Source organism: Parafrankia sp. BMG5.11, assembly GCF_004337455.1.
The window spans coordinates 1-113,735 of the sequence record NZ_SJXI01000088.1 but is presented as its reverse complement, the minus strand read 5'-3'; the positions used below and the strand labels follow the sequence as shown (position 1 = coordinate 113,735).

Below are 113,735 nucleotides of genomic sequence, written 5' to 3'. Positions count from 1 at the left end.
TACGGGTGCATGGAATGCGACCTGTGTCTGGACGGCCGGTACAACCTGTGCCCCACCCACATCCATCGGGCACTGGGCTCCAGCGCGGACGGCGGGATGGCCGAGCAGTTCCGCGTCCCCTCGCAGCGGCTCGTCGCGCTGCCGCCCGGTCTCGACATCCGCGACGCCTCGCTCGTCGAGCCCGCGTCGGTCTCCTGGCACGCCCTCCGGCTGGCCGGCACCGGTCCGGACACCCGGCTGGCTGTCGTGGGAGCAGGTGCGCTCGGCCTGCTCGCCGCCGCCGGCGCGCGCCGCCAGGGTGCTCCCGAGGTGGACCTCGAGGCACGCCATCCGCACCAGGTCGAAGCCGGCGAGCGCCTCGGGGCCAAGGTCGGGACCACGGGCCTGTACGACGTGGTCGTGGAGGCCGCGGGAACGTCGGCCAGCCTCGCCCGCGCCGTCGACCTCGTGGCACCGGGCGGGACGGTGGTCGTCGTCGGCTTCCACATGGGCACGGTGGAGGTCAACTGGTCCCCGCTGTTCCACCGTGAGGCCCGGCTCATCCCCTCGATGAGCTACTGCCGGCACGCGAACGGGCGCGAGATGGAGGACGCGGCGGCCATGCTCGCCGACAGTCCCGAGATCGCCCGCGCGCTGATAACCCATCGGTTCCCGCTTGAGGACGCTGTCGAGGCGTTCCGGGTCGCCGCCGACCGCAAGGCCGGAGCGCTGCGGGTGGTGGTCGAACCGTGACCTCCGTGGGCATCGTGACGGGCGCCGGCCGCCACCCGTACAGGGGCGTGACCGCACCGCCGGCGACGAAGCCGCCGCTATCCTCCGACCTGTGACCGGACGCAACAGGACCCCGGACGGGCAACGCGCCGCGGACGGCGACCTGGACCGCATCGAGATCCGGATCGAGGTTGTCGACTGCTTGATCGAAGACCGTGGGCCTTGACGTTCGTCTATGCAAAGCCTTGACGCACGTCTAGGCTAAGTCGCACTCAGGTTGGAAGTGTCACGTCGGCGTCCGGTCCCGGCGCGCCGACCTGGTGATCAAAAACTGTCGGCTCTTCCCAGTGGTGACGGCCGCGCCAGGCCGTGAGCCGCTCGGCCCACGAGGATCAATCGATGTTCAGACGGCCCCGCTCCGGGGTAACCCGGATGCCTCCCAGGTCTGAAGGCCGGAGCGTCCTCCGGAGGTTCCGGTGACGCCTGCCTTAGGAGGCGCGCGTCTACTCGACAGGCTCGGGCGGATCTCGACCGATCTGCGTGTCTCGCCTACCGACCGGTGCAACCTGAGATGCGCCTACCGCATGCCGGCTGACGGCCTGGAGTGGCTGCCCACCGCGGACACGCTCACTGATGGCGAGGTGGTCCGTCTGGTCGGGATCGCGGTGGGCCAGCTCGGGGTGACCGAGGTCCGGCTCACCGGCGGCGAGCCGACGCTGCGTGCCAGCCTGCCGAAGCTGGTCGGCCGGCCTGGACCGGGTGAACGTCTCCCTCGACACGACCTCGCCGGACCGGTTCCGTGCGATCACCGCAGCTGAGCTGGTGAACCGGTGCCAGAACCAGGAGGGTGACGATGACGGAGATATCGGTTACCGACACGAGGACGGTCCGCAGCTTCTGCCGGATCTGCACGTCCGTGTGCGGCATCCTCGTCGAGACGGCTGGCGACAAGGTAGTTCGGGTACGGGGCGACCGTGACCACCCACTGTCGCGGGGATACACCTGTCCGAAGGGCCGGTCACTCCCACAGATGCACCATCATCCGGATCGCATCGAGCGTCCGCTGATGAAGGTCGACGGGGAGCTGCGGCCGACGACGTGGGAGGAGTGCCTGGACGATCTCGGCGCCCGGCTGCGAAACATCATCGAGCGGTACGGGCCCGAGTCGGTCGGTGTCTTTTTCGGGAGCGGCATCGGCATGGACGCCGCCGGTTACCGGATGGCGCAGGCCCTGCATGCCGCGATCGGCACGCCGGCGAAGTTCAGTCCCATGACCATCGACGGAACGGCCAAGGTGCTGACCGCGGATCTGGTGGGCGGTTCACCGGCTCTCAGCGGCCGGCCCGACTACGACAACGCCTCGTTCGTCCTCTTCGTCGGCAGCAACCCGGTGGTGTCCCACGGGCACACCGTCGCGATGCCGAACCCCACGGGCACCTTACGGGCGCTGCGGGAGCGGGCGGAGGTGTGGGTCATCGACCCCCGTCACACCGAGACCGCCCGCCTGGCCGGCCACCATCTCGCGCCGCGTCCCGGCACCGACTACGCGGTCCTCGCCTACCTTGTCCGTGAGATCCTCCGCGACGGCGCCGACCGCGAGGTGCTCTCCCGTCACACCCAGGGTGGCGAGATCCTGGCTGCCGCCGTTGAGCCGTTCACTCTGGAGCACGCCGCCCGAATCGCCGATGTCTCCGCCGACGAGCTGGCCGCGCTCCTCGCCGGCGTGCGACGAGCGGGGCGCGTCGCGATCGAAACCGGAACCGGCGTCACCATGGCGTCCAGCGCGAACGTCACGCAGTGGCTCGCCTGGTCACTAATGATCATCACTGGGTCGATGAACCAGCCCGGCGGCGCATGGTTCCACCCCGGCTTCAAAAACCAGCTGGAGGCCTTCAAGCTGCCGATCTCGCCGCCCGAAGGCTCGTTCGGGCCGGGCCCGCGCAGCCGCCCGGAGACACAGTCCTTTCTCGGCGAGTGGCCCTGTGCCGTTCTGGCCGACGAGATCCGCGCGGGCAACATCCGGGCGGTCCTCAATCTCGGCGGCCATCTCGTCGCGGCCTTCCCCGACACCGAGACGCTGGTTCCCGCGCTGCGGGACCTGGAGCTGTTCGCCACCATCGAGATCATCGGCAACGAGACGACGGCCCTGTCCACCCACGTCCTGCCGACCAAGGACCAGCTGGAGCGGGCCGACGTGAGCCTGTGGGACTTCCTGATACAGCGCGTCGCCGTCCAGCACACCCCTGCCGTCGTCGAACCGGTCGGGGACCGGCGTTCCGTGTGGTGGGTGCTCGCGGAACTCGGACAGCGCCTCGGTTACCAGCTCGCCGACAGCAGATCCGGGCAGGTCACCGACGACACCCTGCTCGCCGAGATCACCGCCCACGCCCGGCGCCCGTTCGGTGAGGTCGTCTCCGAAGGCTGGGTCGAGGTACCCCGCGAGATTCCCGCGCCGTGGGTGGACGGGCACGTCGAGCGGATGGGGGGATGGCGCCTCGCCCCCCGGCTGCTCGTCGACCAGCTGGCCGCGCTCCAGCCGCCCGCCCCGCTCGTCCTCACACCACGACGCCAGAAGCGCCATCTGAACTCCCAGTTCGACTACCTCGGAGAACAGCCCGAGATCATCCTGCATCCCGACGACGCGACAGCGGCCGGCGTGGTCGACAGCCAGCCGGTGACCGTCCGCTCGACCAGCGGCGAGATCACCGGGATCGCGAAGGTCGACGGCACCATCCGCCGTGGAGCGGTCTCGATACCCCATGGCCACCAGTCGGCGAACGTCAACCGGCTGACGGACAGGAGCCAGGTCGACATCGTCACCGGCATGGTCCGCTACTGCGGCATCCCGGTGAGTGTCCACCCGGCATAGGAGGTCCGGGTGCGGCCTCGCGCTCGGGTGATGGAATTCGGACAGCGGCCGCACGAGTCCGGCCGCTGTCCGCCATGGGCGAGATGATCCCGCCAGGGGGAAGGTGGTGTTTTTCGCGCCGGCAAAGGCTGCCCACGCTCGGCGCGGCCATGCGAACCGCGGACGCCGATGTGCCCTCAGACCTGGGTGCGGATGGCGCGTAGGCCCAGCATGCGGCGCGCCGTGTTCAACAGCTGGCGCCGAAGGACGTCCTTGTCGAGGTCGGCCAGCCGCGGATCCGTCGTCGCGGCCATCAGACCTCCGCTGACCATCACAGTGGTCACGAGCGCCTCGACATCCGGGTCCGGGCCGGCCAGGATCCGGTCCAGCCTGGCCACGAGATCCCGCAGAATCGGGTCCTCCCGGGTCAGGCGGCTCACGGCGGGATCAGCCCACACGACCGCGTTCAGCCGGCTGTTATTGATGATCATATCCACCACGCCCGTCAGCGCGGTGGACAACTGATCAGCCGGCCGGCGGCGGGCCTCGGCTGCCTCGGTCACCCTCCGCATCTCCTCGAGAGCCGGAGCGACCACCGCCCGGAGCAACTCCTCCTTGGCGTTGAACTGGAAGTAGACGGCCGCCTTGGTCACACCCAGCTCATCGGCGATCATCTGAATCGACGTACCGCTGACTCCGTTCCGGGCGAACAGTTCCAACGCAACGGCCAGCACTCGCTCCCGCGCCGCCCCCGCCCGCCGTTGAACTGTCACGAAACCGCCACGCCCCGCCAATCAGGTATCACGAGGCTGATGGTCAGCCCAACCAGTGAAAGCCTATCTTCCACCCGCCAAAGCCACACCGGCTCCGCGCCCTCGCGTGAACCGGAATACCGCTCAGAACATGCCATCCGCGCCCGCCCGGATCCGCTCCTCTGCCAGCGAGGCAATCAGGGCCTCGTCAGGCTGCCCATGGTGGGCGCGACCGGTGCGCGACGATTGCGCCACGTCCTCTGGACGGCTGTACCGAGGATCGTGAGGGCCGGCATGCTCACGGAATACCAGTTGACGCGGCCGTCCACCAGTAGTATTACGACACCGGCGAGGGTGCTGCCAACGAGCGAGAACCAGAGAGCACTGATCATCTCTCTGGCGATGCTGCGGTCCCGCTGTCGCTGCACCGATCGATGCAAAACACCCGTTGCCGCGTAGTTCGCCGTCCGTTCCGCTCTTCTCCGGCGGCTGCGGTGAGTAGCGGCCGTCCCGACCCAACTCGCGTACAGCTGGCGCGTCTCGTCCGATTGCAGGGCCCACTGCTCCCGGGCTTCGGCGGTGGCGTCGAGCGCGTGGGCCAGCTCGGCCGGTAGGGCGACAGCCTGGCACGGGGTGGTCACGTCACCATTTTCACCCATTCACTCTCACGTGACCTTGCGAGAGACGGATTCGGCCGCGCGGAACGTCGACCGAACTGACGGCGTGCTCCGACGATGACTGCTCAGAGCGCGCCCTCGCTCAGGACATCCGCCGGGACCAGATTTCTGGGCAGCATTCGAAGAGATACCATGGATTTGCCCCCTGGCTGCGCGCCTCTCCGAGACACGCCCCCCGCAGGCCCTTTGGCCCGGCCGGCGGATCATAGCCACCGGTGTCCCTCAAGGCCAGATCCGGTAGGTGTGTCCGTTGTCGGGTCCGACCGGGGGTCCGTGTCGCGGCTCAGGAGCCGGGCGGGCTTGTCCGTTCGAAGCGCGCGAAGATCCCGGCGCTGATGGAACCGCCCTCGGGGACGTCGAAGGTGGAGAATCGCCTTCTCCGTGACCCCTGGCCCAGCAGGAAACCGGTGATCGTCACCCGGTACTCGACGTCGTCGACGTACACCAGGTCGTTCTCGTGGACCTTCGGGAGCTGGACCACGTCGTTCGGGTGCGCGCCCTGGTTCGGTGTCTCCTCGTGGCGGAAACGCAGGGTGAAGTCGTGCTCCATCTCCTCGTCCTCGAAGTACACGTTGACCGTGAGGTACACCCAGAACTGCCAGTGGGTCGGTAGCTGGATTGTCTGGTTGTGGTGGGTGAGCCTGCCCAGCAGGAAGTCCGTGCCATCGAGGAGCGCATCGGTGGTGTAACCCTCGAAGTCATAGCCGCTCTTGCTGCCGCCGTCGAGGGGTTCGCCCCAGCGGACCTCGCTCTTGCTGTCACTCTCCTGGCTGAACGTCAGGCCCGGCAGATCGTCCACGCTGACGCGCGTCCAGGTGCCATTGGTCATGACTGTGCCCACAGTAGAACTACTCCGTTCCCCCGGCTGCACCGAACGAGTGCCCTGTCGTGCGGGGAGTCGAATTCGGGAGCGTATCCCTCCGCGCGACCACAAGAGCATTGCACAGAGGAAGGGGTCGGGTGCGGAGAATATCAATAGTGCCAGGTGAACGGCATGGCTGGTGCGTTAAGTAGCGGCTGACCTGCTATTCGGTGTTGATCTGGCGGTCGAGGTCGTGGCCGGGTTCATGGCGATGTGGCGCGTGCTGCTGGAACGGTCATGCTTCGGCGCAGGCTGCTCGGTGCTGGCGGTGACGGTGTCCGCCGACTGACCGTCCCGACCCCTACAGCCGAGGGGTTGTTCCCCCACGCCGGCCAAGGTGACACTCGACGTCCGGGCCGTATACGCCGGAGCCGTATCGAGAACGTCGGGTCCGGCCACTGCGAGTCCTACTGGGAACGTGAGTGCCGGGTGGAGGACCTGCTGCTGTTCCGGGACGTCGCCCGGTCGGAGGCGGGCGCGGCCACGTTGTAAGCGGTCACCGACGACCAGCCCGCACGCAGCACCCGGTGGCGCGAGTTCATCGCCCCGCAGGGCTACGGCGACGAGCTGCGGGCCGCCTTCCGCCTCGGCGGAACGACCTGGGGTGTCGTCGACCTGATGCGCGATCGCAGCCGGGCGCCGTTCACGCCCGCGAAGGTCAAGTTCGTCCGCGCGATCGCACCGGCCGTCGGAGCCGCGTTGCGGGCGCTCGCCACCCGCGAGGCGGCCATGAGCTCCAGTCGCCTCGCGGACGGCGGGCCGGGAATCGCGCTGTACGACGACGCGGGCACGCTGCTCTCCCTCGACGGGCAGGCGGAACTGCTGTTCGCCGAGCACTACGGCCCCGTCGTCCACGCTCCCGATGCCCCGGTCGCCCACGTCGAGTACTGACCCGGTCACGCAGGCGCACCATCTTTCGTATAGCTGCCATGCCGGATTCTGTCGCGAGGAGGGATTCGCGCGGCTGAAATGCTGCGGCGGGCTTCTTCGAGATCATCCGCGCAGGCGATCCCCGATCGCACCGGCGCTTCGTCGCTCGCGGCCGGGGTCGATCAATCATCAGACGTTATCGTGGCTAGGACAGTCATCCCGGCGTCCGTTCGCCTCACCGGCGCGTCGACCGCATCCGTGGACATGACCCCATCTGCGTCTTTGGAATAGTGCTGATCATCAAGGCTGGAACCACCGTGAAATAGCCTAACTTTTCACACTGCTTGATCATGGGCGCTGCTGGCGCGAAACGCCGACGGTGATCGGTCGTCGGCAGGTGCCTGGAGGAAAGCCACGTCACAAGTCCACTGTCGGATGATCGGAGAACCTGAACCCCCAACGCATATAACGTGTGCTGGCTACTTCGAGAAGGCGGGTGTCAGTGCAGGTCGATGTCCAGAGTCAGGGCGGTTCGCCGGGGCCTGTTCCCGACCGGTTCCTCACGTCGAGCGAACAGATCCTGGCCGCCTCCGATCGGCCAGATGCGCCGCTGACCTGCGGTTTTCTCGTGCAGTTCGAAGGCAAGCTGGATGCGGCGCGGCTTCGGTGCGCCGTGCGTGAGGCGAGTCGCCGGCATCCCATGATGCGGGCGGCCCTCTATGGCGCGCGCCAGTACGCGTGGCGGTTCGGCACCGAACCGCCGGCAGGCTCCGTCGGGCTGGTCGAAGACGGAAGTAGCGGCTGGGACGTCCATGAGATGATGGTGTCGGGCCGCTTCGACCTGCATGCCCATCCACCGCTGCGGATCGCGTTGGTCCGTGGACCGGACGGCGACCAGCTTTCCCTCGTCGCGCACCACCTCGCGGTCGACGGCATGGGTCTTACCGCGATTTTGTCCGACATCATTGCCGAGTACCGGCTGGTGGAAGCGGCCACGGTCACCGCGGGGCCTGTCGACACCCATGTCGGGCTGCCCGCCGGGGTGCCACCGGGCGCGAAGGCGGCCGTGGCCGGCTGGACCGCCTTCACCCGACGCTCCGGCCGGCACATCACGCCCATGGGGACCGGGCGGGACACCGGTTACGGCTATCAGCCGTTGACCCTGCCGGTGCCCGGCCGAGTGCTGCTCGGCTCCGGGCGGCGAATCACCGTGAATGATCTTCTGATGGCCGCGACCCACCTCACCATCGACCGGTGGAATCGTCAACGCGGCGGGGAATCCGGAACGCTGCGCATCAGGATGCCGATCAGTCTGGGAAACGCGGCCGAGGTGGGTGGCAACAACACCGGTCAGGCGTTGGTGGTCACCGAACCGGCGGACCGGGCGGATCTGGCGAGGCTGGCCGCCCGCGTCGTGGACCAGACGGAACGCGCGAAGCAGGCGGCGGCCGCCCCTCCCATCGCGGGTGTGGCGGGCAAGGTCGGTATGGTCGCGACCGAGTTGATTCCCGGCCCATGGCGAGTCCCGTTGCTGCGGTGGGGGGTGCGGGCGGCGCGCCCGCTCATCACGCCCGCTGCCGCCGTCAGTAACATCGGCTCGCTTTCCAGCCTGGGCTCCGACGAGCCGAAGATATCCTCGGTCTATTTCACCGGTACCGTCGGCATGCCCCAGGGGCTGCTTATCTGCGTGGCCGGTTACGGTAACAACATCCACGTTACTTTCGGGTATCACCGGCACCTCTTCGGGCGCGAAGCCGCCTCGGCGTTCGCGAATCTTTTCCGGACGGCCTTCGGTGAGCTGACCCGCATCGGGTCGGCCATATAAGACGAGAGCTGCACCGACCACGCGGCGGAATCTGCACCCCGCGGTGTGCGTGCGCGCGGGGCAGCTCTGGATCGGGGCGACGGAGGGCGGGTTCTGGCGTTGCGCCGACCTGGACGGGTCGGGACCGAGCCCACTGGCATGGTGGCCGGCCTGGGGTGCCCAGCTGGTCCGCGTCGGCCTACGCGCGGCGATATGGCGTGGGTGGGGTCCTACCGACTCTGAGCCGGGGGTGTTACCTGACGCGAGGACGTCTCCCCGCGGCTGATCATGGCCTTGCTTTCGGCGATGACCTCCGCTGCGTGGCGCTCGATGGCCTCCGCGTCCAGTCCGAGCGCCTTGCCGATGTGCACCGACCACACCTCGGAGCGGAGGTTGGTCTCGAAGTCGAGATCAGCCCGGATGTCCTCCCGCGCGGCCTGCCGGTTCTGGCTGATCATCACGAACGTCGACAGGAAGATCGCTTCGAGGCTGACGATCATCGTGAGCAGGCCGAACGGGTAGGGGTCGAAGACGGCCGCGTCCCCGAACGCCCCCTTGTTCAGGAGGATCCAGATCATGAACCACGCGGCGTGCAGGTAGACGAAGGGCATTGACCCGGCGAATGCCGTGATCGCGTCCGAGACCCTGTCCTGGGACGTCCGTGCGCGAGCGGCCAGGGCCCGCTCGTTGCGGACCCGGGGATGTGGGCGCGGCCGAGGATGCGGCGGCTGCGGGAGGGCTGTGGGCCGGGGAGCTGCGGGCTGGTCGGGAAGGGTGCTCACGCCCCAATCCTGCGCCTGCGGTGCCGCTGCCCTCGGCGTCTCATCTCCGAGGACTGTCCGGACGGCACGAACTCATCGGTGTGCGCCCTCGGCCGGGGTGCGCCTGTCCGACCTCGGTTCTCGCCGAGGTACCCGATCCAAGGTCCTATGGCCTGAATTCCGGAAGGCGGCCGCGGCGTCCATCCCTGGTGTCTAAGGTGCGAAGTGGAAGTTCTACGACTCGTAGTAGATGAGGTCTGGGGTGGAGACGTGGCGCACATCCTCGGGGACGAACTGACGATGCGTCGATGGGCATGGCGGCTGGTGCCGCCGGCGGTTGCGCTGGTGGCCGGCCTGGGAGCGAGCGGGTGCTCGATCGGTGCCGACGCGGCGGACGGCTCGGCGGAGGGCCGCTGGGCGGTGCGGTCGGCCGACGATCAGGACCTCACTCCACCAGGTGAGCGCAAGCCGTCGCCCGTGATGACCGGCCAGACGCTCACCGGCGAGAACCTGGAGCTGTCATCGCTGCGTGGCCGGATCGTCGTGGTCAACTTCTGGGCGTCCTGGTGCCCGCAGTGCCGGGCCGAGACACCGGCCCTGGTCATGCTTGCGGGGAGGTATCCGCAGGTCGCCTTCGTCGGCGTGAACGAGAAGGAGCCGGCCACCGTGGCGCAGGGCTTCGTGCGCCACAACGAGGTCGCCTACCCCAACATCATCGACCGCTACGGCACACTGGCCGCGCGCTGGCCGGGGGTGCCCGGCCTGCCCACGACGTTCGTGCTCGACGCCAGGGGACGGATCGCCACCCGTGTCGTCGGCGGAGTGACCGCCGAGTCCCTGGGTGGTCTCCTCGATCGGCTGGCTGTCGAGAGGTAGCCGCGCCCCGGGTGTCCGGCGGTCAGAGCCTGTGCCTGGTGCCGCACCACTGCTGCCTGCCGTCGGGACCGGGAATGACCTCGTAGCCCGTTCCCGTCGCGTTCACCTCGGCGAAGGTCAGGCAGGTGGACGGACTTCCCCGGTTGGTGCTGAGGTCGAGGCCACCGGGCATGAGCCCGGCCGCATCGTAATCTGTGACAGACCGGAGCCTCGAGTGGAACCCGGCCCTGGTCGGGCATGGGCCCGCGACGGCCAGGCCGCGCAGCAGCATGTCTGCCGCCACGTAGGAGTTGAGGACCGTGACCTGGTCCGGATCCGAGGTCTGCGATGCGTATCGCAACATCGTCTCGCGGAAACGCGCCAGGTCGGGAGAGTCCGAATCCCAGGATATGTGGTCGAAGAACGCCGTCGCGCCGGCCAGTTCCACTCCCGCGTCGGCGAGAAGGCTCTTGTCGTATGCAACCGCGGACAGAACCACCTTGTAGGCGACGTGGGCCGCTCGGGACGCGCGCAGGATCTCGCGCAGGCCGTCGATCGGTGTCTGGACGACGAGAACGTCGGCCTGGCTCTCCGCGATCCTGGCGACCACCTGCTCGGAGGAGCTCTGGCCCACGGTGTAGGAGAGGCGCGCCACCGGCGTGACGCCCCGAGTGGTCATGCTCGAGATCACCTGGTCGCTGAGCGCCTCCGAGGACGCCGACAGGGACTGTTCCACCACGGCCACCCGGGTTCCCCCCTGGGCTCGGGCGAACTCGCCCAGGGTGGTCACGAAGCCGCCGGAGGAAAAGAGGTAGTCGGGTGCGAACATGTTGTCGAAGTCGTTCCACACCGCCTCGGCGGCGAGGCCGACGACCGGGACATCCGCACCCGCCAGGTAGCGGGCCGAGCCCGAGGCGGCCGTCGTGAGCTCGGCGACGGCGAAGACGCCGTCACGCTCCACGAGCCTGCGTGCGACGACCTCGTTCGTCGCAGGGTTACCTCCGTCGTCGACCCAGACGATCTTGATCATGCGGCCGTGCACACCGCCGGCAGCGTTCGCCAGAGCGACGCGAGCCTCGAATCCACTGCGGGCGGCCATGAACACCGAGCTCAGCGGGCCGGTGTCGGGATAGATCAGACCGATTCGCACCTGACTGTCGGTGACTCCCGGCGTCGCACAGGGCACGGAGGCGGCGTCCGGGGCGCGACCGGAGTCGCATCCGGCGCCCGCCAGCAGCAGGACCGCCGCCGCTGTCGCCGCGGCGGCGCGACGGTGCCGTCGGCGGACGGCAGACGGCCGGCTCACGTGCCTAAGATCTCTAACCGCACCGAGCGCGGCCGCCTCGAGACCTGGAACCCAGGCCTACCGCCAGGATGAGCATTACCTGCGGGACGCTGATCACAACCGAAAACGGTCGTGCTCGAAATTGTTCTACACCGCATAGTGCCAGTTCCTTTCTGAATCAACGGACTTGACTCAGACCAGGCCCGGCATCTGGCCCCCGCGGCGGACGAGCTATGTGTCGCTGTCGGTCCGCTCCGGCCCCTGCTCGACCAGGTCTTCGATCTGTCGTCTGATGAAATCGTCGACAACTTCGCCGTCAGACTCGACGCCCAGCTCCGCGTCGATCGCCATGATCTGGGTGATGCCGATCATGACCAGTCGGGCCACCAGCGGCGGGCAACGTTCCGGCGGGACGCCGAGGTCCGCCAGGGCGGCCGTGAATGCCGCGAGCTGCACCTCGCGGTAGCTCCGGTAGTACTCGGTGAGGACTACCCGGATCGCCTTGCGGTGGTTGGCCAGCGCCATGAACTCGAGATTGAACCTGGGCGTCGTCATGCCCGTGTCGCGTAGGTCCCACAGCTGCCGCAGCGTGGGCCGGCTCTGGAGCGCCGCTCGGAAGAGCTCCAGGCCGACGTCCGCGCGGCGGCGGAAGACCTCCAGAAAAAGATCGTCCATTGTGCGGAAGTAATAGTGCACCAGCTGGGGTGTGAGCCCGGCCCGGGCGCCGACGCGACGTGAGGTGACCGCGGCGTAGCCCTCCTCCAGCATCAGTTGCTCCGCCGCGTCGAGCAGCTGGTCGCGGGTGCTCGACGTAGCTGAACCAGCTTGGCGTTGGCTGACCATCTCCCTGTCATATCCCACCCGGGGCCGCTGGTCGCGAACCCGGCCTGTCGACATTTTAGATCAAATATACATTCCACCGTTCACGCCGATGACCTGACCGGTGATGTAGTCGGCCCCCTCGGAGCACAGGAACGAACAGGCCGCCGCGATGTCCTGGGGGGTGCCGGCACGGCCGAGCGGCACCATGGTCGCGACCACGTCGATGCCGGGGATGTCGCCGTTGGCTTCCCCCTGCCGGGCCATCGGAGTGTCGACGAGGGTCGGCGGGATGGTGTTGGCGGTGATGCCGTGGCCGGCGAGCTCGACAGCCAGGGATTTCGTGAGGGCGATGACGCCACCCTTGGACGCGGTGTAGTGCGCCAGGTTCGGCGCGCCGGACTGGGCGCTCGACGAGGAGATCGTGACGATACGGCCCCAGCCCGCGGCGATCATGTCGGGTACGGCGGCCTGCACGCAGCTGAACGTCCCGGTGAGATTGACGGCGATGATGCGGTTCCAGACGTCCGCGGTGATGCTGAGCAGCGGATTGAAGGACTCGATGCCGGCGCTCGTGACCAGGATCTCCACGGGCCCGAGCTGGGCGCGGACCTGCTCGAAGGCGGCATCGACGGATTCGCGGTCGGCGACGTCGGCCTCGACGGCCAACACTTTTCCTATGGCGGCGAGCTCGGTGGCCGCCGCCCGGGCCGCCCGGCCGTCGCGGTCCAGGACGGCGACGCGGTGGCCGTCGGCGAGGAACAGTCGGGCCACACCGAGACCGATACCGGACGCCCCGCCGGTGACGACGGCGACGCGGGTCATCGGGCCGACTCGACGGAGGTGAACTCCAGGTGCAGGTTGGTCAGGCCGCGCAGGATCCAGGTCGGTTCGTAGTCGAAGCGCCGTGCGTCCGGCGGGCCGTGGTGCTCCTCGGAGATCCGGATGTCCCTGGTCCGGTCGAGGATCCGCTCCAGGCTGATGCGACCCTCGACGCGGGCGAGGGGGCCGCCGGGGCAGGAGTGGATTCCGCGTCCGAAGGCGATGTGCTGGCGGACGTTGCGGCGGGAGATGCGGAACTCCGCCGGGCATTCGAACTGGCGCGGATCCCGATTGGCCGCGCCGTTGAGGAGCATGACCGGGGTGCCCGCCGGCACCTCGACGTCACCGATGGTCGTCGTCCGCCTGGCCAGGCGGAAGTCGGCTTTCACCGGGCTTTCGACCCGCAGCGTCTCCTCGATGAGGTCCGGGATGCGCTCGCGGTGCTCCCGGATCTCCTCCTGGAGGCCCGGGTTCTCCGCGATGAACTTCAGCGCGGCGCCGAGCAGGCGCGCCGTCGTCTCCTGCCCGGCGGCGAACAGGAAGGTGGCCGCCCGCACCACGGAGATCACCTCGGGCGTCGTCCCGTCCGGGTAGGTTGCCGCCGCCATCTGGGTCAGCACGTCGTTGCGCGGCTCGTGCCGCCTGCTCTCGATGTAGCGGGCGAACCAGGCGTCGAGCCAGCCGAGCGCGTTCAGCTCGCCGTCGGTCTGTTCGCCGGCGCCGATCTGGCCGGGGCTGACGGTCAGCCCGAATCCCTCGCGGAACCGCTGGTGGTCGGACTCCGGAACGCCCAGGACGTCGGCCACCGCCAGCATGGAGAAGGGCTGTGCGTACGCCCGGATGAACTCGCACCGGCCGTCCGCGATGAACTCGTCGAGCTGCTGGTCGGCCAGACGCCAGATGAACGCCTCGTTCTCCTGGAGACGTTTCGGGGTGAGCATGCGCATGACCAGTGCCCGCTCGCGGGTGTGCATGGGGGGGTCCATCGTGACCATGTGCTCGTTCATCGGCAGCTGGTCGCGGTGGCGGTCGATGATGGCCCCGACCTCGTCGCCCTCCAACGGGACCGGGAATGTCGCGAACGGGCCCACGACCGAGTTGCACGACGAGAACGTTTCGACGTCGCGGTAAACTTCGTGCGCCTCGTCGTAACCGGTGACCGCCACCACTCCGAGATGCGGTAAAGGCAGCACCGGGCACACCGAGCGCAGCTCGTCGAAATAGGGGTACGGGTTCTCGGCGAGTGACTCGTCATTGAAGAAGTCGGTCGTCGTCCAGTCGGTCAACCTGCGTCCCTTCCAAAGGGTGGGAGCGGACGGCACACGGCGTATTTGGCAGTCGCTCAAACGTCTTGGGCAGATGTCTAACACACGCCGGTCGGCGGCGGCAAGTGTGTATCCGTGGAAGGCTCGGCCCAGCGCTGAAGTCGCAGGTCCGGCGGAATGCCGGATCGGGCGTTCACCTGGGGCGAGTCGGTGCCGAGGAGAGCGCCGCGGCGGCCCGCGATCAGCGGGGGCGGACGTCCAGGGGCAGGCTGTTGAAGCTGACCATCGCCCACGGGTCGCGGTGCTCGACGGGGACGTCGGCGGCGACCGCGATGTCGGGGTACCGGTCGAGCAGGATGCCCAGCGCCGTCCTCGCCTCCAGTCTCGCCAGCGGGGCGCCGAGACAGAAGTGGATGCCCTGCCCGAAGGCGATGTGCGGGTTCGGCGCGCGGCGCGGGTCGAACCGGTCGGGCTCGGCGAAGACCCGCTCGTCGCGGTTCGCCGCCGTGAGCCAGACCGTCACCACCGCGCCGGCCGGGATGACCTCATCACCCACCCGGGTGTCGGCGACGGCCCGCCGCACCAGCCGCGGGAACGGGGTCCGCAGCCGCAGGACCTCCTCGATCGTCGCCGGCAGCAGCTCCGGCTCGGCACGCAGCTCGGCCGCCGCGCCGGGATGCTCGTCCAGGGCCAGGACGGCGTTGCCGAGGGTCGCCGTGGTCGTGATGTGCCCGGCCAGCAGCAGCAGGCCCACGAAACCGACGATCTCCTCGTCGGCCAGCCGCTGGCCGTCGACCTCGACCTGGACCAGGCGGCCGGTGAGATCGTCGCCCGGGTGGGCGCGGCAGGCCCGGATACGGTCCAGCAGGTAGGCGTTCATCTCGCGCAGCACGGGCACGGCGGCTCGGGTGCTCGCCGCGGCGAGCTCGGTCAACGGCTGTTCCGGGTCCGCGACCTCCCGGTCGAACAGGGCGTCGGCCCAGCGCCGGAACATCGGGCGGTCGGCGGCGGGGAGGCCGAGCAGCTCGGCGATCACGATGACCGGCAGCGGGTAGGCGAGATCGTCGATCAGTTCGAGGCGGGTCCGCCCGCCGGTCGCGTCGAGCAGCTCGGTGGTCACCTCGGCGATGCGCGGGGCCAGCCCGGCGACCGTTCTCGGGGTGAACGCCCGGCTGGCCAGGCGGCGCAGCCGGTGATGCTCGGGCGGGTCGAGCCGGACGAAGTTGCCTCGTTGGAACAGCTCCACGTCCTCCTGAAAGCTGCCCTCCCGCAGGTCGTACTCCGGCATGTCCTCCTGCCGCGGCAGCAGGCCGCGCAGGTCCGAGGAGAACGAGTGGTGGTCCGCGAGGACGGCGCCCGCCTCGGGATGGCCGAGCACGTGCCAGCACCGCTGCCGGTCGTCGCGGTGGACCTGGCCGCGCCGGCGCAGCTCGTCGAGCCAGCGCAGCAGATCGGGCAGCGAGCGGCGCGCCGCGTTCGGCTGTGTCGTCAGCTGGGACACGCCTTTGCGGTTCCCGGGCGGCCCGCTCCGCACACCTCGGACGGCCGGTTGGTGGCCAGCGACCTGTGGGCTCCGCTCGGGCCGCCGGTCCCGCCATCGGCGCGATCATCGCCGCGGTGCTCCACGGCGTGCCGCGCCCGCCTCACCCGGCCCGGTCGTCCGCGGCCGGGCCGGTGGGGACGTTCAGCGGTGCGGTGATCGGGTTGGTCACGGCGGTCGGGTTGGGTGCGGCCGGCAGCGACAGCACCATGGTGAGCCCGCCGCCGGGCGTCTCGTCGGGGGTGAGGGCGCCGCCCATGGCCTCGGCCAGACCGCGGGAGAGCGCGAGGCCGAGGCCGACCCCGGTGGTGTTGTCCCGGTCGCCGAGGCGCTGGAACGGCTGGAAGACGTTGTCGCGCTGGCGCACCGGGATGCCGGGCCCGCTGTCGACGACGCGCAGCTCGACGCGGTCCCCGAGCGCGCTGGCGGTGATCACCGGCGGGGTGTCGGCGGGGGCGTACCGCAGTGCGTTGGTGACGAGGTTGACGATGACCCGCTCGAGCAGCACCGGGTCGGCCCGGACGTCCGGCAGGTCGTCGGGGACCCGCACGCCGATCCGGTTCGCGGCCGGGCCGATCTCGTCGAGCGCCGGGGGGACGATGTCGTCGAGTCCGACGGCGCGGGGGAAGACGCTCAGGGCACCGGCCTGCAGGCGGGACATGTCGAGCAGGTTCTCGACCAGGCGGGTCAGCTTGTCGAGGGACTCGTCGGCGGTGGCGAGCAGCTCGGCCTCCTCGTCGTCGGTGAGGGTGATGTCGTACCCGCGCAGGCAGCTGACCGCGGCCTTCGCCGCGGCCAGCGGGGTCCGCAGGTCGTGGCTGACGGCGGTGAGCAGCGCGGTGCGGACCTTGTCCGCCGCCGCGATCGGTGCGGCCTCGGCCGCCGCCTCGCGCAGCCGGTGCTGGTCGAGGGCGACGGCGGCCTGGGCGGCGAAGGCGGTGAGGATCCGCCGGTCGGCGGCGGGCAGCGACCGCCCGGTCAGCACCAGCCGCAGATCGTCCCGTACCGGTATGTCGACGATCTCACTGCCGTCGCCGTCGCCCGCCTGGGAGGCCCCCGGCCCGGCACCGCTCGCGCTGTCGGAACCTGTGCCGGCGATGGTCGCGACCGGGCTCCATCCCCCGCCGACCTGGTCGTCGTCGGTGCGCTCGAGCAACGTCACCGAGGTCATCCCGAACGTCTCCCGGGCCCGGGCGAGCAGGGCGGGCAGCGCGTCCTCGCCGCGCAGGACACTGCCGGCCAGCACGGAGAGGGTCGCGGCCTCGGCGGAGGCACGCACGGCCTGCTCGTAGCGGCGGGCGGAGGTGGACACCACCCGGCTGACCAGGCTGGCGACGAGCACGAACCCGAGCAGCGCCAGCACGTTGTCGCCGTCGGCGATGGTCCATTCGGTCACCGGCGCGGTGAAGTAGTAGTTGAGCAGCAGCGAGCTCGCGACGGCGCAGAGCAGCGCGGGCCCGAACCCGCCGACCAGCGCCACCGTGACCACGATCAGCAGGTAGGCGAGCATCTCCGTGGTCAGGTTGAACGTGCCGCGGCTCGCGGCGAGCCCGGCGGTGAGCGCCGGGACGAGCGCCAGCGTGAGCCCCGCGGCGATGATCCGCCGGCGGGGTTCCAGGGCCGTCCGACCGCGGGGGAGCCGCCAGCCGGGCCAGCCAGGCCGGGCGGGCCGGTGCGCCGCCGCGTCCGCACCGCCCGCCGGGGCCGGCCGGTGCCCCCACGCCTCGGAGTGGGTGACCATGTGGACGTCGATCGGGCCGGACAGGCTTGTGGTGGTCGTGCCGATGCCGGGGCTGAGGATGCGGGCGAGGCGGCCGCGGCGGCTGGCGCCGAGCACCAGTTGGGTGGCGTTCTCGGCCCGGGCGAACTCGAGCAGCGCGGTGGGGACGTCGTCGCCGATCACCTGGTGGTAACTGCCGCCGAGGCTCTCGACCAGCGCCCGCTGGCGGGCCAGCGCGGACGGGTCGGCGCCGGTGAGGCCGTCGGAGCGGGCGACGTGCACCGCGAGCAGGTCGGCGCCCTTGCCCCGGGCGGCGATCCGGCAGGCCCGGCGGATCAGCGTGTCGCCCTCCGGGCCGCCGGTGAGGGCGACCACGACGCGCTCGCGGGTCTCCCACGTCCCGCCGATGCCGTGGTCGGCGCGGTAGCGGTCGAGCTGGTCGTCGACCTTGCCGGCCAGCCAGAGCAGGGCGAGCTCGCGCAGCGCGGTGAGGTTGCCGACGCGGAAGTAGTTGGCCAGCGCCGCGTCCACCTTCTCGGGCCCGTAGACGTTGCCGTGCGCCATCCGGCGGCGCAGCGCCTCCGGGGCCATGTCGACGAGCTCGACCTGGTCGGCGCGGCGGACGACGTCGTCGGGCACGGTCTCGCGCTGCGGGACGCCGGTGATGGTCCCGACGACGTCGTTGAGCGACTCCAGGTGCTGGACGTTGACGGTGGAGATGACGTCGATGCCGGCGGCGAGCAGCTCCTGGACGTCGTGCCACCGCTTGGCATGGCGGCTGCCCGGGACGTTGGTGTGTGCCAGCTCGTCGACGAAGGCGACCTTGGGGTGTCGGGCGAGGACGGCGTCGAGGTCCATCTCGGTGAACGAGCCGCCCCGGTAGGCCAGCGTCCGGCGGGGGACGATCTCCAGGTCGTGGAGCATCGCGGCCGTGCGCGGGCGGCCGTGCGTCTCGACGAAGCCGATGACGACGTCGGTGCCCCGTTCGGAGCGGCGGTGGGCCTCGTCGAGCGCGGCGTAGGTCTTGCCGACGCCCGGCGCGGCGCCCAGGTAGATCCGCAGGGTTCCTCGTGGCACCCACCCATGGTGCGGCCGGCGCGGGGGTCGGCGAAAGGCTCCGGCGCGGCCCCGCCCGGCGTTTCTCATGATCGCCGTTACTGTCCTGTTAGAAAGCGCCGCGTCGCCGTTAGAAACCTGTGAGAGATCGTCAATCTGACCATTGGTAACGCTTTACTGACGTCGCTCGCCCCGCGCCACGAGTTCTGGACGCCAGTGGCAGGAGGGACGGCGGGGCCGTCGATGCTCTGAGGAGGAACCGTGCTCGACGTCGTGTACGTCGCGCTGACAGTCGCCTGTTTCGCGCTGTTGGCGCTTGTTCTGCGGGGGGTTGAGCGGCTGTGACCGCGGAGAACGTCGCCGGTTTGGCGCTGGCGATCGTCCTGGGAGTTCTCATGGTCGCGGCCCTGCTGTTCCCGGAGCGCTTCTAGTGTCCATGACGGTGGCCGGAATACTGGTGGCGCTGCTGCTGGTCGGCGCCCTCGCCATGACTTATCGGCCGTTCGGCGACTACATGTTCCGGGTGTACACCAGCGAGAAGCACCTTCCTGTCGAGCGGGCGATATACCGGCTGACGGGGGTGAATCCGAACGCGGGCCAGCGGTGGACGGTGTACGCCCGCAGCGTTCTTGCGTTCTCCGCCGTGTCCGTGCTGTTCCTGTACCTGTTGCAGCGGGTCCAGGACCATCTGCCCTGGGATCTGGGCTTCTCCGGGGTGTCACCCGCGCTGGCCTGGAACACCGCCGTGAGCTTCACGACGAACACGAACTGGCAGGCGTACTCGGGTGAGTCGACGATGTCGCACTTCACGCAGATGGCCGGCCTGGCGGTGCAGAACTTCGCCTCGGCCGCGGTCGGCATCTCGGTGGCGATCGCCGTCGTGCGGGGCTTCGCCCGCCGGCGCGCGCCGGTCGCGGCGGGTCCGGGCAGCATGGATGGTGTCGTGGGAACCGGCGACGAGATCGGCAACTTCTGGGTCGATCTGACGCGGACGATCGTGCGGGTCCTGCTGCCGATCTGCGTCCTCGGCGCGATCGTGCTGATCGCCGGTGGGGCGATCCAGAACCTGCACGGCAACCACGTGGTGACGACCGTGGCCGGCGGCCGGCAGGCGATCACCGGGGGGCCGGTGGCCAGCCAGGAGGTCATCAAGGAGCTCGGTACCAACGGCGGCGGCTTCTACAACGTCAACTCCGCGCATCCGTTCGAGAACCCGGCGGCGTGGACGAACCTGTTCGAGATCTACCTCCTGCTCATGATCGCCTTCTCGCTGCCGCGCACCTTCGGCCGGATGGTCGGGGACAGGCGGCAGGGTCTGGCGATCGTCGCGGCTATGGCGCTGATCGCGCTGGGCAGCCTCACGGTGAACATGGCCTTCCAGGTCGCGCACCACGGCACTGTTCCCGAGGCCGTCGGCGCGGCCACCGAGGGGACGGACGCCCGGTTCGGCGTCGCGAACTCGGCGCTTTTCGCCACCGCCACGACCCTGACATCGTCCGGCGCGGTGAACTCGTTCCACGATTCCTACACGAGCCTCGGAGGCGCGACCCTGCTGTTCAACATGATGCTGGGCGAGGTGGCGCCAGGAGGCGTCGGCTCGGGCCTGTACGGAATGCTGGTCCTTGCCGTGGTGACGGTGTTCGTCGCCGGGCTGATGATCGGGCGGACCCCGGAGTACGTCGGGAAGAAGATCGGCGCGCGGGAGATGAAGTTCGCGTCGCTGTACTTCCTGACCACGCCGATCATCGTGCTGCTCGGCACCGGGGCCGCGATGGCGCTGCCCGGCCAGCGGGCGGGCATGCTCAACTCCGGCGCGCACGGCCTGTCCGAGGTTCTCTACGCGTTCACCTCCGCGGGGAACAACAACGGGTCGGCGTTCGCCGGGATCACGGTGAACACCACCTGGTACAACACCGCGCTCGGGCTGGCGATGATGTTCGGCCGGTTCCTCCCGATGATTTTCGTGCTCGGCCTGGCGGGCTCGCTGGCCCGGCAGGCGCCGGTACCCGTCACCGCCGGAACGCTGCCGACGCACCGGCCCCAGTTCGTCGGGATGCTCACCGGCGTCACGTTGATCATCGTGGCGCTCACCTTCTTTCCCGCGCTGGCTCTCGGGCCCTTCGCGGAAGGGATTCACTGACCGATGAGTACCACCACCATCGCCGCGCACCAGGACAGCGCCAGCGCCGTCGGCCGGGAAACGCCGCCGGCCCAGCCGCGGCGGGTCGGGGGCGGCCTGCTCGACCCGAAGCAGCTCTGGACGTCCCTGCCCAGCGCGGTGCGCAAGCTCGACCCGCGGACCCTGTGGCACAACCCGGTCATGCTGATCGTCGAGGTCGGCGCGGCGTACACCACCGTCCTCGCGATCACCGACCCGTCGGCGTTCGGCTGGCTGATCACCGTGTGGCTGTGGCTCACCGTGATCTTCGCCAACCTCGCCGAGGCCGTCGCGGAGGGGCGCGGCAAGGCGCAGGCCGCCGCCCTGCGCCGGGCCAGGACCGACACCGTCGCCCGCCGGCTCGTCGGCTGGCAGATCGGGCAAGCTGTCGAGGCCGCGACCGTGGAGAACGTTCCCGCGCCGCGCCTCGCCCAGCACGACCTGGTCGTCGTGGACGCGGGGGAGTTCATCCCCGGGGACGGTGACATCGTCGAGGGCATCGCCAGCGTCGACGAGTCGGCGATCACGGGCGAGTCGGCGCCGGTGATCCGGGAGTCCGGTGGTGACCGGTCCTCGGTCACCGGTGGGACGAGGGTGCTCTCCGACCGGATCGTCGTCCGGATCACCCAGAAGCCCGGGGAGAGCTTCATCGACCGGATGATCGCCCTGGTCGAGGGCGCGAACCGGCGGAAGACCCCGAACGAGATCGCGCTCAACATCCTGCTGGCCGCGTTGACCGTCATCTTCCTGTTGGCCGTCGCCACGTTGCAGCCGCTGGCGATCTACTCGAAGGCGCAGCAGCCGGCGCTGCCGGACAGCTCCACCCTGACCGGTGACGGGATCACCGGGATCGTGCTCGCGTCCCTGCTGGTCTGCCTGATCCCGACCACGATCGGTGCGCTGCTCTCCGCGATCGGCATCGCCGGGATGGACCGGCTCGTCCAGCGCAACGTGCTCGCGATGAGCGGCCGGGCGGTGGAGGCCGCCGGCGACGTCAACACCCTGCTGCTCGACAAGACCGGCACCATCACCCTGGGGAACCGGCAGGCCAGCGCGTTCCTCGCCGTCGGCGGCGTGAGTGAGGCCGAGCTCGCGGACGCCGCCCAGCTCTCCTCGCTCGCCGACGAGACCCCCGAGGGCCGCTCGGTCGTCGTGTTCGCCAAGGAGCACCACGGCCTGCGCGAACGCACCCCGGGCGAGCTGCGGCACGCGACGTTCGTGCACTTCACCGCCCAGACCAGGATGTCCGGCGTCGACCTGACCGCCGAGCCCACGGACGGCGCAGTGCCCGGCGCCGCGGCGGGGGAGCGGCGGGTTCGTAAGGGTGCCGCCAGCGCGGTCACCCGGTGGGTACGGGAGAACGGCGGCCAGGTGCCGGCCCAGGTCGGGGAGATCGTGGACGGCATCTCCGCCTCGGGTGGTACCCCCCTCGTCGTCGGCGAGATCACCGACGGCCCGTCCGGCCCGGCCGCGCGGGTGCTCGGCGTCATCCAGCTCAAGGACGTCGTGAAGTCCGGCATGCGGGAGCGCTTCGACGCCATGCGCCGGATGGGTATCCGCACCGTGATGATCACCGGGGACAACCCGCTCACCGCGAAGGCGATCGCCGACGAGGCGGGTGTCGACGACTTCCTCGCCGAGGCGACTCCGGAGGACAAACTCGCGCTGATCCGCAGGGAGCAGGCGGGCGGCAAGCTCGTCGCGATGACCGGCGACGGCACCAACGACGCGCCCGCGCTCGCGCAGGCCGACGTCGGGGTGGCCATGAACACCGGCACGTCGGCCGCGAAGGAGGCCGGCAACATGGTCGACCTCGACAGCAACCCGACGAAGCTCATCGAGATCGTCGAGATCGGCAAGCAGCTGCTCATCACCCGCGGGGCGCTGACGACCTTCTCCATCGCCAACGACGTCGCCAAGTACTTCGCGATCATCCCGGCGATGTTCGCCGGCGTCTACACCGGCCTGGACAGGCTCAACGTCATGCGGCTGGCCAGCCCCGAGTCGGCGATCCTCTCCGCGGTCATCTTCAACGCCCTCGTCATCGTCGCGCTGATCCCGCTCGCGCTGCGCGGTGTGCGCTACACCCCCGCCAGCGCGTCGAAGCTGCTCAGCCGCAACCTCTACGTCTACGGCCTCGGCGGGATCGTCGTCCCGTTCGCCGGCATCAAGGTCATCGATCTTCTCGTCCAGTTCATCCCGGGAGTGGGCTGAACCATGTCAACTCGGCTTCCGTCCTGGCTGCGCCAGCACCTCGCGGCGCTGCGCGCCCTGCTCGTCCTCACCGTCCTGCTCGGGCTGGCCTACCCGCTGGCGATCCTGGCGATCGCCCAGCTCCCCGGCCTGAAAGACAGGGCGGACGGGTCCTTCGTCACCAACGCCGCCGGCCAGCGGGTCGGTTCCTCCCTGATCGGCCAGTCGTTCACCGACAGCGACGGCAACGCGCTGCCCGCGTACTTCCAGAGCCGGCCGTCCGCCGCGGGCGACGGCTACGACCCGACCGCCACGTCGGCGTCCAACCTCGGGCCCGAGGATGTCGTCGACACCCCCGACGACCTGGCCACCCCCGAGGACGAGAGCGGGCAGAGCCTGCTCACCCAGGTCTGCGAACGCAGCCTGGCGATCGGTGAGCGGGAGGGGGTCGACGGCGGCCGGAAGTACTGCACCGCCTCCGGCGTCGGGGCCGTCCTCGCCGTCTACCACGCCGGCCCCGGTCCCGCCGGCCCGATCATCCGGGTGGTGAGCGCCAACGAGCCCTGCCCCACCACCTCGTTCCTCGCCACCTACCAGGGAGTCGCGGTCGCCTGCCGCGCCCCCGGCGACGACATCGCCGCGGGTGAGCGGGTCCTCGTCCGCGGCGACGCTCCCGAGACCCCGGCCGTGCCCGCCGACGCGGTGACCGCCAGCGGCAGCGGCCTCGACCCCGGCATCAGCCCGGCCTACGCCGAGCTGCAGATCCCGCGGGTCGCCCGCGAGCGTGGCCTGCCCGCCGGCAAGGTCCGTGACCTCGTCAACGAGAACACCACCGGCCGGGCCCTGGGCTTCATCGGCGAGCGCAGCGTCGACGTCCTCGAGCTGAACCTCGATCTCGACGCGCTCGCGCCGGCCGCCGCCGCCGCCCGCAGCTGACGGAACGGTTCGCCGCGCCGGGTCCCCGGTTGCGCAGGATCCCCGGTTGCGGTGGGTCCTCCCTTGCGCTGAGTCCGCCGTCACATGCTGGTCCGCGTCCTTGAACCGGAAGGATTTCCTCCGCTTGTGTTAGCTTAACCGGAAGAGATCCTTCCGTTAATGACCTAGGTCGTGCGGCCGGTCGCAGCGGCGCAGGGCCAGGCCGACGCGACCCACGAAGGGCCGAACATGACCGATCTGTCCACGCAGACGAAGCCACGCTCGGCGCAGGCCCGCGCCCGCACCTCACCGGGGCGGGCGCGGGCCGAGCTCGTCGTCGTCGGATTCGGCGCGCTCGTGGTGTCCATGTCGCAGTCCCTGCTCGTGCCGGTGCTGCCGACGCTGCCCGCCGAGCTGAACGCCTCGGCCAGCGAGGTCGAGTGGCTGCTGACCTCGACGCTGCTCGTCGCCGCCATCGCGGTGCCGGTGTTCGGGCGGCTGGGTGACATGTTCGGCAAGCGCCGGCTGCTGCTGGTCGCCCTCGCCATGCTCGTCGTCGGCTCGCTGCTCGCCGCCCTGACCGACAACATCGCGCTGCTGATCGTCGGCCGTTCGATGCAGGGCGTGTCGACGGCGGTCATCCCGCTCGGGATCAGCCTGCTCAGCGCGTTGCTGCCGCGCGAGCGTGCCGGTTCGGCCATCGCCCTGATCAGCGCGATGCTCGGGGTGGGAGCCGCGGTGAGCCTGCCGATGGCCGGCCTGCTCGCCGACCACTTCGACTTCCACATCCTGTTCTGGATCACCTTCGCTGGCGGCGCCGTCGCGCTCGCCGGCGTGTTCGCGATCGTGCCCGAGGCGCCCAACCGCCGCGGCGGCCGGATCGACTTCGTGGGGGCCGTGCTGCTGAGCGCGGCGCTGGTGGCGCTGCTGCTCCCGCTCGCCGAGTCCGCCAACTGGGGCTGGGGCTCCGCCCGGGTGATCGGCCTGCTCGCGCTGGCCGTCGTGCTGCTGGTGGCGCTGGGGCTGGCCGAGCTGCGCATCCGCGAGCCGCTGGTGGACATGCGGACCCTGCGCCGGCGCCCGCTCGTCCTGACGAACCTCGCCTCGCTGCTGTTCGGCTTCGCGCTGTTCGCGCTGCTGATCGGGACGTCGTCCTACGTGCAGGCACCCGAGACGAGTGGGTACGGCTTCGGCTCCTCCATGGTCGTCGGCGGCCTCGTCCTGCTGCCCGGCGCCCTGGGGATGCTGTTCCTCGCCCCGGTCTCCGCGCGGCTGGTGGCGATGCGCGGCGCCGGGCAGACCCTCGCCCTGGGCGCGGTCATCGTCGCCGTCGGATGGCTGGCGCGGATCACCTTCACCGGGTCCATGCCGGAGATCATCGCGGGTACGACGGTGGTCGGCGTCGGGACGGGCATCGGCTACGCGGCGATGCCGTCACTGATCAACGCGCACACCCCGCCGGAGGAGATCGCCGCGGCCAACGGCCTGAACACGCTGTTCCGGGCGATCGGCAGCTCGCTGGCCAGCGCCATCGGCGGGAGCATCCTGGTGGCGGAGACGATGACCGTCGGCGCGGCCGAGCTGCCCTCCCTCACCGGCTACCGGGAGCTGTTCGGCCTGTGCGCCGGGGCAGCGGTGGCGGCGGCGGTCGCCGCGCTGGCGATCCCGCGCCACCGGGCGGCCACGCCCGCCAGCTGAGATCCGTCCCGAACGGAAGCGGCGGTCCCGCGGGAGTCGACTCCCGCGGGACCGCCGCCTGCTCGTCGGTCGAGGTCCCGGCTGAACGGCCGACCGTCCAGCCGGGTGGCCGGCTGGTCAGGAACTGGAGCCGTCGGCGCAGAGCCGTCGGTAGGCCACCTCGAACGCGGCGCCGGCCTGGTTGATCCGGACGAACGCGTTGCACTGCAGCGGCTGGGTGGCGTTGGTGCCGAGGTTCACCGGTTCGATCAGGCCACCGGCGTCGTAGTTGGTCACCTTCCGCAGCCCGCTGATGAAGGCCTCGCGGGTGGGGCAGTCACCGGCGATCTCGAGCCCGCGCAGGAACAGGTCGGTGTACAGGTAGGCGTACATCGCGAACTGCTGCTCGGGAACGACGGTCTCGGGCGCGAAGCGGGTCATGGCGTCGCGGTAGCGCTGGACGGGGGCGTCACCCATCTCGAACGGCTTGAAGTTCACCCCGAACGAGACCCCGGCGAGGGACGGCCCGAGCTGGTGCAGGACGTTGCGGTCGTACCCGGTGAGCGAGAGGCTGCTGACGATCCGCACGTTGGCGGCGCGGGCGGCCCCCAGCACGTCGGCGAGGTCCTCGGGAGTCGAGAAGCCGATCAACGCGTCGGCGCCCATGCCGGACAGCTGCTGCGCCACCTGGGCCGGGCTGTCGGTGCTCCGCGCGAAGGAGATGGTGTCGCCCGTCGCGAGCCCGACCCTGCCGAAGGCGGCCTTGTACCGCTCGATCGTCTGCAGCGTGAAGGCCCCCGATCCGGTGATCAGGAAGGCGACCTTCTTCGCGCCGCTGAGCTGGAGGTATCGCCCGGCGGTCTCGGGCGCGACCTCGTACATGAACGAGAAGAGGTTCGGGTAGTTGGCCCAGGCCGGCTGGATGAGGCCCGAGACGGGGATCTTCTGCGCTGCGAGGCTGTCCACCGAGCCGCTGAGGAACGCCGTGGCCGTCACCAGTCCGAAGACCGAGCGGTCGCGGACGAGCTCCGTCGTGGCACGGGCGTCCTCCGTCGCGGACGAGCCGTCGTCGCGCCACTCGTAGGCGATGCGGCGGCCGTGTACCCCGCCCTCCTGGTTGGCCAGCCCGATCCGGGCGTCGAGACCGGCGCGGGCCGAGGAGAGCGCGCTGCTCCCGGTGCCCGAGTCGGAGTACACGAAGCCGATCTTCACCTGGTCGGGCGTCACTCCGGGGCTGTTGCAGGCGGCCGGCGAATCGCCACCGCCGCCCGTGCTCGAGCACCCGGTCACGGCGACAGCGAGGGCCGCGACCGCCGCCACGCTGAGCCGTCTTGTCAATCCGCCTAAGCGCACCAGTAACCCCACAGAAGATAAACAGCGACTTGACGGGGAGGCGCGTGGCGGTCCGCCTCCGGCCCGCGCCCAGGTCGGCGCTCCCCGTCCAAACCTTCATCGTTTATGAATCGTCTGGATGTTAGCAGGGCGGAGATAGCGGCAGTCGCGGCGGGTCCGCCATGCCGCGCGATGCTCGGGCCGCCTTGCGCCAAATCGCGGAAGGGGCCGGAAGTACCCTCCAGAAACGGATCTGGTAAGGCGCCGGATTCATGATTTCCGTCACTGCAGGACGGCGTTCTCTCGATTCCTTCCGGGGCGCCCGGGCCATGGTGGCCGTCGGGGATGAATCGGATCGGGCCGAATGTGATGGATTCGGCCGATGGTGTTGGCCGCGGGCGTGCTTCCGGGCGCCCCAGGTCGACTGGACGGCGGCCGGCCGGAGCGTGGATTCGGCGGAATCGGGTGGTTTAGCGGGAATCGTTCCGGCGGGCCGTGTCCGTGACGCCTGCCGGTCTGCCTGGACTGCCCGGCGCGGGCCGTGACGTGTGCTCGCGAAACGTACGCGGGTGAATAGGGGTGCCAGGTGCGGCCGGCGGAAGGCGGTGGGCCGCCCGTGGGTTCGGCGGCGCGCCTCCCTTGGGCGAATGTCCGGCCTGGGAGCTGGGACGTCACCCCCTGTGGTGATTGGACGGTCGTGGGTGCGCGGCCTGCGTGGAACCGGCTCGGGAGCCGCCGGTCGACGGGCCCCACGGCTGCCCCGGGCCGCGGGTGGCGCGGCTCGTCGTACTTGCGCCAGGTGCTGGGATTTATGTAGTTAAGCGGCCGTAAATGTCCCATATGTGAGCGCGGGTGATGTGTGACCCTGCACACTTCGCGGCTGGCGGGTCGGTGCGCATCTCCTGCGGGTCATCAACGCTGCTGGACGGAACGCGTCCGAGCGGTGGCCGGCCCGATCCTGGTGTCGTCGCCGCAAAGGATCGCCTGACGGTGCGCCGAGCCGGTGTCGGTCTTTCTGTTCCTGGCGGGGCTGGAGCGCCTCTTTCGTCGGTGACGGTCGGTTCTGAGTGTCTTTTGTGGGACGGGCGTCGTCAGCGGATTTCGGGGTATCTAGAACCTGGTTTCATGGAAATATGAAAGCTTTAAGACAACGGACTCCTTTCGTGGATGATGTTTTTGTGGCATGTTTGCGGGTCGGCGTTCCCGCTCAAGAGAACGGGGTTTTTAGAATTTGTCCGCCGGAAGTAAATGGCCTGGGAAAGCGATCTGAGGCGGCGTGGAGCCCGTCCGGAGCGGTGCCGCTTGTGATCCCGGCGCCGGGTTTTTACGCGGCGAAAATGATGATTTCTCTCGATTGTGGCTGCGGGCGCGGCAGGCCCGTGGTTGCGGTGCGTCCCGCGGCGGATGACCGGACCGCCGTGCCCGTTCCGGGGCGGGCACGGCGAGGGCGCCCGACACCGGGGCCGGTGGCCGTGGTCCGCGCCGTCGCCCGCGTGCGCGGACGCCAGTGCGCTCATCGGTGAGACATGTCTCGGTTCCCCGCAGGCGTTGACAGGGGGCGGGGTCTTGCCCCACCCGGCCCGGGGTCAGCCGGGGTCGGGGATCAGCAGTTGTTCGCCTGGAGCCGGAGGTCCACCGCCGCGGACGTGCCCTGACTGGTCCCGGGCGCCGGCGACTGTGTGACGACCGTGCCGAGGCTCGCCGCGCCCAAGCACTCGTACAGGTACGGGATGTTGGTGAACCCGAGCTGCCGCAGCGTGGTCGCGGCGTCGTCCAGCGACATCCCGCGGACGTCCGGCACGGTCGCGCAGTTCTGCGCCTGCAGGTAGAGGTGCACCGGGGCCGTGGGGGCCAGCCGGGCGCCGGCCGCCGGCTCCTGCCGGACCACGTTGCCCGTGTTCGCCGATCCGTAGCAGTCGTACAGGTACGGGATGTTGGAGAAGCCGGCCGCCTTCAGCGCGGAAGAGGCATCGGCGAGAACCATGTTCAGCACCCCCGGCACGGCCACAAGCCCATCACCGGGTGGCTGCTCGGTGACCGCTGATCCACCGGTCGGCTCGTCGCCCTGCCGGGGCGCCGGCTGCTCGCCGGTCGAGGCGGTCGAGCCACCCGCGGCCGCTGACCCGGCCGCCGGTGATCCGGCGGCCTGGACGGGAGCGGCCGGGGCCGGGCCCGCGGTCGTGCCCGGGCCGGTCGCCGCCGGCGCGGACCCGACCGGGGCGGCCGGGTCCGCCGGGTCCGCCGGCGCGGTGGCCGATGCCGACGAGGCCACGGCCGGCGCGGACGTCCTGATGGCGGCCCGTACCTCGGCGAGTTCCTGGGCCGTGCCGGAACCGCCCCCGCCCCCGACGGCGTCGGCGAGCGCCCACGACCCGGCGGCGAGGACGACGGCGGTGGCGACGGCGGCAGCGGCCCAGGGCAGCCAGCGTGGCCGGGCCCGCCGCCCGGGCCGCCCGGTTTCCGGGGACGATCCGAGCAGGTCGTCGGCGGTACCGGCGGTACCGGCGGTCCCGGCCGCGGCAGCCGTGGTGGTCTCGACATGCGCGGTGGTCGTGGCATGCGCGGTGGCCGGGTCGGGGGAGCGTGCCGGCACGGGGGACACGGGGGAGAGGTCGCCCGGCAGGGGAGACAACAGGGTCTCGTGCGCGTGGTCTCCCGCGGCGGGCTCCGCCGCATTCCCGGGCTGGCCTTCCAGGCGGACCCCGACCGGTGACAGGGACATCCCGGGCCGTGGTGAGATGACCGTGTCGCCGGGAGCGCCGGGAGCGCCGGGAGCATCGGAAACACCGGGAGCGCCGGAAACGCCGGCGGGGTCGGCCTCGTGGGGTCCGGCGGGGGCGGTGTCGGGACGGCGGTCCGCGATCACGGCGCCTGGGCCGCCACCCGGGACGCTGATCATTGTCGCCTCGGGTGCGTCCAGGCCCGCCTCGGCGAGGTTCGCTTCACCGAGGGCCGCGTCGGTGCCCGCCAGCGCCGCCGTCAGCTCGGCGCGGGCGTGGCCGGCCGTGGCCGGGCGATCGCCGGGGGACTTTGCGAGCAGGCGGGCTATGACGGCCCACAGCGTTCCGGGCAGGGCCTCGAGGGGAGCGGGCGTCTGTTCCAGATGCGCCCGCAGCATGGCGATCGGATGTTCGGCGTTGAACGGCGGCCGGCCGGCCAGCAGCTCGTAGACGACGATCCCGATGCTGTAGAGGTCGGCGGCCGGCGTGGCCCGGGTCCCCTCGGACAACTCCGGGGCCATGTACCTCGGCGTCCCGATCAGCCCGGTGAGCCGGGTCATCGACGGGCCGTGGGCGATCCGCGCGATCCCGAAGTCGGTCAGCATCGCCCGCGGGTGCTCGGGGTCCGTGGTGTCGATCAGGATGTTGTCCGGCTTGATGTCCCGGTGGACCACACCCGTCCGGTGCACGGCGGCGAGCGCGTCCAGCACCTGGCTGACGAGGAGCACGGCCTCCCGCGGCGCCAGCACCTCTCGCGCGCGCAGGTACTTGCGCAGGTCGACACCGTCGACCAGGTCCATCACGATCGCGAGAGTGCCGCCCTCGACGACGAGGTCCCGGACCTTGACCAGGTGCGGGTGGTCGAAGCCCAGCAGGAGCTCACGTTCCCGCAGGAACCGCTCGACGACGTCGCTGTCGTCCGCGAGCTCGGCGCGAAGGATCTTGGCCGCCACCGGCGTGGCGTCAGCCTCGCGCTCGCCCCGCCACACCTCGCCCATGGCGCCGCGACCGAGTGGTGCATGCAGAACGTACTGCGAACCGAGTCGGCGCATCGCCGGCGTACCCCCCCGCCGTAAGCCATGTGGCGGAGAGTGAGTCTAATCCGCCCAGGTCAGCGGATCAGCCGCTCCGGATCAGGTGGCAGGGAAGGTCGAGGCGAGTCAACGGCGCCAGCCCTGCTCGTCGCGTTCGGCGACGGCGACTGCCGCGGATGGAGCGCCCGTAGCGCCCGTAGCGCCCGGAGCGGGCGGGGTGGATGAGGGGGACGGGGTGGGCATGGGCACTCCTCGGGTGAGGTGCTCCCGCCTTTGCCGATGGGGGCGCGCCATCCGTGGTGCGTTCGCCATGATGTCGCCATGACGGTGGAGACGGTCAGCCTGCGCCTCGGCCGCGGCGGGAACGGGGTCGGGAACGAGAACCGGGGCTGCGCGGACGCCCCTGGCGGCACCGTTCCGGTGAGCGTCGCGGCGCCCGCTTCGGCAGTGTCGCCGCGTGGCGGGGTCATCGTCATCCCCGACGCACGCGGAATCACGAACTATGTGCTCTCGGTGTGCGAGCAGCTGTGCGCCGAAGGCTGGCTCGCGCTGACGCCGCACCTCTACCACCGGGACGGCCTGACCGAGGTGCCGGTGGCCGAGGGTTCGTCGAAGATGCTGACGCTGACCGCGGCCGGCATCGCCGCCGACGTGGACGCCTGCCTGGAACACCTGGCCACGGTGGGGCTCCCGCCGTCCCGGGCCGCGATCATCGGGTTCTGCATGGGCGGCACGGCGGCGTTCCTCACCTCCGTGCGGCACCGCCTCGGCGCCGCGGTCTCCTTCTACGGCGGCGCGGTCAGCACCCCGTACTGGACGGGCGCCCCGCCGCTGCTGGACGTCGCGGACCAGCTGCGCACGCCGTGGCTGGGGCTGTACGGGGAGAACGACACCTGGGTCACGCCGGACGAGATCCGGTCGCTGCGCGCCGCTGCCGCACGGGCGCCGGTGCCGACCGAGCTGATCAGCTATCCAGGCGCCCAGCACGCCTTCCACACACCCGAGCGGCCCTCCACCCACAACCCGGTGGCCGCCCGCGACGCATGGGCCCGGATGCTCCGCTGGCTGGAAACCCACGTAGCCACAACCTGAGCCACGCCGCCGGCGCCCTGCCGGGGGTGCCGGGCGGTGGGGTCAGAGCGGTGGCGTCAGAGTGGTGGGGTCAGGCCGTCGAGGAGCTCGAGGGCGACGAGGTCGTCGTAGGTCTCGCGGCGGCGGATGAGATCCGCCCGGCCGCCGCGGACGAGAACCTCGGCCGGCCGGAGCTGGCTGTTGTAGTTACTCGTCATAGTCATTCCGTAGGCACCCGCACTGAAGATCGCGATGAGATCCCCGGAAACCATCGCCGGCAGGGCCCGGCCTTTTGCCAGATAGTCGCTCGACTCGCAGATCGGGCCGACCACGTCGTAGTCGACGAGGTCATCGATCGACTGCTGGTCCCGTGAGCGGGGAACGGTGCCGTTCACCGGAGTCACCGGCCACATGAAGTGGTAGCTGTCGTACATCGCCGCGCGGACTATATGGGTCATCCCGGCGTCGATCACGACGAGCTCGCGGTCGCCCGCGCGCTTGCGGTAACGGACGGTGGCGAGCAGGATGCCGGCGTTGGCCGCGATCGTCCGGCCCGGTTCGAAGACGACCTGCCCGCCGCGGTCGACGAAGCCCTGCAGCCGGGGGCAGATCGCCTCCGCGAAGTCGTCCCAGCCCGGGGCGCTGCCCTCGGTGTACTCGGCGGGGAAGCCGCCGCCCACGTTGAGGGTGGTGACGCTGTGCCCGTCGGCCTCGAGACCGGCGGTGAGCGCCAGGATGCGGTCGAGCGCCGTCGCGTAGACCCCCGGGTCGAAGATGGGGCTGCCGATGTGCACGTGGAAGCCCTCGGCGCGCAGGAATTCGTCGGTGGAGGCGGCCCGGAACAGCGCCGCGGCCCGTTCGATGTCGACCCCGAACTTGGCGCCGCGGATGGCGGTGGTGGTCCGGGCGGGGGTGCGCATGTCCGGCGCGATGTCGGGGTTCACCCGGATCGCCAGGCGCGGCCGGCGGTCCTCCTCGCGCGCGACGCGCGCCAGCAGCTCGACCTCGGCCTCGGACTCGACGTTGATGCAGCGGATGTCGTGGCGGACCGCGGCGCGCAGCTCGTCGACGGACTTGCCCACCCCGGCCAGCACGATCCGCTCCGGGTCGACCCCGGCGACCAGCGCGCGGTGCAGCTCCCCGCCACTCACCGTGTCGATGCCGGCGCCCTGCCCGGCGAGCAGCCGGAGCAGGTGAACATTGCTCAGCGCTTTCGCGGAGAAACAGATGAGCGGGTTGATCGACTCGAACGCCTTCGCGAACCGCACATAGTGATCGACGAGGGTCGCCGCAGAGTAGACATAGGTCGGCGTACCGAATTTTTCGGCCACCTCGCGTAGCTCTGTCTGCTCACACCACAACGTGCCGTCGCGATAGGAGAACTCGTCCATCTGCATCCTCACCGTGATGGCCAGCGCCAGCCTGCCCGGCCCTTATCACCGGTCTCGGTGGTAAAGGCTCATTGAAGGCTACGGTACAGACCGCTCGCTTCCCCCTCGTGGATCTGCCGGTAGTGCCTGTGGACCTTCCGGCAGCGCTCGGCGGGCTCCGGTGTGCCGCCGTCGATCCGGCGGCGGGCGGGCCGACGGCTGTCCGCCGCCGGCCCGTCGCCGGGTGTGGGACGCCCGGCGCGGGAGGCCGGGCGTCGGGGTCGGCTGCGCGACCGGCGTGTTCCCAAGGTCGAACTCGTGCTGAACGTGAGTTTTCCGGTGTTCGCCCGCTGCGCGAACAGTTCGTGACGCCGGCCCGGCTGCTTCGCCGGCGGGGGCGAAACGCCCTGGTAGGGCGATATGAAGAGGCGCGTGCAGTCCACGGGCGGCAGGTCCGGGGGACTCCGGACGGCGCAGGGGAGATCTCGTGGGGCAAGTGGGACGTTCGGATCGCCGTCGGCGGACTGCTCGGGCGTCGGCCGCGGTCGTGACCGCGGCCCCGGCGGAGCCGTCGCCCGCCGCGAAGTAGTCCCGCCGACAAGCGGGCCCGCCGCAAACCGGCAGACCACCGGCCAGCCGGGATTCATCGGCGGGCCATTGCGGCCACCTGACGTCCGATTCCGGCCGCGTGGGCGGCTGGAACTCCACAACAGAGCAGAAAGGGGTACCGATGTCGGGTACTGGGGGGAAGACCGCGGCGCGCAGAGCGACCCGCGTGTCGGCGGTCGTGGGTTCGGCGGTCATGGGCATCGCGCTGGCGGTGCCGTTCGCGGTCGCCGTCGGACCGGCGGTGTCGGCGGCGGCACCGGCGGTGTCCGCGGGCGGGGACGCGGCCAGGGGGGCCGGGCCGGCCGGATCGGCCGTGCCGACGGTGCTGTCCACCGCGACGCTGCCCGACATCCCGTTGGCCGACTTCTCCAACGGGCTGATCCGAGGATCGGTCGACACCGACCGCGGGGTCGACCTCGGCGGGATCGGCAGCGACCTGTTCCCGGCCGGCCGCCCGAACGAGTTCTGGACGATCACTGACCGGGGCCCGAACGGGCAGATCAAGATCGACGGCAAGAACCGGCGGACCTTCCCGGTGCCCGGCTTCGACCCGGCCATCGTGCGGGTCCGGGCCGACGGCTCGACGATCAAGGTGCTGGACGCGCTGCCGATCACCACCGCGCACGGCAGGCCGGTCACCGGGCTGTCGAACATCAACGGCTTCGACGAGACCCCGTACACCTGGGACGCTCAGACCCCGCTCCCGTTCAACCCGAACGGTCTGGACACCGAGGGCCTGATCCGCACCCGGTCCGGTGAGTTCTGGCTGGTGGACGAGTACAGCCCGTCGCTGCTGCGGGTGAGCGCGCGCGGCCAGGTCCTGGCCCGCTACATCCCCGCCGGCGTCAGTCTGACCGGGGCTGACTACCCGGTCGTCGCCTCGCTGCCGGGCGTCCTCGGCGGGCGCAAGATCAACCGTGGCTTCGAGGGCATCGCGCTGGCTCCGGACGGGCGCACGCTGTACCTCGCAGTGCAGAGCCCGCTGCAGCTGCCCGACGCCGACACCGGAAACGCCTCGCGCAACGTGCGGATCTTCCGGTTCGACACCGCCAGCCGCAAGGTGACCGGCGAGTACGTCTACCGCTTCGAGGACGTCGCCACCTTCGACCCGGACGCCGACGGTGACCCGTCCGAGATGAAGATCTCCTCGCTCGCCGCCGTGGACGGTAACACCCTGCTGGTCAACGAGCGGACCGACGCCGTCTCCCGGCTCTACAGCGTCGACCTGCGCCGGGCGACGAACATCCTCGGCAGCCGGTGGGACCGCACGGCGACCGCTCCGTCCCTCGAGTCGCTCGCCGACCCGGCGACGGCCGGCGTCACCGTGTTGCCGAAGCGTCTCGCTGTCGATCTCGAAGGCGTTGCGGGCATGCCGGACAAAATTGAGGGCATTGCGATCGTTGATCGACGGACGATCGCCGTCGCGAACGACAACGACTTCGGGCTCGGATCGTTCAACGAGGCCGGCCAGCTCGTGGATTCGGGTGTCGAGAGCAAGATTCTCCAGCTGCGGCTGAACCGACCGCTCGGCTGATTCCGGGCCTCGCCCGAGGCTCCGTTTCCGGGCCTGCTCCCAGCTCCGACCCGTTCGCCGCCCGTCGGTAGGTGGTCCTCGGCCGTAACACGCCGGCTACCTTTCATGCCCGACTGGCAGACGCTCCACCCGCTCCCACGGAAGCCTCTACGGTTCCACTATCCCAGTCGGGGGCGGGCGGCGACGAGGTCGGCGGCTCCTGGCGCCCCGCCCGTCGGCACACCTGCCCTGTGCGCCGGCGTGAATGCGGTAGATCCAGTACAGCGCAGGCCATCTAGCGAAACGGAGCGGTCATCGATGGGTGGAGAAGACGGCACCGTCTGCCCCCGGACAGGCGCGGCCACCGTGTCTGCGGCCGGCTCGGCCGAGGTCCTCACATCAACGCGATCCCAATGGGAGATGGCCGGCACTCTCCCGGGCTTCTCCGCTCGCCGCGGGTCCCGCGAATCATGAGCGGCCGGCACAGCGCCCGGCGCCGGGCCACCCGACGTCCCCACGTGCGCCGCGTCGACCGGGCCTACCGCGTCTACCGGGCCCACGTCGCCGACCGGGCATATCTCGCCGAGCGCGCGGACGTCGCCGACCGCAGGTCGGCGTTCCTCGCCACCACCGCGAGCCTGGCCGTGATCGTCGCCGCCTTCGGAATGCTGGGCCTGATGGCCCTCGGTACCGCGGCGTGACCGGCCCCCTGCCCGCGGGCCGGTGCGCCGGCGGCGTCGCGCCGCGGCGGCTGGAACGACCCAGGGAATCCCCCCGCCCGCGTCCGCGAATCCGGGCGAGCGTGCCGCTTACCCGCGGCTGCCTGATGCCGTCGGGGGTTCCCGCCCGACGTCGCGGGGGTGGTGCCCGCGAGATCTGAACCGTACTGCCCACGATCCAGCGGGGTGATGATCGGCGTAGTGCGGATCATCACCCCGCCGGGTGAGTGGCTCAGGCTTTGGCGGGCAGCTCGACCTCGTCCGGGAGGAGATCCGCGGCGTTCTTCGCCGCGATGCTCCGCACGGCGTCGACGTCCCGCGGGAGCACGTACCCGCCGTCGACCGTGCGGTCGAGCGCTCCCGTTCCTACGAGTAACCAGCCCGGGACCGCCGCACGGACTGTTTCCGGTGCGGGTGCGGGTGCGGGTGTCAGCGGGCGGCGCCGGTGTTCGCGGTGGGGACGGCTTCGTCGCGGGCGGCCACCATCGCGCCGCGGTTGACCTTCGTCGCCTCGCTGCGGGGGATGGCGTCCACCAGCTCGACCGTCTTGGGGACCTTGTAGGGGGCGAGCCGGCTCTTCGCGTAGCTGATGACCTCGCTCGCGGTGGGCGGCGCCGCGGGGTCGGCCGGTTCGATCACGGCGTGCACCCGGCGGCCCCACTCGGGGTCGCGCAGGCCGATGACCACGACGTCGGCGATCTTGGGATGGTCGATGAGTGCGGCCTCGACCTCGGCGGGGAAGACGTTGGCGCCGCCACTGATGATCATATCGACGCGGCGGTCCACCAGGTGGAGGTAGCCGTTGCCGTCGAGGTAGCCGAGGTCGCCGGCGCTCTGGAAACCGTCCGCGGTCCGGTGCAGCTTCGGGGCGGCGCCGAGATAGTGGGAGCTGGTGTCGGAGCCCGGTGTCCGCAGGTAGATCTCGCCGATCTCGCCGGTGGGCAGCTCCTTGTCGTCGGCGTCGAGGATGCGCACCTCGGTTCCCCGGATCCCGCGGCCCACGCTGCCCTGGTGCTCCATCCACTCGTCGCCGCGCAGCGCGGTGAGGCCGAGGCCCTCGGTCATGCCGTAGACCATGTGGATCTTCTCGGCGCCGACCAGGCCGGCCCAGCGGTGCACCAGCGACGGCGGCATCGGCGCCGCGCCCTGCGTGAACCACCGGATGCTCGACAGGTCACGCCCGTCCACGCCGGGCAGGTCGGCGATGCGTTGCAGCATCGTCGGCGTGGCGGTGAAGGTGGTGATCCGGTGGCGCTCGATGACGTCGACGACGCGGGCCGCGTCGAACTTCTCCATCACCACCAGGTGGTCGCCACCGAGCAGGTTGTAGAGCGTGGTCAGCCCGTTGGCGTGGTACATCGGGGCCAGCACGAGCACCGTCTGCGGGCGCGGTACGGGGCCCCAGCTCTCAGCGAGCGGCGTGGCCATCCGCGCGACGTAGACGGACGGCCGGTCACTCACGATGACCTTGGGTGTGCCGGTGGAGCCGCTGCTGCAGATGCCGTGGATCTGCGGCGAGGTCGCGTCGGGCAGGTCGGGCACGTCGAGGCGCTCGGTCGAGTCGATCCACGCGAGGTCCTCGCCGCCGAGATAGACCCGGGGTTCGATGACCTCCTTGAGCCGGCCCAGCTCCCACTCCGGCACGTCCCAGCGCACCGGTATCGGCACCGCGCCGAGCTTCCACGCCGCGAACACGGCCAGAACGAACTGCGGCGAGTTGCGCAGTCCGAGCCCGAGGTGCTCGCCGAAGCCCAGGCCGCGCTCGGCCAGCGCACCGGCGAGCTGGCTGGAGCGTCGGTCGAGCTCGCGCCAGGTGAAGGCGGGCTCCCCGCCGTCGAGCGCGATGTGGCGCAGGGCCAGATCGTCGGGGCGCTCGGCGGCTAACTGCCGGATGCGCCGAGCACTGCTGACCTGTTCTTCCACGGCATGCTCCTCTGACCGGTCCTGGCAGCGGCGTGTCACGGGGGGACGTCGGTGGGACGTCGGATGGGGAGAGCCCCCGGCGCGTTCGCCGGCCCGGGGCATGGCGGCGCGCTGAGAGAGTTCAGCTGGTTCACGCGGGGGGTCGGAGCGTCGCACGGAGACCGCCGGGGGCCGCTCGGGGCACCGGGCCATGGCTGTCTCAGGCACGGCATTTGGCGGGTGAATGCATGCTTGCAACCCAGATGTGCGAAGTCAACCTCTAGTTTTTCGACACCGATGGACTTCCCAAAGACGAGAGTGTCGTTCTACAGTGACGCCGGACACGGTGGCGACGGAGCCGGCGCGACGGAGATGGGGTGGCCGATGGAGGACAGCGCTTCGGAGGGCGCGTTCAAGGGCGTGCGGGTCGTCGAGCTCGCCCAGTGGGTCTTCGTGCCCGTGGCCGGCGCGCTCCTGGCTGACTGGGGCGCGGACGTCATCAGGGTCGAGCGCCCGGAGGGCGACCCGTACCGGGCGCTGGCGACCCAGGGGATCGGGACCGACGGCGGCGGGGTGAACCTCTCGGTCGCCCTGGCCAACCGGGGCAAGCGCTCGGTCGCGCTCGACCTGCGCGGCGAGCAGGGCAAGGCGATCCTCCACAAGATGCTGGAGACGGCGGACGTCTTCCTCACCAACTTCCGGCCGGGCGCGCTGCGCCGGCTGGGGCTCGACGCCGACGAGCTCACCCGCCGGTACCCCCGGTTGGTCTACGCCCGCGGGCACGGCTTCGGCGCCCGCGGGCCTGACGCCGACCATCCCGGCTACGACTCCTCGGCGTTCTGGGCCCGCGGCGGGATGGGGTACACGCTGACCCCCGAGGAGCGGGAGTACCCGATCAGCCAGCGGGGCGCGATGGGCGACCGCAACGGCGCGATGGCGCTGGCCTTCGGCATCGCCGCCGCCCTGCTGGGGCGCACCCGCACCGGGCGGGGCACGGTCGTCGACGTCTCCCTGCTCGCGACGGCCATGTGGACGCTGTCCTCCGACCTCCTCGTCGCGCTGACCGGGCAGGCCCCGCGCATCTCCAGCGGCCCCGGTGACGGCCCGAACCCGCTCGTGGGCGCCTACCGGACGAAGGACGGCCGGCACATCCAGCTGGTGTTCCTCGAGTCCGACCGCTACTGGGCGCCGTTCTGCGAGCTGATCGGGCGCGGTGACCTCGTCGCCGACCCGCGGTTCGCCGACCTGCGGGCCCGCGGCGAGAACCGGGTCGCCTGCCGGGCCGAGCTCGAGGCGGCGTTCGCGACCCGGACCTTCGAGGAGTGGAAGGACCTGCTCGCGGGCATCGACGCGCCGTGGGCCCCGGTGCAGTCCGTCCTGGAGCTGGTAGACGACCCGCAGGTGGTGGCGAACGGCTACGTCGGCGAGGTGCAGCTCGACGGCGGCGGCTCCTACCGATTACCAACTGTCCCCGTCCAGTTCGACTCCCAGCCCCCCGTGCCCCGGCGGGCCCCGGAGCACGGCGAGCACACCGAGTCCGTACTGCTCGAGCTCGGCTACACCTGGGAAGAGATAGCCGCCCTCACCGAGGCCGGAGCGATCCCGTGACGGCCGGCCCCGCGGCGGCGTCCGCACCGGCCGGCCCGGCGGCGGCGTCCGGCTCGGCGGCGGCGCCCGAGCCGACGCGGCCGGTACCGGCGCCGGACGAGCGTTCGGCGCCGTACTGGGCGGCCGCGGCGCGGCACGTCCTCACTGTCGCCCGCTGCGCCCGCTGCTCCACCTACGTCGTGCCGCCGGACCACACCTGCCCGCACTGCGGCAGCACCGATCCCGGGTTCGCCTTCGAGCCGGTGAGCGGCAGGGGCACCGTGCGCTCCTGGACCGTGGTCCGCCAGTCGTTCCTGCCCGGCTTCCGCGGCGAAGTGCCCTTCCTCCTCGTCGACGTCGAGCTCGCGGAACAGCCTGAGCTGCGCGTCATCGGCCGGCTCCTGGACGGCCCCGACACCACCCTGCGCATCGGCGCACCGGTGGCGGTGGCCTTCGAGGACGTCGCCGACGGCGTCTCCGTCCCCGCGTTCGCCCTGGCCGAGCCGAGCGCCACTGGCCCCGGCGAGGTGCGGTCGTGAGCGCGCGGCCGGGCTCCAAGGGCCGGGTGGCAATCGTCGGCTACGCGCACAGCGACGTCACCCGGCACGCGGGACGTCCGCTCGGCGCGCTCGCCGTCGACACGGCACGTGCGGCGATCGCCGACGCCGGTCTCACCGCCGGGCAGGTCGACGGGTTCGTCACCTCGGCGCTGTTCCCGACCGCCGGCGCGCACGCGGCCGAGGACGGGGTCAGCCTGGTCTCCGCCGACTGGCTGGCCCAGCGTCTCGGCGGCTCGCCGCGGTACGTGGCCGGCTTCCAGGGCATCGGCCAGATCCCCGGCTCGGTGGCGCTGGCGGTGAACGCCGTGGCGAGCGGCGCGGCCGACTACGTGGTGATGCACCGCGCGCTGCACAACCCGAAGGGGAGCTACCACGCCAACCCGATGCGGACCGCCGGCGGCGCGCAGCAGTGGACGGTGCCGCAGGGCTTCTTCGGCCCGCTGTCGATGATCGCCCTGCCCTACAACGAGTACCTCCAGCGTTACGGTGCCAGCCGGGAGACGACGGCGGCCGTGGTCGCCGAGGCGCGCAAGAACGGCGCGCGCATCCCGTGGTCGTACTGGCACGACCGGCCGCTGACGACCGAGGAGTACCTGGCCGCGCCGCTGCTGAGCGACCCGATCTGCCGCTACGACTGCGACATCCCGGTCGACGGCGTCGCCGCCTTCGTCTTCACCTCGGCCGAGCGGGCCCGTGACCTGCCGCACCGCCCGGTGTACGTCGCCGGCCAGGCCTCCTCGGCGCCTCCTCGGCGCCGCCTGCCGCTGCACTGGCCGCTCGACGACATCATGGCCGGCGGCACCGCGCTGGCGAAGCGACTGTGGGAACAGTCCGGGGTGAGCCCCGCGGACGTCGACCTGCCGCAGGTCTACGACGGCTTCTCGCCGTTCGTCTACTTCTGGCTCGAGGTCCTCGGCCTGTGCCCGGTCGGTGAGGCGCACCGCTTCGTGCTGGACGGCGGGATCGACAGCGACCGCCCCGGCGCGCTGCCGGCGCTCTCCGGCGGCGGGGCCCTGGGCAACGGGCGGATGCATGGCATCCCGCAGATGCTCGAGTGCTACCTGCAGCTCGCCGGCCGGGCCGGGGAGCGCCAGCGCGAACGGGCGACCGTGGGCGTCGCCTGCGCGTCCTCGCCGCACTTCGGTGGCGCGGTCGTCTACAGCACCGCGCCCCGCTGACCCTGGCCTGCTGGCCCGGCCTGCTGACCCCGGCCTGCCGCACCTGAACCAGTCACCCGACGCCCCGTGTGGGCATGTGCACCGAGAAGGGAACGAGCCCGTGGCAGCGATCATCGCGGAGCGCCGCTCGTACGTGGCCGGCACCTGGGTCGAGGGCGACGAGGTCTTCGCCGTCGAGAACCCGGCCGACGAGACCTCGGTGGCCGACGTGGCGGCCACCCCCCTGCCCGAGATCGAGCGCGCGATCACCGAGGCCCGCCGCTCCTTCGACGAGGGCGTGTGGGCGGACCGCCCGCCGGCCGAGCGGGCGAAGGTGCTGGGCGCGTTCCTCGACTACTTCCAGTCCGCGCGGGCCGAGCTCGTCGCCACCATGGTCGCCGAGGCGGGCCAGCCCACCGGGTTCGCCGAGCGGGCGCAGTTCGGCGCCGGCCTCGGCCTGGCCCGCGGCACCATCGACCTCTACCTGTCGATGTCGCACGAGGAGGCCAACCCGGTACCGCTGGACGACCTCGTCCGGGCCGGGGCGAGCCTGAGCTTCCGCCGGCACGAGCCCGTCGGCGTCGTCACCGCGATCACCCCCTACAACGGGGCGATCATCATGGCGATGCAGAAGATCATCCCAGCGCTGATCGCCGGGAACTCGGTGATCCTGCGGCCCAGCCCGCTCACCCCGCTGTCGTCGCTGGTCTTCGGCGCGGCGGCGGAGGCGGCCGGGCTGCCGCCGGGCGTGCTCAGCGTGGTGGTGGAGGCCGGCGCCGCCGGTGCCGAGCTGCTGACCACCCACCGGGCCGTCGACATGGTCTCGTTCACCGGCTCGACCGTGGTCGGCCGGCAGATCCTCGCCCAGGCCGCCCCGACGGTGAAGCGGGTCGCCCTCGAACTGGGCGGCAAGTCGGCCCAGATCTACCTGCCCGACGCCGTCGGGAGGGCCACCGCCGGGGCCGTCGCGGTCGTCGCCGCCACCGCCGGCCAGGCGTGCGTCGCCGCCACCCGGATGCTGGTGCCGCGCGAGCGCAAGGACGAGGTCCTCGACGCGGTGTCGCGAGCCTACGGCGCCCTCACCGTCGGCCCGCCCACAGACCCGTCGGCGAAGCTCGGGCCGGTCATCAGCGCCGGCCAGCGCGACCGGTGCGAGCGCTTCGTCCGGCTGGCCGAGGAGAACGGCGGGAAGGTCGTCACCGGCGGCGGGCGGCCCGCCGGGCTGGAGCGCGGCTACTACTTCGAGCCGACCGTGCTCGACCTCCCCGACAACGCCAACCCGGCGGCCCAGGAGGAGATCTTCGGGCCGGTGATCAGTGTCCTGGGCTACCGGGACCTCGACGACGCCGTGCGGATCGCCAACGACAGCGACTACGGGCTGTCCGGCCAGGTCTACGGCGCCGACGTCGCCGCGGCGGTGGGCGTCGCCCGCCGGCTGCGGACCGGGGCGGTCAACGTCAACACCGCCGTGTTCAGCGCCTACGCGCCGGGCGGCGGCTACAAGCACAGCGGCCTCGGCCGCGAGCGCGGGCCGGACGGCATCCGCGCCTTCCAGGAAGTCAAGCACCTCGCCATCGGCGAGCTCCGCTGAGCTCGCTCCCGGACCGGAGGGAACCACTGATGACGTCATCACTGCCGCTGGACTGGCTGATCTCCGTCGACGACCACGTCCTGGAGCCGCCGAACCTGTGGACCGACCGGCTCCCCGCCAAGGACCACGACCGGGCCCCCCACATGGTGATCGACGACAAGGGAATGGACTGCTGGGTCTACGACGGCAAGCGTTTCCCGAGCTCCGGGCTGAGCGCCGTCGCCGGCAAGGAGAAGGAGGAGTTCAGCCCCGAGCCCCTCTCCTACGCCGAGATGCGGCCCGGCTGTTACGACGCGCGGGCCCGCCTGGAGGACATGGACCGGGCCGGCATCCTGGCCTCGCTGTGCTTCCCGACGGTGACCCGGTTCTGCGGGCAGATGTTCTCCGAGGCGAGCGACCGCGAGTTCGGCCTGGTGTGCCTGAAGATCTACAACGACTGGATGATCGAGGAGTGGTGCGGCAGCGCTCCCGGCCGCTACATCCCGCTCACCCTCATCCCGCTGTGGGACCCGCAGCTCGCGGTGAAGGAGCTGGAGCGCTGCGCGGCGAAGGGGTCCACCACCTTCGCCTTCTCGGAGAACCCGGCCCCGCTGGGCCTGCCGACCATCCACGACCGCGACGGGTACTGGGAGCCGGTGATGGCTGCCGCGAACGACCTGGAGATGGTCGCGTCGATGCACGTCGGCTCCTCGTCGCAGGTGCCGAAGATCGCTCCCGACGCGCCGTTCATGGCGAACCTGACCTGGGGCGCGATGCGTACCTCGGGCGCCATGCTCTCCTGGCTGTTCAGCGGGATGTTCCAGCGGTACCCGAAGCTGAAGATCGCGCTCTCCGAGGGCGAGATCGGCTGGATGCCGTACTACCTGGAGCGCGCCGAGCAGGTGATCGACAAGCAGCGCCACTGGGTCAAGCGTGGTGTCCGCTTCAACGAGCACGCCGGGGCGGACGCCCTGGACCTGGACACCCTCGACATCCGCGCCAGCTTCCGTGAGCACGTGTTCGGCTGCTTCATCGACGACGCGCACGGCATCGCCAGCATCGACGAGATCGGCGAGGACAACATCATGTGCGAGACGGACTACCCGCACTCCGACTCGACCTGGCCGAACTGCATCGACGTCGTGAAGAACCGGATCGGCCACCTGTCAGAGGAGGTCCAGTACAAGATCCTGCGCGGCAACGCCGAGCGGCTGTACCGGTTCACGCCGGCCGAGCCGCCTGTGCTCGCGAAGGCCTGACATGGCAGGGCGGGCACCGCTCGCGGTCGTCGACCGCGAGCGGTGCATCGGCAGCGGCATGTGCGTGGACTACGCGCCGGGCACCTTCACCCAGGACGAGCAGGCCAAGGCGGTCGTCCTCGCCGAGGCCGACGACCCGGCCGACGTGGTGGGCATCGCCGTCGAGTCGTGCCCGACCGGCGCGCTGCGCCTGGCGCACGACGCGGGCCTGGCGCAGGACACAGGCCTGGCGCAGGACGGAACAGGAGCGTGACGAGCATGATGCTCGACGGCAAGATCGCCGTGGTGATGGGTGCCGGCTCAGGGGTCGGCCGCGCCTCGGCACTGCGGTTCGCCGAGGAGGGCGCCCGGGTGCTGTGCGCCGACATCCGGCCCGAGGGGATCAAGGAGACGGCGGCCGCGATCGAGGCGGCCGGCGGCACCGCGGCGGCAGCCGAGTGCGACGTCTCGAAGGAGGCCGACGTGGCCGCCGCGATCGAGGCGGCCGTGGCGCAGTTCGGCCGGATCGACATCGTCTTCAACAACGTCGGCGTCCCGACCCCGCGGCTGGGCGCGAAGCTGGAGGACCACACCGCCGAGGATTTCCAGCGGCTGGTCGCGGTCAACTTCGGGGGCGTGTTCAACGGCTGCAAGCAGGCCGTCCTGCAGTTCAAGCGGCAGGGCGGGGGCGGGGCGATCCTCAACACCGGGTCGGTCGCCGGCCTCGTCGCCTGGGGCGGCTCCGTCTACGGCGCCACCAAGGGCGCGGTGCACCAGCTGACCCGCGCGGTGGCCATCGAGGGCGCGCCGTTCGGCATCCGGGCGAACGCGATCTGCCCGGCCGGGATGCCGCACACCAACTTCATGGCCGCCGGCGGGCTCACCATCTCGGGGGACGCCCGGGAGAAAATGGTGGAGAACGTCGGGGCCACCCATCCGCTCGGCCGCCCGATCACGGCCGAGGACTGCGCCGAGGCCGCCGTCTACCTGGTCTCCGACCGCGCGCTCAACATCACCGGTGTGCTGCTGCCGGTCGACGGCGGATACGTGGCCAGGTGACCCGATGAGCACGACGGCCACTCTCGACCGCGAGCGGGTCCGGCAGCTGTTCGACCTGCGCAGCAGCTACAACGTGCACATGGGCGGCGGCTACCGGGAGGACCCGTACCCGGTCTGGCACCGGCTGCGCGAGCAGGCCCCGGTGCACCCGGGGATCGTCCACGAGCTGACCGGCTTCGACGGCCCGGCGATGTTCTCCGGTCTGCCGTACCCCGACCGCCCGCACTTCTCCGCCTTCAGCTACGCCGCGTGCGACGCCGCCTACCGCGATCCCGAGGTGTTCGCGTCGGCGGCCGGGCCGGTGGATCCCAACAACGGCCCGTACGGCGCGACGAACAGCATGCTGTCGATGGGCGGGAGGCAGCACCGCCGGTACCGGGGGCTCGTACAGCCCTCGTTCGTGCCGGGCAAGGCGAAATGGTGGATCAGTAACTGGATCGAGGAGACCGTCGACCTGCTCATCGACGGGTTCGTCGACGCGGGGCGGGCCGAGCTGAACGTGGACTTCTGCGCGGCCATCCCGGTGCTCACGATCACCAGCAGCTTCGGCGTGCCCGTCGACCAGGCGCTCGACATCCGTGCCGCGCTGACCAGGCCCGACGAGATCGTGCGGATGCTCGAGCCGATCGTCGCCGCCCGGCGTGCGGACCCGCAGGACGACCTGATCAGCATCCTCGTGCAGGCCGAGATGACCGACGAGAACGGGGTCACGCACCGGCTCACCGACGCCGAGATCTACTCCTTCTCGGTGCTGCTGCTGACCGCCGGCTCCGGCACCACCTGGAAGCAGATGGGCATCACGCTCACCGCGCTGCTGCAGCACCCCGAGGCGCTGGCCGCGGTGCGCGCCGACCGCTCGCTGCTCCGGCTGGCGATCGAGGAGTCGCTGCGGTGGTCACCCACCGACCCGATGTTCTCCCGCTGGGTGACCGAGGACGTCGACTTCTTCGGCGTGCACATGCCGGCCGGGTCGGTGCTGCACCTGTGCATCGGCGCGGCCAACCGCGACCCGGCCCGCTGGGACCGCCCGGACGAGTACGACATCACCCGCGCCCTGCGGCCGTCCTTCGCCTTCGGCGGGGGCGCCCACGTCTGCCTGGGCATGCACGTGGCCCGCGCCGAGATGCGGGTCGGGATCGGGGCGCTGCTCGACCGGCTCCCCGACCTGCGCCTCGACCCCGACCGCGAGGCACCCCGCTTCATCGGCATGTACGAGCGAGGCGCGACCGAGATCCCCGTCGTCTTCGGGTGACCCCGAGACCTCGGGGGTGAGGAGACATCCCATGAGCGAGACCGGCTACACCGCCCCGGACCTGAGTCTGCGCGGGGCCGAGCACATCGCGCGTTACCGGGAGACCGACGGTGAGGTCGGCTACCTCTGGAACGGTGTGCCGACCCTGCTGCTGACCACGGTCGGCCGGCAGTCAGGCGAGAAGCGCACCTCCGCCCTGATCTTCGCGCGGGACGGGGACGACTACCTCGTCGTGGCGTCCACCGGCGGAGCGCCGAAACACCCGGCCTGGTACTGGAACCTGACGGCGCATCCCGAGGCCGAGATCCAGGTCCGTGGCCTGCACCTGCCGGTGGTGGGCCGGACGGCGTCCGAGGACGAGAAGCCTCGGCTCTGGAAGATCGTGACCGCGAGCTGGCCCAACTACGACGTGTACCAGACCCGCACGGACCGGGTCATCCCGGTCGTCGTCCTCACCCCGTCCTGAGAAGCCGGCCTGCTGCCGCGATCGCGATGAAAGGAGCAGTACGGATGAGCGTCGCACCGGTCTTCTCCAAGGGCCGCGACCTCGACGCCACGGTCGAGGTCCTGCGCCCGTGGCTCGCGGCCCGATTAGGCGTCGACGACGTCACGCTGGGCGAGCTGACCTATCCGACCGGGGCCGGGGTCTCCAACGAGACGATCCTGCTCGAAGCCCGCTCGGCGGGCCGCGTCGACGACCTGGTCCTGCGGATCGGGCCCAGGCCCGAACACCAGATGTTCCTCGACCCCCGGTTCCGGATGCAGTACGACCTGCTGGCCGCCCTGCGCCGCAACGGCTCGGTGCGCGTCCCGGAGACGCTGTGGTTCGAGGACGACGCCGCGCTGCTCGGGCAGCCGTTCTTCGTGATGCGCCGGATGCGCGGCCGGGTGCCGGTCAGCATGCCGGTCTACAACAAGACGGGGTGGCTGACGGAGGCGACACCCGCCCAGCGGCGGACCCTGTGGGAGAGCGCGATGCACCAGTTCGCCGCCATCCACATGATGCCTGTGGACGAGGTGGGCTTCGTCGACCTCGCCGAGCTGGGCAGCACCGGCCCCGAGCAGCAGCTCACCTACTGGAACCGCTTCGCGGCGTGGGCGCTCGAGGACGAGGTGCCCGATGCCGTGCGCACCCTGTTCGAGTGGCTGGCCGCGAACCGGCCCGCCGAGCCCGTGCCGGGCCTGTCCTGGGGCGACGCCCGGATCGGCAACATGATGTTCGGCGACGACTTCGAGGTCGTCGGCGTCATGGACTGGGAACAGGCGTCGCTGGCCGGCCCGATGGCCGATCTCGGCTGGTGGCTGCACTTCGACGAGATCCACAGCTCCTTCCAGGGCGTGCCGCGCCTCGACGGCCTCGGCACCCGGCAGGAGACCATCGACCTCTGGGAGGAGCTGACCGGCCGGCGGGTCGAGAACCTGCTCTGGCACGAGGTCTTCGCCTGCGTCAAAACGGCCCTGCTCGGCCTGCACACCCGTCGGTCGATGCGGCTCCCGCTGGCGGGCAGGTCGGAGCGCGGCCCCTACCTGGAACGCGCCTACCGCCTGCTCGACCTCGACCCGGAGGAACTGTCATGAGCATCCCGGGCGGCCCCGCGCCATGGGACGAGGAGGTCGTGCGATCGCCCGAGTGGCTCACCGCGGTACTGGGTGAGTCGTGGCCCGGGGCGGTCGTCACCGGCACGACGGTGACGCAGCGGCTGCAGACCGTCGCGACGAAGGTGCGCTTCCAGGTCGAGTACGCGCAGGCGGTCGACGGCGCGCCGGCGGCGCTGTGCGCCAAGGGGTACTTCAACCCCGCCGTGCGCGGGCGAGGCACCCGCGTCGAGGCCGACTTCTACCGGCAGTGGGCCTCCACCCTGCCGGTGCGGACCCCGCCGTGCGTGCACGCCGCGGTCGACGAGGAGACGAACCACGCGCTCGTCCTGATGGAGGACCTGGTCGAGGCCGGTGCCACCTTCCTCGACCCGCTCGTGGGCTACGACGCCGAACAGGCCACCGGCACGCTCGACCAGCTCGCGGCGCTGCACGCGGCGACCTGGCAGGACAAGGGCGAGCTGACGGCCGCGTTCCCGCCCCGGCTCGCGTCGCTCGCCCGGGTCCTGGCGCCCGAGCAGCTCCAGAGCCAGCTCGACGACGGCCGGGTGCCGGCGGTGCCGGATGACGTCCGCCGCGCGGACCGGCTGCTGGCGGCGATGGGCAGACTGGCCGGGATCAGTGACCAGCCGCGCTGTCTCGTCCACGGAGACCTGCACACCGGCAACGTCTACGAGCTGGCCGACGGTTCCCCGGGGCTCATCGACTGGCAGGTCGCCCAGCACGGCGTGTGGGCGTTGGACGTCGGCTACCACCTGGCGGCGGTCCTGGACCCCGATGAGCGGGCCCGCTCGGAGCGTGACCTGCTCGACCACTACCTCGGCCGGCTGGCCGCACACGGCGTCACCCCGCCCGCGCGCGACGACGCCTGGTGGGCGTACCGGGCTCACCTGCCGTACGGCTTCTACCTGTGGGCGATCACCCGGGCGGTGGACCGCCCGATCGTCGAGCACCTGACCGCCCGACTCGGCCTCGCCGTGGCCCAGCACGGGAGCCTGGACCTGCTCGGAGTCTGACAGCCGCCCGTCTCCGGCGCCCATCCGTGGCTGCTGGAGACGGGCGTGCCCGCGTTCGGGGCCGGGCTGTGGGGCTGGTGTCTACCGCGCGGCCTGTGGCAGCGGTCGCTTCCGCGCGGCCGCGGGAGCCTGCTGCGGCAGGACAGTCTGAACGGCGGGAGTCGCCGATTCCGGCGGCGGATGCGTCCGGGCCGGCTCGGCGGGCTGCTCCGCCTCCGGGCTGCCGCCGAGGGCTGCCAGGCAGAAGGACCACAGGTAGTCGCCGATCGACTCGGCCGTCTCGTCCGTTCTGGCGAACGCATAGTGGTGGTAGACGGAGGTCACCAGTCGGGCGACCACCGTGGCGTCGCGCTCGATGTGCCGCGGGGCGAGCAGGCCGGCCTCCTGCGCCGCGGTCAGCTCACGAGCGACCAGGTCGGCGAACGGCCGGGTCGCGTGCGCCAGCTCCTCCGGGTACAGCTGGTGCAGGCGCCAGTGCTCGGTGGGGATGAACCGGGCCCCGGCACCCTCCCAGCCCGGCGCGTTCAGCGACGACACCGCGGACCGCACGTAGTGGCGCAGCCGGGCGACCGGGCCCGGCAGGTGCTGCGCGGACGCCTCGTAGCGCGCGGTCTGGTTGGCGATGATGTCCTCGATGACGGCCAGCAGCAGCTGATCCTTGCCGGTGAAATGCCGGTAGAAGGTCTGCGTCGCGATGCCGGCTTCCTTCACGAGCTCCTGCGTCGTGAAGCGGGCGCCGTTGAGCAGGATGAGCCGCTCGGCGGCCTCGACGATGACCTTCGCCTGCCGCATGCTGCGCGATCTCGAACGCTGGACCGACGGCGAGCGGTCGGCGGCGCGTTCGGCCCAGGACACTCTCCGACGTTACCAGTGTCGGCGTTCACACCGTTCGTCCCCGAGGGATCTCCGTGCGCACCGCACCTGTATTCCCGCCCGCCCGGTCCGCCCCTGTCGCGACCGGACCGCAGCCGGAGCGCGACCGACCACGACCGGGCCGGACTCGGGGCCATGGTGGCGCAGGTCACACCGGTATTCGTCGTTTGTGTGGGCTTGGCCGGGTGACTAAGACTGTCTTCTGGAAAGTGCCAGTGGACGCCGTGCCTGTGAACGCGACGAGGAGATCTACGACAGTGGCCGAATTATACTGGGATCCCTTCGACGAGGTGATCGACGTCAATCCGTACCCGCTCTGGAAGCGGATGCGTGACGAGGAGCCCGTCTACCGCAACGACAAGTTCGACTTCTACGCGCTTTCCCGGCACGCCGACATCGACGCCGCCCACGTCAACGCGGACACCTACAGCTCCGCGCACGGCACGATCCTGGAGATCATGACGCCGGAGCCGATGCCGCCCGGCTTCATGATTTTCACGGATGCCCCGGCCCACCACCTGCTGCGGTCGCTGGTGTCCCGCGCCTTCACCCCGCGCCGGATCGCCGCGCTCGAGGAGCACATCCGCGTCCTGTGCGCGGAGATGCTCGACCCGCAGATCGGCGCGGGCGGGTTCGACTACATCAGTGACTTCGCCGCGCAGCTCCCCTCGAAGGTGATCTCCCAGCTGATCGGGGTCGACCCGGCAGACCGGGAGGAGGTCCGCAGGACCATCGACCTGACCTTCCACATCGAGGAGGGCGTCGGGATGGTCAACGAGACCTCCCACGCCGCCACGATCAAGCTGCGCACCTACTTCGCCGGGCTGATCGAGGACCGCCGCAGGTCGCCGCGTGACGACATGATCACCGGTCTCGCCGAGGCCGAGGTCACCGACGGGAACGGCGAGCGCCGCAGGCTGACCACGCCGGAGGCGGCGTCGGTCACGAACGAGATCGTCAGCGCCGGGACGGAGACCGTCGCCCGGCTGCTCGGCTGGGCGTGTGTGCTGCTCGAGGCCCATCCCGACCAGCGGGCCGAGCTGGCCGCCGACCCGTCGCTGTTGTCGAACGCCGTCGAGGAGACGTTGCGGTACGAGGCGCCGTCCCCGGTGCAGGGCCGCATGCTCAAGAACGACGTCGAGCTGCACGGGACGACGATCCCGACGGGCGCGAAGGTTCTGCTGCTCACCGGATCGGCCGGCCGGGACGGGCGCAAGTACACCGACCCGGACCGTTACGACATCCACCGTAAGTTCGACGGCCACGTGGCGTTCGGCCGCGGCGCCCACTTCTGCCTGGGCGCGGCGCTGGCCCGGATGGAGGGCCGGATCGGGATCGAGGAGACCCTGCGCCGCTTCCCGAACTACCAGGTCGACCACGACAGCGCGGTGCGGCTGCACACCAGCACCGTGCGCGGGTACGAGCACCTGCCGCTCGTCGTCTGAGCGTCGTCCCGGTCCGGGAGGCCACGTCAGGGATCCTCCCGGACCGGGGTGGAGCCGGCGGGCTCAGGTGACGGGCTCAGGCGGGTGGTGGCGGCGGCTGGCTGAAGCCGGCGATGAGAGCGGTGATGTCCTCGGTGACGACGTCGGCGAACGACCGCGGCGCGTAAGCGCCGGCCGCCCAGTGGCGGGCGCCCTCGCTGACCAGCGACTGCGCCAGCCGAGCCAGCCGCGCCGCGTCGACGTGACCGGGCAGCGCGCCGTCCGCCACCGCGCGGTCGAACAGGTCACCGAAGATCAGCGGGGCCGGCTCCGGGGGCACCTCGCCGGCCAGCGCCCGGAGCTCGTGTCGGTAGCTCTCGAGGATGGTCTCGATGATCAGCTCGGGCGGGTTGCGCCGCATCGACCGCTCGAGGCCGCCCAGCGTCGCCGCGACGACGGCGGTGACGTCGTACGGCCCGCGCAGCAGCTCGTGCGCGGTGCGGCGGGCGCCGCGGGTGGAGAGCACACCGATCTCAAGGAGGACGTCCTCCTTGCGCGGGAAGTAGAAGTAGAACAGCCCCTTGGAGACCCCGGCCGCCCGGCAGATGTCGGCGACCGTGGTCGCCGTGTAGCCGTTCGCGCGCCACAGCGCCACAGCCGCCTGCACCAGGGCACGTTTCGTCTCGTGCGAGCGCGCCTGCTGGTAGGAGGCCCGGCGCTGACTGCGGTCAGCGCCCGTGCCGGCTGCTCCGGTGGGCACAGATCAATTCTACCGGCCCAGTTCCAGCGGCGATGAGAACAGATGAGAACAGTTGACGCATTTCCGCCGGCACGGCTAGCGTTCCCCCGCGTCGCGGGACTGGCCGCTGTTGCGGAGCTCGGTCCCGGTCAACCCAAGCCCGCGGGTCCGGCCGGAGCCGCGTCAGACCCGAGGAGCGGACCGTGACCACCTCGCCCACCACCCCGCCCACCGCCGTCAACCCGGACGTCCTGCCCGGCGTTGCGCGCCAGATCGGCTACATCGTCCGCGACCTCGACGAGGCGATCGCCTCCTGGCTGAGCCTGGGCGTCGGCCCCTGGTACGTGCTGCGGGAGCACCCGCAGGCGGGGCTCTTCCGCGGCAAGGACTGCGAGGTGACCATGTCGGTCGCCTTCTCCAACACCGGCGACATGCAGGTCGAGCTGATCCAGCAGCACGGTGACGCGCCCAGCATCTACACCGAGTTCCTCGAGTCCGGGAAGGAGGGCTTCCACCAGCTCGCCTGGTGGGCCCCGGACTTCGACGCCACCATGAGCTCGATCGAGGCCGCGGGCTGGCCGATCGTCTGGACCGGCGGCGGTGACGGCGCGACCCGTTACGCCTACTTCGAGCCGCCCGCCGGCCCGGCCACCATCATCGAGATCATGGAGCTGAACCCGGCCACGGAGGGCATGGCCAAGTTCGTCCGCGCCGCCACCGAGGGCTGGGACGGCACCGACCCCGTCCGCACCCTCGGCGTCTGAACACATCCCGAGTGGGAGATCATCGTCCCGGTGCGGCGATCTCCCACTGGCCGTGGTGAGGGTGGTGCCCGGGGTCCGAACTGTCCCGAGCGGGAGATCACTTCACCAGGGTGGCGATCTTCCGCTGGGCCGCGGTGAGGGTGGTGCCGGGGTCGGCTCCTGTCATGATTGCGACCACCTCGTCGTTCAGCGCGTCGTGGACCTCGCCGCCGCGCTCACCGCCCCAGGTCGGCGCCTGGACGAGATCCGGAATCAGCGCGTCGAACTGGGTCAGCTCCGGGAACTCCCGGTAGAACGGCGCGAGCTGCCTGCGGGCCTCGGTGTCGACCGGCAGGAAGCTGAACGCCTCGGTGCCGGCGGCGATCACGTCCGGGGCGAGCAGCGCGACGACCAGCTCGGTGGCCATCTCCCGCTGGCAGCGGTCCGTCGACAGTACGGACAGCCCGTTGCCGCCCGCGACGGGGTGCTGAGTGCCCCCGGGCAGGGTCGGGAACGGGGCGACACCCACCTTGAAGCCCTGCGCGCCCTGATCATGGACGTAGCGCAGCCCCGCGGCCAGCGACGGCAGGGTGACCGCGCTGATCGCCGTCTCTTGCCGGATGCCGAAGCGCAACAGGCCCTGCGTGGTCGGGTCGCTCGACTGTGTTCCGTAGGTGCCCACCTTGGCCAGGAACGCGGCGGCCTCGCGGACGGCCGGGCTGGTCAGGTCGGGCTGGCCGTCCGCCTTCATCGCGGGGGTGTTCTTCGAGCTGGCCAGCGTGGTCAGGTACCACTGGGCGAACCCGCCCGTCGGCAGGTCGATCGGCTGGATCTGCTGACCGGAGTTCCTGATCCGCTCGGCCGCGGCGAGCACCCCCGTGGTCGTGCCCAGCGTCTTCGGGTCGACCCCGGCCTTCGCCAGGACGTCCGCGTTGTAGACGAGTGCGAGCGTGGACACCTGCTGCGGCACCGCGACGAGCCGGCCGCCGTACTCGCCGAGCGGCAGGAACCGCTGGTCGTAGGACGCCCGCAGCAACCGGGGTGACAGCGGCTGCGCGCCGAGCTTGTCGGCGAAGGTCGGCAGCAGGTCGAAGCCGGCGACCGCGACGTCCGCCGGGCGCCCGGCGGCCCGGTCCGCGCTGATCTGCTGGACGAGCTGGGGGTAGCCGGTCGCGTCGGCCGTGAGCTCGACGGTCAGGCCGGGATGGGCCTTCTCCATGTACGCCTTGCCCGACTTCGCCGCGTCGTTGAGCGACCCCAGGGCGAACATCCGCAGCGTCTTCACCGCGGCGGCGCACTCCGGCGACGCCTTCGCGCCGGCGACGTCGTCCACGTTCGCGGTCGCCGGCCGTGCCGTCGGGCGCAGGCTCTCGGCCGGATCGGTGGCCGCGCCGGAGCCGCCGCCGCAGCCCGCGAGCAGGCCGACCGTGACCGTCCCGGCGAGCAGCGCGCCCAGCGGCCCGGCGCGGCGTGGGGACGAGCCGGCCCGGCGGGTGCCCGGGCCGCGCGGGTCCAGGTGCCGTGGGCGGGGTTCTGACACGTTCCCGAGCATCGTCGCTCCCTTCGGTGGGCATGCCCTCGGTCCGCTGCGGGTGCCCGGTTTCCGTCGGTGACAGCATCGCCCCGGACCGGGCCGAAAGCCCAGGCCGCCACCCGACAGGGGTGCCCCTACCGGCGCGCTCAGCCGGGGAGGACCCGCAGCCCGCAGGGCGGCTCGGCGAGGTAGACCTGGTCGGGGCCGCCGGCGTCCAGGGTGATTACCGGGTTGTCCGGGCTGGCGGTGCCGAAGTTGAGCAGCCGGCCGTCGGTGGCCGAGTGGAGCTCGAGGGCGCAGTCCTCGCTGCCGCTGAAGTCGACGACCTTGACGGTGACCGTGCCCTCGGTGTGAAAGGCCTCGGTGTCACCGGTGTACGAGGTTGTCGCGAACGGCAGCGACGCGTCACCCGCGGTCTCCAGGCCCTGGACCACACAGCCCGGGTTGTTCACCCCGAGGCGGAACGTCCCGACCTGCGAGACCTGGTAGATCTTCTCCCCGTAGACGTCGGTGATCGAGCGGCTGTCGCCCGTCGCGGTGTCGGTGACGGTGATCGTGCAGCCGGTGTCGTCGCCGCCCTGGATCTCGTCGGAGATCCGCAGCCGCCATGGCGCGTCGGCGGTGAAGTCGGCGGTGAGGGTGGTGTCGGACGTGCCGTCGTCGCCGCCGGAGGTCAGCAGGACGGCCGCCGTCCCGCCCGCGGCCAGCACGACCACGCCCGCCGCGAGCGCGATGACCAACCGGCGCCGCCTGCGCCGTCCCGGCTGTGGCTGCTGCGGCGTCGACTGGCCGGGCCGTGCCTGGTCGGACGTCGCCTGGCCTGGCGTTGGCTGACCAGGCGTCGGCTGACCGGGTGCCGGGTCGTCCTCGTCGCCTGTCGGCGGGATGGTCGCCGACCACGGCGGTGTCGTCGCCACCACCGGCCGGGTCTGCAGGAACCGGGTGGCCGAGCCGTCGGCGCCGTCGGGCAGCGAACCCACCAGCTCGGTGAACAGGGCCTCGGCGGTGGGCCGGTCCGCCGGCTCGCGGGCCAGCGCGCTGGATACGAGCTGGCGTAGCCCCGGCGTGATCCGTCCGAGGCCGGTGGACGGCTCGGCCGCCAGCACCCGGTGCAGCACCGCCGCGCCGGGCCCGGTGCCGAACGGCGCCTCGCCGGTCGCGGCGAAGCACAGCAGCGCGCCCCAGGCGAAGATGTCGGCGGCGGGGGTCGCCTCCGTGCCGGAGACCTGCTCCGGGGCGTGCCAGCCGGGAGTGCCGACGAACTGTCCGCGGAGGGTGATCGCCGTGGCGTCGGCCGCCGCGGCGATGCCGAAGTCGATGACCTTCGGCCCGTGCGCCGTCCACAGGACGTTCGACGGCTTGAGATCCCGGTGGATCATCCCGGCCGCGTGGATCGAGACCAGTGCGTCGGCGAGCCCGGCCGCGAGCACCGTCTGCTCGTCCGGGCCGAGCGGGCCGTGTAACCGGACGTGGGCCGACAGGCTCGGCGCGTCGACGAGCTCGGTCGCCAGCCAGGGCCGGTCGGCGTCCAGCTCGAAGTCGACCAGGCGGACGGTGTGCGCGCCGCCCACCCGGAAGCAGGCCTGGACCTCGCGCTGGAACCGGCGGCGGAAGTCCGGGTCGTCCGCGAGCTCCTCACGGACGAGCTTCACCGCGACCCGGCCGAACGGGCCCTCGGCCAGGTAGACCACGCCCATGCCACCGGCACCGAGACGGCCGAGCACCCTGTGCCGTCCCAGCGAGACGGGGTCACTCGATCGCGGTGGCTGAACCTCGACGCCGTTTGTGCTCACGGTCCGCGTACCCCCCAAAGCCCAGACCAGGCCACCGTCCGGATTCCCGGCACGATTCGAGCGAATCGTACTGCGACACATATATCCGCAGGTGGGACGGCATTGATTTTCGTAGGACGCGGCCCACACTGCGGATATCGCCCTGTTCCCGCACGTCCGCCCGGAGGCCCTCGTGGAGCGCTCTCTCACCCCCCACCGCCTCAGTCCGCACCGCCTCGGCCCCCGCTGTCGCTCGCGGCGTGTCATCCGTCCCGGGACGGGCGGGGCCGCCGTGCTGGCGGTCCTGCTGGGTGCCGCCCTCACCACGCTCGCCGCGTGCGGCGACGGCACGGGCGGATCGGGGCCGGACGGGGCGCCGGCACCGCGCACCAGCGCGGCGGTCTCGTCCGGCCCGGCCGGCACGTCCCCGTCAGCCGGCCCCGCCGGCACCCCCGGATCGGGCGGTCCGTCCGGATCGGTCGGGGCGGAGGGGCCGGCGGCGGCCCCGTCGACCTGGACGACCCGCGAGGTGCGCGCTGAGCACCAGGTCACGCCGCCGGCGCGGCTGGTCGCGCTGCGCGCCGCGCGCAACGTGCAGGGGGGCGCCGCCTACAACCGGCTCGTGCTCGAGTTCGCCGGCGGCCTACCCGGCTACACAGCGGGCTATGTCGACCAGGTGTTCCGTCCCGGCTCGGGGGCGCCGCTGCCGCTGCGCGGCCCGGTCACCTTCGAGATCGTCGTCACCCCGGCCGTGGCGCACGGCGACGCGGGGGAGTCCACGCTGACCACCCCCCAGTTCGGGGGTGAGCTGTCCGGCCCGATCAGCTACGCGCTCGCCGGTGACTACGAGGGCTACGTGCACATCGGCGTGGGGCTCGGCTCCCGGGTCGGCTTCCGCGTCGTCGAGCTGCGTGACCCCGCCCGGCTGGCGATCGACTTCGCGGGCTGATCACCCGAGGTCGGTCCCGGGCGGTGTGGTGGTCGGCCGGGGCACGACGGTCGGGGAGGGGAGCGGCGGCGGCGTGCCGTCCGGCGGTGCCGTCCGCGGTGGTCCGGTCGGTGGTGGCCCGGTCGGCGGGGGTGGAGTGGGTGGCGGCACGAGGGTCGGCTCGGGCGTGGTCCGTCCGGGCGGGGTGGGCGGCCCGGTGGAGGTGGTCCGCGGCGCGGCCGTCCCCGTCGGCGCGGCTGGTGCGGTCGGCGTGGCCGGCCCCGGATCGCGGGCCGGGCCGGGCGCCGACGGCCGCCTTGCCGTCGGCAGCGGCGGCGCAGGCGGGAGCGGGCGGGCCGCCTCGGTGGCCAGACCGGCGAGATCCGGCGGCTGCTTGGCGATCGCCGTCCGCCCCCGGCCGTCGATGAGGACGGCGTTCGGCCCGGCCAGGTCGTTGATCCACACCAGGTCGCCGTCGACGGCCACCGTGAGCCGCGGTTGGTCGGCGGGCGCGGCGACCGGCACCGGATCGCCGAAGCCGCCGCGGGCGATGTCGTAGTCGAGCACCACGCCGAGCGCGGAGTCCGGCACGTACCCGTGACCGGCATGGACCACCGGTGTGCCGAGCTGGCCCGATCCGGGGATGTCCGGGATGGCCACCGTGGTCACCAAGCCCTGATCGACGTCCACGAGGAACAGGCGGCGGGTGGCCGGGTCGAGGAGGGGCACGGGGCCGCCGTCCGTGCGCGGCGGCGCCAGCAGGCCGGGGAGCGGTCCGCTGGTCGGGCCGGCGGGCGGCAGGGCGATCACGCGGCCCGTGTCGGGGGCGGTGACGGTGGCGGCGGTGGTGTCCACGGCGAGCGGGTGCCCGCCCGCGAGGACCACGTCGACGGCGTTGCCGGGCGGGGCGACCGGGTGCGGCGGCTCGGCGGCGCCGTCCCGCAGGGCGACGACTGTGCCCGCGGACCGGACCGGCACCCACAGGGTTCCGTCGTCGGTCAGCGCCGCGCGCCCCAGCGGCGGCGGGAGCTCCAGGACGGGGCCGGCGCCGGCGAGGTCGTCGCGGGTGAGCCGCCGGACCCGCCCGGACGCCGGGTCGACCGCGTAGGCCGCCGTCGCCGAGGTGACGATCGTCACCCCGGGTCCCAGATCCGCCGAGCGGACGGAGGCCAGCCGGGCAGGGTCGACCAGGTGCACCTGGCCCGAACCGGGGTCGGCCACGAGGACCGCCGCGCCGGTGCGGGCGACAGTCAGGTCACGTCCGACGGCGCCGGGCACGGTGACCGCGGCGTCGGCCCGCCCGGCTGGTCCGCTCAGGTGGGTGAGGGTGCCCGTGCTGGTGGTGGCCAGCCACACGCCGCCGTCGGTGAGCTCGAGCTCGGTGGGTGCGGCCCCGCGACCGGTCGCGACGAGGGCCGCCGCGGCGCAGAGGAACAGCACGCCCAGCCCGGCGCGGGCACGCCCACCGCGTGCCGGCCTGAGGAACCGCCACGCGAACTGCCGAGAGGGCCGCCACGGGAGGCGCCGCCAACTGCCGGGAATCGTGGACCTCCAGGGGCGTCGCGGCTCCGCGGGCGGTTCGCCGCGGGCGGATCTTCCCGGGCGGCGAACCGCCCGGTCCGGGCGGTTCGGGCTCGGGGCGTGGCTGGTTGGTGCGTCGGGGCTGCGATCGGGGCTGCCGAGGCCTCCGCCCGGCTGGAGGGTGACCGGGCGGAGGCCGGCGACGGGTCGCCAGGCACGACCAGAAGACACAATCAGACACAACTGATGGTTGTTGTCGAATTGTGTTTCCGTCGTGACATGGATCGGGCGTGCGTAGCCCCCGGAGGCCCGCGGCCCTCGAGGTGACCCGTCAACAGGTCTGACGCGCTGCAGCCTCGACTGGTTGCGACAGGATTTGGTCGAAGCGTGACATCTGTCGCCGGATGTGGCCGGATCGTTCCTCGGTGACCTGCGGGTGTGCGCCCGCGCGCGCGAGGGCGACGTAACCCTCGTCACGATTCCCACAATAGTTTCCGGACGGAGGACAACGAATCAGGCGACTCGGTCGTCTACTGCATCGGAACGGTTCGCTCCGTGGCAGCGACGCCGCGGTAAAGGTCGCCAGCGGCACCGCCAGGTGGTGCTGGCCGGTGGTGCCGGTGGGCACTGGCGGCCAATCGCGGGAGGCGCGCCAGGAGCCGAGCCGTTCCCGGGCGGCACCCCCCGCCGCCCGCGGCGGGCCGCGCCGGTCGCTCCCCCTCGACCAGCGCGGCCCGCCACATCACGCAGGCCTCACCAGCAGGAGGTTCGGCATGACGGTCGAGGCGGATCGGGGCATCCCGTTCGCGGTCGCGTTCGACGACGTGGTGGCGAACGTCGAGCGGGTGATCCGCGGCAAGCGCACCGCTGTCGAGCTCGCGGTGATCTGCCTGTTCGCCGAGGGCCACCTGCTGGTCGAGGACGTCCCCGGCCTGGGCAAGACGACGCTCGCCCGCAGCCTCGCCGCCTCGGTGAACGCGGGCTGCCACCGCATCCAGTTCACCCCCGACCTGCTGCCCGCGGACATCACCGGGACCAACGTCTTCAACCAGCGGGCCGCCGAGTTCGCGTTCCGCCCGGGCCCCGTCTTCGCGAACCTCGTCATCGCCGACGAGATCAACCGCGCGTCGCCGAAGACCCAGTCCGCCCTGCTCGAGGTCATGGAGGAGCAGCGCGTCACCGTCGACGGGACCCGCTACCCCGTCCCGCTGCCCTTCATGGTCATCGCCACCCAGAACCCGGTCGACATGGACGGCACGTACGCCCTCCCCGAGGCGCAGCTCGACCGCTTCCTGATGCGGCTGCGCATCGGCTACCCCACGCTCGACGCCGAGCTGGAGATCCTCGAGGGGCGCCAGGTCGGCCGTCGCGTCGAGGACCTCCGCCCGGTGATGCGCGCCGAGGACGTCGTCGCCCACGCCGAGCGCACCCTGGCCGTGCACGTGGCCTCGGCGGTGCGCCGCTACGTCGTGCAGGTTGTCGCCGCCACCCGGACCAGGCACGACGTACTGCGGCTGGGCGCGAGCCCGCGCGGCAGCGTGGCGCTGCTGCGCGCGGTCCAGGTCCGCGCCGCCTCGGCTGGGCGTGCCTTCGCCACCCCCGACGATGTCAAGGCGCTCGCCGGTCCGGTGCTCGCCCACCGGCTCGTGCTCAGTCCGGAGGCCGAGCTGCGCCGGGTCACCGCCGAGGACGTCGTCGCCGAGGTCCTGGACGCGGTCCCCTCGCCCCGTCGCCTCGTGGGCGCGTGAGCGAGCCGACCCCCCGGACGCTGCCGGGGTTCACGCCCGCCGCCTGGGGACTGCTCGCCGTGACGGCCGCCTGTGCCCTCGGGGCGGTGCTCCTGCGCTACGCGGAGCTCGCCGCCTTCGCCGGTGCCGGCGCGGCGGCGCTGTTCACCGCGGTGGCAGCGGTGGCCCGTCCGCCGCGGGTCACCGTCACGACACGGGTCACCCCTGCCGCGGTCACCCGCGGGGACGACGCCGCCCTGGTCATCTCGATCGTGAACCACTCCCGCTGGACGTCTCCCCCGTTCGCCCTACGCCTGCCAGCCGAGCCGGCCCAGCCGGGCGAGGTGCCCGCCGAGCCCGCCGAGCCCGCCGAGCCCGGCGGGTCTGTCGGGTCCGGCGGGCCCGAGATCGCCGTGGACATCCGCCCGTTGCGCGGTGGCGCCAGCCGGGAGATCGTCCTGCCGCTCGACACCGCGGCTCGGGGAGTCCGCCGGATCGGGCCCCCGCAGGTGCACCGGTCTGATCCGTTCGGGCTGGCCCACCGCCACCAGTACCTCGGCACGAGCCTCACCCTGCGGGTCCGCCCCCGCGCATACCCGCTGGTCCCACCGCCGGCCGCCCCGGCCCGTGACCCCGACGGGCAGAGCGGACGTGGCGCGTCCGGGGGGCTGATGTTCCACACCCTGCGCGAGTACACCCCCGGGGAGGACCTGCGCCTGGTGCACTGGGCCGCCAGTGCGCGCACGGGCACGCTGATGGTCCGAACGCACCTGGACCCCAGTGAGCCCGCCTCCACCGTCGTGCTGGACACCCGCCGGCGGGCCTACCCGCCCGGCCCGGTCGGGGCGGCCGTCTTCGAGGACGCCGTCGACGTCGCCGCTTCCGCGGTGCTCGCCTGCGCCCGCAACTCCTACGGCGTCCGCCTGGTCACCTCGGGCGGGGTGCGGATGACCGGTCGCCGACGCTCCACCGACGCAGAGTCCCTCCTCGACGAGCTGGCCGACGTCCGGCCGGACGAGGGCGTGACCCTGGACGTCCTGCGTACCCTGCGCCGCGGGCCCGTCGGCACCCTCGTTCTGGTGACCGGCGCGCTCGACCGGGACGCGGCGGCGGCGCTCGCCCCGGTGGCCCACGTGTTCGGCCAGGTGATCGTGCTTCGGATGGGCCCGCGCAGCGAGGCCGCCGCGCTGGCCCGGGGCCGGCGCGCCCCCGGTGACCGCCCACGCCTGCGCCCGAGCATGGAAGCGGTGGCCCGGGCCCGCGCGGAACGAGGCGGCCCGGTCGCCCCCGCCGGGCCCACCCGCTCGACGGGATCGGCGGGCGCGGCCCGTACGGCAGGTGCGACCCGCATGGCCGGTGTGGCCGGTGTGGCCGGTGCCGCTGGCGTGGCGGGGTCGGTTGGCATGGTCGGCACCGCCGGTTCGGGCCGGGTGCGGATGATCCACCTGGGCTCACCCGCCGACCTGACCGACGTCTGGCCTGCCGCGCCCCTCCCGCCCCGGGCGCCGGCCGCGAGTCCAGCGGCAGTGGGCTCGGCGGGATCGGGTTCAGCGGGATGGGGCCAGGCCGAAACCGAGCCGGACCTGGCGGGACCGCTGCTACCGGTGGCCGCCCTGGCGTCGGCCGGCCCCGGCCCCGGCCCCAGTCCCAGGACCAGGACTGGGCGCGGCGCGGGCGGCGGATCGTGACCGGCGCCGCGGGCCCGGTCCGCCGAGCCACCTTCGCCCCGGGCGAGGCCGGTCTACGCCGCGTCGCCGCGCTGGCCGTCGTCGCCGCCCTCGCCCTGGTGGCCGGGACGGGATTCACCCGCCTCTTCCCGACCCGGGACCTGTGGGTGCTGCTGCCGGTGGCGGCGGTCCTGCCCGCCGTCCTGGTCGGCGCGCTCTCCCGGCACGGCCGCCCGGTCTCGCCGGCGCTGACCGTGCCCGTATGGCTGGCCGGCTTCGTAGCCTGGACGGCCTACACCGTCGCCGCCGGATCGGGCGATCTCATGGCCCGCCTCGATGTGGTCCGCACAGGCGTCTTCGACGGGTGGGCCCGGGTCCTCGACATGGGCGTCCCCGCCCCGGCCGACCCCGACCTGCTGATCGTCGCGCTCGCCCCCACCTGGCTCGCCGCGGCGCTCGGCGCCGAGCTCGCCGTGCGGACCCGCGCGGCGCTCGCCCCGGCACTGCCCGCCGCCGTAGCCCTTCTCGCCGCGTCCGCGCTGGCCGTCCCCGCCTCCGGGGACAACCTGGCCCGGGCCGGTGCCCTCGCCGCCCTGACCGCGCTGTTCCTCATGATCAGAGCGCCCCGGGCCGCGAGCCGCGGCCCGCGCCGTGAGCTCGCGCGCCGGGGCGGCGCGACACTGCTCGTGGTCGTGGTCGGCGTGTTCGCCGGCACGGCCGCGACGAGGGCCGGCGGCGGGGACCCCGTCGACCCCCGCACCCACCGCTCGACACCACCGGTGAGCCAGACCGAGCCGAGCCCGCTCAGCGCACTCGGCGGCTGGACCGCCCATCCGGACGAGGTGCTCTTCCGCACCGACGTCAGCGGGCCGGCCCCGGCCGAGCCGGTGACCCTCCGGCTCGCCGTCCTCGACTCCTACGACGGCGCCCAGTGGCGGTCGACCGCCCGTTTCGTTCGGGCCGGCTCGGGGCCACCCTCGTCGCAAGCCGGGATCGCCGACGACCCGGCCGGTGATCCCGCTGCCGGCGACCGGGCCGCTGATCCAGCAGGTGACGGGCCCGGCCCGGCACCGGTGGGCGAGATGCGGCAGGTCATCGAGATCGCCGGACTGGGCGGGCGGATCCTCCCGTCGGACGGGCGTCTGGTGGGCGCCCCCACCGGTGTCCGGGTCGATCCCGGCACCGGAACCCTGCTGAACGACCGTCCGCTGCTTCCCGGCGACCGTTACGAGATCACTTCAGCGCCGGACCCCCGGCCCGCGCCGGCGGATCTCCCCAGGTTCGACGCCGGCACCGCCCGAACGGGCGGGCCCGATCCCGACCTCGAGGTCCCCGCCGACCCGCCGGCCATCCTCGGCCGTCTGGCGGATATCGCGACGGCCCGGGGGAGCACCCCGTTCCAACGGGCCGCGCTGCTGCGGCAGTACCTGAGCGCGACCTTCACCTTCGACCCGGCCGTCCCACCCGGACACTCGTACGGGCACATCGACCACTTCCTCGCCCACACCCACCGCGGGACGTCCGAGCAGTTCGCGACCGCCTTCGTCCTCGCGGCCCGCATCCTGGGGCTGCCCGCCCGGCTTGCCGTGGGATTCACCGCGCCCCCCGCGGTGGACGGCCAGCCCCGCACCGTGCACGGCGCCGACGCGCTCGCCTGGGCCGAGGTGCGCTTCGACGGCGCCGGCTGGCTGCCGTTCTTCCCCACCCCGCCGGCCGCGGACGCCCGCGGCGCGAGCGTGGCGGGATCGAATCCGGGCGAGACCCCCGAGCAGGCGGAACTGATCGACGTCGCCCTGCGCTCCGCGGTCGAGACCACGGCACCGGCCACCCGGGCCACGGAGGACTCCACCCCGGCGGCCACGCCGCCCGGCCCGGGTGCCTGGTCACGTTGGGCCATCCGGAGCGGCCTGGCGATCGCCGGCGCCGCGGCGCTGTATCTCGCGCTCGCCGTCGCGCTGCCCTCGCTCCGGCGGGGCCGCCTGCGCCGCGCGGGCCACCCACGACGCAGGGTGGTCGACGCCTGGCGGCAGGCCGTCGACGCGCTCGCCGACGTGGGCCTGCCCGTCCCGGCCGCCGCGAGTCCGGGAGAAGTCGCCCGGCTCGCCGTGGCCGAGGTGGGCCCGTCCGGCGAGACGGCGATCCGCGAGCTGGCCGACATCGTGACCCTCGCCCTGTTCGCCCCCGTGACCGCGGTGGAATGGGAGGGCATCCCCGGCCGCCGCGCCGCGGACGAGGCCTGCCGCCTCCTCGACCGGTTCGAGCGGGCCCTGCGCGAGCGCACGACACGCCGAGCGCGGATCCGCCGGACGCTGGCCCCGAGCACCGTGGCCACCGAGCTCCGCCGGCTGCGGGACGCACGGGATCCGCGGGATCCGGGAGATCCGCCGACCGGGGCCGCGGGGGACCCGGACGGCCCGCGCGACCCCGGCACCGACCAAGGGCGGCCCGATCCGGGCACCCCGCCGGCCGGGTATGTCTCGGACGGGAAGCGCTTTGCCCCGGCGGCGTGATCCTGGCATCCCCGACCTCGACCCCACCCAAGCCGCCGCCCGCCGGGAACGCCCACCGGACGGCCCATCCACCCGCGATCACCGGACTCCCGGGCCGAGGACACCGGGGCTGGTCCGCGAGGTTCGCCTGACGCCGCTCCGGATAACCGTGGACAGGGTCGTGCGTCGCGGTGCCGCCCGGCCACCGGCTCGGGGCACCGCACCGACCTTTCCCGGCGTCGCCGAGCTCGAGGCCGTCGACCGCGACGTCTTCCGGGGCGGCACCAGGGGCGTGCCCGTCCACCTGGGGCAGATCGCCGTCCAGGGGCAGCTCGCGGCCGGCCGGACGGTGGGCTCGGGGCATCCCCTGCACTCGGTGCAGGCCCAGTTCCCGCGCCCTCCGCGCGAGGAGCACTCGGTCGTGTACCTCGTCGACCGGGTCCGGGACGGGGCCACGTCCGTGACCCGGCGGGTGACGGGGGTGCAGGCCGGTGAGGTGGTCTGCGCGATGCACCTGTCGTACCAGCGGGGCTGGCGCGGCGGACACCAGTTGCGCGCTCCCCGCGTGCCACCCCCCGAGGCCCTGGAGCGCTGGCGCACCGACCCCCGGGAGCTGGGCGACCTGCTCGTCGACCTGCGGCTGGCAGCCGGCCCAGCCCCCGCTGCTGGCCCGGGCTCCGCGGCCGGCCCGGGCTCCGCGGCCGGCCCAGGAACCGCTGCCGGTGGTCCAGCGGGTAGGGGCGCCCGGTCTGGTGGGAAGGGGCCGGGGCGCCCGATCGCCTGGGTGCGCCTCGTCGAGGGGCTACCGGACGACCAGCGCCTGCACGCCGGCGCGCTGACCTACATCGCCGGCCACGCCGCGGCCGCCCTCGCCAACTGGCCGCCGCCAGCTGCCCGCGCGCCGGTCGGCGGGGAACCGTCCCGGGCGGCGGCGCTCGACCATGCCGCCTGGTTCCACCGCCCGTTCCGTGCCGACGAGTGGCTGCTCCTCGTCCAGGACAGCCCGTCCGGCGCGGGCCCGCGGACGTTCACCCGGGCCACCTTCTTCGACCGGGACGGCCTGCTGGTCGCCTCGACCGCCCAGGAGCTGGCCCTCGGCTGAGACCCGCCCCGACGTCGAGGGGGACCTGGACCCCGCCTCGGATCGGACGCCCCGCCCTTGCGGGTGCGGCTAGGATCGTAGAGAGTAAACGCTCGCGAACAATCGCTGGCGCGTCTGATCGGCGAGAACTAGGAGCGCATCATGCCGAGGCCGAACTGGCAGCTGCTTCCGGACCCAGAGCCGCAGGAACGCAGCTACTCGATCGTCTCGGTGGACGATCATCTGACCGAGCCTGCCGACATCTTCGTCAAGCGGTTCCCGGCGAACCTTCGGGACAAGGCACCTCAGGTGATCACGACGCCGGACGGTTCGGAGGCCTGGGTCTACCGCGACCGGCTCTACCGTGACAACGGAATGAGTGTCGTCGCCGGGCGCCCGCAGTCCGAGTGGAACCTCGACCCGCTGAACTTCAGCGAGATGCGCCGGTCCGCGTGGGACGTCCATGCCCGTGTGAAGGACATGGACCTCGACGGCATCTGGGCGTCACTGTGCTTCCCCTCCGGGGCGTGGGGCTTCACCGGCCGCGTGCTGTCGATGAACAACGACCAGGAGGTCGGGCTCGCCGCGGTCCGTGCCTGGAACAGCTGGATGGTCGAGGAGTGGCACGGGGCGTACCCGGAGCGCTTCATCCCGATGCAGCTGCCCTGGTTCAAGGACCCCGAGGTCGCCGCCGAGGAGATCCGCCGCAACGCCGAGCTCGGCTTCACCTCGGTGTCGTTCCTCGAGTCGCCGCATCTGCTCAAGCTTCCGCCGATCACCAACCACAGGCACTGGGAGCCGTTCTTCAAGGCGTGCGAGGAGACCGACACGGTCATTTCGCTGCACTGCGGCGCGAGCGGCTTCGTCCTGCAGGGCTCGCCGGGCGGCGGCCTGAACGTGCAGACGTCGCTCTTCCCGGCGGGCGCGTTCTGCGCGGCCGTGGACTGGGTGTGGGCGGGCATCCCGGCGCTCTACCCGAACCTCAGGATCGCGCTGAGCGAGGGTGGCATCGGCTGGGTGCCGATGGCGATCAACCGCCTCGACTACGTGCTCGAGCACTCCGGCAGCGGCGGCACGCCGTGGACGTACGACGTGACGCCGAGCGAGGCGCTGCGCCGGAACTTCTACTTCTGCATGCTGGACGACCCCGGCACGCTCGACCAGCGTCACATGATCGGGATCGACCACATCCTGTTCGAGACGGACTTCCCGCACGCCGACTCGACCTGGCCGGGCTCGCAGGACCTGCTGCGCAAGCGTTTCGCCGACATCCCGCGGCACGAGGCCGTGATGATCGCCGGTGGCAACGCCGCGAGGCTGTTCCGGCACCCGCTCCCGCAGGGCGGCGACTGGCCGGCGATCACCCCGTAGGCCAGCGGATCACCCGGTCGACGGGCGTCAGACCGGGACCTCGACGGCCTCGCCCGACACGAGGCCCGCGACCGCGGTCGCGTACAGCCTCGACTTGATGGTCCCCAGCGTCCGTGACGCCTTGCCGGTGAGTGGGCGGGCCATCGCGATCGCCGTCGCCAGGACCTTCTCCTGGTCGGCGACGCCGTCGATGATGCCGGCCGCGAGCGCGTCGTCGCCGCCGTACCTGCGGCCGGTCGTCATCGCCTCGTGCGCCGTGCGCACCGGCATGCGCGCCCGGATCAGCTCGGTGATCCCGATGCTGAAGGGGATGTCGACGTCGACCTCGGGCAGACAGAAGTAGCCCCGGTCGACCCGCATGACCTGTTGGTCGTGGGTCAGCGCGAGAACGGCCCCGGCGCCGAAGGCGTGCCCGCCGACCGCGGCGACGGTCGGCAGCGCCAGCGTCACCATCCGCGCGAACAGCACCCGCACCGACTGGATGAACGGCCCGATCTCACCGGGGTTCGCGGTCATCCACGCGAGATCGAACCCGTTGCTCCAGAACTTGCCCTCGGCGGTCGTTACCAGCGCTTTCGGCCCGGCCGCGGCGGTCACCTCGTCGAGGCGGGCGTTGATGGCGGCGACCGCGGCCGGGTTCAGCCGGTTCTCCCCGTCGCCCAGGTCCAGGACGAACACGTCACCATCGCGGTCGAGTCCTGCCACGTGCGCGCTCCTCGCGTAGTCGCCCCGGCCGGGCGCCGGGCGGTCTCCCGTGCTGACTATCGTCGATCGGCCGGGTCCGACGCATCCCGCGTGGCGAACGACGCGGCGAACGACGGGGCGGATTCGGCGACGCCCGGATTCGACGCCCGGATTCTCAGAGCGGGCCGGCGCAGACGGGGACGCCGGGAACGGGCTCGCCCTGGACGCCGTCACGCACCGCGGTCGCGGGCAGGTAGCCCCAGCTCCCGGTGTACCCGAAGGCGTTCGGGCGGGAGAGGTCCCCCTGGGTGTAGAGCCACCAGGTGCTCGTCTTTCCGTCGAGAACGGGGTTCGCCCGTCCCTCGAGCTGGCAGATCACCCAGACCGTGGCGGACGCGCGCATGAGCCCGGAGTCATCGAGCGGCTCGCCCGCGCCGGCGGCGACGTTCGCGTACACGGGGGAGTTCACGCTGGTCGAGCACATGAACCGTTCCGTGAACCGCCGGTCGCGGTAGTCGGCCACCGTCGCTGCCTGGTATCCGCAGGAGCCCGTCGGGCCCGGGGGAGCACCCTCGGTGGTCCCGACGGGCGCCGACGACGGACCGGGGGGCGGCGTCAGCCCGGTCGCCGAGCCGGTTTCCGGGGGCGTGCTCACCTCCGTGGCCCCGGGATCGACCGGCGGGGGCGTGCCGTCGGCCGCGTCCTCGCCGCCGCCGGTGAGCAGGACGAGCAGCACCGCCGCCAGCGCGAGCAGCGCCACCGGCCCGGCGATGACCATCCCCCGCCGCGGGAACCGTCGCCGCGGCGTCGTCGGGCGCGGCCGGCGCGGCTGTCCGGGGAACTGGTCGGTGGTAGCCGGGGGCGGCCCGGCGGAAGGACCCCGGGCGCTTCCGCCTGCCAGCCCGCCCGCCTGCCCGGCCGGCGGTCCGCCCGCCTGCCCGCCTGCCCGCCTGGCGGGTGTGCTCAGGGAGGCCAGGGTGGCGTCGAGCCCCGCGGCGATCTGTTCGGTGCCCGGCCGCTGCCCGGGCTCCGCCGCGAGCATCCGGTGCAGCAGGTCCATCAGCTCCGGCGGGACGTCATCCCGGGTGACCGGCTGCATGTCGCCATCCTGGATGCGCGTCAGGATCTGCACGACCGTCCGCCCCGGGAACGGGGTGGAGGCGGTCAGCAGGGCGAACAGCGTGGCGCCGAGCGCGAAGACGTCCGAGGCGATCTCCGGAGGCTCGCCCAGTATCACCTCCGGTGCCGCGTACCCGGCGGTGAAGGCGGCCGAGATCGTGGCCGCCTCGGCGCCCTCGTTGATACTGGCGATGCCGAAGTCGCTGAGCACCGGATCGCCGGGCCCGCGCAGCAGGATGTTCGCGGGTTTCAGGTCGCGGTGCAGGATGCCGTGGAGGTGGGCGGCGCCGAGCGCCCGCGTGATCGGGATCATCAGGGCGACCGCCTCCCGGACGGGCAGCGGTCCCGATTCTCCCAGCCGCTGACTGAGCGTTCCGCCGGGAAAGTACTCCATGGCGATGTAGGGCCGGTGATCGGACGTCGTGCCGGCGTCGAACACCGTGATGATGTGTCGGTTCCCGGTGAGCCGCCCGGTCGCCCGGCATTCCCGCACGAATCGCCGCTCCGCGTCCGGATCGCGCAGGTCGGCATGCATGATCTTGACCGCGACCCGCCGGTCGAAGATCTCCTGTTCGGCGAGGTGGACGGTGCTGAACCCACCGTGGCCGATGTCGTGGAGGAACCGATATCCACTGATCATCGCGGATGTCCTCCACCGGGACGTGAGCCAACATCGATCACGCTACCAAGCCGCGGGCCAGTGCTCCGGTCTTCAGGACTCCGTTGCCCAATGCGTTCCTCGCTGTGGGCGATGATGGCTGCACGGTAGGCGATGTCCCTGTCTGTCTGGTGAGGTGTGCGGTGTCGTTGCAGCCACAGCCGTGGCCGGAGGTTCCCGAGATGACCGCGCGGGTCGCGCGGGCGGCGTTCCCGCGGGGTGCTCTGGCGATCCGGGTGCGCGACGAGATCGGGGAGTTGTTCGGCGACGAGGAGTTCGTGTCGGCGTTCGCGACCCGGGGCCGGCCGGGCTGTTCGCCGGGCCAGTTGGCGCTGGTCTCGGTGTTGCAGTTCGCCGAGAACCTCACTGACCGGCAGGCCGCGGAGCAGGTCCGGGGGCGGATCGACTGGAAGTACGCGCTTGGCCTCGGTCTCGACGACCCGGGTTTCGACTTCTCCGTGCTGAGCGGGTTCCGGGTCCGGCTCGTGGAACATGGTCTGGAGGAGAAGGTTCTGGACCTGCTGCTCGCGCGGCTGTCGGACCTCGGGCTGCTGCGCGCGGGCGGGCGGGCGGGCCCGCACCGATTCCACCCATGTGCTGGCCGCGGTGCGCTCGCTCAACCGGCTCGAGTTCGTCGGTGAGACGATGCGTGGGGCGCTTGAGGCGCTGGCCGCGGCGGCCCCTGGCTGGCTGGCCGGGGTCGTCGAGCCCGGTTGGGACCGTCGCTATGCGGCGCGGGTGGAGTCCTACCGGCTGCCGGGGTCGGCGTCGGGCCGCGCCGAGCTGGCCGTCATGATCGGCCGGGACGGGTTCACCCTGCTCACGGCGGTCGGCGCTCCCGACGCGCCGGCCTGGCTGCGCGAGATCCCCGCGATCGACGTCCTGCGCGTCGCGTGGGTCCAGCAGTACCACCGCACCGGGACGGAGGTGGTCTGGCGGGAGGACAAGGACCTCCCGCCGGGCAGACGCCGGCTGGCCTCTCCCTATGACCTTGACGCACGCTACGGGATCAAACGCGGGTCTGGCTGGGTCGGCTACAAGGTCCACCTCACCGAGACCTGCGACGACGACACCCCACACATGATCACCAACGTGGAGACCACCGACGCCACCGTCACCGACCAGGAGACGACCCCTGTCGTGCACGCCCACCTCGCCAGCCGTGGTCTGCTGCCCGCCGAACACGCCGTCGACACCGGCTACACCTCCACCGAGCTGTTCCTGACCAGCGCGGCCGAGCATGGCGTCGAACTGGTCGGCCCGCTCGGAGTGAACACCTCCTGGCAGGCCCGCACCCCCGGCGCCTTCGACCTGTCCGACTTCACCATCGACTGGGACCGACAGCAGGCCACCTGCCCGAACGGCGCCGCCAGCAGCACCTGGCGAACCGAGAAGGCCCGAGGGAAACCCGTCCTGAAGGTCGATTTCCGCAGGGTGGACTGCCTGCCCTGCTCGCTGCGCGCCCGCTGCACCTCCTCTGCGACCGCGGCCCGCAAGCTCACCCTGCGTCCCCGCGACCAGCACGAACTGCTTGAACGGCTCCGCGCCGAGCAGGCCACCGACGCGTGGAAGAAGCGCTACGACCTCCGGGCCGGCGTCGAGGGAACCATGCACCAGGCCACCGCCACCACCGGTATCCGCCACGCCCGCTACCACGGCCTGCCCAAGAACCATCTCGCCCACGTCTTCGCCGCGACCGCGATCAACCTCGTCCGCCTCCACGGCTGGTGGACCGACACCCCGACCGGACGAACCCGAACCAGCCACTTCAACGCCCTCACCTCCGCACTCGCCGCATGACCAAATTGGGCAACGGAGTCCTTCAGGGCGGAGAGGATGTCAAACCGAGTGATACGGCGCACATCACGCCGTACCGCCCATCGATTCCCCTGGCGCGGTCGTATCGCTACGGTTCCCCGACTCGAAACCGTCCGGATCTACACCCAACCCGCCGAAGACGACAAGACCCGCACCCTCGACCACCTCATCACCGACGAGTAACACCCCACCGAAGATCACCATGCGGCTTCCAGCCGTATTCCGGCGCTGTATTTCCCGGATGACCGCGCGCGTGCGCCGCGGACGGCTCCGGCGGGTGAAGCGCCAGACCCTCGATCAGCAGCCGCAGTTCGTCGGGCAGTCGCCGCGTGCCCCGTCCCGCGCGCGGACCGGGCGAGCCCGCCCGGCCTACCGGCCTGGTACCGGGCAGCCACCGCTGGGCCGTGCGCAGCCGCACCCCCGCGTCACCGACTCGCGGTTCTTCAGCTCGCGCACGGCCGCCACGTCACCGGTTCGGCGCGCCCGCCGGTCGCTGGCCGTGCGTCCCGGCGGTCGTTCTCCGCGGTAACGGTCGCCGCGCCGGGTGAGCTGAGGCAGATCGACTCGACCCCGTTCGACGTGCTGGTTGCTGCCACGCGGTTGCGTCCGCCGTTTTTGGCCTGATACAGGGCCGCGTCGGCGAGTTCGACGAAGGCTGCCGGGTCGTCGTGGGGGGTGGGGGTGATCGCGATGACGCCGATGCTGACCGTGACGATGTTGTCGGCGACCAGCGGGTGTGGCTGGGCGAGTTCCGCGACGGCGGCGCACAGGCGCCGGGCCAGCCGGGTTGCGGCGTCGAGGTCGGCGCCCGGCATCACGATGGCGAACTCCTCGCCGCCGTAGCGGGCGGCGAGGTCGACGGCGCGGGTGTTGACGGCCAGGCAGGTGGCGACCTGTTGGAGGCAGCGGTCGCCGGCGGTGTGGCCGTAGTGGTCGTTGTAAAGCTTGAAGTGGTCGATGTCGATCATGGCGAAGGCCAGGGGTGCCTTCTGGCGTGTCGCCCGGTGCCATTCGGCGTCGAGAGCCTCGTCGAGGCGTCGCCGGTTGGCCAGTCCGGTCAGCTCGTCGGTGACCGATAGCTGTTCGAGCCGCTGGTTGGCGGTGGCGAGTTGCTGGGTGCGTTCGGCGACCTTGTGTTCCAGGGAGGCGTAGACCTGGGCGTTGTCGAGGGAGACCGCGAGCTGTCCGGCGATGAGCATGATCCCTTCGAGGCGTTCGGTGGTGAACGCGCCGCGGATCATCCGGTTCTCCAGCAGCAGCATCGCCCGGCGCTCGCCGCGGATCACGATGGGTATGGCGAGCAGGGAGCAACGGTCCAGGTCGGCTACGTAGGGGTCGCGGCGGAACCGGTCGTCGCCGGTGGCATCGGCGACGACGACGGGCTCGCCGGTGCGTTCGGCATACAGAACGACCGACGGTGGCAGTCGCCGCCGGCGGCCCGCCTCGGCAAGCGTGATCGTGCCGGCGTCGCCGGCCGGCACCAACCAGTCCCGCTGCTCCTCATCGCGCAACAGCAGGTGGATGCTGGTGGCGCCGGTCATTGCCGACAGGACTCCCACGACCCTGGCCTGCAGGCTCTCGATGCTGGTCTCCGAGCTGAGCGCCTGCGAAGCAGCGACGACGCCGAGCAGGTCGAGGTTACCGGCGGTGACTCTGGGGCGGCGGGAGGTCGGCTCCGCCGGTGGCTGCGCGGTCGGCTGGGCACCGGCGGGTTCGGCCCGTAGCGTCGGGTGGGCCCAGTCGAGCTGTCTGACCTTCGCGGTCGCTCCCCAGTCCAGATACTGGCGGCGGGCGGAGGCGAGCAACGCACTGCCAGCCGCTGCCATGCCGTGAGCGAGGTAGAACCGGGCGGCGCGTTCCAGAATCAGCGCCCGGTGCCAGGGACGCGTCCGCACCGAGGCCTCGCACTGTGCCGCGTCGAACGCGTACGCCGCCTCGTGGAAGTCGCCGGCGGCCCAGGCCCGCTCCGCCTCCACCAGGCGCAGCAGATGCAGGAAGTTGGCCGGTGCGTCGGCGGCGCGCCCGGCCAGCCATCCGACAAGCTCGTCCAGCTCGGCCAGGAACGCGCTGCGCCGGCCTGTCTCGGTGGCGGTGCGGGCCTGTCCCGCCAACGCCACGGCCCGCAGCAGGCGCGCCGTCGCTGTCAGATAGGTTGCTTCGGCGCTCGGCAGCAATCGCATCGCGGCGGCGGTGTGCCGGGCCAGCTCAGCCGGGTGATCGAAGACAGCCGCGGCGAGGGCGCGGTTGAGGTGCAGGTGGGTGGCCGCGAGCGGGTTGGCGGCCAGCATGCTCAGTTGGGCCGCATCGTCGGCCGCCGGTTCAAGGGCCTCGCCGCGCAGCACCCGTACCATCCGGCGGCAAGTCTGGAACGCCTCCTCAGCGTGTGCGTTGCCGGTACGTCTGGCGAACGCCATCGCTTCGTCGGCCTCGGCTGCCAAGACGTCCAGCGATGGTGCGCAGTCCAGCAGGTTGGACAGCAGAACGCTGTGGGTCCAGCACGCGTTCTGCAGGCTGCCATTCTGGAGAAGACGCTCCAACGCGCCACGCGCGGCGGACAGGTTGTCCTCGAGTGGGTCGAACCAATGGCCGGTACTGAGTACATACAGGAACTGCGCCTGCCACATGTCGGGCTCGAAGCCGCGCGCCCGAGCGACCGCGAGGATCCGCCGCATGATGCGGTACCCGGTGCGGTAGTCCTGCCTGCGGGCGATGGCCACGAACGCGGCGTGGGCGGCCGGGCCGAGCAGGGCGGGATCCGGGCCGTGCCGTGCCCACACGTCCAGCGCCTGCAGGGTCAGCCAGGCCATCATCGCGTGGTCGGAGAAGTACGCCGCGGGCATGACAGAGTTGACGATCTTGAAAGTGTCGATCTGGGAGTGGTCGATGATCCCCGGCCAGCGCAGATCGTCGGATTCGCTCGTCTGGTCGATCCACCGATAGGCCGCATCCAGTCCGCGGTCGATCTCCGCGGCGAGGTGGTCCTGATCAGGGACGGCAAGGCCGAGCTGGCGTAGCTGGTCGAGGCCGAGCCGCATCGCCTCGCCAGCGCGGCCTCGGTTGGTGAAACTCCTGACCTGTACCACGGTGGCGCCCGTGCGCCCGGCCGGGTGGGTGCACAGCCGGCAGATGGTCTGGTAAACCTCGTCGGCCTCCTCCAACCGGCCGAGGCAGTACAGGGCTTCGTGCCGGCCGGTGTGGACCGCGATCAATTCGTCGGTATCGGTCGGGTCGATGAGCGCCACCGCCGCGGTCAGGAACCGCTCCACCAGCATGTAATTGCTCAGCGGGCGCGCCTGGTCGGCGGCGCGCCGGAAGAGCCTTCCCATCAGCTGCCGCTCCTGCAGGGAATGCACTGCGTCGGCCACAAGCAGGTACTGCTCCGCCGCGACGGCGAAGAACTCGCCTCGGCCGGCCAGGCGGCGGGCCAGACACAGCCGTGTGTCGTGCTGCGCGTGCGGAGCAAGTCCGCGCAGGACGGACTCCTGCGTTCGGTCGTGGTGGAACCGCACGGCGGGCCGGCCGTCGGGCTCCAGCACCAGCAGGCCGTTGGCGAAGGCGGGGCCGAGCCGCCGCTCCACCTCCTCCGCCGGTAGCCCGGTCGCGGCCTTCAGGAGGTCCAGCTCCACCCTGCCGGCCAGGCAGGCCATCATCGCCAGCACATCGCCGGTGACCGGCGGCAACGTCGCCAGATGCGCGGCCAGCAGTCCGGCCACGTCCACGCGCTCCAGTCGGCCACGCAGCGTGGACCGGTCCCATCGCCAACCGCCGTCGCCAAAGACCAGGACACCGTCGTGGTGCAAGGAGTTGAGCAGTTCCACCGTGTCGTACGGATTGCCCCCGGTCGCAGGCGCGATCATCCGCGCCAGCTCGGCGGCGGGCTCTGGAGCCAGGCGCAACAGGTCCGCCGCCATACCCGCCTGACCGTCCGGCGCCAGGTTCCCCAACCGCACGTGGGACGGACCGGCCGGCTGGCGACGCCAACGGGCCAGCATCGGCGCCAGCGGATGAACGGCATCCACCTCGCTCTCCCGGTACGCGCCGACCAGCAGCAGCCCCTCGACCTCCTCCTCGCCACCGAAGAGAAGGTCGACGAAACCCAGCGGTGTTCGCCCGGCCCACTGCAGGTCGTCGACGAACAACACCAACGGCCGTTTCCGAGAGGCAACCGCACGCAGGATCTCCACCGCAGTGCGCTGTGCTCGCGCCTGCGCTGTCATCGGATCCCCCGGCTCCGGGGGCACCCTCAGCAACGTCGCCCACTCCGGGAGGACGGTGGCCGCCAGTCCGGCGTTGGGCCCCACAGCCCGCAGCATCCGCTCCCGCAGCTCGACCAGGTGGTCCTCCGGCTCGGCCAACAACAGCCGGCCCAGCGCCCGAAACGCCTGCCAAACCGCGTCAAACTCCTGGTCACGGCGATACTGGTCGAACTTGCCCGCCACGAACCAGCCATCGTTACCGGCCACGACCGGCCGCAGCTCGTTGACGAGCGAGGTCTTGCCCACCCCCGGTGCGCCGCTGACGAGGATTCCACGGCAGCGGCCCTCCATCGCCTCGACAAACGCCGCGCCCAGCTCGCCGATCTCCTGCTCCCGCCCGACCAGCCGGGACGGCGCCAAAGCCCGTGCCGGAAAATCATGCTCACCGGGGCGCATCAATGCGCCGCGGCGCACCAGGGCGAGATCATGCACCAGCCCGTCCGCGCTCTGATAGCGATCGTCCGGCTCCTTCTCCAACAGATGCATGATGATCGCCGACAGGCCGGCCGGCACCACCGGATTCACCACCGACGGCGGCACCGGCACCCGCGCAAGATGGTCATGAATGATCCGCAACGGATCCCCCACGCCGAACGGCGGCGCGCCGGTCGCCAGTTCGTACAAAGTCGCCCCAACCGCGTACAGATCAGCCCGCTGATCGACCCGGCGACCAGTCCGACCGGTCTGCTCCGGCGCCAGATACGGCAACGTCCCGACGATCTCGCTGTGATGCACGAACCCCTGCTGGACGGTCGCGAAGGTCGTAGCCAACGCGAAGTCGATCAGAAACAGCGCGCCTTCGTCCCCACTCACCACGAGGTTCGCCGGGTTGATGTTCCGATGGACCACACCCCGGTGATGCATCCCCGCCACGGCACGCGCGAGCGATCCGGCCAGATCAACCAACCCAGCCGGATCCAGTGGCCTGGCCCGCTCGGACAGAGCCCTACCGGCGACATCGACCAGCAAGATCGAGTCAGCCGACGGCGCCACCCCAGCGGCCAGTTGCGGCGCCACTCCACGGGCCAGTTGCACAGCCCCCTCGACTCCCGACAGCCGTTCGAGAATCTCCACCTCATGCCGCAACCGTCGCGCAGCGCCAAGCCCCAGCGGCTCCTTCCGGATCACACTCCCAGACGGGAACACCAGCCGAGCGACCCGGGTCCGCTCCGACTCGTGAAGCAGCTCCACCCGCCCCGCCAGCGGCGGATCCCGGCCCGGTGCCGTTCGCTGGAATGCCATCTGCCAACCTCACGTCGTGTTACAAGCAGCTCACATCCCAAGCCTTCCCCCGATCACGACGACGCAACAGGGCGACCGGGCGAGGACTCAGTCCGAGAAGGGCCTGTGGCCGCCCGACGAACGCGTGCCCCCTGTCGGCGGCGTAGGCCAGGTAGACCGCGACCTGGGCGTTTTCGATCCTTCCGCCGGTGCCGGTGTGCTGCCGCTGGACCCCGACCGTCCGTTCGCCTTTTTGAGGTCGTCCGTTTCGTCGATGGCCAGCACCGCGCCGCTGTCGCCGAGCCGTTCGACGACGTAGCCGCGCCGGTCGTCCCGGACGGCGTCGGCGTCCCACACCGCCCGCGACAGCAGCCACTGCATCCCGTGCGGCGACGCCTCGACCGCGTGTTCAGAGACGGTCCAGCAGTTCGTCCGGCCCAGGCCCGCCGTCAGCCCGAGCAGGAACGGCCCCACCCTGCGGCGGACCTCCACCCGGGCGAACCGGCCCACCACCCGGTCGACGAGCGAGTCGAACTCAGCCCGCCAACGGCCGCTATTCATGCTGTGGCCCGCGGCCACTGGTCAATCTTCGATGGTCCACACAACCCCCGAGGATCACCCGGTGGCCGCTTCACGTCCGTGACCGCCACACCGCCATGCAGGCCCGGTGATCCCAGCGGGCTCGGGGCAGCAGCCGGGACAGGGCTGCGAGGATCACGCGATCCGCCGGTTCCAGCGCCGGGCGGTTCACCTGCCGTCGCAACACCGCCACCTGATGTCGCAGGACGAGGAGCTCTACGTCCTTTGCGGTGTCCCCGCGGACTCGGAGCAGCATCAGTCCGAGAGCGCCGCGTGTCAGGGTGTAGAGCCGGGACCACACCACGACGTCCAGCCTGCTCGAGGCGGGCTCTGTCCCGCAGACAAACGAGCAGGTCAACGCCAAATCGGGGTTCTGGAGCCCCACACCATCGAGAACCGTCTCCACTGGTCCGCGACGTCACCTTCGCCGAGGACTACGGCCAGACCCGTACTGGCACGGTAAGGGCTACCGGTGGTGCGCGGGCACCGCCAACTCGCGGCCTCGGTAGAACGCCTCGTGTTCCTCCACCACGTAGGGCGCCATCGCTGCCCGACGGTGCGCCTCGGCGGCCGAGGTGCGCCAGGCGTCGCATGCTTCCTTGGAGTCCCAGAACGAGACGCCGACTACCTCGGTGCCGTCCTCGGACCAGTATGCGTAGGCGTGGCGCAGACCGTCCGGGTACGGATCGGGCCGCCAGCTTCGCTCGAAGTCCGCCAACGTGTCCGGTCGGATCCTTCGCGTCGTCATCCATACGAAATGCTCCGCCATTGCTGCCTCCTGTGACGCGGGTACAGATGTCGAGTCGACCGGCCGGCGGGCCGGCTTACCATCCATTGGTACCCAGGCCGTAGGGCTGTTCAGGCCGGGGATCACCCTCGCAGCGTCGGCAGGGCCGGCACCGCCGACCTCGGATCGCACACGGTGCACCCCGACCACAGCACCGTCACCCACCCGCACCCCGGACAAGGCTCGAGCCCGGCGGGGACGTACCGGCGTCCGATCGACCCCCGAGGGGGCCAGGGACAGCCCTCAGTCGCGCTCCCGGAACCGTTTGCGCAGCCTCCGATCCGGTGGAGGTCGGTGTTGGTTCCGAGTTCGTAGTGGCCGCGGCGGATGTTCTGGACCAGGGTTGCGACGACGAGGTCGCACAGAGTGAGTGAGACCAGTGGATGGAGGACCGTGGGACGGTACTGAGTCTCCAGGCAGTGCTCGGGAGCCTGTCCCTGCCCTGGCATGCGCGCGCGTGCACTCCACGCGTTGGGTGTGAAGCCCGGGGAAAAGCCCAAGAACCGATATCCATCCGTCGGGAACAGGCGAGGGAAGGCCGGAAGGGTGAATAAGGTGAACCCTTGATGGAAGCCTCGTAATCAGAAGCGCCGGAGATGGAAGGTAGGACCGGCGTCCAGGGCCTGCCGTTGAGAGACGGCGATGGCGGTTGGGGTTCTCTGCCCTGGCCGTATGGGCACCATGGCCCCGGGGCGGAGAGGGCACCCAATCCCGGCCGTATCTCACATGTGCGGAACGCGGAAACCCCGTCGAGGTCCGGAGAGGTGACCGGCTCCGGTAAGCCGACCGCAAGGGGGGTCTAATCCCGCGGCGGGAAAGGATGGCTCAAGAAGCGAACGGCGGCAGCCGAAAGGCAGCAGGAAGACGGGGGCAGATGGCGGGACCTTCAACCGGCCGCGCCCGTATAACTGGCCGCATACCAGGCCCTGCCTGGGCCGGAAAGGGAGCTGACGTGAGCCAGGTGGCCTTGTGAACACACCGATGACGAGGAACCGCCCGAGTCCGAGGGGCACGTTGGGCGCCTTGACGCAGGACACGACCAGCACCGCCGTGGTGGCGGCATCGGCCGCGCCCGAGGTCGGGGTGAACGGACCCGAGGACCTGCCGGACTGGGACGCCATCGACTGGCCGTCGCAGGAGAAGCAGGTAGCGCGGTTACGGCAGAGGATCTTCAAGGCGACGCAGGCGGGCGACATCGAACGCGCCCGAAATCTGCAGAAACTGATGTTGCGTAGCCGCGCCAACACGCTGGTCAGCGTGCGGCAGGTAGCCCAGCGCAACGCCGGCCGAAGGACCCCGGGAGTCGACGGCGAGGTCGCCATGACCTCCCGGCAGCGAGCGGTACTGGCCCGGTGGCTACAACGCCACGGGGCGGGCTCCGCCCCGCTCCCAGTCCGACGGGTGCATGTCCCCAAGAAAAACGGAAAACGCAGACCACTCGGTATACCCGTCATCGCGGATCGCGCCCAGCAGAACCGGGTGAAAAACGCGCTGGAACCCGAGTGGGAAGCCCGGCTGGATTCCTGCCAGTATGGCTTTCGGCCAGGACGAGGCTGTCATGACGCGATCGAGAAGATCTTCTCCGTCGGGGGTAAGAAAGGAGCGAAACGCAGGTGGATCCTCGACGCGGACCTTCAGGCCGCGTTCGACAGAATCGACCATGACCACCTGCTCGGCCGCCTTGCTGGCTTCCCTGCGCGGAAGCAGAAAGCGGAGTGGCTGCGGGCGGGAGTGGTCGACAACAACCGGTATGCCCCGACCTTGAAGGGAACTCCCCAGGGTGGGGTGATTTCGCCGCTGCTACTCAACGTAGCGTTACAGGGTATAGAGGAAGCCGCCGGGGTCAGATACCGGAGCAACGGAGAACTGGCACGGGACTGCCCCGCCGTCGTCGTCTACGCCGATGACCTGGTCGTGCTCTGCCACAGCCGGGAACGGGCCGAAACGGCGCGTGAGCACCTTGCTGCCTGGCTGGCTCCGAAGGGTCTGCGCCTCAACGAGGCAAAGACCCGGATCACCACCGACATCAAAGGGTTCGACTTCCTCTCATTCAACGTCCGGCGTTACCCGACGAAGGACGGCCCGAAACTGCTCATCAAACCCAGCAGGGAGGCGCTGGCCAGGATACGGCGGCGGATGAAAGCCGAGCTACGGGCGCTGCGGGGACAGCCCGCCTCGGCAGTGATAGGCACGCTGAACCCCATTGTCAGAGGGCAGGCGGCCTACTACCGGACAGGGGTGGCAAAGAAAGCGTTCAGCGGGCTGGACCAGGTCCTGTGGGTGCAGCTCGACCAGTGGGCGCGGGGCGCCCACCCCAACAAGGGCCGACAGTGGATCAGGCAACGCTACTGGGGCCCGTTTCACGAGTCCAGGAACGACCAGTGGGTGTTCGGAGACCACAAGACCGGCGCCCATCTGCACAAATACGCCTGGACTCCGATCATCCGGCACGTCATGGTCGCGGGCCGATCGTCTCCGGACGACCCGGCCCTCGCCGACTACTGGGCCGACCGACGTCGACGGCAGGCCCATCACAGCCCACCGCTGGCACCGTCCATCCAACGCGTTCTACGCGTGCAGGGCGGCAGATGCCCGGGCTGCGGCCGCAGTCTGCTGTTCGCTGACCGCATACCGGACTCGCCCAGACAATGGGAGAACTGGTTTCGCATGCTCCGCACGGCGATCGAACGAAAGGACGTCGTCACAGGAAACGCGGACGGCCGGGCCGGGCACCACACAATCACGACAAGAACAATGCACGCGGGGATACACGTGCACGCCGACTGCGTCCACCATCACCCAGACGGCGGACACGGTTGACACGGACAGCAACTGTGGAGACTGCACGCCCACGCGGGCTGCTTGAGCCGTGTGCGTTGGAAGGCGCACGCACGGTCTCTGAGGGGACGGGGGCGCAGCAATGCGTCCCCGTTACCCGGCCATGGCCGGCGCTGACGGTCTGGAGAGTCTGATGCCCAGTGCCCAGTGCCCAGTGCCCCGACGCTGCCGGTCCCGAACAGGAAGCTCAGTGCGACGACGGTGGCGATCAGCGTGGTGACCGCGGGGTAGCGATCGGCCGACCGGCCCACCGGGTGGGGAGCGGACGCTACGGCGCTCATTTGGGGCGTGGGGTTCAACTACCCCGGCCGACACGAACCATTGCCCTACATGTGCCTCTACCTGCACTTTCGTGGGCTACGCGTGGATGGCACGCCTCGCATCGATGATCCCGGCGTGCCACACCGAGGCTGACACCGCGGCGCCTCACCGAGGTAGCCCTCGCGGGCCGACCGACGACCCACTTAGCGGGCGCTCGGTTCTCCCCGACACGGGAGCAGGGCCGTTTCCCCGCGGTCCCAGGCGGCGAGGATGTTCTCCGTGCAGTAGCCCTCGACGGCCATGGTTGCCCGGGCACCGAACAGGACGTCGCCGGCGAGCGCCGGCTCGGCGCGGACAAGGCCACCCGCGAGTGACTCCGCCGCGAGATTCTGGTGGTGGGCGTCGGCGACGACGTGGACCTCGAAGAAGTGCCGGGCGCTCCAGGGCAGGCCCAGCCGCCGCAGGGCCGCGGCGTAGGCGCCCATCGGCTCGACCGATGTCATCTCGAAGACCGCCAGGTGCCCCACGAGCGCGCCCCGCCACCGCCGGTGCAGGCCGAAGAAGCTCGGGACGTTGGCGGTGGCCAGGGTGCCTCCGGGCAGGCGGTCGACGTGGGCGCCGTACGAGGGGTCCAGGCCCAGCTCGAGCATGGTCAGGCCGAAGAGGTTCTGGTGCATGTCCCGCTCGGTGCCACCGCCGTACTCGTCCGCCTGGATCTCCACGAGTGCGGCCTTGGCGGCGCCGGTGAGGCGGGGAACGGCCCAGGTGTGCGGGTCGGCCTCCTTCAGCTGGAGGAGCGAGCGGTGCGTCGCGTACTCGCGGAACTGATCGAGGCTGCCCCGCTCGGCGAGGCGGCCGGACAAGGAACGGCCTCCCGGCTGGGAGATCACCCGGCGCAGCTCCGCGGTGATGTCCCCCGCGGGGGAGGTGATGTCCCCCGCGGGGGACGGGTCCGGGCCGGCCAGGTCGATCAGGCGGCGCTCCAGGTCGCCCTCGAGCTCCGCCCGCAACGCGAGCAGCGAGGGCTCCCACTCGAACCGGTCGTCGACCCCGCGGAATCCCCGGTAGTGAAGCTCGTACAGGCAGTGCAGCGCGAGGGCCCCGTCCTCGCCGAACAGCGCGTCGTCCGCCGGCTTCGGCCACCCGGCGGCAGGCCGGACGTCGCCGCCGAGCAGCTCGACGAGGTACTCGGAGAGGGGGCCACGGGGAACCGGGAGCGGCGGCGCCTCGAGCACCGCCGGGGTGAACACGGTCCCGTATCCCGCGGAGTGGTCCGGGGGCCGCCCCGTCCTCATCGCCCGACCGGCTGCGCTGTCCCGGCCCGCGCCGCCGTCCCGGCCCGCTTCGCGGCTCCGGCCTGCGCTCCCGCCACAACCCGTTCTGTCCCGGCCGGAGCCCCCACCACGGCCCCGCCCGCCCGGGGTTGCGGATCGGCGACCTCCGACGCCCGGCCGGCGGCGCGCAGGACGTCCCCCAGCACGGCGCTCTGGTCCCGGGTGCCGGCGTCGCGCACGAAGGTGACCCCGGCGATCAGGTACGAGTGGGGGGCGAAGAACGCCTGCTCGCGGCCGGCGAGATCGCCGATGCGGGCGCGGACCCCGGCGTCCCGGCAGAACCTCCCGAAGCGGATCGGCGTGACCATCCAGTCGGTGACGGAGTAGCCCCGATCACGGGCGAACCGGAGCACTCCCAGCGGGTCGGCGATCGAGGAGACGATCAGCATCGCCAGGTCGAGCCCGCAGTCCAGGACGTCCTGGGTGACCTCGGCGCCGCGGGGGCCGCCCCAGAGGTCCGGCGCGCAGGACGTGCCCGGCTCGGCCGGGAGGTACGGCGGGTTCCCGATCACGCAGCGCTGGGCGGCCGTCGGCACCGCGGTGAAGAAGTCGCCCTCGTCGACGACGTAGTTGCGCAGCGGGGTCAGCCCGATCGCGCGCCGCGCCGTCGCCGCCGCCCGCGGGTCGCGCTCGAATCCGTGCACCCGCGTGTCGGAGCCGGAGCGCAGCAGGGCCCGCACCACCGGCACGGCCGTCCCCGAGCCGATCTCCAGGATCCCGCCGGCCAGGCATCCGCCGTGCTCCGCGGTGGTCAGCAGACGTTCCACACACCAGCCGTAGAACGTCGACTCGACCTTGTCGTAGAAGGACATGGCTCGCCTCTCGTCGCGCGGCCCGTCGCCAGAGCGCGCTCGGGATACGACCTCGTCACGTCCCGAGGCCGGCGCGGGCTACATGTCCGTCCGGGCCCCGGAAAAACCTCTCGGCGCCGCGGGACAGGCGGGGGTGATGAGGGCGCGGTCCGGGCATGTCGACAGTGGCGGATCGCGGCCGGCTCGTCGCGGCCGCGGTGATCAGCCATCGGAACGGGCGAATGCCGGCAGGGATCAGCCACCGGAACGGGCGAATGCCGGCAGGCCGGTGCCGCCGGACGGATGGTGGGAGGGCGAGCATGGGGCAACAGGCCAGGAACGACACGAAGACCAGGACGGGACAGCCGGTACGGCCCTCGGCCCGCGAGGCCCGGCCGCGTGCCCGTGCCGCCACCTACACCGCCACCCACACCGCGCCGGCCGGCCAGGGGCTCTCCGACGAGGAGATGGCCCGCCAGGTGACGGACCAGACCTCACACGACCGCCTTGCCGAGTCGTTCTTCGAGGGGGAGCGCGGTGGCGCGCGCAGCGACGTCGAGGCGGCGAAGTTCCGCGACGCGAAACAGCCGGAGTGACCGCCGGAGCCCCGGAGTGACCGCCGCCGGAGGTATTGACCGGCAGGCGGCGGCCCGGCGGGCGGCCCCCGGCGGTGTTTTCCGCCGGGGGCCGGGAGTCAGCCGCGGGCGGCCGCGGTGGCCCGCCGGTTCGCCTTCCTGACGGCTTCGATCAGGTCGGCCTTGTTCATCGTCGAGCGGCCCGGTATGTCGAGCTGCCGGGCGATTTCCCGCAGGTGCTTCACGGACGCCTTCTCGTCCACGCCTTCGGCGGTGGGAAGCGGGTCGGAAAGTGCCTTGTCGGTGGGGCGCGCGGCCTGCTCGTCGGAGGGCCCGCGGCGGCCGCCCTCCTTGGGGGCCCAGTTGTCCCCGACCTTCTCGTGTGTGTGCTTGAGCGCTGCGAACGCCGTGCGGTGCGCACGCTCACCCTCGCCGTAGCTCTCGACCGCCGAGTCGTGGGTCTCCTTCCATGTACGCACGGCCTTGTCGTCGGAACGGGCGACGGTGGAGGGGACGTCCGTGCGCATACGCGCCGTCTTCGCCCGCTTCGCGCTCCCGCCGTTCCTGGAGGACTTCCTGGACCTGATCCCTCGGGCCATCCCGTTTCCCTCCTTCGCCGGCCGGCCGCCCCGCCGGCCCCTTTGCCCGACCGTCCTCGGGCCCTGTCGCGGCCATGGCTTCCGGCCGCCCGCGGCCCTGGACGCCGCCTCGAGGACACTTCCCCGGTCACGGCGCGTGAACCGCACGGCGGTACGGCGGTACGGCGGTGGCCGCGAGGCACGGGAACCGCCGCCGCGAGGCACCGACGCCCCGGGTGTGAGGCAGTTCTCAGCCTGGTCGACATCGTGTTTCGTGCCTGTTTCGAGATCGCCGGGATCGTTGGCCGCCGGGACCGAGGCCGATTAGCCTGGCCTCAGGACGGCCCGCTCGCCGCGGGCTGACAACTTCACATCGCGCCGCTCACACCCGTGCGGGAGAGCTCCGGGCCGTGGCCCGGGGCGCCGAAGGAGCAAGAACTCCCCGCAAACTCTCAGGCCCAAGACCGCCGGGTCAGGCGACTCTGAAAAGCGGACGCGCAAGCGTCCCGCCGACGGTGCAAGCCGGCCGCCGCGTCTCTCGGGAGGCTCCGGGTGGCATGGCAGGCCGGCGAAGCTCTCAGGCCCATGACAGAGGGGGAGGCCCGCCGCGACGCGGGAGCGCCGCCGTGACCACCGATCGCGGGGGTGCCTCCGGCGTTGCTCGACCTCCGGAGCGCGCGATGACCATCGAGACCACCACACAGACACCGATTTCCGACACCGCGGCACCCGCCGTGGCGACGGACGCGGCCAGGGGGATTGCCGCCGAGGCGGCGTCCGGGAACGGCGGCGACACGCAGGCCCGCCAGGCCCCGCCGCGACCGGAGTCCACCGGATCCGCGCGACCGGACACCGCCGGGCCGGGGCTGCCGGCCGGGTTCGTCCCGAGGTTCACCGACCGGCACGTCGGCCCGGACCAGGCCGACCGCCGGGCGATGCTCGACCTGCTGGGGCTGGGCTCGCTGACGGGGCTGACCGACGCGGCGGTGCCGGCGGCCATCCGGGACACCGAGCTGGACCTGCCCCCGGCCGTCGACGAGACCGAGGTGCTCGCGGAGCTGCGCGGGCTGGCCGGGTACAACCGGCGGGTCACCTCCATGATCGGTCTGGGCTTCCACCCGGCGGTCATGCCCGGGGTGATCCAGCGCAACGTCCTGGAGAACCCGGCCTGGTACACGGCGTACACGCCGTACCAGCCGGAGATCTCCCAGGGGCGGCTCGAGGCCCTGCTGAACTTCCAGACGGTGATCACGGATCTGACCGGCCTCGCCGTGGCCGGCGCCTCGCTGCTGGACGAGCCGACGGCGGCGGCGGAGGCCATGCAGATCGCCCACCGGGCCGCCCGGGGCCGCCGCTCGACCTTCGTGATCGACGCCGACACGCTGCCGCAGACCATCGCGGTGGTCCGGACCCGGGCGGAGGCGCTCGGCATCACCGTGCTCGTCGTCGACCTCCGCGACGGGCTCACCGGACGTCCGTCGCCGGCCCCGGGTGAGCGGCCGGCCGCCGGACCGGCCGCTCCCGCGCAGTCCGCCGCGCCGTCGGCACCGTCCGAGGTGCCTTCGGTAGTGCCGTCCGACGTGCTCGGGGACGCCTTCGGCGTGCTGCTGTCGTACCCGGGGGCCGGTGGGGAGGTGCGGGACCTGCGCGGGGTGATCGCGCAGGCCCGGGAACGCGACATCGTGGTGACGGTCGCCGCGGACCTGCTCGCGCTCACCCTGGTGCGCTCGCCGGGCGCGCTCGGCGCGGACATCGCGGTCGGGAGCACCCAGCGGTTCGGGCTTCCGCTGTCCTTCGGCGGGCCGCACGCCGGCTATCTCGCCGTCCGGTCGGGTCTGGAGCGGACGCTGCCCGGCCGGCTCGTCGGGGTCTCGGTGGACGCGGCCGGCAACCCCGCCTACCGGCTCACGCTGCAGACCCGTGAGCAGCACATCCGGCGGGAGAAGGCGACGAGCAACATCTGCACGGCGCAGGTGCTCCCGGCGGTGCTGGCGTCGATGTACGCCGTCTACCACGGGCCCGAGGGGCTGGCCGGGATCGCGGCCCGGGTGCACGGGCACGCCGTGAGCCTCGCCGCCGGGCTGCGCGCCGGCGGGGTGGAGATCGTCCACGACGGGTTCTTCGACACGGTGCTCGCCCGGGTGCCGGGGCGTGCGGCCCAGGTGGTCGCCGACGCGCTCGCGCACGGGGTGAACCTGCGTCTCGTCGACGGCGACCATGTCGGCGTCTCCTGCAACGAGACGACCGTGGCGGCCGACCTGCGGGCCGTCTGGTCCGCCTTCGGTGTGGGTGGCGCGGACGGGCCGGCCGCGGCCGCCGGTCCGGCGGCGGGCCCGGCCCTCCCGGCGGCGCTGATCCGCACCGGGGAGGAGCCGTACCTGGCGCATCCGGTGTTCCACGCGCACCGGTCCGAGACGGCGATGCTGCGCTACCTGCGCCGGCTCGCCGACGTCGACTTCGCGCTGGACCGCGGCATGATCCCGCTCGGCTCCTGCACGATGAAGCTCAACGCGACGACCGAGATGGCCGCGGTCACCTGGCCGGACTTCGCCGACATCCACCCGTTCGCCCCACTGGACCAGGCCGCCGGCTACGTGTCGATGATCCGGGATCTGGAGGAGTGGCTGGCCCGGATCACCGGGTACGCCGGCGTCTCGGTGCAGCCGAACGCGGGCAGCCAGGGTGAGCTCGCCGGCCTGCTGGCGATCCGGGCCTACCACCGCGACCACGCCGCGGCCGGGAACCCGGTGCGCGACGTCTGCCTGATCCCGTCGTCGGCGCACGGGACGAACGCGGCGAGCGCGGCGATGGCCGGCATGCGCGTGGTCGTCGTCGCGTGCGACGCGGAGGGCAACGTCGACCTGGACGACCTCACCGCCAAGGCGGCCGCGCACGCCCCGGCGCTCGCGGCGCTGATGGTCACCTACCCGTCCACCCACGGGGTGTACGAGGAGGGCATCGCGCGGGCGTGCGCGGTGGTGCACGACGCCGGCGGGCTGGTCTACGTCGACGGGGCGAACCTGAACGCGCTGGTCGGGCTGTCGAAGCCGGGCCGGTTCGGGGCGGACGTGAGCCACCTGAACCTGCACAAGACCTTCTGCATCCCGCACGGTGGCGGCGGTCCGGGGGTCGGGCCGGTGGCGGTCGGCGCGAAGCTGCTGCCCTACCTGCCCAACCACCCGCTGCGCCCGGAGGCGGGCCCGGAGACCGGGGTCGGGCCGATCTCGGGGTCACCGTGGGGGTCGGCCGGCATCCTGATGATCCCGTGGGCCTACATCCGGCTGATGGGGGCGGAGGGGCTGCGCGAGGCGACCTCGGTGGCGGTGCTCAACGCCAACTACGTCGCCCGCCGGCTCGCGCCGCACTACCCTGTCCTCTACGCGGGACGTAACGGCCTGGTCGCGCACGAGTGCATCCTCGACCTGCGGCCGTTGACGAAGGAGACGGGCGTGACCGTCGACGACGTCGCCAAGCGGCTGATCGACTACGGCTTCCACGCCCCGACCATGTCGTTCCCGGTGGCGGGGACGCTCATGGTGGAGCCGACCGAGAGCGAGGACCTCGGCGAGATCGACCGGTTCTGCGACGCGATGATCGCGATCCGGGCCGAGGCGGCGAAGGTCGGCGCGGGGGAGTGGCCCCGCGACGACAACCCGCTGCGCAACGCCCCGCACACCGCGGAGATGGTCACCGGGGACGAGTGGGCGCACCCGTACCCGCGTTCCGTCGCGGCGTACCCGGTGGCGTCGCTGCGCGCGGCGAAGTACTGGCCGCCGGTGCGGCGCATCGACGGCGCCTACGGCGACCGCAACCTGGTCTGCACCTGCCCGCCGGTGGAGGCGTTCGACGCGACGGCCGAGCCGGTGCGGGTCCCCCTACCTGCGGCGACGCCGGCCTGACGCCTGCACCGCCGGATGCGGAGAGCCGCTCCATTACCAGGTTCGTCAGGTAACGGAGCGGCCTTCTGTCGTATCTCGGTTGTGTCTCCCGAGGGGTCGGCGATGGACGTGTCGTGCGTCCTTGGCACAATCAGCGCGACGGCACCAAAGTGCGGCCGGCGTGGTGTTGCACCACGGACGCCGCACTCCTGGACAACCAGCCGGACGGGCGGGGCCCCACGGCCAGCGGAGCTGGCGGTCGGCCGGCACCCGGACCGATGGCTCGCGAAGGGGACTTTCCGCGATGCAGGAGCAGATGAACAAGCAACTCGGCCAGCTGCGCCAGACCGCGGTCGAGCTGGGCCTGGGTCCGGCGCTGAAGCTGGTCCGCCGCACCGTGCTCCCCAGCGCCCGGCGCAACGCGGTCGACGACCGCCACCTCGCGCTCCTGCTGTCCTTCGTCCTGCAGGAGGACTCGAACTGCATCGACGTCGGCGCCCACCGCGGTGACGTGCTCAAGTCGATCGTGCTGCACGCCCCGCGCGGCGAGCACATCGGCTACGAGCCGCTGCCGCACCTGTTCGAGTACCTGTGCCTGGAGTTCCCGACCGTCACGCTCAAGCAGGCCGCGCTCGCCGAGAAGGCCGGGGTGAGCCCGTTCGCCTACGTCCGCAGCCGGCCCGCGTACAGCGGCCTGCTCCAGCGGACGCCGGACGGCGCCGAGGAGGTCGAGCAGATCGAGGTCGTCGTCGAGGTGCTCGACGAGACGCTCCCCCCCGACCACCGGCTCGACCTGATCAAGATCGACGTCGAGGGTGCGGAGTACGGCGTGCTCAAGGGCGGCGAGAAGCTGCTCTCCGCGAACCGCCCCTATGTGATCTTCGAGTTCGGCGCCGCCGCGCGGAAGTACGGGACCACCGCCGAGGACATGTACCGCCTCGTGGACGGCGATCTCGGCCTGCGCATCTTCGACATGGACGGCACCGGCCCCTACACCCTTGGCACGTTCCGCAAGACGTTCGACAACGGCAACCGCTTCAACTTCGTCGCGCACGCCTGATCGGGCGGTCGCGGGGCGAAGCCGAGCGCGTCGGCGCCCGCTCCGGGATACTCGCCGGGTGGCGACGATCGACGGCATCGACGAGCTGAAGCGGGTCCAGGGCCAGGAGCTGGGAACCAGCTCCTGGCTCACGGTGACCCAGGATCAGATCAACACCTTCGCCGCGGCGACGGGCGACTGGCAGTGGATCCACACCGACGTCGAGAAGGCCAAAAACGGGCCGTTCAAGACGACGATCGCGCACGGCTATCTCACCCTGTCGCTGCTGCCGGTGATGGTCGCGGAGATCGCGCAGGTCACCGGCATCACCATGGCGCTGAACTACGGCCTGAACAAGGTTCGCTTCCCACAGCCGGTCCCGGTCGGCTCCCGGGTCCGCGGGACGCTCCGCAACATCTCGGTCGAGGAGATCCCCGGCGGCGCCCAGGCGGTCAACCAGCTCACCATCGAGCTGGAGGGCGCGGCCAAGCCGGCCTGTGTCGCCGAGTTCGTCGCCCGTTACCTGGTCTGACACCCGGACTGACCGGACTGACCGGACTGCACCCGGACTGCTGTCTGTTCTGCGGCCGGCTCCCGCCGGGCCCGCCACCGGCCTGACGGCTGCCCGTCAGCGTCGGGCTCAGGCGGACGGGTCGGTCACGACCGCGGTGACGACGCGGATCGTCGGGCGCCAGTGCAGGCCGCCCGCGTCGGTGGACGGGGCGTGCCACCGGGTCAACTCCTCGATCATCGCCGGGCCCTCGGCGTCGGAGACCTTCTCCAGCATGGACCGCAGCGCCGTCCCCCAGGCCCAGCGCCACCAGTGGGCCACATCGCGGAACACGAGATCGGTGGCGACCAGCTCGTCCCGGGTGAGGGTGAAACCGGTCGCGGTGAGCGCGTCGGCGAGCGCGCCCTCCGCCAGGATGGCGTGCCCCGGCCGGCGCTCGGCCGCACCGACCGAGGTCGCCAGCCGCAGCGGGTAGTCGGGACGGTCCCACAGCGGGTCCGCCGGCCCGAAGACGGTCACGGCCAGCCGCCCGCCGGGCCGCAGGACGCCGCGCCACCGGGCGAGCGCCGCCACCGGGTCGGGCAGCAGGAACAGGCCCATCCCGCAGAGGACGACATCGACCGAGCCCGGCTCGACGGGCGGGTCCATCGCGTCGGCGATCGTGACGTCGACCCACGGCAGCTGACGGGCCGCGACGTCGGCCGCGGTCAGCTCGACCATGGTCGGCGCCAGGTCGAACGCCCGGACGGAGCCGGCCGGCCCGGTCGCCTCGGCGGCCGGGAACAGCACGGCGCCGCGCCCGCAGGCAAGGTCGATCACGTTCTCCCCGGGGGAGATGCCGGCCGCGGCCACCAGGGTCTTGCCCAGCGGACGGAAGAACGGCACACCGTGGACGTCGGCGTCGTAGTCGTACGCCGCACGGTCGAACACCGTGGCCGGGTGGGCCTGCTCGGCCGGGTCGCCCGCCTCGTCCGTCTCGTCCGCCGGTTCGTACTCCGCCACCTCGGGACCCGCCGATCCGTGTTCCACCGGCGCATAGTCCGCCGGTTCGTGCTCCGCCAGCTCGAGCTGTGTCAGCTGGTGCTCTGCCGGCTCGAAACGGGCCGGCTCGTAGTACGCCGTCTCGTATTCTGTCGACTCGCGTGCCGCGGGTACAGCCGGCCGGTCGCGCTCCGTCCGCGGGGCGAAGTAGGTGTTCTCCGCGGAGGGCGGGTAGATCTCGACCCCGCCATCCCTGATCAGGATCTCTATCGGGGCGTTGTCCCGGCCCCGGTGCCCACGCGGCAGGATCCGCTCCACAGTGATTTCCTCGATGGTGAAGCCACCCATCGTGATCGCCGACATCGCGACCCCGTCCACGGTGAGCCCGTCCATGGTGAGCCCGTCCACGCCGCGTGCCCTCTTCCGCCATGCCGCCTGGGCGGCGTTCTGTCTCTGGCGTCTCAGCTAACCAGGACAGAACGACACATTCCGTCACCCAGATGGCCGCCGGTGGAGCGTCCGAAGTCCCGCGGCGGGGCATTGTCAACCGCTCTGACCTGCAGAAATGTAATTTCACCGCTGAAGTTCGCGGCCCTTCACCCCCGGGTCCACCGGTTCGGACGAGACCTGTGCGGGGATGCCTGAACCGGCCATCGCGCTGCCTGAAGAGCCCTGGAGGTGGTCGGTCGTCCCGGGATCGGTGGGCCCGTCGCCGTCGTCGCCGCCGTCGGCGGCGGTCTCCCGGGCGGTCGCGCGCTCCCGGGCTGGCCCCGCCTTTCGGGACGATTCGGACTTACTGGGCGTAACCGCCGTGCCGAGGGCCGTGGACCCGCCCCCCGCGGCGAGCTTGTCGGACTTCGCGGACCTCCCGGGCCGGCCACCTGGCCCACCCGAGTTCCCCGACCCACCGGACCCGCCCGACCCGTTCGGCCCGCCCGACCCGTTCGGCCCGCCCGACCTGGACGGCCCAGTCGACCCGGACCCGGACCCGGACGCGCCGCCGAGGCCGGTGGTCGCGCTCGCGAACCGCTCACCGTGGATGTCCACCCGCGGCAGCAGGACGTCGACCCATCTGGGCAGCCACCAGTTCGCCCGGCCCAGCAGCGCCATCGTGGCCGGGACCAGCACCATCCGGATCACTGTCGCGTCGACCAGGACGGCGACCGCCATCCCGACGCCGACCATCTTCACGGTCACGTCCGGGTCCAGGGCGAAGCCCGAGAAGACGGCGATCATGATGAGGGCGGCGCTGGTGATCACCCGGCCGGTCGAGGCGAGCCCGCGGACGATGCTGCCGTGCGGGTCGCCGGTGGCGACCCAGTCCTCCCGGATCCGGGAGAGCAGGAAGACCTCATAGTCCATGCTCAGGCCGAACAGGACAGTGAACATCAGCACCGGCAGCCAGCTCGACATCGGGACGCTGTGCGGCAGGCCGAGCAGGTCCGTTCCCCAACCCCACTGGAACACCGCCGTCACAACGCCGTAGGCGGCCGCGATGGAGAGCAGGTTCATCACCGCCGCCTTGATCGCCACGACCGGCGAGCGGAAGACGACGGTAAGCAGCAGCACCGACATCCCGACGACGAAGCCGACCACCCACCACAGCCGCTCCGAGAGCAGCCTGGAGAGATCGGCGAAGATCGCCGTAGTCCCGGTGATGGACACGCCGGGCGGCAGCACGTCCGCGCGAAGTCGGGCGACCAGATCGGACGCGGCCTTGTCGCTCGGGCCGGTCGTCGGGACCACGCTGATCACCGCGGCCTCCCCGGACGGGGCGATCACCGGCGGCTCGACGGCCGTGACGCCCGGGACCGCGGCGACCTTCGCGACCAGGCCCGGCAGCTCCGGCGCCGGCAGCTGCCGCAGGTCGACGGCCAGCAGCAGCGGGCCGTTCTCGCCTGGTCCGTACTCGGCGGAGATCAGGTCGTAGGCGCGCCGCTGGGTGACGTCGGTCGGCGCGCTGCCGGCGTCCTGGGGCCAGGTGCGCATGGTCAGGACGGGTGCGCCGAGGGCCAGCAGGAAGATCAGTGCGGCGAGCGCCCACGGGCGGGGACGAGCGCCGATGCTCGCGGCCCACCGCGCGGTCAGGGTCCGCTTCGGCTTCGCCGGCGTCGCGTCCGAGCCGGTGCCGGAGTCAGCGCCGGGGGCCGAGCCGGTGCCCGCCGGCCTCGTGGAACGGGCGACGAACAACTCGGCGTGCGCCCGGCGGCGCAGCACCCGCAGGTCCGCGAGACCGCACAATGCCGGAACAAGGGTGACCGCGACCGCGACGACCGCGATGACAACGGACGCCGTCGTGAAGGCTGTCGTTACGTATGTGTTGAGACCCACCAGCCGCAGGCCCGTCAGCGAGACGATCACGGTGAGGCCGGCGAAGACGACCGACATACCGGCCGTCGCGTTCGCCCGCCCCGCCGCCTCCGCCACCGACAGGCCGGACCGCAGCCCCTCGACATGCCGGGTGACCAGGAGCAACGCATAGTCGATGCCGACGCCGATCCCCACCATCGACGCGAGGGTCGGGGCGATCGTGCTGACGGTCGTCGTCGCCGCGATCAGGGTGATGCCGGAGGCCCCGACCCCCAGCCCGATCATCGCCACCGCGATCGGCACCCCGGCGGCGATCACCGAGCCGAAGGCGATCAGGAGAATGAGCAGCGCGACCCCCACGCCGATCGCCTCGGCCCGGCCGTCGACCGACTGGAGGTTCTCCGAGATCTGGCCGCCGATCTCGACCTGCAACCCGGCGTCACTCGCCGGGGCGGCCGCCGCGTAGACGGCGTCCAGGGCATCGCGCCCGCCGAGCTGGGTGACCGGCTTCGAATAGTGCACCGTGAACAGCGCGGTGTCACCATCACGGGACAGTTCCGGCGGGCTCGCGACAATGGCGGACGGCACCTTGCCGAGCCGGGCACCGACGCTGGCCAGGATGGCCGGGTCGAGCTGGGCCTTGTTCGTGCCGTGCAGCACGACGCGCGCGTCGGCGCCGGCCAGGGTCGGGAAGCTCTGGCGCAGCAGGTCGGTGCCGACCTGCGAGGCGGTACCCGGGGCGTCGTAGTCGTCGCGCGGCTGACCCCCCGAGCCCGCGGCCAGCCCCAGGGCCGCCACCAGCACGGCAAGCCATATCCCGACAACCCGCCACGGCCGGGTGGCCGCGGCCGCGCCGATCCGGTACAGCAACCGGGACATCCGTCCTCCTCGACTCCGCTGGGCCGTCGTCTCCGCTCGGCCGTCGCCCCTGCTGGGCCGTCGTCTCCGCCGAGTCGCCAGGTCTCCGCCGGCCGGGATACGCGACGGCCGGGGTGGGCGATGGCCGAGATGGTGATAGATGAGGGGGTGGTGCACGGCGGTCGCGTGCACCAGTGGGAAGATAGGCGGGGTTTCCATGGCACGGTGGGCAGGAACCCTGCGCGAACACTATGTCGCCGAATGCGCCGTAATCGGGCGAATCGCCCACATCGGCTCGCCTGCTGGGAGGCGGGACGCATGCGGGCACGTCGCGCGCTCGCGATGTCATGAACACGACGCCCGCCAGTGCCTCCCGGCCTCTTGCGGTGCGGCGGCTTCTGCCGCCACCCGGTAGGCGCTCTGCGGTTCCGCGGAACCCCGGGATCGACCGTGGCCCGAGTCGGGTCACAGTGCTTCGGAGGCTCCGCTCACCGCCAACTGGTCGTCGCCGCCGGCCGGGGGGAGGGCACGGCCGCTGACGGCCACCCGGTCGCGCCCGGCGCTCTTCGCCGTGTACAGCGCGTCGTCGGCGGCGCCGAACAGGTGGAACGGGTCGGCGGCGTGGGTGGGCACGGCGGCCGCGCCGACCGAGACGGTCACCGCGATCACCTGCTCCCCGCGTACCTCGGACTCGTCCGTGTCCACACCGTCGGCGTTCCCGCCACCGGTCGGCCCGCTCCGGGCCGACCCGGCCAGCCCGCCGCCTTCCAGCCCGCCGCTGCCCGTAGACGCACTGCTCGGCGGACCGCCGTCCGGCAGCGTGGGATGGTCTGTGGCGGTGCGGGTGCTGATTCGGATCGGCTCGCTGCCGACCTGGCGGCGCAGGCGCTCCCCGACGGTGGCGAGGTCGGTCTCGCGCAGGTTCGTGACCAGCACGGCGAACTCCTCGCCGCCGTAGCGACCCAGGACGTCACCGGGCCGGGTCGCCGCCTGTAGCCGGTGGGCGACCTCGACGAGCACGCCGTCCCCGACGAGATGACCGTACCGGTCGTTGATCGCCTTGAAGTGGTCGACGTCGACCAGGAACAGGCCGAGCCGGGTGCCGTCGCGCAGTGCGCGGTCCACCGCCGCGGACAGCTCGCCTTCCAGGTGCCGGCGGGTGTGCAGCCCGGTCAGGACGTCGGTGATCGCGGCTCGATGCTGGTCGGCTACCAGACCCGCCATCCGGAAGATGATCAGAATGAACATCGCCGCGCTGGCCACCGCCACGACGACCAGCCCGCTGGTCTCCCCGCGCACGCACTGCACCGCGAGCACGACCGGGGCCACCAGCGCCGCGGCGGTCAGCGCGAGCAGGCGGGGGACGGAGAGCACCGAGCCGGGGCGGGTGCCACCCACCTCGAGGCGGCTCATGCTCGGGTGTAGCGCGGCCGCGCCGAGGAACAGTGCGGTGGCCAACCAGAGGACGTCCAGCTCACCGCCGACCCGGTAGTCGCCGTCGAGCTGGCGCGGCACATAGCGGGCGTCGGTGGCGAGGACCGCGGCGAGGTGGGCGGCGAGCAGGTAGAAGGCCGGTGGGCGTCGGCCGCCGTCGAAGAACAGGCGCAGGCTCGCCGCGAAGAGGGCGAGATCGCCCACCGGGTAGGCCACCGAGGCCAGGCTGACCAGCGGGGACTGATCAAGCGCCAGTCGCGGGGCGACCAGGTAGACCCAGGAGACCAGCGCTCCGGCGACGGCCATCATCAGGCTGTCCAGGACGCCGGCCACGCCGCCCGGCCGTCCCCGCCGCCGGGCGAGGATCATCAGGCCGGCCATCAGCAGGGGATAGCGGGCCAGGTGGCAGGCGTCCCCGATGCCGGGGAAGCCGTCGGCGCCGGGTCCGTCGCGGGAGCCGGCGAGGATCGCGTCGCCGAGCACGGAGATCGCCTGGGCGGCGGCGAACAACCACCAGGGCAGGCTGCCCGCCGGCCCGTGGCGCCGCCTGCCCACGGCGACCGCCACCACCGCCGAGCCGCTGACCAGCAGGTAGAGCGCCACGCGCGGCCCGGACGTCCCGCCGGCGGCCGGGAGCGCGCACGAGGCGGCCACGAGGACCAGCCCGCCGGCCAGGTACCAGACCCAGCCACGGTCGGCCGGCGCACCCGCCGTGGGTCGGGCCGCCGTCACCGAGAACCTGGTGTCGCCGGCCACCGCGCGCCGGACGGGAGTGACCGGGCCATGTTCAGCGTCTCCGATACGAATGCCGGATCTGTGCGGGGCGCCGGTTTCCAGGGGCGCCGAGCCCGCGGGTGCGGGGTCCGTGCGTGGCGGGTGCGCGGGGTGCCGGCCCGGGTCGGGGGGCGGGCTTCTCCCGTCGATGGCGATGCGGACGCGCGCCGCGCCGTCGCTCCGCGTGTCGGGTCAGCCGGCAGGGAGGTTCGACTTGGCGGGTCCGGACCCGTGACCCGTTTCGGAACCGTATCGAATGGTAGCTCTTCGTACACGCTCGTTTGACGGGCGGTGTGAGCTTTTGTCTGATTCTTGTTCCTGTGAGTTCGTTTCCGGCCGGGCCTGGTAGGCCCGGCTCCCCTCAGGCGAGCCCGAGGACGGAGATGAACCGCCGGGCCGCGGCACCGCCGGAGTCCAGAGCGATGGCCCGGGCCCGGACGGTGTCGAGATCGTCGAGCAGTGCGGCGTCGACCTCGTCCGTGGCGGAGGCGTCCCGGACGGCACCGGGGCGGCTGGCTGCGGAGTAGAGGAGGTCCAGGCCGGCCTCGGCCTCGTCGAACGCCGCCTCGTCGAAGTCCCAGTCGTCGTCCCGGGGGCGCACCAGGCAGAGCAGCCGCACCGCGGCCGGGCTGTGCCTGGTCAGCAGGTCGTCGACGAAGGTCAGGTTGCCCAGCGACTTGGACATCTTGACCCCGCCCGAACGGACGGTCCCCGGCCGCAGCCAGGCCCGCGCGAACGGTTGCACGCCGGTGGCGCGCTCGGCGAGCAGCGCCTCCACGGCGTGGTGGGGGTAGCGCAGGTCGGCGCCGCCGGCGTGCAGGTCCACGCTGGAGCCGAAGGTCGACAGGACCATCGCCGCGCACTCGGCGTGCCAGCCGGGCCGGCCGGGGCCCCACGGGCTGGGCCAGCTCGGGTACCCGCCGTCCGGCCGGGCGGCGCGCCAGACGGCGACGTCGAGTGGGTCGTCCCGTTCGGGGTCGTGCGGGTCGTCGTTGTACTCGGCGGCGAGGGCGATCGCGGCCGCCCGGTCGAGGCCGGCGCGTTCGGCGGCCTCGGCTGTCCGGGCGTAGACGCTGCCGCCGCGCTCGTAGGCGTGGCCGGCACGCAGCAGCGCCGTCGCCAGCTCGATCACCCGGGTCACGGCCGCGCGCGCGGTCGGCTCGTGGTCGGGTGGGCGGATGCCGAGTGAGGTCATCGTGCGGTCGAAGGCGAACCGCTGCAGCGACGCGATCTGGTCGAAGGGCAGGCCGGTCCGGCGGGCCTCGTCGAACATCGCGTCGTCGACGTCAGTGATGTTGCGGGCCAGCTCGACCGGGACCCCGACGTTGCGCCACACCCGGATCGCAAGGTCCGTCCACAGATAGGTGGCCGCGTGGCCGAGGTGGGTGACGGCGTACGGGGTGATGCCGCACACGTAGACCCGGGCTCGGCCCACCACCGGCAGCGGCGCCCCGCCGAGCCGCAGCACGGGGCGCATCGGGTTCAGTGCGACATCCATCGCCTCAGCATGCCACCGCGGTGCCGGGCGGACACAGGCGTCGTCCGGACCGCCCCCGGGTAGACCTGTCGGTATCCGCCCTGGGCGGACCCGGCCGGCGTTCCGTACCCCCCGTGGATGGCGGGAACACGGGCCAACCCGCAGGAGCGTGACGAGGATGACCAAGGGGACTCGTCCGGGGGAGTGACGATTCGTCGCGCAACATCCATACTTTGGGGCTCGCCGTTCGGTTGGTCTGGGGGCCGGTCGATCCCGCGGTGGGCGGCCGAGGAAAGTCGTAACGACCCAGGGCCCGGAAGGACGCCCTGTTGACCCGGGGACGTCTGCCCGGAAAGCTTCGCCCAGGTGGTTCGTGCTGTATGGGAACCACCATGTGTTCCGCCGCTCACGTCTGCGCGGGCGTGACCGGCCTGGGGGGTTGGTCGTAACCAAGAAAGGCCTCGAGAGAGGGGCGTCCGTGCGAACGCTCGAACCCACCACCCTCGACCTCGACGCGATCGAGGTGGACAAGCTCAACAAAGGCGTCACGCTCAGTCTGCTGATACCCGCTCGCGGGCCTGAGGCGGCGCGGACGCTGGGAACCATCGTCGCGCTCAACCGGCAACGCTGGATGCAGGAACGCAGTGTCCTCGACGAGATCGGGGTCATAGTGGACCCCTCCTCGGACGGAGACGAGCACGATCTCGTCCGGATCGCGACCGAGGCGGGCGCGAGCTGGGTCGTGCGCGGCCAGTCCGTCCTGGAGCTCCACGCGGGGCGGGAGGCGGCCACGACCGGAGGCAAGGCGGGTGCGATGCGTAGTCTCGCCTACCTTGCGTTCGGAAATCGCCTCATATTTCATGACGCGGACCTCGAAAGCTACGATCCCGCCACCGTAGGTGTTCTCGCCGCCGCCGCGACGGCTGGCAACGCCCCGCTTTTCGTGAACGGAAGCTCGCGCAGGGTCACCGGGGACGGTCAACCCGGCGGACGTACGACCGAGATGCTGCGCTCGCTGCTCTCGAAACAACTCGCGCGCTATGTGCCGTCCATCACGCGGGCAATCCAGCCGTTGATCGGGGAGTTCGTCATCGACGCCGACGTCTTTGCGGCGCTCGCGTTCTCCCGCGGCTACGGGGTGGAGACCTCGCTGAAGGTTCTGGCTCTCGACCTTCTCGACTACTCGGACTGTCTCCAGGTTGAGCTGCCGATCAAGTATCAGGTTGGTCAGCACTACCACAACCTGGTCAAGCAGTTCCATGAGATCAGTTTCACAATCGACGTTCTCGAGGCGTACTTCCAACGCCGCCGGGTCGATCCGCACGTCGCCATCTGGCAGATTGCCGACAACTACGACCTCCTATTCCCGGGGCGTACGTACGCCCTGCACCGACCGCCGGGTTACGACGACATCGACTTCGTCCCGCGGCTGGGCTTCTACCAGCCGCTCGCGACGTCGTCGGCCTACCAGGCCCGGCTGCCCGAGATCAAGAGTGCTCGCCGTGTCGCACTGGACACGCTGAGTAGGCGGATGCGGGCCTCCGCCTGACCCCTCCAGCCTGAGCGCGCCCGCGTGAACCCGCGGGCCTGAGCGGGCTGGCCTGAGTACGCCGGCCTCGGTGCCGGCCTGGTCGCCTCCCGGCGGTCAGGCCCGCACCGGGGTGGCCGGCCCGGTGGCACCGTCCGCGCGGGCGATCACGGCGTGGTGGTCGATCGGGGCCCGGTGGCCGGCCCGGTCCAGCGCGCCGAGCATCTGCTGGTCGAAGAGCTCCTGGCTGCCGGCCAGCGGTTCCGGCATGTGCCCGAACAGCTCCAGCGCGATCAGCCCGTGCAACTGGGTCCACACCGACATGCAGGCCGCCGTCCCGGCCGGGGAGAGATCGGCGCAGTCCCAGGCCAGCAACTGCTCGCGCAGGCCGGGCGACAGCTCGACCTCCAGCACGGACGGGTCGATGTCGCCGGCCGCGATCGCCTCCGCCATGCACCGGAACATCACCGCGACGGACCGCTCGAGCTCGTTGATGAGCGCCTCGCTGTGGTCGGTGAGGTCGGTCGGCTGCGGGCCGAAGATCAGCGTGTACTCGGTGGGGCTGTCCTTCGCCCACTGGCGGTGGGCCCGGGCGACGAGGAGCCAGCGCACCGCCTGGTCGTCAGTGGGCGCCGTGGCGAAGGCGGCTTCGAGCGCGTCGGCGAGCGAGGCGTACGCGTCCTGGGCGAGCACGGAGATCAGCGCGGCGCGGCTGTCGAAGTACCGGTAGAGCGCCGACGGGGTCATCCCCATCGCGCGGGCGACGGCTCGCAGCGAGAGTGCGGCGGTGCCGTGCTCGGCGAGCTGGGCGTGGGCGGCCGCCTTGATCTCCTCGATCGTCGCCTGGCGGACTCGTTCGCGTCGTGGGGCTGTGCTTGTCACAGCGCCATGCTGGGCTCAGTGGTGAGCGGTGTCAACTTTCGAGAACAGGGGTCTTGACGGCGACCGGTGTTTGCGAACACTGTTCTCTCAAGCGATCGGTTCTCTCGGGAGGGTTCCGTGTTCACGGCAGTAGCCAAGCTAGTCACCCGCCGGCCACGACTTGTGCTTCTGGTAACCCTTGCCGCGCTCCTGGGCGCCGGGGTGCTGGGAATGGGCGCGTTCGGCAAGCTCGAGTCGGCGGGGTTCGACGACCCCGCCTCCGACTCCAGCCGGGCCGCCGACCTCGTCGACACGAAGTTCGGTGGGGAGCCGAACCTCGTCCTGCTCGTCACGGCCCGCGCCGGGGCCCCGGGCACGGACCCCCCGGCCGTCGACACCCCCGCGGTGGCCGACGCCGGCCGTCGCCTCGCCACCGAGCTGGCCGCCCAGCCCGGGGTGACCAACGTGTCGTCCTACTGGACCGGGGCCTCGCCGCTGGTCTCCGACGACGGCCGGGCCGCGCTGGTCCTGGCCAGCGTGGACGACGACCACGAGTCCGACCTCGTCGCGAAGTACGAGGACCTCTTCGAGGCCGGCCGGCCCGGCGGGCCCGACGCCGACTCCCCGGTCACCGTCCGCCCCGGCGGCGCGGCGACCGTCGGGGAGGACATCAACGGCCAGGTGGGCGCGGACCTGGCCGTGGCCGAGTCCATCGCGATACCGATCACGATGGTGCTGCTGGTGATCGCCTTCGGCGGTCTGCTCGCCGCGCTGCTGCCGCTGGGGATCGGGCTGGTCGGCATCCTGGGCGGCTTCGCGTTCCTGTCGGTCGTCGGTGGCCTGACCGACGTGTCGATCTTCGCCGTGAACCTGACCACGGCACTCGGTCTCGGCCTCGGTATCGACTACGCGCTGCTCATGGTCAGCCGGTTCCGGGAGGAGCTCGCCGCGGGCCACGACCGGGCCACGGCGGTGTCGACCACGGTGCGCACGGCCGGCCGCACGATTCTGTTCAGCGGCGCGACGGTGATCGTCGCGCTCGCGGTGATGCTGGTCTTCCCGCCGTACTTCCTGAAGTCGATGGCGTACGCGGGCATCGCCGTCACCGCGGTCGCCGTGATCACCGCCGTGACGGCGCTGCCCGCCGTGCTCATGCTGCTCGGCCCGCGGGTGAACGCGCTGCGCGTCGGCGGCCTGATCGGACGGCTGCGCCGCCGCCGGGGTGAGTCCTCGGCCGTTGCGGGAGTCCCGACCGCCACGAGCGCCGCGGCGGGTGGGGGAGCGCCCGGGGCGGAGCGGGAGGTGCCGCGGGAGGCCGTCGAGTCGCCGTTCTGGCGGCGGGTGGCCACCACCGTCATGCGCCGCCCGCTGCTGACCGGGCTGCCCGTCGTCGCCCTGCTCCTCGCGCTCGGCGCGCCGTTCCTGCACGTCGAGTTCGGCACCCCGGACGACCGGGTCCTGCGCGAGGACGCCTCCAGCCGGGCCGTCGGGGACGTCCTGCGCGACGACTTCTCCTCCAACGACGCCGGGGCGATCGTCGTCGTCCTCACCGGCCCGACCGAGCGGCTCGGTGCGCCGGGCATCGCCGACTACGCCACGGAGCTGTCCGGGCTCGACGGCGTGGCTCGGGTCGACAGCTCCGCGGGCATCGTGCTCGACGGGCGGGTCGTCGTGCCACCGGGCCCGACCACCGAGCGGTACGCGGCCGAGAACGCCGCCTACCTGCGGGTGGTGTCCTCGGTGGAGCCGCACTCCGACGAGGCCCAGGCGCTGGTCGGCGTGATCCGGCACACCGCCACCCCGGCGGGCACCCAGGCGCTGGTCGGCGGTCCGCCGGCGGTGCTCGTCGACGGCAAGGCGACCATCGGCGACCGGCTCCCGCTGGCCATCGGCCTGATCGCGCTGGCCACGTTCGTCCTGCTGTTCCTGTTCACCGGCAGCGTGCTGCTGCCGCTGAAGGCGATCGTGATGAACGGGCTGACGCTGACCGCCGTCTTCGGTGTGGCTGTCTGGATCTTCCAGGACGGTCATCTCTCCGGGGCGCTCGGCTTCACCCCGGGCCCGCTGGACACGTCCATGCCGGTGCTGCTGTTCTGCATCGCGTTCGGCCTGAGCATGGACTACGAGGTCTTCCTGCTCTCCCGGATCAAGGAGGAGCACGACGCGGGCGCGTCGAACACCGAGGCGGTCGCCGCCGGCCTCGCCCGCACCGGTCGCCTCGTGACGACCGCCGCGGCGCTGCTCGCGGTCACCTTCCTCGCCTTCGGGACGTCCTCGGTGCGGTTCATGCAGATGTTCGGCCTGGGCACGGCGCTGGCGATCCTGCTGGACGCCTCGCTGATCCGCGGGGTGCTGGTGCCGGCGTTCATGCGGGTCGCCGGGGAGGTCAACTGGTGGGCGCCGAAGCCGCTGCGGGCGCTGCACGCCCGGATCGGCCTCAGCGAGGGCTCCGGCGAGGGCTCCGGCGCGGGCCCCACCGCCGAGGGAGTCAGTAGCGTTCGAAGCCCCGCCGGCGCTCCCAGTCGGTGACCGTCCGCTCGTAGCCGGACAGCTCGACGTCGGCGGCGTGCGCCAGATGGTCGACGACCCGCTCGCCGAACGCGGCCCGGGCCGTGGCGCTCTCCCGCCACGCCCGGGCCGCGTCGCGTAGTGAGGCGGGCAGCCGCGGCACGTCCGGCGCGGCGAAGACGTTTCCCGCACGCGGCGGCGGCAGCGGCAGCCGGTTCTCGATGCCGTGCAGCCCGGCGGCGAGCATGCCCGCGATCGCCAGGTAGGGGTTGGCGTCGCCGCCGGGCACCCGGTGCTCGATGCGCAGCGACCGGCCGCGCCCGACGACCCGGATCGCGCAGGTGCGGTTGTCCAGGCCCCAGGAGATCCCGGTCGGCGCGAAGCCGCCTGGCGCCAGCCGCTTGTAGGAGTTCACGGTGGGCGCGTAGAGCAGGGTGAGCTCGGCCATGCAGGCGAGCTGCCCGGCCACGAACCACCGCATCAGCTCCGACATCCCGGCGTCCGGGCCGGCGCCGTCAGCGGGCGCGCCGGCGGCGAGGACGAAGCCGTCGTCGGCGGCGCGCAGTGAGAGGTGGACGTGGCAGGAGTTGCCCTCACCCTGGTCGTACTTGGCCATGAAGGTCAGGGCACGCCCGGCCGCGCCCGCGATCTTCTTCGCGGTCGTCTTGTAGAGCGCGTGCCGGTCGCAGGTGCGCAGCGCCTCGTCATACCGGAAGACGATCTCGTACTGGCCCGGGTGGACCTCGGCCCGCGCCGACTCGACCGGTGCGCCCGCCGCGGCCATCGCCCGGCGGATCGACCGGACGAGATCGTCCATCCGTTCGGTGCCGGCGAGCGCGTAGTCGACGTTGTAGGAGCTGGCCGGGGTGAGCCGGGCGTAGTCGCGCCGGGCGGCCTTGCGGTAGGCCTCCTCGAACACGAGGAACTCCAGCTCGGTGCCGGCCAGCGCGCGCAGCCCCAGTGCCGCCAGCCGGTCCAGCTGCCGGCGCAGGACGGTCCGCGGCGCCACGTCCACCGGCGTCCCGTCGGGCCAGACCGCGTCCGCGATCACGATCGCGGACTCCGGGTGCCACGGCGCGTGCCCCAGCGTCGACAGGTCCGGGACGAGCCGCAGATCCCCGAAGCCGCCCTCCCACGGGTCGTAGGCGTAGCCGGGGCCGGTCTCCATCTCCACGTCGACGGCGTGCAGGTACGCGCACGCCCCCAGGCCGTCGCCGCCCAGCACCTCCTCGCGGAAGTACTCCGGTGACAGCCCGGTCCCCACCAGCCGGCCCTGCAGGTCGGGCACGGCGACGATCACCTCGTCCACGTCACCGAGCAGCGTCGCCAGGCCCGGGTGCTCCGCCGTGTGGTCCGCCGCCGTGTGGTCCGCCCGCGTGCCGTCGGCCCGGGTGTGGTCCGGTTCGGGGGTCACCCGTGGCTCCGCCGCGGTGGGGCGAGCACCAGCGGGTTCGCCACCGTGCCGTGCAGGACGTCGAACTGGGCGTCCCGCCCGGAGCGGTCGTGGAAACCCGCCCCGGCGAACTGCTCCCGGTTGAGGCAGACCCGCTCGAAGGACGGGGCCAGCAGGTCGACCGCGGCGAACCGCTCGGCGTACTCCGGGTGGGCCTCCTGGTAGTCCTCCACGGCGCCGCGGACGAGCGACCAGAACTCCTCCTCGGGTACGCCGAGATGGTCGGCGGCGATCACCGAGAAGTAGCGGAAGTGGCCGGCGAACACCGCCGAGAGCACCGAGTGGGCGAGCATCCGGCCCGGCCAGTGGCGGCACAGCGCGCCGGCGCCGCCGTCCGTCGCCGCCCGCTCGGGGAACTCTCCCTCGACGAGGTCGATGTCCGCGCCGAAGTCCTTCACCGCGATCCGCCGCGGGATCCCACCGGCGTCGAACACGCAGATCACGTTCTCGCCGTGCGGGGTGAACGCCACCCCGTACACGTACAGGTAGTGCAGCAGCGGCGGGAGCAGCGCGTCCAGCAGCGCGGCGAGCCACCGCGCCGGCTCGAGCCCGGAGCGGCGGACGAGCTCGGCGGCCAGCGACTCGCCGTCCGCGCCGACGGTGAGCAGGCAGGCCATCGTCCGGGCCCGCTCGTCGGGGGCCAGGAAGGACGCGACCGGCTCCCGCCAGAGCACCCCGAGCAGCTCGTGCAGCCGGTAGGGGGCGTCCGGCACCGCGTCGAAGGCGGGATGCGCGACGGTGGCTCCGGCGATCTCGGGCAGCACGACGACGCCGGTGGCCCGCAGCACCGGATCACCGTGGGCGAGCGACACCAGCCACGCCGAGACGGCCGGTCCGGCGGTGGCGTCCGCGGCGGACATCCCGCGCCACACCAGCGTGTTCCGGATCATCAGCGCGAGCTTGACGTCGCGCCGGCCCGGGGTGTCGATGTTCGCCACCGTGCGCACGGACTGCAACGGCAGGTAGCGGTCGGGCGCCTCGCCGAGGTCGACCAGCTGCCCGGTGGCGAGCGGGCCGGCGAACATCGGCGCGACCACGTTCTCCCACTGCCACGGGTGCACCGGCAGCCACACGTACCGCTCGGCCAACGCGGCGGCGTCCGCCCCGGCGGTGGGCTCGAGCGCGGCGCGCAGGACCGCGCCGAACTCGGCTCTGGTGGCGGCGGAGAGCTCGGCCTCACGCAGCCCGGTGGCGCCCAGCCCGGGGCCGGTGACGAGCCGCGCCAGCTCGGCGTGGGCGGCCACCCAGCGCAGCCGGAACGGGCGGCGCGACTCCGGGGCGTACCGCGCCGCGTCGGCCGCGTCGAACCCGAGCCGCCCCTTGTTCGCGATCATGCAGGGATGACCGGTCTGGTGCCCCTCCAGCTCAAGGTGGGAGAGGTCGGCGAGCGCGCGGGCCGGCAGGGCCGTCCGCAGGATCTCGGCGTCGGCGCGCTGGGTGGCCGTCACCTCGCGCACGACATCGGTCAGGACGTCCCCGGACCAGCCCAGGCCCTGCCGGGTGTCGAGCAGGAACCGGGCCGGATCCCAGGCCGGCTCGCCGTCGCGGCGCAGCGTCGCCGGGTCGGGCCACCAGGTGCCGAACGTGCCGCGCCGGGCGGTGAACGTGTACGTGACGGGGCCGCACTCGATCCGGTACGGCGCCGGCGCGCCGCGCCCGACCGGCGGCGGGGTGCGCGGCGGGGACGCCGGCTCGGCCCGCGGGACGAGCAGCTCCTCGTAGGCGAGCTCCGCGATCAGTCGGGTGAGCAGCGCCAGCCCGGCAGCGCGCCACCGCCCCGCGGCGGCTGTGGGAAGCCCGGTGGTCAACGGCCTGCTCCGCCGACCTCGACGGGCCGGGCCGGGGCGGTGCCCGCGGCGGGCCCGCCGGGCGACTGGGGCCGGGCCGGGGCGCCGAAGGTGGTGAACGCGGCCGGGCGGGGCAGGCGGTGCGCCCGGCCACCGGTGAGATCGTCGAGGATGACCGCCGCCCGCCAGGCCCCCAGCCCGAGGTCGGGCGCGCCCACACCGTGCGTGTGCAGCTCGGCGTTCTGGACGTAGATCCGCCCGCTCACCTCCGGCTCGGTCGCGACCCGGTACCGCTCGTCGACCTTGAACCGGCCGCCGGCGTCGAGGTCGAGCAGCCCGGCCACCGGGTCGAGCAGCGCCGGCCGGCGGGCCGCGTAGCCGGTGGCCAGCACGACCGCGTCGGTGTCGACGGCGAACTCCCGGTGCTGGTCCCGGTGCCGGCAGCGCAGGCGGTAGCTGAGCTCTCCGCCGCCGTGGGTCACCCCTTTCACCGACACGTTCGGCAGCAGCAGGGCGTCCGCCTCGGCGCCGCCGATGCTGCGTTCGTAGAGCAGGTCGTAGATCTCGGCGATGGTCTGCGCGTCGACGCCCTTGTACAGCTGCCACTGGCCGGGGACGACGGCGTCCTTCGTCTCCTGGTCGAGTCCGTGAAAGTAGCGGACGTGGTCAGGAGTGAACTGTTCCAGGCCCAGCTTGGAGTACTCCATGGGGGCGAAGGCCCTGGTCCGGGTGATCCAGGCCAGCGAGTGCCCCGTCCCGGGCTGCGAGCGGAGCAGGTCGAGGAACACCTCGGCGCCGGACTGCCCGGAGCCGACGACGGTGACGTGCCGGGCGCCGTCGAGCTGGTCGCGACGTCCCAGGTAGTCGGCCGAGTGGAACACCCGGGGGTCGGCCACGGTGGCGAAGGCCTCCGGGACGGCCGGCTCGGTGCCCACGCCGAGCACCAGGTTGCGCGCTGTCACGGTCACCGGGGCCGGCTCGCCGGCGTGGCTGACCGTCACCCGGAACAGGGCGGCGTCGGGATGCCAGCGCACCGCGTCGACCCGGGAGCCGAACCGCGCCGACCCCAGGGCGTGCGCCACCCAGCGGCAGTAGTCGTCGTACTCGCGGCGCGGCAGGTGGAAGCGTTCGTAGAGGTAGAACCGGAACAGCCGGTCGTGCTCGCGCAGGTAGGACAGGAACGACCAGCGGCTGGTCGGGTCGATCAGCGTGACCAGGTCGGCCAGGAACGGCACCTGCAGCGACGTGCCCTCCAGCAGCAGCCCGGGATGCCAGCGGAACGCGTCCTGCCGCTCGAAGAAGGCCGTTCGCAGCCCCGGCACGCCGTCGGCGAGCGCCGCCAGCGACAGGTTGAACGGGCCCAGCCCCACGCCGAGCAGGTCGTAGGGCGCGCCGGCGGACGCCTCAGGCCCGGCGGCGGGGGAGGGTGACATCACGGGCGGACCTCCACGAGCGGATTGGGAATCTCCACGTAGACGGACTGGCTCGCCACCGGTCCCACCAACTCGTCCCGGCCGTCCACGCACATCCGCAGGTTGGCCTTGCAGGGCAGGGTGGGCGAGTCCAGCAGCTGGTCAAGCAGGCCGTGACGGGGCAGCTCCGAGCGCAGCGCGAGGAGCGCGTCCCGCAGGCCGCGCAGCAGGTCGGGCTCGTCGGCGATCCCCGCCGCGCCCAGCGCCCCGATGACAGCGAGGGCGTTGTTCACGACGGCGTAGTAGACGACCCGCTGCTCGACCAACTCGTCGTCGAACACCGCGGGCAGGCCGTCGCCGAGGCCGGGGACCTCGCGCCGCGCGGCGTCGGCGTGCGAGGCGGCCAGGTAGTAGCCCTGGCTGTCGCGGTACCACCCGGCGATCGGCCAGCCCCGCTCGTCCAGCGAGACGAGGGTGTTCTGCAGGTGGGCCTCCAGGCCGACGCCGCGGCGCAGGTAGAGGTCGAGCACCGGGATGACGAGCACCCGCAGGTAGCGGGCGAACCACTCGCGGGCCACCGGCCCGGTGGGCGCTGATCCGGCCAGGCGGCTGATCAGCCCGGCGAGCATCGACCGCCGAGAGCGCCCGGGAGCTCCCGGCTCCAGATCCGGCCGGTCGGCCACCAGCGCCGCGGCGCACGCGACGCGGTCACCCGCGCTGAACGGGTTCGTCCGCAGAGTGCACTCCAGGCCCTCGGCCCGCACCCCGGCCCAGGACGGCTCCGGGACGAGCCGGAAGGCCGGGTGGCGGGCCCGCAGCCACCCGTCGAGGGCCAGCCGGGCGTACCTGGCCATCTCGGCGCCCAGATCGAGCTCGTCGCGGTGCAGCTCGCGCCGCGAGTTGGTGATCCGCATGCCCAGCGAGAGCTTGAGCATGACCGGCGCGTCCGGCCGCCAGACGGTGCGCAGGGACGCCGTCGGGAACCAGGGCGGGCCGGTCGGGCCGAGGTCCACCAGCCGGCCGTCCGCGAGCAGGCTGGCGGCCTCCGGGCGGGCGGGGACGGCCCGCGCCTGCCAGGGATGGGCCGGCAGCGCCCGGTACCCCGGCGGTAGCGCCGGGCCGCCGCCGCCGCGCAGCGACGCGAGCAGCGCGGACGGGTCCGGGCCGCCGTGCCGGACGATGTCGGGATGCGCGGCGAACCAGTGCAGCGGGAAGGAGCCGTCCAGCTCGGGTGAGTACCGGGCGCACTCGGCCTCGGGCGCCTCCCCCCGGTTCTTGGCGGCGGGGTGGAACGGGTGCCCGGTGACGAGGGCGCGTTCCGCGGCGAGGAAGGGCTCGGCGGGCGCGCGGCGGGGGAACGCGATGATGCGCGCGATCCACTCGGCCGAGTCGAGGACGCGCGCCAGCGCCGTCCGCGTGGCCGCGGCCGGCGACCCGCCCCCGGCTCCAGCTCCGGTCGCGGCTGCGGCCTCGCGGATCAGGAGCGCGGCGAGCAGGCTGGCGTCGAGCGGGGCGCCGCCCAGCCGCGGCCGGCCGAAACGGTGCCAGCCGGTGGCGGAGCGGTAGGTCAGCGCGACGTCGACAGTGAGCCCGGTGGACGGCAGCGCCAGCCGCAGCTCCCCACCACCGGGGACCGGCGGCGGCCCGAACTCCCGGGTCCAGCAGCGCAGCAGCACCTCGGTCACGACCTCGTCCGCAGCGTCCGCCGGAGCCCACGTGCCTACCGGAGTCCTCATGCCTGCCGGAGCCGTCGCGGACGTCGCGGACGTCTCGGCGGGACCGCTCGGGCCGGTCACGCCGCCGGCTCGGCGGCCAGCCGGTCGCCGGTCGCGGCGACGAGGGCGAGCAGGGCGGTGACGTCGGCCGGCGTCGCGGCCGGGTTCAGCAGCGTCAGCTTGAGGTGGACGGCGCCGTCCACCCCGGCCGTGGTCCGCCCGACGACCGCCGCGCCCTCGGCGAGCAGCCGGAGCCGGATCGCCGCGTTCAGCCGGTCCAGCGCCTCCCGGCTTCCCGTCTCCCGGTCGTGGACGTCGTGGACGTAGCGGAAGAGCACGGTGCTGAGGGTCACCGGTGCCGAGAGCGCGAGCCGCTGGTCCGCCTCGATGACGGCCGCGGCGTGCCGGGCGAGGCGGTGGCAGGCGTCCACCAGGGCGCCGAGCCTGTCCCGGCCCAGCGCGCGCAGGGTCACGGCGATCTTGAACGCGTCCGGCCGGCGGGTGGTGCGAAGCGACCGGCCCAGCAGGCTCGGGTAGCCGGCGGCGGTCTCGTCGGCGGGGTTGAGGTAGGCGGCCTCGGTCTCCAGCCGCTCCCACCCGCGGCCGGACGGGGTGAGGAAGATCCCCGCGGGGGCCGGTTGCCATCCCAGCTTGTGCAGGTCGAGGGCGATGGAGTCGGCCTCGGCCAGTCCGGCGAGCAGCCCGGACAGCCGGTGGGAGAACAGGGCGCCGCCGCCGTGGGCCGCGTCCACGTGCAGCCAGCCGGGTGCAGGGTGCGCACGCACCGCCGCGGCGATCTCGCCCAGCGGGTCGATGGCGCCCGCGTCCGTCGTGCCCGCCGTCGCGACGACGAGGGCGGGCCCGCCGTGGCCGGCCAGCGCCGCCCGCAGCGCGCCGACGTCCATCCGGTGCGCGCCGTCGACCGGGACGGTGACCACCTCGCCGAGCCCCAGCAGCTCGGCGCCGCGGCGCACCGAATGGTGGCCGGCCGCCGAGCAGAGGACGGCGACCCGCGGCCCGCCACCGCCGCCACCACCGGGGCCCTGGGCGCCGATCAGCAGCCCCATCAGGTTGGACTCGGTGCCGCCGGTGGTCACCGTGCCCACCGCGCGCGCCGGGTCCAGGCCGGCCAGCTCGGCCAGCGCGGCGACGACCTCCGTCTCGACCGTCGTCGCGGCCGGGGCCTGGTCCCAGGAGTCCAGCGACGGGTTGAGCGCGCTGACCGCGAGATCGGCGGCTACGGCGACGGGCAGCGGCGGGCAGTGCAGGTGCGCCGCGCAGAACGGGTCGGCGGGGTCGGCTGAGCCCGCCGAGAGCATGCGGGTGAGGGCGTCGAGAGCCGCGGCCTCGCCGCTGCCCGCCGCGGTGAGCAGCCGCCCCCCGCCGAGCGCGGCCAGCGCCACCCGCCGGACGGCCACCGGCCCGCCGGCCGGCAGCGGGCCGACCCGGTCGCGGCGGCCCGCGTCGAGCGCGCCCAGGGCGACGCCGAGCAGGTCCCGCAACTCGTCGGCCGGGCGGTGACCCGGCCTGGTCATCCCGCCTGCTCGGTCGCCGCGGTTGCAGTCGCTGCGGTGACAGTCGCCGCGGAAACGGACTCCGCGAGGATCTCCAACGCGAGGTCGGCCTCCTCGTCGGTGACGGTCAGCGGCGGCAGCAGCCGCAGGACGGCGTCGTCCCGGCCGCCGAGCTCGATGATCAGACCACGGGCGAGGCACTCGGACCGGATCGCCGCGGCGAGGCGGGGGTCCGCCGGGCGCGCGCCGATCTCGTCCGGCGCCGCCTCGGCCGAGACGACCTCCAGCCCGAGCATCAGGCCCCGCCCGCGCACGTCGCCGATGAACGGCTTGCCCCGGGCGATGCTCTCCAGGCCGGTCAGCAGCCGCTCGCCGGCCGCGGCCGCGCGCTCGGCCAGGGCCTGCGTCCGCACGAGCTCGAGTGTGGCGCGCCCGGCGGCCATGGCGAGCTGGTTGCCGCGGAACGTGCCGGCGTGCGCGCCCGGAGCCCAGGTGTCCAGCTCGGCGCGGTAGGCGACGACCGCCAGCGGCAGGCCGCCACCGATCGCCTTGGACATGACGAGCATGTCGGGCACCACCCCGGCGCGCTCACAGGCCCAGAACGTGCCGGTGCGCCCGACCCCGGTCTGCACCTCGTCCAGGATGAGCGGGATGCCGCGGCGAGTGGTGAGCTCGCGCATCGCGCGCAGCCAGGTGTCCGGCGCCGGGATCACGCCGCCCTCGCCCTGCACCGGCTCGAGGATCATCGCCGCCGGGCTGGTGATCCCGCCGCACGAGTCGTCGAGCAGCCGCTCGACGTAGCTGGCCGAGATCTCCGCGCTCGCCGCGCCGCCGACCCCGAACGGGCAGCGGTAGGGGTAGGGAAACGGCAGCCGGACGACCGCCCCGGCGACCGGCAGCGGCTCCTTCGCGGCGACCTTGCCGGTCACGGCGAGGGCTCCGGACGTCATCCCGTGGTAGGCGCCGGTGAAGGCGAGCACGTTGTGGTGCCCGGTGACCGTCTGCGCCAGCTTCAGCGCCGCCTCGACGGCGTCCGCGCCGGTCGGCCCGCAGAACAGCAGTTTCGGGTCCTCCCGCAGCCCGGGCGGCAGGTCGCCCACCAGCTCCTCGGTGAACGCGTCCTTCTCCGGGGTGGCGATGTCGAGGGCGTGCAGCGGGGCACCCGAGCGCAGGACCCGCTCGATCTCCTCGACGACCACCGGGTGGTTGTGGCCGACGGCCAGGGTGCCGGCACCGGCGAGGAAGTCCAGGTAGCGTCGTCCGTCGGCACCCACGATCCAACAGCCCGCCGCCTCGACCGGCACGATCGGCAGGGAGCGGGCGTAGGTGCGGGCGGCCGATTCGCGGGCCTCCTGCCGGGCCAGGATCGCCGGCGCCACGGCGGGATCCGCGCCGTCGGGGCCGACGCCGACATCGGCTGGCGAGATCGTCGTCACGGGCGATTCCCCTTCGAACGGGCCGGGTCAAGGAAGGCTAACTTAATTCATTCCCGATCCCCGGCCTGTGAACGAGCAGAGGTCTTCCTCTCGCGGCTGCCCTCGTGGTCGCGGTTACCCGTACGAAAATGTTGCCCTTCGTAAGGTTACGATCGCCCAGGGCTGGAAACGGTCGTTTCCGGTGACCTCCGGTTGGTCGTACGTCACCCTCGGCGGCCCGTGGCAGCTGCTCGTAACGTCGCCGGGCTTGCGCGTTGCGCATCAACCCCGTCATCGTCACATGTCGGGACGTCGGACGTCGCGCGGGAACCGGGCCGAGCGGGTGCGGTCCTGGTCACGGGCGCACGGGCGCCGGAAGGGTGCGCCGTGCTGGATCTCCCCATCTCCGCCGCGCCGCTGCGCGCGCTCGGCCCCGATCGGCTGCCGGCGGCGGTGCTCGCGTGCCTGCGGGAGTGGCCCGCGCGGCGCGGAGAGATCGGCGGCTACCTCTACTCGCCGGCGGTGGCCGCGGCACGGGCCGCCGAGCTGCGCCGACACCTGCCCGACTGGGCGGAGCTGCTCTTCGCGGTCAAGGCGAACGCCTTCCCCCCGATCCTCGACGCCCTGCTCGCCGGAACCGCGAACACCGACGCCGGGACCGCCGCGGGTGCCGGGAGCGGCGCTCGTGCCGGCACCGGCACCGGCACCGGCACCGGTTCCGGTTCCGGTTCCGGGCGCGGCGACGGCGCAGGTGCCGGTGCCGGCATCGATGGGTTCGAGGTCTCGTCGGCGCACGAGCTCGCCCTGGCCGCCGCGGCCGTGGAGCGTGCCCGGCAGCGGGGCGCGGTGCGGGCGGCCGGGCAACACCCGTCCGGCGGGGCGCGGCTGGTGGCGTCCGGGCCGGGCAAGTCGGTGAGCCTGCTGCGTGCGCTCCTTGGCGCGGTGCCGGCGGGGGGCGCGGTGCCGGCGGTCGACGTCGTCAACGCCGAGAGCCCGCTGGAGCTGCGGCGGATCGACGCCGTGGCGGCGGAGACGGGGCGGCGGGCCGCCGTCGCGCTGCGGGTGAACCCGGCCCGCGTCGGCCTCTCCGGCTCGCTGCGGATGGGCGGGCGCCCGACCGCTTTCGGAATCCAGGAGCGGGACGTGCCCGCGGCGGTCGAGCTGGCCCGCTCGCTGCAGTGGATCGACCTGGTCGGCTTCCACGTCCACGCGGTGTCGGGGAACCTCGATGCCACCGCCCACCTGGACTATGTGCGGTGGTGCCTGGACTTCGCCGTCCGTCAGGCCCGCCTGGGCGATGTCGACCTGCGGGTGGTGGATGTCGGCGGCGGCCTCGGGGTGCCCTTCGAGCCCGACCGGCTCGGCGAGCGGCCCTTCGACCTGGACGTCTTCGGCGCCGGCCTGGACCAGTTGCGTCCCCCGACCGGGGTCCGGGTGGTCTTCGAGCCCGGCCGGGCCCTGGTGGCCGACTGCGGCTGGTACGCGGCCGAGGTGACCGACGTCAAGCTGGTCCACGGCGGCGCCTTCGCGGTCCTGCGCGGCGGCATCCACCACTTCCAGCTGCCGACGTCCTGGGAGATCGTCCACAACTTCGCCGTCGTCCCGCGGGACGACTGGCTGCCCGGCTGGCCCCGGCCGGAGGTGGCTGCGGGCCCGGTGACCGTGGTGGGGGAGCTGTGCACCCCCGAGGACACCCTCGCCCGCGACGTGACCGTCGACCGGCTGCGCGCCGGGGATGTCGTCGTCTTCCCGATGGCCGGCGCCTACGGCTACGAGTTCGCGATGCACGAGTTCCTCGGCCACCCGCGCGCCCACCGCGTCGTCGTGGACCAGCCGGGTACGGGTACGGGACTCAACTCCGGGGTTCCCGGTCGGCGCGGTACCTAGAGCGCCGGTCAGGTAGTCAGGCTGCCTGTTGATCGTTCCTATGGCTGTCTCTTACGTGGAGGTTGTGGACGACGGCGGTGCGGCGTAGGTCGAACAGGTTCTTGCGCTGTCCGTGGTAGCGAGCGCGGCG

At 72.2% G+C, this 113,735-nt stretch carries 80 protein-coding genes, 3 pseudogenes and 2 riboswitches; of the genes and pseudogenes, 43 read left to right on the top strand and 40 right to left on the bottom strand.

Annotation, left to right across the window (positions count from 1 at the left end):
- The 3 genes and pseudogenes from E0504_RS42585 to E0504_RS42575 all read left to right on the top strand — a co-directional run.
- The coding region (locus tag E0504_RS42585; protein WP_131627191.1) for a zinc-binding dehydrogenase at window positions 1-732 on the top strand (732 nt) is incomplete at its 5' end.
- Between the two features lie 455 nt (window positions 733-1,187).
- Window positions 1,188-1,521: pseudogene (locus tag E0504_RS42580) on the top strand (radical SAM protein); the annotation flags it as partial.
- Between the two features lie 43 nt (window positions 1,522-1,564).
- Window positions 1,565-3,580 (top strand): molybdopterin-dependent oxidoreductase, encoded by a 2,016-nt coding sequence (locus tag E0504_RS42575; RefSeq protein ID WP_112106993.1) that lies wholly within the window; start codon window positions 1,565-1,567, stop codon window positions 3,578-3,580.
- Window positions 3,581-3,756: 176 nt separating this feature from the next.
- Here the strand turns inward: E0504_RS42575 and E0504_RS42570 are convergent, their stop codons facing one another.
- The 3 genes from E0504_RS42570 to E0504_RS42560 form a co-directional block, all read right to left on the bottom strand.
- Window positions 3,757-4,332 (bottom strand): TetR/AcrR family transcriptional regulator, encoded by a 576-nt coding sequence (locus E0504_RS42570; protein ID WP_020458241.1) that lies wholly within the window; start codon window positions 4,330-4,332, stop codon window positions 3,757-3,759.
- A 176-nt stretch (window positions 4,333-4,508) separates the two neighbouring features.
- Window positions 4,509-4,952 (bottom strand): YdeI/OmpD-associated family protein, encoded by a 444-nt coding sequence (locus tag E0504_RS42565; RefSeq protein ID WP_160144294.1) that lies wholly within the window; start codon window positions 4,950-4,952, stop codon window positions 4,509-4,511.
- Between the two features lie 319 nt (window positions 4,953-5,271).
- Window positions 5,272-5,817, bottom strand: a complete 546-nt coding sequence (locus tag E0504_RS42560) for a choice-of-anchor K domain-containing protein (RefSeq protein ID WP_112106995.1) — start codon at window positions 5,815-5,817, stop codon at window positions 5,272-5,274.
- A gap of 270 nt (window positions 5,818-6,087) precedes the next feature.
- On the opposite strand from E0504_RS42560, the gene E0504_RS42555 reads away from it, so the two are divergent.
- From E0504_RS42555 to E0504_RS42545, 3 genes are all read left to right on the top strand, one after another.
- Window positions 6,088-6,342 carry a hypothetical protein gene (locus E0504_RS42555; RefSeq protein WP_131627189.1) on the top strand — a complete coding sequence of 85 codons (255 nt, stop codon included), beginning with the start codon at window positions 6,088-6,090 and terminating at the stop codon, window positions 6,340-6,342.
- Between the two features lie 126 nt (window positions 6,343-6,468).
- Window positions 6,469-6,741, top strand: coding sequence for a hypothetical protein (locus tag E0504_RS42550; protein ID WP_112106996.1), 273 nt, complete (start codon window positions 6,469-6,471; stop codon window positions 6,739-6,741).
- A gap of 481 nt (window positions 6,742-7,222) precedes the next feature.
- Window positions 7,223-8,545 carry a condensation domain-containing protein gene (locus E0504_RS42545; protein WP_235014170.1) on the top strand — a complete coding sequence of 441 codons (1,323 nt, stop codon included), beginning with the start codon at window positions 7,223-7,225 and terminating at the stop codon, window positions 8,543-8,545.
- 209 nt (window positions 8,546-8,754) lie between these two features.
- Here the strand turns inward: E0504_RS42545 and E0504_RS42540 are convergent, their stop codons facing one another.
- Window positions 8,755-9,306: a DUF1003 domain-containing protein gene (locus E0504_RS42540; protein ID WP_112106998.1), complete on the bottom strand. Its 552-nt coding sequence runs from the start codon at window positions 9,304-9,306 to the stop codon at window positions 8,755-8,757.
- 249 nt (window positions 9,307-9,555) lie between these two features.
- Between E0504_RS42540 and E0504_RS42535 the strand changes: the two genes are divergently transcribed.
- On the top strand, window positions 9,556-10,161 hold the full coding sequence (locus E0504_RS42535; RefSeq protein ID WP_243657869.1) for a TlpA disulfide reductase family protein: 606 nt from the start codon (window positions 9,556-9,558) through the stop codon (window positions 10,159-10,161).
- 22 nt (window positions 10,162-10,183) lie between these two features.
- Here E0504_RS42535 and E0504_RS42530 read toward each other — a convergent pair whose 3' ends face one another.
- From E0504_RS42530 to E0504_RS42505, 6 genes are all read right to left on the bottom strand, one after another.
- On the bottom strand, window positions 10,184-11,446 hold the full coding sequence (locus tag E0504_RS42530; RefSeq protein ID WP_112106999.1) for an ABC transporter substrate-binding protein: 1,263 nt from the start codon (window positions 11,444-11,446) through the stop codon (window positions 10,184-10,186).
- Between the two features lie 210 nt (window positions 11,447-11,656).
- On the bottom strand, window positions 11,657-12,268 hold the full coding sequence (locus E0504_RS42525) for a TetR/AcrR family transcriptional regulator (protein WP_071059920.1): 612 nt from the start codon (window positions 12,266-12,268) through the stop codon (window positions 11,657-11,659).
- A 60-nt stretch (window positions 12,269-12,328) separates the two neighbouring features.
- Window positions 12,329-13,069 carry an SDR family NAD(P)-dependent oxidoreductase gene (locus E0504_RS42520; protein ID WP_112107000.1) on the bottom strand — a complete coding sequence of 247 codons (741 nt, stop codon included), beginning with the start codon at window positions 13,067-13,069 and terminating at the stop codon, window positions 12,329-12,331.
- Window positions 13,066-14,352: a cytochrome P450 gene (locus tag E0504_RS42515; RefSeq protein WP_112107001.1), complete on the bottom strand. Its 1,287-nt coding sequence runs from the start codon at window positions 14,350-14,352 to the stop codon at window positions 13,066-13,068. Before E0504_RS42515 ends, E0504_RS42520 begins: the two co-directional genes overlap by 4 nt.
- A gap of 220 nt (window positions 14,353-14,572) precedes the next feature.
- Complete coding sequence (locus E0504_RS42510; RefSeq protein WP_131627187.1) at window positions 14,573-15,832, bottom strand: cytochrome P450; 1,260 nt, start codon at window positions 15,830-15,832, stop codon at window positions 14,573-14,575.
- Between the two features lie 142 nt (window positions 15,833-15,974).
- Entirely contained in the window at window positions 15,975-18,668 is a 2,694-nt protein-coding gene (locus E0504_RS42505; RefSeq protein ID WP_131627185.1) for a sensor histidine kinase KdpD, read from the bottom strand.
- A gap of 320 nt (window positions 18,669-18,988) precedes the next feature.
- On the opposite strand from E0504_RS42505, the gene E0504_RS42500 reads away from it, so the two are divergent.
- From E0504_RS42500 to E0504_RS42480, 5 genes are all read left to right on the top strand, one after another.
- Window positions 18,989-19,078, top strand: coding sequence for a K(+)-transporting ATPase subunit F (locus E0504_RS42500; RefSeq protein ID WP_112107003.1), 90 nt, complete (start codon window positions 18,989-18,991; stop codon window positions 19,076-19,078).
- The gene (gene kdpA / locus E0504_RS42495; RefSeq protein ID WP_112107004.1) at window positions 19,078-20,787 is read left to right on the top strand and encodes a potassium-transporting ATPase subunit KdpA; all 1,710 of its coding nucleotides are present in this window, start codon (window positions 19,078-19,080) and stop codon (window positions 20,785-20,787) included. The genes E0504_RS42500 and kdpA overlap by 1 nt, the downstream gene beginning before the upstream one ends.
- A gap of 3 nt (window positions 20,788-20,790) precedes the next feature.
- On the top strand, window positions 20,791-23,019 hold the full coding sequence (gene kdpB, locus E0504_RS42490; RefSeq protein WP_131627183.1) for a potassium-transporting ATPase subunit KdpB: 2,229 nt from the start codon (window positions 20,791-20,793) through the stop codon (window positions 23,017-23,019).
- Between the two features lie 3 nt (window positions 23,020-23,022).
- Entirely contained in the window at window positions 23,023-23,934 is a 912-nt protein-coding gene (locus E0504_RS42485) for a potassium-transporting ATPase subunit C (protein ID WP_112107006.1), read from the top strand.
- 228 nt (window positions 23,935-24,162) lie between these two features.
- Entirely contained in the window at window positions 24,163-25,611 is a 1,449-nt protein-coding gene (locus E0504_RS42480) for an MFS transporter (RefSeq protein WP_112107010.1), read from the top strand.
- A gap of 117 nt (window positions 25,612-25,728) precedes the next feature.
- On the opposite strand, the gene E0504_RS42475 is transcribed toward E0504_RS42480, so the two are convergent.
- Both E0504_RS42475 and E0504_RS42470 read right to left on the bottom strand, forming a co-directional pair.
- On the bottom strand, window positions 25,729-26,943 hold the full coding sequence (locus E0504_RS42475; protein ID WP_112107007.1) for an ABC transporter substrate-binding protein: 1,215 nt from the start codon (window positions 26,941-26,943) through the stop codon (window positions 25,729-25,731).
- Between the two features lie 1,582 nt (window positions 26,944-28,525).
- On the bottom strand, window positions 28,526-30,694 hold the full coding sequence (locus tag E0504_RS42470; protein ID WP_131627181.1) for a serine/threonine protein kinase: 2,169 nt from the start codon (window positions 30,692-30,694) through the stop codon (window positions 28,526-28,528).
- Window positions 30,695-30,997: 303 nt separating this feature from the next.
- On the opposite strand from E0504_RS42470, the gene E0504_RS42465 reads away from it, so the two are divergent.
- Entirely contained in the window at window positions 30,998-31,768 is a 771-nt protein-coding gene (locus tag E0504_RS42465) for a dienelactone hydrolase family protein (RefSeq protein ID WP_112107307.1), read from the top strand.
- A 56-nt stretch (window positions 31,769-31,824) separates the two neighbouring features.
- On the opposite strand, the gene lysA is transcribed toward E0504_RS42465, so the two are convergent.
- Window positions 31,825-33,138: a diaminopimelate decarboxylase gene (gene lysA, locus E0504_RS42460; protein WP_071060001.1), complete on the bottom strand. Its 1,314-nt coding sequence runs from the start codon at window positions 33,136-33,138 to the stop codon at window positions 31,825-31,827.
- Between the two features lie 709 nt (window positions 33,139-33,847).
- Here lysA and E0504_RS42455 point away from each other — a divergent pair.
- Complete coding sequence (locus E0504_RS42455) at window positions 33,848-35,260, top strand: esterase-like activity of phytase family protein (RefSeq protein ID WP_200835343.1); 1,413 nt, start codon at window positions 33,848-33,850, stop codon at window positions 35,258-35,260.
- Window positions 35,261-35,709: 449 nt separating this feature from the next.
- Window positions 35,710-35,940 carry a hypothetical protein gene (locus tag E0504_RS42450; RefSeq protein WP_071060003.1) on the top strand — a complete coding sequence of 77 codons (231 nt, stop codon included), beginning with the start codon at window positions 35,710-35,712 and terminating at the stop codon, window positions 35,938-35,940.
- 447 nt (window positions 35,941-36,387) lie between these two features.
- Here the strand turns inward: E0504_RS42450 and E0504_RS42445 are convergent, their stop codons facing one another.
- Window positions 36,388-37,881 (bottom strand): class I adenylate-forming enzyme family protein, encoded by a 1,494-nt coding sequence (locus tag E0504_RS42445; RefSeq protein ID WP_112107311.1) that lies wholly within the window; start codon window positions 37,879-37,881, stop codon window positions 36,388-36,390.
- A 363-nt stretch (window positions 37,882-38,244) separates the two neighbouring features.
- Here E0504_RS42445 and E0504_RS42440 point away from each other — a divergent pair, with 363 nt between their 5' ends.
- From E0504_RS42440 to E0504_RS42390, 11 genes are all read left to right on the top strand, one after another.
- A complete protein-coding gene (locus E0504_RS42440; RefSeq protein WP_041255379.1) occupies window positions 38,245-39,468 on the top strand; it encodes a CaiB/BaiF CoA-transferase family protein in 1,224 nt (407 codons plus the stop codon).
- Window positions 39,465-39,986 (top strand): Zn-ribbon domain-containing OB-fold protein, encoded by a 522-nt coding sequence (locus E0504_RS42435; RefSeq protein ID WP_112107314.1) that lies wholly within the window; start codon window positions 39,465-39,467, stop codon window positions 39,984-39,986. The genes E0504_RS42440 and E0504_RS42435 overlap by 4 nt, the downstream gene beginning before the upstream one ends.
- The gene (locus E0504_RS42430; protein ID WP_131627179.1) at window positions 39,983-41,185 is read left to right on the top strand and encodes a thiolase family protein; all 1,203 of its coding nucleotides are present in this window, start codon (window positions 39,983-39,985) and stop codon (window positions 41,183-41,185) included. Before E0504_RS42435 ends, E0504_RS42430 begins: the two co-directional genes overlap by 4 nt.
- A 100-nt stretch (window positions 41,186-41,285) precedes the next feature.
- A complete protein-coding gene (locus tag E0504_RS42425; RefSeq protein WP_112107318.1) occupies window positions 41,286-42,755 on the top strand; it encodes an aldehyde dehydrogenase family protein in 1,470 nt (489 codons plus the stop codon).
- 29 nt (window positions 42,756-42,784) lie between these two features.
- Window positions 42,785-43,993 (top strand): amidohydrolase family protein, encoded by a 1,209-nt coding sequence (locus tag E0504_RS42420; RefSeq protein WP_071060008.1) that lies wholly within the window; start codon window positions 42,785-42,787, stop codon window positions 43,991-43,993.
- Between the two features lies 1 nt (window position 43,994).
- Entirely contained in the window at window positions 43,995-44,246 is a 252-nt protein-coding gene (locus tag E0504_RS42415) for a ferredoxin (RefSeq protein WP_112107321.1), read from the top strand.
- Window positions 44,247-44,251: 5 nt separating this feature from the next.
- Window positions 44,252-45,031 (top strand): SDR family NAD(P)-dependent oxidoreductase, encoded by a 780-nt coding sequence (locus E0504_RS42410; RefSeq protein WP_071060074.1) that lies wholly within the window; start codon window positions 44,252-44,254, stop codon window positions 45,029-45,031.
- Window positions 45,032-45,035: 4 nt separating this feature from the next.
- Window positions 45,036-46,283, top strand: coding sequence for a cytochrome P450 (locus E0504_RS42405; protein ID WP_071060010.1), 1,248 nt, complete (start codon window positions 45,036-45,038; stop codon window positions 46,281-46,283).
- Window positions 46,284-46,314: 31 nt separating this feature from the next.
- Window positions 46,315-46,749, top strand: a complete 435-nt coding sequence (locus E0504_RS42400) for a nitroreductase family deazaflavin-dependent oxidoreductase (RefSeq protein WP_071060011.1) — start codon at window positions 46,315-46,317, stop codon at window positions 46,747-46,749.
- Window positions 46,750-46,793: 44 nt separating this feature from the next.
- Entirely contained in the window at window positions 46,794-47,861 is a 1,068-nt protein-coding gene (locus tag E0504_RS42395) for a phosphotransferase family protein (RefSeq protein ID WP_131627177.1), read from the top strand.
- Entirely contained in the window at window positions 47,858-48,895 is a 1,038-nt protein-coding gene (locus E0504_RS42390) for a phosphotransferase (protein ID WP_112107327.1), read from the top strand. The genes E0504_RS42395 and E0504_RS42390 overlap by 4 nt, the downstream gene beginning before the upstream one ends.
- A gap of 81 nt (window positions 48,896-48,976) precedes the next feature.
- Here the strand turns inward: E0504_RS42390 and E0504_RS42385 are convergent, their stop codons facing one another.
- Window positions 48,977-49,687, bottom strand: a complete 711-nt coding sequence (locus E0504_RS42385; protein WP_112107339.1) for a TetR/AcrR family transcriptional regulator — start codon at window positions 49,685-49,687, stop codon at window positions 48,977-48,979.
- A 338-nt stretch (window positions 49,688-50,025) separates the two neighbouring features.
- On the opposite strand from E0504_RS42385, the gene E0504_RS42380 reads away from it, so the two are divergent.
- Window positions 50,026-51,213, top strand: coding sequence for a cytochrome P450 (locus tag E0504_RS42380; protein WP_071060014.1), 1,188 nt, complete (start codon window positions 50,026-50,028; stop codon window positions 51,211-51,213).
- A gap of 76 nt (window positions 51,214-51,289) precedes the next feature.
- On the opposite strand, the gene E0504_RS42375 is transcribed toward E0504_RS42380, so the two are convergent.
- Entirely contained in the window at window positions 51,290-51,952 is a 663-nt protein-coding gene (locus E0504_RS42375) for a TetR/AcrR family transcriptional regulator (protein WP_131627175.1), read from the bottom strand.
- A 182-nt stretch (window positions 51,953-52,134) separates the two neighbouring features.
- Between E0504_RS42375 and E0504_RS42370 the strand changes: the two genes are divergently transcribed.
- Complete coding sequence (locus E0504_RS42370) at window positions 52,135-52,695, top strand: VOC family protein (protein ID WP_071060015.1); 561 nt, start codon at window positions 52,135-52,137, stop codon at window positions 52,693-52,695.
- Window positions 52,696-52,792: 97 nt separating this feature from the next.
- Here the strand turns inward: E0504_RS42370 and E0504_RS42365 are convergent, their stop codons facing one another.
- Window positions 52,793-54,226 carry an extracellular solute-binding protein gene (locus E0504_RS42365; protein ID WP_235014227.1) on the bottom strand — a complete coding sequence of 478 codons (1,434 nt, stop codon included), beginning with the start codon at window positions 54,224-54,226 and terminating at the stop codon, window positions 52,793-52,795.
- Window positions 54,227-54,354: 128 nt separating this feature from the next.
- Complete coding sequence (locus tag E0504_RS42360; RefSeq protein ID WP_131627173.1) at window positions 54,355-56,001, bottom strand: serine/threonine-protein kinase; 1,647 nt, start codon at window positions 55,999-56,001, stop codon at window positions 54,355-54,357.
- Window positions 56,002-56,272: 271 nt separating this feature from the next.
- On the opposite strand from E0504_RS42360, the gene E0504_RS42355 reads away from it, so the two are divergent.
- Window positions 56,273-56,929, top strand: a complete 657-nt coding sequence (locus E0504_RS42355) for a hypothetical protein (protein ID WP_071060017.1) — start codon at window positions 56,273-56,275, stop codon at window positions 56,927-56,929.
- On the opposite strand, the gene E0504_RS42350 is transcribed toward E0504_RS42355, so the two are convergent.
- Entirely contained in the window at window positions 56,930-58,348 is a 1,419-nt protein-coding gene (locus E0504_RS42350; RefSeq protein WP_243657867.1) for a hypothetical protein, read from the bottom strand. It lies immediately after the preceding gene.
- A gap of 854 nt (window positions 58,349-59,202) precedes the next feature.
- Between E0504_RS42350 and E0504_RS42345 the strand changes: the two genes are divergently transcribed.
- The 5 genes from E0504_RS42345 to E0504_RS42325 all read left to right on the top strand — a co-directional run bounded on the left by E0504_RS42345 (window position 59,203) and on the right by E0504_RS42325 (window position 66,764).
- Window positions 59,203-60,177, top strand: coding sequence for a MoxR family ATPase (locus E0504_RS42345; RefSeq protein ID WP_112106272.1), 975 nt, complete (start codon window positions 59,203-59,205; stop codon window positions 60,175-60,177).
- Window positions 60,174-61,844 (top strand): DUF58 domain-containing protein, encoded by a 1,671-nt coding sequence (locus tag E0504_RS53785; protein ID WP_131627169.1) that lies wholly within the window; start codon window positions 60,174-60,176, stop codon window positions 61,842-61,844. Before E0504_RS42345 ends, E0504_RS53785 begins: the two co-directional genes overlap by 4 nt.
- A complete protein-coding gene (locus E0504_RS42335; RefSeq protein WP_112105313.1) occupies window positions 61,841-64,333 on the top strand; it encodes a transglutaminaseTgpA domain-containing protein in 2,493 nt (830 codons plus the stop codon). Before E0504_RS53785 ends, E0504_RS42335 begins: the two co-directional genes overlap by 4 nt.
- Window positions 64,334-64,493: 160 nt before the next feature.
- Window positions 64,494-65,414, top strand: a complete 921-nt coding sequence (locus E0504_RS42330) for an acyl-CoA thioesterase domain-containing protein (protein ID WP_235013756.1) — start codon at window positions 64,494-64,496, stop codon at window positions 65,412-65,414.
- Window positions 65,415-65,555: 141 nt separating this feature from the next.
- The gene (locus E0504_RS42325; RefSeq protein ID WP_112105315.1) at window positions 65,556-66,764 is read left to right on the top strand and encodes an amidohydrolase family protein; all 1,209 of its coding nucleotides are present in this window, start codon (window positions 65,556-65,558) and stop codon (window positions 66,762-66,764) included.
- A 27-nt stretch (window positions 66,765-66,791) separates the two neighbouring features.
- Here E0504_RS42325 and E0504_RS42320 read toward each other — a convergent pair whose 3' ends face one another.
- Together E0504_RS42320 and E0504_RS42315 are read right to left on the bottom strand one after the other, a co-directional pair.
- Window positions 66,792-67,469 carry an enoyl-CoA hydratase-related protein gene (locus tag E0504_RS42320; RefSeq protein WP_071060024.1) on the bottom strand — a complete coding sequence of 226 codons (678 nt, stop codon included), beginning with the start codon at window positions 67,467-67,469 and terminating at the stop codon, window positions 66,792-66,794.
- Between the two features lie 154 nt (window positions 67,470-67,623).
- A complete protein-coding gene (locus tag E0504_RS42315) occupies window positions 67,624-69,207 on the bottom strand; it encodes a serine/threonine-protein kinase (RefSeq protein WP_112105316.1) in 1,584 nt (527 codons plus the stop codon).
- 161 nt (window positions 69,208-69,368) lie between these two features.
- Here E0504_RS42315 and E0504_RS42310 point away from each other — a divergent pair.
- Window positions 69,369-71,025: pseudogene (locus E0504_RS42310) on the top strand (IS1182 family transposase).
- Between the two features lie 63 nt (window positions 71,026-71,088).
- On the opposite strand, the gene E0504_RS50885 reads toward E0504_RS42310, so the two are convergent.
- The 5 genes and pseudogenes from E0504_RS50885 to E0504_RS42290 form a co-directional block, all read right to left on the bottom strand.
- On the bottom strand, window positions 71,089-71,247 hold the full coding sequence (locus E0504_RS50885; protein ID WP_165938789.1) for a hypothetical protein: 159 nt from the start codon (window positions 71,245-71,247) through the stop codon (window positions 71,089-71,091).
- A 239-nt stretch (window positions 71,248-71,486) separates the two neighbouring features.
- Complete coding sequence (locus E0504_RS42305; RefSeq protein WP_243657866.1) at window positions 71,487-76,541, bottom strand: diguanylate cyclase; 5,055 nt, start codon at window positions 76,539-76,541, stop codon at window positions 71,487-71,489.
- A 109-nt stretch (window positions 76,542-76,650) separates the two neighbouring features.
- Window positions 76,651-77,081: pseudogene (locus E0504_RS42300) on the bottom strand (transposase); the annotation flags it as partial.
- A gap of 70 nt (window positions 77,082-77,151) precedes the next feature.
- Entirely contained in the window at window positions 77,152-77,505 is a 354-nt protein-coding gene (locus E0504_RS50880; protein WP_243657865.1) for a hypothetical protein, read from the bottom strand.
- A 60-nt stretch (window positions 77,506-77,565) separates the two neighbouring features.
- Window positions 77,566-77,868: a hypothetical protein gene (locus tag E0504_RS42290; RefSeq protein WP_112105319.1), complete on the bottom strand. Its 303-nt coding sequence runs from the start codon at window positions 77,866-77,868 to the stop codon at window positions 77,566-77,568.
- 1,041 nt (window positions 77,869-78,909) lie between these two features.
- Here E0504_RS42290 and E0504_RS42285 point away from each other — a divergent pair.
- Window positions 78,910-80,706, top strand: coding sequence for a reverse transcriptase domain-containing protein (locus E0504_RS42285; protein WP_243657864.1), 1,797 nt, complete (start codon window positions 78,910-78,912; stop codon window positions 80,704-80,706).
- 482 nt (window positions 80,707-81,188) lie between these two features.
- On the opposite strand, the gene E0504_RS42280 is transcribed toward E0504_RS42285, so the two are convergent.
- Window positions 81,189-82,280 (bottom strand): iron-containing redox enzyme family protein, encoded by a 1,092-nt coding sequence (locus tag E0504_RS42280; RefSeq protein ID WP_112104570.1) that lies wholly within the window; start codon window positions 82,278-82,280, stop codon window positions 81,189-81,191.
- A complete protein-coding gene (locus tag E0504_RS42275; RefSeq protein ID WP_112104569.1) occupies window positions 82,277-83,131 on the bottom strand; it encodes a hypothetical protein in 855 nt (284 codons plus the stop codon). Before E0504_RS42275 ends, E0504_RS42280 begins: the two co-directional genes overlap by 4 nt.
- Before the next feature lie 299 nt (window positions 83,132-83,430).
- Between E0504_RS42275 and E0504_RS42270 the strand changes: the two genes are divergently transcribed.
- Window positions 83,431-83,706, top strand: a complete 276-nt coding sequence (locus tag E0504_RS42270; protein WP_112104568.1) for a hypothetical protein — start codon at window positions 83,431-83,433, stop codon at window positions 83,704-83,706.
- A 98-nt stretch (window positions 83,707-83,804) separates the two neighbouring features.
- Here the strand turns inward: E0504_RS42270 and E0504_RS42265 are convergent, their stop codons facing one another.
- Window positions 83,805-84,212: a ChaB family protein gene (locus tag E0504_RS42265; RefSeq protein ID WP_071060030.1), complete on the bottom strand. Its 408-nt coding sequence runs from the start codon at window positions 84,210-84,212 to the stop codon at window positions 83,805-83,807.
- A gap of 433 nt (window positions 84,213-84,645) precedes the next feature.
- Window positions 84,646-84,740: riboswitch (glycine riboswitch) on the top strand.
- A 3-nt stretch (window positions 84,741-84,743) separates the two neighbouring features.
- A riboswitch (glycine riboswitch) is annotated at window positions 84,744-84,857 on the top strand.
- Between the two features lie 86 nt (window positions 84,858-84,943).
- Between E0504_RS42265 and gcvP the strand changes: the two genes are divergently transcribed.
- The 3 genes from gcvP to E0504_RS42250 all read left to right on the top strand — a co-directional run bounded on the left by gcvP (window position 84,944) and on the right by E0504_RS42250 (window position 89,712).
- On the top strand, window positions 84,944-88,162 hold the full coding sequence (gene gcvP, locus E0504_RS42260; protein ID WP_112104567.1) for an aminomethyl-transferring glycine dehydrogenase: 3,219 nt from the start codon (window positions 84,944-84,946) through the stop codon (window positions 88,160-88,162).
- 283 nt (window positions 88,163-88,445) lie between these two features.
- A complete protein-coding gene (locus E0504_RS42255) occupies window positions 88,446-89,201 on the top strand; it encodes an FkbM family methyltransferase (protein ID WP_020458300.1) in 756 nt (251 codons plus the stop codon).
- A 58-nt stretch (window positions 89,202-89,259) separates the two neighbouring features.
- A complete protein-coding gene (locus tag E0504_RS42250; RefSeq protein WP_112104566.1) occupies window positions 89,260-89,712 on the top strand; it encodes a MaoC family dehydratase in 453 nt (150 codons plus the stop codon).
- A gap of 108 nt (window positions 89,713-89,820) precedes the next feature.
- On the opposite strand, the gene E0504_RS42245 is transcribed toward E0504_RS42250, so the two are convergent.
- The 4 genes from E0504_RS42245 to E0504_RS42230 form a co-directional block, all read right to left on the bottom strand.
- On the bottom strand, window positions 89,821-91,080 hold the full coding sequence (locus E0504_RS42245) for a class I SAM-dependent methyltransferase (RefSeq protein ID WP_112104565.1): 1,260 nt from the start codon (window positions 91,078-91,080) through the stop codon (window positions 89,821-89,823).
- A 165-nt stretch (window positions 91,081-91,245) separates the two neighbouring features.
- Window positions 91,246-93,861 carry an MMPL family transporter gene (locus tag E0504_RS42240; RefSeq protein WP_131627165.1) on the bottom strand — a complete coding sequence of 872 codons (2,616 nt, stop codon included), beginning with the start codon at window positions 93,859-93,861 and terminating at the stop codon, window positions 91,246-91,248.
- A 444-nt stretch (window positions 93,862-94,305) separates the two neighbouring features.
- The gene (locus E0504_RS42235) at window positions 94,306-96,006 is read right to left on the bottom strand and encodes a diguanylate cyclase (protein ID WP_112106988.1); all 1,701 of its coding nucleotides are present in this window, start codon (window positions 96,004-96,006) and stop codon (window positions 94,306-94,308) included.
- 403 nt (window positions 96,007-96,409) lie between these two features.
- Entirely contained in the window at window positions 96,410-97,525 is a 1,116-nt protein-coding gene (locus E0504_RS42230) for a cysteine--tRNA ligase (protein ID WP_112106987.1), read from the bottom strand.
- Window positions 97,526-98,003: 478 nt separating this feature from the next.
- On the opposite strand from E0504_RS42230, the gene E0504_RS42225 reads away from it, so the two are divergent.
- The gene (locus tag E0504_RS42225; protein ID WP_041253654.1) at window positions 98,004-99,074 is read left to right on the top strand and encodes a hypothetical protein; all 1,071 of its coding nucleotides are present in this window, start codon (window positions 98,004-98,006) and stop codon (window positions 99,072-99,074) included.
- A gap of 96 nt (window positions 99,075-99,170) precedes the next feature.
- On the opposite strand, the gene E0504_RS42220 is transcribed toward E0504_RS42225, so the two are convergent.
- Entirely contained in the window at window positions 99,171-99,935 is a 765-nt protein-coding gene (locus tag E0504_RS42220) for a TetR/AcrR family transcriptional regulator (protein WP_112106984.1), read from the bottom strand.
- Between the two features lie 117 nt (window positions 99,936-100,052).
- Here E0504_RS42220 and E0504_RS42215 point away from each other — a divergent pair, with 117 nt between their 5' ends.
- Window positions 100,053-102,443: an MMPL family transporter gene (locus tag E0504_RS42215; protein ID WP_112106983.1), complete on the top strand. Its 2,391-nt coding sequence runs from the start codon at window positions 100,053-100,055 to the stop codon at window positions 102,441-102,443.
- On the opposite strand, the gene E0504_RS42210 is transcribed toward E0504_RS42215, so the two are convergent.
- The 6 genes from E0504_RS42210 to E0504_RS42185 are packed head-to-tail and all read right to left on the bottom strand — an operon-like array spanning window position 102,403 to window position 111,739.
- Window positions 102,403-103,836, bottom strand: a complete 1,434-nt coding sequence (locus tag E0504_RS42210) for a glutamine synthetase family protein (protein ID WP_112106982.1) — start codon at window positions 103,834-103,836, stop codon at window positions 102,403-102,405. The genes E0504_RS42215 and E0504_RS42210 overlap by 41 nt on opposite strands.
- The gene (locus E0504_RS42205; RefSeq protein WP_112106981.1) at window positions 103,833-105,683 is read right to left on the bottom strand and encodes an IucA/IucC family siderophore biosynthesis protein; all 1,851 of its coding nucleotides are present in this window, start codon (window positions 105,681-105,683) and stop codon (window positions 103,833-103,835) included. The genes E0504_RS42210 and E0504_RS42205 overlap by 4 nt, the downstream gene beginning before the upstream one ends.
- Window positions 105,680-107,095: a lysine N(6)-hydroxylase/L-ornithine N(5)-oxygenase family protein gene (locus E0504_RS42200; RefSeq protein WP_112106986.1), complete on the bottom strand. Its 1,416-nt coding sequence runs from the start codon at window positions 107,093-107,095 to the stop codon at window positions 105,680-105,682. The genes E0504_RS42205 and E0504_RS42200 overlap by 4 nt, the downstream gene beginning before the upstream one ends.
- Window positions 107,095-108,810 carry an IucA/IucC family siderophore biosynthesis protein gene (locus tag E0504_RS42195; RefSeq protein ID WP_131627163.1) on the bottom strand — a complete coding sequence of 572 codons (1,716 nt, stop codon included), beginning with the start codon at window positions 108,808-108,810 and terminating at the stop codon, window positions 107,095-107,097. The genes E0504_RS42200 and E0504_RS42195 overlap by 1 nt, the downstream gene beginning before the upstream one ends.
- A gap of 56 nt (window positions 108,811-108,866) precedes the next feature.
- Window positions 108,867-110,324, bottom strand: a complete 1,458-nt coding sequence (locus tag E0504_RS42190) for a pyridoxal-dependent decarboxylase (protein ID WP_112106980.1) — start codon at window positions 110,322-110,324, stop codon at window positions 108,867-108,869.
- On the bottom strand, window positions 110,321-111,739 hold the full coding sequence (locus tag E0504_RS42185) for a diaminobutyrate--2-oxoglutarate transaminase family protein (RefSeq protein ID WP_071060041.1): 1,419 nt from the start codon (window positions 111,737-111,739) through the stop codon (window positions 110,321-110,323). Before E0504_RS42185 ends, E0504_RS42190 begins: the two co-directional genes overlap by 4 nt.
- Window positions 111,740-112,105: 366 nt before the next feature.
- On the opposite strand from E0504_RS42185, the gene E0504_RS42180 reads away from it, so the two are divergent.
- Entirely contained in the window at window positions 112,106-113,605 is a 1,500-nt protein-coding gene (locus E0504_RS42180) for a type III PLP-dependent enzyme (protein WP_131627161.1), read from the top strand.
- Window positions 113,606-113,735: the final 130 nt, after the last annotated feature.

Coding starts and splice junctions, on each gene's coding strand:
- E0504_RS42575 (WP_112106993.1), top strand. CDS start 1,565: ATGACGGAGATATCGGTTACCGACACGAGGACGGTCCGCAGCTTCTGC.
- E0504_RS42560 (WP_112106995.1), bottom strand. CDS start 5,817: ATGACCAATGGCACCTGGACGCGCGTCAGCGTGGACGATCTGCCGGGC.
- E0504_RS42555 (WP_131627189.1), top strand. CDS start 6,088: ATGCTTCGGCGCAGGCTGCTCGGTGCTGGCGGTGACGGTGTCCGCCGA.
- E0504_RS42550 (WP_112106996.1), top strand. CDS start 6,469: ATGCGCGATCGCAGCCGGGCGCCGTTCACGCCCGCGAAGGTCAAGTTC.
- E0504_RS42525 (WP_071059920.1), bottom strand. CDS start 12,268: ATGGTCAGCCAACGCCAAGCTGGTTCAGCTACGTCGAGCACCCGCGAC.
- E0504_RS42520 (WP_112107000.1), bottom strand. CDS start 13,069: ATGACCCGCGTCGCCGTCGTCACCGGCGGGGCGTCCGGTATCGGTCTC.
- kdpB (WP_131627183.1), top strand. CDS start 20,791: ATGAGTACCACCACCATCGCCGCGCACCAGGACAGCGCCAGCGCCGTC.
- E0504_RS42485 (WP_112107006.1), top strand. CDS start 23,023: ATGTCAACTCGGCTTCCGTCCTGGCTGCGCCAGCACCTCGCGGCGCTG.
- E0504_RS42480 (WP_112107010.1), top strand. CDS start 24,163: ATGACCGATCTGTCCACGCAGACGAAGCCACGCTCGGCGCAGGCCCGC.
- E0504_RS42470 (WP_131627181.1), bottom strand. CDS start 30,694: ATGCGCCGACTCGGTTCGCAGTACGTTCTGCATGCACCACTCGGTCGC.
- E0504_RS42465 (WP_112107307.1), top strand. CDS start 30,998: ATGACGGTGGAGACGGTCAGCCTGCGCCTCGGCCGCGGCGGGAACGGG.
- lysA (WP_071060001.1), bottom strand. CDS start 33,138: ATGGACGAGTTCTCCTATCGCGACGGCACGTTGTGGTGTGAGCAGACA.
- E0504_RS42455 (WP_200835343.1), top strand. CDS start 33,848: ATGTCGGGTACTGGGGGGAAGACCGCGGCGCGCAGAGCGACCCGCGTG.
- E0504_RS42450 (WP_071060003.1), top strand. CDS start 35,710: ATGAGCGGCCGGCACAGCGCCCGGCGCCGGGCCACCCGACGTCCCCAC.
- E0504_RS42440 (WP_041255379.1), top strand. CDS start 38,245: ATGGAGGACAGCGCTTCGGAGGGCGCGTTCAAGGGCGTGCGGGTCGTC.
- E0504_RS42420 (WP_071060008.1), top strand. CDS start 42,785: ATGACGTCATCACTGCCGCTGGACTGGCTGATCTCCGTCGACGACCAC.
- E0504_RS42415 (WP_112107321.1), top strand. CDS start 43,995: ATGGCAGGGCGGGCACCGCTCGCGGTCGTCGACCGCGAGCGGTGCATC.
- E0504_RS42410 (WP_071060074.1), top strand. CDS start 44,252: ATGATGCTCGACGGCAAGATCGCCGTGGTGATGGGTGCCGGCTCAGGG.
- E0504_RS42405 (WP_071060010.1), top strand. CDS start 45,036: ATGAGCACGACGGCCACTCTCGACCGCGAGCGGGTCCGGCAGCTGTTC.
- E0504_RS42400 (WP_071060011.1), top strand. CDS start 46,315: ATGAGCGAGACCGGCTACACCGCCCCGGACCTGAGTCTGCGCGGGGCC.
- E0504_RS42395 (WP_131627177.1), top strand. CDS start 46,794: ATGAGCGTCGCACCGGTCTTCTCCAAGGGCCGCGACCTCGACGCCACG.
- E0504_RS42390 (WP_112107327.1), top strand. CDS start 47,858: ATGAGCATCCCGGGCGGCCCCGCGCCATGGGACGAGGAGGTCGTGCGA.
- E0504_RS42385 (WP_112107339.1), bottom strand. CDS start 49,687: ATGCGGCAGGCGAAGGTCATCGTCGAGGCCGCCGAGCGGCTCATCCTG.
- E0504_RS42365 (WP_235014227.1), bottom strand. CDS start 54,226: ATGCTCGGGAACGTGTCAGAACCCCGCCCACGGCACCTGGACCCGCGC.
- E0504_RS42345 (WP_112106272.1), top strand. CDS start 59,203: ATGACGGTCGAGGCGGATCGGGGCATCCCGTTCGCGGTCGCGTTCGAC.
- E0504_RS42325 (WP_112105315.1), top strand. CDS start 65,556: ATGCCGAGGCCGAACTGGCAGCTGCTTCCGGACCCAGAGCCGCAGGAA.
- E0504_RS42315 (WP_112105316.1), bottom strand. CDS start 69,207: ATGATCAGTGGATATCGGTTCCTCCACGACATCGGCCACGGTGGGTTC.
- E0504_RS50885 (WP_165938789.1), bottom strand. CDS start 71,247: ATGGTGATCTTCGGTGGGGTGTTACTCGTCGGTGATGAGGTGGTCGAG.
- E0504_RS42305 (WP_243657866.1), bottom strand. CDS start 76,541: ATGGCATTCCAGCGAACGGCACCGGGCCGGGATCCGCCGCTGGCGGGG.
- E0504_RS42290 (WP_112105319.1), bottom strand. CDS start 77,868: ATGGCGGAGCATTTCGTATGGATGACGACGCGAAGGATCCGACCGGAC.
- E0504_RS42280 (WP_112104570.1), bottom strand. CDS start 82,280: ATGAGGACGGGGCGGCCCCCGGACCACTCCGCGGGATACGGGACCGTG.
- E0504_RS42275 (WP_112104569.1), bottom strand. CDS start 83,131: ATGTCCTTCTACGACAAGGTCGAGTCGACGTTCTACGGCTGGTGTGTG.
- E0504_RS42270 (WP_112104568.1), top strand. CDS start 83,431: ATGGGGCAACAGGCCAGGAACGACACGAAGACCAGGACGGGACAGCCG.
- E0504_RS42265 (WP_071060030.1), bottom strand. CDS start 84,212: ATGCGCACGGACGTCCCCTCCACCGTCGCCCGTTCCGACGACAAGGCC.
- gcvP (WP_112104567.1), top strand. CDS start 84,944: ATGACCATCGAGACCACCACACAGACACCGATTTCCGACACCGCGGCA.
- E0504_RS42255 (WP_020458300.1), top strand. CDS start 88,446: ATGCAGGAGCAGATGAACAAGCAACTCGGCCAGCTGCGCCAGACCGCG.
- E0504_RS42240 (WP_131627165.1), bottom strand. CDS start 93,861: ATGTCCCGGTTGCTGTACCGGATCGGCGCGGCCGCGGCCACCCGGCCG.
- E0504_RS42230 (WP_112106987.1), bottom strand. CDS start 97,525: ATGCGCCCCGTGCTGCGGCTCGGCGGGGCGCCGCTGCCGGTGGTGGGC.
- E0504_RS42200 (WP_112106986.1), bottom strand. CDS start 107,095: ATGTCACCCTCCCCCGCCGCCGGGCCTGAGGCGTCCGCCGGCGCGCCC.
- E0504_RS42195 (WP_131627163.1), bottom strand. CDS start 108,810: ATGAGGACTCCGGTAGGCACGTGGGCTCCGGCGGACGCTGCGGACGAG.
- E0504_RS42190 (WP_112106980.1), bottom strand. CDS start 110,324: ATGACCAGGCCGGGTCACCGCCCGGCCGACGAGTTGCGGGACCTGCTC.